This is a genomic window from Bradyrhizobium sp. JYMT SZCCT0428, assembly GCF_018131075.1.
GTDB lineage: Bacteria > Pseudomonadota > Alphaproteobacteria > Rhizobiales > Xanthobacteraceae > Bradyrhizobium.
The window spans coordinates 1-112,750 of the sequence record NZ_JAFCLS010000010.1; the positions used below are offsets into that span (position 1 = coordinate 1).

107 protein-coding genes and 1 pseudogene (1 of these 108 cut by a window edge) are annotated in these 112,750 nt (G+C 63.2%); 47 read left to right on the forward strand and 61 right to left on the reverse strand.

Annotated features, from left to right (window positions below; translation table 11 throughout):
- The 3 genes from JQ575_RS12145 to JQ575_RS12155 form a co-directional block, all read right to left on the reverse strand.
- The coding region (locus JQ575_RS12145; protein ID WP_212033433.1) for a phosphoenolpyruvate carboxykinase (ATP) at positions 1–608 on the reverse strand (608 nt) is incomplete at its 3' end.
- A gap of 284 nt (positions 609–892) precedes the next feature.
- Positions 893–3,511 (reverse strand): CHAT domain-containing tetratricopeptide repeat protein, encoded by a 2,619-nt coding sequence (locus JQ575_RS12150; protein ID WP_212033434.1) that lies wholly within the window; start codon positions 3,509–3,511, stop codon positions 893–895.
- 84 nt (positions 3,512–3,595) lie between these two features.
- Positions 3,596–4,342 (reverse strand): HugZ family protein, encoded by a 747-nt coding sequence (locus JQ575_RS12155; RefSeq protein ID WP_212033435.1) that lies wholly within the window; start codon positions 4,340–4,342, stop codon positions 3,596–3,598.
- 212 nt (positions 4,343–4,554) lie between these two features.
- Between JQ575_RS12155 and JQ575_RS12160 the strand changes: the two genes are divergently transcribed.
- The 5 genes from JQ575_RS12160 (at position 4,555) to JQ575_RS12180 (ending at position 8,617) form a co-directional block, all read left to right on the forward strand.
- Positions 4,555–5,256 (forward strand): response regulator transcription factor, encoded by a 702-nt coding sequence (locus tag JQ575_RS12160; protein ID WP_016843287.1) that lies wholly within the window; start codon positions 4,555–4,557, stop codon positions 5,254–5,256.
- Positions 5,257–5,429: 173 nt separating this feature from the next.
- Positions 5,430–7,241, forward strand: coding sequence for a sensor histidine kinase (locus JQ575_RS12165; RefSeq protein ID WP_212033436.1), 1,812 nt, complete (start codon positions 5,430–5,432; stop codon positions 7,239–7,241).
- Complete coding sequence (locus JQ575_RS12170; protein WP_212033437.1) at positions 7,238–7,759, forward strand: HPr kinase/phosphorylase; 522 nt, start codon at positions 7,238–7,240, stop codon at positions 7,757–7,759. Before JQ575_RS12165 ends, JQ575_RS12170 begins: the two co-directional genes overlap by 4 nt.
- Before the next feature lie 133 nt (positions 7,760–7,892).
- A complete protein-coding gene (locus JQ575_RS12175) occupies positions 7,893–8,294 on the forward strand; it encodes a PTS sugar transporter subunit IIA (RefSeq protein ID WP_021076632.1) in 402 nt (133 codons plus the stop codon).
- Entirely contained in the window at positions 8,291–8,617 is a 327-nt protein-coding gene (locus JQ575_RS12180) for an HPr family phosphocarrier protein (RefSeq protein ID WP_212033438.1), read from the forward strand. The genes JQ575_RS12175 and JQ575_RS12180 overlap by 4 nt, the downstream gene beginning before the upstream one ends.
- Before the next feature lie 166 nt (positions 8,618–8,783).
- Here the strand turns inward: JQ575_RS12180 and JQ575_RS12185 are convergent, their stop codons facing one another.
- Positions 8,784–9,581 carry an SDR family NAD(P)-dependent oxidoreductase gene (locus JQ575_RS12185; RefSeq protein ID WP_212033439.1) on the reverse strand — a complete coding sequence of 266 codons (798 nt, stop codon included), beginning with the start codon at positions 9,579–9,581 and terminating at the stop codon, positions 8,784–8,786.
- Positions 9,582–9,601: 20 nt separating this feature from the next.
- The gene (locus tag JQ575_RS12190) at positions 9,602–11,206 is read right to left on the reverse strand and encodes a glycosyltransferase family 39 protein (RefSeq protein ID WP_212033440.1); all 1,605 of its coding nucleotides are present in this window, start codon (positions 11,204–11,206) and stop codon (positions 9,602–9,604) included.
- Positions 11,207–11,321: 115 nt separating this feature from the next.
- Between JQ575_RS12190 and lepA the strand changes: the two genes are divergently transcribed.
- The 4 genes from lepA to JQ575_RS12210 all read left to right on the forward strand — a co-directional run bounded on the left by lepA (position 11,322) and on the right by JQ575_RS12210 (position 16,279).
- The gene (gene lepA / locus JQ575_RS12195) at positions 11,322–13,133 is read left to right on the forward strand and encodes a translation elongation factor 4 (RefSeq protein ID WP_212033441.1); all 1,812 of its coding nucleotides are present in this window, start codon (positions 11,322–11,324) and stop codon (positions 13,131–13,133) included.
- A 171-nt stretch (positions 13,134–13,304) separates the two neighbouring features.
- A complete protein-coding gene (locus JQ575_RS12200; protein ID WP_212033442.1) occupies positions 13,305–14,537 on the forward strand; it encodes an MFS transporter in 1,233 nt (410 codons plus the stop codon).
- A 102-nt stretch (positions 14,538–14,639) separates the two neighbouring features.
- Entirely contained in the window at positions 14,640–15,812 is a 1,173-nt protein-coding gene (locus tag JQ575_RS12205; protein WP_212033443.1) for an acyl-CoA dehydrogenase family protein, read from the forward strand.
- Positions 15,812–16,279 carry a DUF1801 domain-containing protein gene (locus JQ575_RS12210; protein ID WP_312015930.1) on the forward strand — a complete coding sequence of 156 codons (468 nt, stop codon included), beginning with the start codon at positions 15,812–15,814 and terminating at the stop codon, positions 16,277–16,279. The genes JQ575_RS12205 and JQ575_RS12210 overlap by 1 nt, the downstream gene beginning before the upstream one ends.
- A 770-nt stretch (positions 16,280–17,049) precedes the next feature.
- Here the strand turns inward: JQ575_RS12210 and JQ575_RS12215 are convergent.
- From JQ575_RS12215 to JQ575_RS12225, 3 genes are all read right to left on the reverse strand, one after another.
- The gene (locus JQ575_RS12215) at positions 17,050–18,051 is read right to left on the reverse strand and encodes an Hsp33 family molecular chaperone (RefSeq protein WP_212033444.1); all 1,002 of its coding nucleotides are present in this window, start codon (positions 18,049–18,051) and stop codon (positions 17,050–17,052) included.
- Between the two features lie 203 nt (positions 18,052–18,254).
- Positions 18,255–19,181, reverse strand: a complete 927-nt coding sequence (gene argF, locus JQ575_RS12220) for an ornithine carbamoyltransferase (RefSeq protein WP_212033445.1) — start codon at positions 19,179–19,181, stop codon at positions 18,255–18,257.
- Positions 19,181–20,386: an aspartate aminotransferase family protein gene (locus JQ575_RS12225; RefSeq protein WP_212033446.1), complete on the reverse strand. Its 1,206-nt coding sequence runs from the start codon at positions 20,384–20,386 to the stop codon at positions 19,181–19,183. Before JQ575_RS12225 ends, argF begins: the two co-directional genes overlap by 1 nt.
- 482 nt (positions 20,387–20,868) lie before the next feature.
- On the opposite strand from JQ575_RS12225, the gene JQ575_RS12230 reads away from it, so the two are divergent.
- Complete coding sequence (locus JQ575_RS12230; protein WP_212033447.1) at positions 20,869–21,378, forward strand: GcrA family cell cycle regulator; 510 nt, start codon at positions 20,869–20,871, stop codon at positions 21,376–21,378.
- Between the two features lie 168 nt (positions 21,379–21,546).
- Here JQ575_RS12230 and phoB read toward each other — a convergent pair whose 3' ends face one another.
- The 10 genes from phoB to JQ575_RS12280 all read right to left on the reverse strand — a co-directional run bounded on the left by phoB (position 21,547) and on the right by JQ575_RS12280 (position 31,474).
- On the reverse strand, positions 21,547–22,248 hold the full coding sequence (gene phoB / locus JQ575_RS12235) for a phosphate regulon transcriptional regulator PhoB (RefSeq protein ID WP_192735463.1): 702 nt from the start codon (positions 22,246–22,248) through the stop codon (positions 21,547–21,549).
- Positions 22,249–22,311: 63 nt separating this feature from the next.
- Positions 22,312–23,028 carry a phosphate signaling complex protein PhoU gene (gene phoU, locus JQ575_RS12240; RefSeq protein WP_212033448.1) on the reverse strand — a complete coding sequence of 239 codons (717 nt, stop codon included), beginning with the start codon at positions 23,026–23,028 and terminating at the stop codon, positions 22,312–22,314.
- Between the two features lie 23 nt (positions 23,029–23,051).
- Positions 23,052–23,873, reverse strand: a complete 822-nt coding sequence (gene pstB / locus JQ575_RS12245) for a phosphate ABC transporter ATP-binding protein PstB (protein ID WP_212033449.1) — start codon at positions 23,871–23,873, stop codon at positions 23,052–23,054.
- Positions 23,870–24,715 (reverse strand): phosphate ABC transporter permease PstA, encoded by an 846-nt coding sequence (gene pstA, locus JQ575_RS12250; RefSeq protein WP_212033450.1) that lies wholly within the window; start codon positions 24,713–24,715, stop codon positions 23,870–23,872. Before pstA ends, pstB begins: the two co-directional genes overlap by 4 nt.
- Before the next feature lie 3 nt (positions 24,716–24,718).
- Entirely contained in the window at positions 24,719–25,708 is a 990-nt protein-coding gene (gene pstC / locus JQ575_RS12255) for a phosphate ABC transporter permease subunit PstC (protein WP_212033587.1), read from the reverse strand.
- Positions 25,709–25,963: 255 nt separating this feature from the next.
- On the reverse strand, positions 25,964–26,974 hold the full coding sequence (gene pstS, locus JQ575_RS12260) for a phosphate ABC transporter substrate-binding protein PstS (protein ID WP_212033451.1): 1,011 nt from the start codon (positions 26,972–26,974) through the stop codon (positions 25,964–25,966).
- A 143-nt stretch (positions 26,975–27,117) separates the two neighbouring features.
- On the reverse strand, positions 27,118–28,422 hold the full coding sequence (locus JQ575_RS12265) for an ATP-binding protein (protein ID WP_212033452.1): 1,305 nt from the start codon (positions 28,420–28,422) through the stop codon (positions 27,118–27,120).
- Between the two features lie 43 nt (positions 28,423–28,465).
- Positions 28,466–29,521, reverse strand: coding sequence for a lysylphosphatidylglycerol synthase domain-containing protein (locus JQ575_RS12270; RefSeq protein ID WP_212033453.1), 1,056 nt, complete (start codon positions 29,519–29,521; stop codon positions 28,466–28,468).
- A gap of 259 nt (positions 29,522–29,780) precedes the next feature.
- On the reverse strand, positions 29,781–30,077 hold the full coding sequence (locus JQ575_RS12275) for a hypothetical protein (RefSeq protein ID WP_212033454.1): 297 nt from the start codon (positions 30,075–30,077) through the stop codon (positions 29,781–29,783).
- A 2-nt stretch (positions 30,078–30,079) separates the two neighbouring features.
- Positions 30,080–31,474: an OmpA family protein gene (locus JQ575_RS12280; protein ID WP_212033455.1), complete on the reverse strand. Its 1,395-nt coding sequence runs from the start codon at positions 31,472–31,474 to the stop codon at positions 30,080–30,082.
- Positions 31,475–31,801: 327 nt separating this feature from the next.
- On the opposite strand from JQ575_RS12280, the gene JQ575_RS12285 reads away from it, so the two are divergent.
- Positions 31,802–32,860, forward strand: a complete 1,059-nt coding sequence (locus JQ575_RS12285; RefSeq protein ID WP_212033456.1) for a polysaccharide deacetylase family protein — start codon at positions 31,802–31,804, stop codon at positions 32,858–32,860.
- Between the two features lie 191 nt (positions 32,861–33,051).
- Positions 33,052–33,852, forward strand: coding sequence for an SDR family oxidoreductase (locus JQ575_RS12290; protein WP_212033457.1), 801 nt, complete (start codon positions 33,052–33,054; stop codon positions 33,850–33,852).
- A gap of 170 nt (positions 33,853–34,022) precedes the next feature.
- Here the strand turns inward: JQ575_RS12290 and boxB are convergent, their stop codons facing one another.
- The 5 genes from boxB to JQ575_RS12315 all read right to left on the reverse strand — a co-directional run bounded on the left by boxB (position 34,023) and on the right by JQ575_RS12315 (position 40,453).
- Positions 34,023–35,459 (reverse strand): benzoyl-CoA 2,3-epoxidase subunit BoxB, encoded by a 1,437-nt coding sequence (gene boxB / locus JQ575_RS12295; protein ID WP_192735721.1) that lies wholly within the window; start codon positions 35,457–35,459, stop codon positions 34,023–34,025.
- Positions 35,460–35,623: 164 nt separating this feature from the next.
- On the reverse strand, positions 35,624–37,312 hold the full coding sequence (boxC, locus tag JQ575_RS12300) for a 2,3-epoxybenzoyl-CoA dihydrolase (RefSeq protein ID WP_212033458.1): 1,689 nt from the start codon (positions 37,310–37,312) through the stop codon (positions 35,624–35,626).
- A 98-nt stretch (positions 37,313–37,410) separates the two neighbouring features.
- A complete protein-coding gene (locus JQ575_RS12305; RefSeq protein ID WP_212033459.1) occupies positions 37,411–37,929 on the reverse strand; it encodes a DUF309 domain-containing protein in 519 nt (172 codons plus the stop codon).
- Positions 37,930–37,980: 51 nt separating this feature from the next.
- Entirely contained in the window at positions 37,981–38,793 is an 813-nt protein-coding gene (locus JQ575_RS12310) for an alpha/beta fold hydrolase (protein ID WP_212033460.1), read from the reverse strand.
- Positions 38,794–38,905: 112 nt separating this feature from the next.
- On the reverse strand, positions 38,906–40,453 hold the full coding sequence (locus JQ575_RS12315) for a benzoate-CoA ligase family protein (protein ID WP_249166611.1): 1,548 nt from the start codon (positions 40,451–40,453) through the stop codon (positions 38,906–38,908).
- A gap of 137 nt (positions 40,454–40,590) precedes the next feature.
- Here JQ575_RS12315 and JQ575_RS12320 point away from each other — a divergent pair, with 137 nt between their 5' ends.
- From JQ575_RS12320 to JQ575_RS12330, 3 genes are all read left to right on the forward strand, one after another.
- A complete protein-coding gene (locus JQ575_RS12320) occupies positions 40,591–41,487 on the forward strand; it encodes a helix-turn-helix transcriptional regulator (RefSeq protein WP_212033461.1) in 897 nt (298 codons plus the stop codon).
- 139 nt (positions 41,488–41,626) lie between these two features.
- Positions 41,627–41,986 carry a PilZ domain-containing protein gene (locus tag JQ575_RS12325; protein WP_212033462.1) on the forward strand — a complete coding sequence of 120 codons (360 nt, stop codon included), beginning with the start codon at positions 41,627–41,629 and terminating at the stop codon, positions 41,984–41,986.
- 36 nt (positions 41,987–42,022) lie between these two features.
- Positions 42,023–42,241, forward strand: a complete 219-nt coding sequence (locus JQ575_RS12330) for a hypothetical protein (RefSeq protein WP_212033463.1) — start codon at positions 42,023–42,025, stop codon at positions 42,239–42,241.
- A 7-nt stretch (positions 42,242–42,248) separates the two neighbouring features.
- Here JQ575_RS12330 and JQ575_RS12335 read toward each other — a convergent pair whose 3' ends face one another.
- The gene (locus JQ575_RS12335) at positions 42,249–42,611 is read right to left on the reverse strand and encodes a hypothetical protein (RefSeq protein WP_212033464.1); all 363 of its coding nucleotides are present in this window, start codon (positions 42,609–42,611) and stop codon (positions 42,249–42,251) included.
- A gap of 220 nt (positions 42,612–42,831) precedes the next feature.
- Entirely contained in the window at positions 42,832–43,617 is a 786-nt protein-coding gene (locus JQ575_RS12340) for an IclR family transcriptional regulator C-terminal domain-containing protein (protein WP_212033465.1), read from the reverse strand.
- 117 nt (positions 43,618–43,734) lie between these two features.
- On the opposite strand from JQ575_RS12340, the gene JQ575_RS12345 reads away from it, so the two are divergent.
- Entirely contained in the window at positions 43,735–45,093 is a 1,359-nt protein-coding gene (locus tag JQ575_RS12345; RefSeq protein ID WP_212033466.1) for an aromatic ring-hydroxylating dioxygenase subunit alpha, read from the forward strand.
- A gap of 193 nt (positions 45,094–45,286) precedes the next feature.
- Complete coding sequence (locus JQ575_RS12350; protein ID WP_212033467.1) at positions 45,287–46,723, forward strand: glutamine synthetase family protein; 1,437 nt, start codon at positions 45,287–45,289, stop codon at positions 46,721–46,723.
- 164 nt (positions 46,724–46,887) lie between these two features.
- Here the strand turns inward: JQ575_RS12350 and JQ575_RS12355 are convergent, their stop codons facing one another.
- From JQ575_RS12355 to JQ575_RS12410, 12 genes are all read right to left on the reverse strand, one after another.
- The gene (locus JQ575_RS12355) at positions 46,888–48,351 is read right to left on the reverse strand and encodes a GH1 family beta-glucosidase (protein ID WP_212033468.1); all 1,464 of its coding nucleotides are present in this window, start codon (positions 48,349–48,351) and stop codon (positions 46,888–46,890) included.
- A gap of 38 nt (positions 48,352–48,389) precedes the next feature.
- A complete protein-coding gene (locus JQ575_RS12360) occupies positions 48,390–50,201 on the reverse strand; it encodes a glycosyl hydrolase family 17 protein (RefSeq protein ID WP_212033469.1) in 1,812 nt (603 codons plus the stop codon).
- A gap of 501 nt (positions 50,202–50,702) precedes the next feature.
- Positions 50,703–51,542 (reverse strand): alpha/beta fold hydrolase, encoded by an 840-nt coding sequence (locus tag JQ575_RS12365; RefSeq protein ID WP_249166612.1) that lies wholly within the window; start codon positions 51,540–51,542, stop codon positions 50,703–50,705.
- A gap of 97 nt (positions 51,543–51,639) precedes the next feature.
- A complete protein-coding gene (locus JQ575_RS12370) occupies positions 51,640–52,248 on the reverse strand; it encodes a trans-aconitate 2-methyltransferase (protein ID WP_212033470.1) in 609 nt (202 codons plus the stop codon).
- A gap of 195 nt (positions 52,249–52,443) precedes the next feature.
- Positions 52,444–53,175 (reverse strand): ABC transporter ATP-binding protein, encoded by a 732-nt coding sequence (locus JQ575_RS12375; RefSeq protein WP_212033471.1) that lies wholly within the window; start codon positions 53,173–53,175, stop codon positions 52,444–52,446.
- Complete coding sequence (locus JQ575_RS12380; RefSeq protein ID WP_212033472.1) at positions 53,168–53,935, reverse strand: ABC transporter ATP-binding protein; 768 nt, start codon at positions 53,933–53,935, stop codon at positions 53,168–53,170. Before JQ575_RS12380 ends, JQ575_RS12375 begins: the two co-directional genes overlap by 8 nt.
- Complete coding sequence (locus JQ575_RS12385; protein WP_192735490.1) at positions 53,928–54,875, reverse strand: branched-chain amino acid ABC transporter permease; 948 nt, start codon at positions 54,873–54,875, stop codon at positions 53,928–53,930. The genes JQ575_RS12380 and JQ575_RS12385 overlap by 8 nt, the downstream gene beginning before the upstream one ends.
- Positions 54,872–55,786 (reverse strand): branched-chain amino acid ABC transporter permease, encoded by a 915-nt coding sequence (locus JQ575_RS12390; protein WP_212033473.1) that lies wholly within the window; start codon positions 55,784–55,786, stop codon positions 54,872–54,874. Before JQ575_RS12390 ends, JQ575_RS12385 begins: the two co-directional genes overlap by 4 nt.
- Before the next feature lie 270 nt (positions 55,787–56,056).
- Positions 56,057–57,229 carry an ABC transporter substrate-binding protein gene (locus JQ575_RS12395; protein WP_212033474.1) on the reverse strand — a complete coding sequence of 391 codons (1,173 nt, stop codon included), beginning with the start codon at positions 57,227–57,229 and terminating at the stop codon, positions 56,057–56,059.
- A 294-nt stretch (positions 57,230–57,523) separates the two neighbouring features.
- Entirely contained in the window at positions 57,524–58,177 is a 654-nt protein-coding gene (locus tag JQ575_RS12400; protein WP_212033475.1) for a flavin reductase family protein, read from the reverse strand.
- A gap of 15 nt (positions 58,178–58,192) precedes the next feature.
- Complete coding sequence (locus tag JQ575_RS12405) at positions 58,193–59,104, reverse strand: fumarylacetoacetate hydrolase family protein (protein WP_212033476.1); 912 nt, start codon at positions 59,102–59,104, stop codon at positions 58,193–58,195.
- 12 nt (positions 59,105–59,116) lie between these two features.
- The gene (locus tag JQ575_RS12410; protein ID WP_212033477.1) at positions 59,117–60,244 is read right to left on the reverse strand and encodes a cupin domain-containing protein; all 1,128 of its coding nucleotides are present in this window, start codon (positions 60,242–60,244) and stop codon (positions 59,117–59,119) included.
- A gap of 110 nt (positions 60,245–60,354) precedes the next feature.
- Between JQ575_RS12410 and JQ575_RS12415 the strand changes: the two genes are divergently transcribed.
- The gene (locus JQ575_RS12415) at positions 60,355–61,089 is read left to right on the forward strand and encodes a GntR family transcriptional regulator (protein ID WP_212033478.1); all 735 of its coding nucleotides are present in this window, start codon (positions 60,355–60,357) and stop codon (positions 61,087–61,089) included.
- Between the two features lie 149 nt (positions 61,090–61,238).
- Positions 61,239–62,513, forward strand: a complete 1,275-nt coding sequence (locus tag JQ575_RS12420; protein ID WP_212033479.1) for an NAD(P)/FAD-dependent oxidoreductase — start codon at positions 61,239–61,241, stop codon at positions 62,511–62,513.
- Between the two features lie 160 nt (positions 62,514–62,673).
- Here JQ575_RS12420 and JQ575_RS12425 read toward each other — a convergent pair whose 3' ends face one another.
- The 3 genes from JQ575_RS12425 to JQ575_RS12435 are packed head-to-tail and all read right to left on the reverse strand — an operon-like array spanning position 62,674 to position 65,488.
- Positions 62,674–63,888, reverse strand: coding sequence for an ABC transporter substrate-binding protein (locus JQ575_RS12425; RefSeq protein WP_212033480.1), 1,215 nt, complete (start codon positions 63,886–63,888; stop codon positions 62,674–62,676).
- Positions 63,889–63,944: 56 nt separating this feature from the next.
- The gene (locus tag JQ575_RS12430; RefSeq protein ID WP_212033481.1) at positions 63,945–64,268 is read right to left on the reverse strand and encodes a 2Fe-2S iron-sulfur cluster-binding protein; all 324 of its coding nucleotides are present in this window, start codon (positions 64,266–64,268) and stop codon (positions 63,945–63,947) included.
- 8 nt (positions 64,269–64,276) lie between these two features.
- Positions 64,277–65,488, reverse strand: coding sequence for a cytochrome P450 (locus tag JQ575_RS12435; RefSeq protein ID WP_212033482.1), 1,212 nt, complete (start codon positions 65,486–65,488; stop codon positions 64,277–64,279).
- Between the two features lie 85 nt (positions 65,489–65,573).
- On the opposite strand from JQ575_RS12435, the gene JQ575_RS12440 reads away from it, so the two are divergent.
- Positions 65,574–66,098, forward strand: coding sequence for a MarR family winged helix-turn-helix transcriptional regulator (locus tag JQ575_RS12440; RefSeq protein ID WP_211997991.1), 525 nt, complete (start codon positions 65,574–65,576; stop codon positions 66,096–66,098).
- Positions 66,099–66,475: 377 nt separating this feature from the next.
- Here the strand turns inward: JQ575_RS12440 and JQ575_RS12445 are convergent.
- A pseudogene (locus JQ575_RS12445) lies at positions 66,476–67,667 on the reverse strand (ABC transporter substrate-binding protein).
- Between the two features lie 112 nt (positions 67,668–67,779).
- On the opposite strand from JQ575_RS12445, the gene JQ575_RS12450 reads away from it, so the two are divergent.
- Positions 67,780–68,310, forward strand: coding sequence for a MarR family winged helix-turn-helix transcriptional regulator (locus JQ575_RS12450; RefSeq protein ID WP_212033483.1), 531 nt, complete (start codon positions 67,780–67,782; stop codon positions 68,308–68,310).
- A gap of 3 nt (positions 68,311–68,313) precedes the next feature.
- On the opposite strand, the gene JQ575_RS12455 is transcribed toward JQ575_RS12450, so the two are convergent.
- Positions 68,314–70,179: a feruloyl-CoA synthase gene (locus JQ575_RS12455; protein WP_212033484.1), complete on the reverse strand. Its 1,866-nt coding sequence runs from the start codon at positions 70,177–70,179 to the stop codon at positions 68,314–68,316.
- A gap of 175 nt (positions 70,180–70,354) precedes the next feature.
- On the opposite strand from JQ575_RS12455, the gene JQ575_RS12460 reads away from it, so the two are divergent.
- The gene (locus JQ575_RS12460; RefSeq protein WP_212033590.1) at positions 70,355–70,846 is read left to right on the forward strand and encodes a MarR family winged helix-turn-helix transcriptional regulator; all 492 of its coding nucleotides are present in this window, start codon (positions 70,355–70,357) and stop codon (positions 70,844–70,846) included.
- 32 nt (positions 70,847–70,878) lie between these two features.
- Here the strand turns inward: JQ575_RS12460 and JQ575_RS12465 are convergent, their stop codons facing one another.
- From JQ575_RS12465 to JQ575_RS12475, 3 genes are read right to left on the reverse strand one after another with little or no spacing between them, the layout of a single operon-like run.
- Positions 70,879–71,097 (reverse strand): ferredoxin, encoded by a 219-nt coding sequence (locus JQ575_RS12465; protein ID WP_212033485.1) that lies wholly within the window; start codon positions 71,095–71,097, stop codon positions 70,879–70,881.
- Positions 71,094–71,561 (reverse strand): SRPBCC family protein, encoded by a 468-nt coding sequence (locus tag JQ575_RS12470; RefSeq protein ID WP_212033486.1) that lies wholly within the window; start codon positions 71,559–71,561, stop codon positions 71,094–71,096. The genes JQ575_RS12465 and JQ575_RS12470 overlap by 4 nt, the downstream gene beginning before the upstream one ends.
- Positions 71,562–71,589: 28 nt before the next feature.
- Entirely contained in the window at positions 71,590–72,774 is a 1,185-nt protein-coding gene (locus tag JQ575_RS12475) for a cytochrome P450 (protein WP_212033487.1), read from the reverse strand.
- Between the two features lie 107 nt (positions 72,775–72,881).
- Between JQ575_RS12475 and JQ575_RS12480 the strand changes: the two genes are divergently transcribed.
- Together JQ575_RS12480 and atzF are read left to right on the forward strand one after the other, a co-directional pair.
- Positions 72,882–73,568, forward strand: a complete 687-nt coding sequence (locus JQ575_RS12480; protein WP_212033488.1) for a GntR family transcriptional regulator — start codon at positions 72,882–72,884, stop codon at positions 73,566–73,568.
- 239 nt (positions 73,569–73,807) lie between these two features.
- Positions 73,808–75,598: an allophanate hydrolase gene (atzF, locus tag JQ575_RS12485; protein ID WP_212033489.1), complete on the forward strand. Its 1,791-nt coding sequence runs from the start codon at positions 73,808–73,810 to the stop codon at positions 75,596–75,598.
- Positions 75,599–75,770: 172 nt separating this feature from the next.
- Here the strand turns inward: atzF and JQ575_RS12490 are convergent, their stop codons facing one another.
- The 10 genes from JQ575_RS12490 to ugpB form a co-directional block, all read right to left on the reverse strand.
- Positions 75,771–76,508 (reverse strand): GntR family transcriptional regulator, encoded by a 738-nt coding sequence (locus JQ575_RS12490; protein ID WP_212033490.1) that lies wholly within the window; start codon positions 76,506–76,508, stop codon positions 75,771–75,773.
- Between the two features lie 36 nt (positions 76,509–76,544).
- Positions 76,545–76,937 carry an oxalurate catabolism protein HpxZ gene (gene hpxZ / locus JQ575_RS12495; protein ID WP_212033491.1) on the reverse strand — a complete coding sequence of 131 codons (393 nt, stop codon included), beginning with the start codon at positions 76,935–76,937 and terminating at the stop codon, positions 76,545–76,547.
- A gap of 14 nt (positions 76,938–76,951) precedes the next feature.
- Positions 76,952–78,328, reverse strand: coding sequence for an AtzE family amidohydrolase (locus JQ575_RS12500; protein WP_249166613.1), 1,377 nt, complete (start codon positions 78,326–78,328; stop codon positions 76,952–76,954).
- A 7-nt stretch (positions 78,329–78,335) separates the two neighbouring features.
- Positions 78,336–78,515, reverse strand: a complete 180-nt coding sequence (locus JQ575_RS12505) for a DUF4089 domain-containing protein (protein ID WP_212033493.1) — start codon at positions 78,513–78,515, stop codon at positions 78,336–78,338.
- Between the two features lie 20 nt (positions 78,516–78,535).
- Entirely contained in the window at positions 78,536–80,248 is a 1,713-nt protein-coding gene (locus JQ575_RS12510) for an ABC transporter ATP-binding protein (RefSeq protein ID WP_212033494.1), read from the reverse strand.
- 10 nt (positions 80,249–80,258) lie between these two features.
- Positions 80,259–81,158, reverse strand: a complete 900-nt coding sequence (locus JQ575_RS12515; RefSeq protein ID WP_212033495.1) for an ABC transporter permease — start codon at positions 81,156–81,158, stop codon at positions 80,259–80,261.
- Between the two features lie 5 nt (positions 81,159–81,163).
- The gene (locus tag JQ575_RS12520; RefSeq protein ID WP_212033496.1) at positions 81,164–82,177 is read right to left on the reverse strand and encodes an ABC transporter permease; all 1,014 of its coding nucleotides are present in this window, start codon (positions 82,175–82,177) and stop codon (positions 81,164–81,166) included.
- A 6-nt stretch (positions 82,178–82,183) separates the two neighbouring features.
- A complete protein-coding gene (locus tag JQ575_RS12525; protein WP_212033497.1) occupies positions 82,184–83,803 on the reverse strand; it encodes an ABC transporter substrate-binding protein in 1,620 nt (539 codons plus the stop codon).
- A 237-nt stretch (positions 83,804–84,040) separates the two neighbouring features.
- Complete coding sequence (locus JQ575_RS12530) at positions 84,041–84,994, reverse strand: phosphotransferase (protein ID WP_212033591.1); 954 nt, start codon at positions 84,992–84,994, stop codon at positions 84,041–84,043.
- A 103-nt stretch (positions 84,995–85,097) separates the two neighbouring features.
- The gene (gene ugpB, locus JQ575_RS12535) at positions 85,098–86,336 is read right to left on the reverse strand and encodes a sn-glycerol-3-phosphate ABC transporter substrate-binding protein UgpB (protein ID WP_249166621.1); all 1,239 of its coding nucleotides are present in this window, start codon (positions 86,334–86,336) and stop codon (positions 85,098–85,100) included.
- A 301-nt stretch (positions 86,337–86,637) separates the two neighbouring features.
- Here ugpB and JQ575_RS12540 point away from each other — a divergent pair, with 301 nt between their 5' ends.
- From JQ575_RS12540 to JQ575_RS12600, 13 genes are all read left to right on the forward strand, one after another.
- Positions 86,638–87,633, forward strand: coding sequence for a TRAP transporter substrate-binding protein (locus JQ575_RS12540; protein ID WP_212033499.1), 996 nt, complete (start codon positions 86,638–86,640; stop codon positions 87,631–87,633).
- A gap of 31 nt (positions 87,634–87,664) precedes the next feature.
- Positions 87,665–89,731 (forward strand): ATP-binding protein, encoded by a 2,067-nt coding sequence (locus JQ575_RS12545; protein ID WP_212033500.1) that lies wholly within the window; start codon positions 87,665–87,667, stop codon positions 89,729–89,731.
- Positions 89,701–91,446, forward strand: a complete 1,746-nt coding sequence (locus JQ575_RS12550) for a DUF3369 domain-containing protein (RefSeq protein WP_212033501.1) — start codon at positions 89,701–89,703, stop codon at positions 91,444–91,446. Before JQ575_RS12545 ends, JQ575_RS12550 begins: the two co-directional genes overlap by 31 nt.
- Positions 91,443–92,180, forward strand: a complete 738-nt coding sequence (locus tag JQ575_RS12555) for a response regulator (RefSeq protein ID WP_212033502.1) — start codon at positions 91,443–91,445, stop codon at positions 92,178–92,180. The genes JQ575_RS12550 and JQ575_RS12555 overlap by 4 nt, the downstream gene beginning before the upstream one ends.
- Positions 92,181–92,537: 357 nt before the next feature.
- Complete coding sequence (locus tag JQ575_RS12560) at positions 92,538–93,149, forward strand: sigma-70 family RNA polymerase sigma factor (RefSeq protein ID WP_192735524.1); 612 nt, start codon at positions 92,538–92,540, stop codon at positions 93,147–93,149.
- Positions 93,150–93,322: 173 nt separating this feature from the next.
- Positions 93,323–93,514, forward strand: coding sequence for a hypothetical protein (locus JQ575_RS12565; RefSeq protein ID WP_212033503.1), 192 nt, complete (start codon positions 93,323–93,325; stop codon positions 93,512–93,514).
- A 221-nt stretch (positions 93,515–93,735) separates the two neighbouring features.
- Entirely contained in the window at positions 93,736–94,215 is a 480-nt protein-coding gene (locus JQ575_RS12570; RefSeq protein ID WP_212033504.1) for a hypothetical protein, read from the forward strand.
- 230 nt (positions 94,216–94,445) lie between these two features.
- Positions 94,446–95,252 (forward strand): hypothetical protein, encoded by an 807-nt coding sequence (locus tag JQ575_RS12575; RefSeq protein WP_212033505.1) that lies wholly within the window; start codon positions 94,446–94,448, stop codon positions 95,250–95,252.
- Positions 95,253–95,337: 85 nt separating this feature from the next.
- The gene (locus JQ575_RS12580) at positions 95,338–96,747 is read left to right on the forward strand and encodes a cytochrome ubiquinol oxidase subunit I (protein WP_212033506.1); all 1,410 of its coding nucleotides are present in this window, start codon (positions 95,338–95,340) and stop codon (positions 96,745–96,747) included.
- A complete protein-coding gene (cydB, locus tag JQ575_RS12585; RefSeq protein ID WP_249166614.1) occupies positions 96,744–97,751 on the forward strand; it encodes a cytochrome d ubiquinol oxidase subunit II in 1,008 nt (335 codons plus the stop codon). The genes JQ575_RS12580 and cydB overlap by 4 nt, the downstream gene beginning before the upstream one ends.
- A complete protein-coding gene (locus tag JQ575_RS12590; protein ID WP_212033507.1) occupies positions 97,751–97,906 on the forward strand; it encodes a DUF2474 domain-containing protein in 156 nt (51 codons plus the stop codon). The genes cydB and JQ575_RS12590 overlap by 1 nt, the downstream gene beginning before the upstream one ends.
- A 262-nt stretch (positions 97,907–98,168) precedes the next feature.
- A complete protein-coding gene (locus JQ575_RS12595; protein WP_212001779.1) occupies positions 98,169–98,768 on the forward strand; it encodes a L,D-transpeptidase in 600 nt (199 codons plus the stop codon).
- A 57-nt stretch (positions 98,769–98,825) separates the two neighbouring features.
- Positions 98,826–99,866, forward strand: coding sequence for an amino acid ABC transporter substrate-binding protein (locus JQ575_RS12600; protein ID WP_212033508.1), 1,041 nt, complete (start codon positions 98,826–98,828; stop codon positions 99,864–99,866).
- Between the two features lie 202 nt (positions 99,867–100,068).
- Here the strand turns inward: JQ575_RS12600 and JQ575_RS12605 are convergent, their stop codons facing one another.
- Both JQ575_RS12605 and JQ575_RS12610 read right to left on the reverse strand, forming a co-directional pair.
- Entirely contained in the window at positions 100,069–101,208 is a 1,140-nt protein-coding gene (locus JQ575_RS12605) for an acyl-CoA dehydrogenase family protein (RefSeq protein WP_212033509.1), read from the reverse strand.
- 145 nt (positions 101,209–101,353) lie between these two features.
- Positions 101,354–102,538: an acyl-CoA dehydrogenase family protein gene (locus JQ575_RS12610; protein ID WP_212033510.1), complete on the reverse strand. Its 1,185-nt coding sequence runs from the start codon at positions 102,536–102,538 to the stop codon at positions 101,354–101,356.
- Between the two features lie 159 nt (positions 102,539–102,697).
- Between JQ575_RS12610 and JQ575_RS12615 the strand changes: the two genes are divergently transcribed.
- Together JQ575_RS12615 and JQ575_RS12620 are read left to right on the forward strand one after the other, a co-directional pair.
- Entirely contained in the window at positions 102,698–103,243 is a 546-nt protein-coding gene (locus JQ575_RS12615) for a carboxymuconolactone decarboxylase family protein (RefSeq protein WP_212033511.1), read from the forward strand.
- A gap of 103 nt (positions 103,244–103,346) precedes the next feature.
- On the forward strand, positions 103,347–103,841 hold the full coding sequence (locus JQ575_RS12620; RefSeq protein WP_212033512.1) for a VOC family protein: 495 nt from the start codon (positions 103,347–103,349) through the stop codon (positions 103,839–103,841).
- Here JQ575_RS12620 and JQ575_RS12625 read toward each other — a convergent pair.
- The 4 genes from JQ575_RS12625 to JQ575_RS12640 all read right to left on the reverse strand — a co-directional run bounded on the left by JQ575_RS12625 (position 103,792) and on the right by JQ575_RS12640 (position 106,676).
- On the reverse strand, positions 103,792–105,045 hold the full coding sequence (locus JQ575_RS12625) for an MFS transporter (RefSeq protein ID WP_212033513.1): 1,254 nt from the start codon (positions 105,043–105,045) through the stop codon (positions 103,792–103,794). The genes JQ575_RS12620 and JQ575_RS12625 overlap by 50 nt on opposite strands.
- A 172-nt stretch (positions 105,046–105,217) precedes the next feature.
- On the reverse strand, positions 105,218–105,577 hold the full coding sequence (locus JQ575_RS12630) for a nuclear transport factor 2 family protein (RefSeq protein WP_212033514.1): 360 nt from the start codon (positions 105,575–105,577) through the stop codon (positions 105,218–105,220).
- Positions 105,578–105,653: 76 nt separating this feature from the next.
- Positions 105,654–106,331, reverse strand: coding sequence for a DUF938 domain-containing protein (locus JQ575_RS12635; protein ID WP_212033515.1), 678 nt, complete (start codon positions 106,329–106,331; stop codon positions 105,654–105,656).
- A gap of 9 nt (positions 106,332–106,340) precedes the next feature.
- Entirely contained in the window at positions 106,341–106,676 is a 336-nt protein-coding gene (locus JQ575_RS12640; protein ID WP_212033593.1) for a helix-turn-helix transcriptional regulator, read from the reverse strand.
- A gap of 207 nt (positions 106,677–106,883) precedes the next feature.
- On the opposite strand from JQ575_RS12640, the gene soxC reads away from it, so the two are divergent.
- From soxC to soxB, 8 genes are all read left to right on the forward strand, one after another.
- Entirely contained in the window at positions 106,884–108,164 is a 1,281-nt protein-coding gene (soxC, locus tag JQ575_RS12645) for a sulfite dehydrogenase (protein ID WP_409364782.1), read from the forward strand.
- Complete coding sequence (locus JQ575_RS12650) at positions 108,148–108,831, forward strand: c-type cytochrome (protein WP_212033516.1); 684 nt, start codon at positions 108,148–108,150, stop codon at positions 108,829–108,831. Before soxC ends, JQ575_RS12650 begins: the two co-directional genes overlap by 17 nt.
- Before the next feature lie 102 nt (positions 108,832–108,933).
- Positions 108,934–109,269 carry a sulfur oxidation c-type cytochrome SoxX gene (gene soxX / locus JQ575_RS12655; protein WP_212033595.1) on the forward strand — a complete coding sequence of 112 codons (336 nt, stop codon included), beginning with the start codon at positions 108,934–108,936 and terminating at the stop codon, positions 109,267–109,269.
- Positions 109,270–109,296: 27 nt separating this feature from the next.
- Positions 109,297–109,803 (forward strand): thiosulfate oxidation carrier protein SoxY, encoded by a 507-nt coding sequence (gene soxY, locus JQ575_RS12660; RefSeq protein WP_212033517.1) that lies wholly within the window; start codon positions 109,297–109,299, stop codon positions 109,801–109,803.
- Positions 109,804–109,830: 27 nt separating this feature from the next.
- Positions 109,831–110,142 (forward strand): thiosulfate oxidation carrier complex protein SoxZ, encoded by a 312-nt coding sequence (gene soxZ, locus JQ575_RS12665; RefSeq protein ID WP_192735543.1) that lies wholly within the window; start codon positions 109,831–109,833, stop codon positions 110,140–110,142.
- Positions 110,139–111,002 carry a sulfur oxidation c-type cytochrome SoxA gene (gene soxA, locus JQ575_RS12670; RefSeq protein WP_212033518.1) on the forward strand — a complete coding sequence of 288 codons (864 nt, stop codon included), beginning with the start codon at positions 110,139–110,141 and terminating at the stop codon, positions 111,000–111,002. The genes soxZ and soxA overlap by 4 nt, the downstream gene beginning before the upstream one ends.
- The gene (locus JQ575_RS12675) at positions 110,999–111,307 is read left to right on the forward strand and encodes a hypothetical protein (protein ID WP_212033519.1); all 309 of its coding nucleotides are present in this window, start codon (positions 110,999–111,001) and stop codon (positions 111,305–111,307) included. Before soxA ends, JQ575_RS12675 begins: the two co-directional genes overlap by 4 nt.
- Positions 111,308–111,335: 28 nt before the next feature.
- Positions 111,336–112,750 carry the 5' portion of a thiosulfohydrolase SoxB gene (soxB, locus tag JQ575_RS12680; protein WP_212033520.1) on the forward strand. It continues 328 nt past the right edge of the window, so only the first 1,415 of its 1,743 coding nucleotides appear in the window; its start codon is at positions 111,336–111,338; its stop codon lies off the right edge, out of view.

Consider the following 112,750-nt stretch of genomic DNA (forward strand, 5'->3'; position numbering starts at 1 on the left):
AACACGCTCTTCTTCATCTCGCCGGCATAATAAGACCCGCCGATCAGGACGATCTTGCGGGCGAAATCGATCGCGACCACGTTCTCGGACTTGCAGCCGTGGCGTTTGGGATCGGCGCGGAAGCTCGGCAAATCGATGATGGTCAGCTCCGGCACGAAGCTGGCGAGATCCGACGCCTCGGGGCGGATCAAGAGCGTGCGGATGAACAGCGAATGCCAGGCCAATTCCGTGAAGACGCGGGTCTTGATCTGGAAGGAGGGATCAGCGCCGCCGTAGAGGTCCTGCGCGAACAGCGACATGCCTTCGGCGTGCGTGAGGAAATCGGCATAGAGCGCGTCGAACTGCTCTGACGTGATCGACTGGTTGCCGGCCCACCACATCTTTTCGGTGGAGGCGTCGCGCACCGTGAACTTGTCCTTCGGGCTGCGGCCGGTGAACTCGCCGGTGTCGGCGCAGAGCGCGCCATCGGCGGAGAGCACGGCTTCGCCTGACGACAGCGAATATTGGTAGAGCTGCGGCGCTCCGAGGTTCCAGCGAACCTCTTTGAGTTTCTTTAAGCCAAATTTATCGGCGCCAAAGGCACCGTTACGTAGACCCGTCTCTTGCACGAAGAACCTCCTCGAACCCGCGTATCTCGATCGCGCGAATGCCGCTAAACGCGCTTCGGTCGCGGTGACCACTGAATATAGCCTTCCGGCTCCGGTCCGGCGACCTAATACTTGGCAACGCCGTGCTTGCCAAGCCGATCCAACGCGTTTTGGTTTATTCCAGACAAGGCCTTGATCTAGATCAAACACTTGCTGCGGCGCGGGGACGAATGCACACACTCAACGCGCGACCATCAGCCGCGCGATAGCGCTACCATTCCGTTATTGCGCCGCACAATCTGATTTTAGCGGCTCGCCCCCTCGCCGATCAGCGCAAACGGCGCCCAGAATGCCGGATAGGCATTTCGGGGCGACGAAGCATCGTTGAGATAGGCCAGCATCGACTGGCGCAGCGCCTCGGCGCGGCCGAGCTTCGGGTCAGCCTTGAGCCGATCGAAGGTCGATGTCGTCAGCCGCGTGGCGGCCGCGGAATCCACCGCCCAGTGCGACACCAGCAATGCACGCGCGCCGGCATAGAAGAACGATCGCGCCAATCCCGAAAGCGCTTCGGCGCCGGGCTTGTCGCCGGCGATCGTATTGCAGGCTGACAGCACCACCCAATCGGCGTTGAGTTTCAGCTGCGCCACTTCGCTCGACGTGAGCAGGCCGTCGTCGAGTTCGGACGGCTGCTTCGGAATGCTGAGCACCAGCGAGGGTTCGGCGATCCCCTTTACGTCACCGGCGACGAGACCGTGGGTCGCGAAATAGACGATGCTGTAATTGGCAAGCGGGGCGCGCTTCACATTGGTTTCGCTGGCGTTCTCGCCGAGATGAATATCGCTTTCGGAAACGCCGAGATCCTTTGCGACCGCATTGAGTTCGTCGGCGGTATCAGGCAGTTGCGACAGCACGCGAGAGAGCCGCGCCCGATCGACACCGGCGCCTTGCCAGAAGTCGGTATAGGCGACGTTGGTGACGCCGCGCGCCGCGGACTTGATCGCCGCCGGCTTGGCTGTACCGCGCTTGTCGCCACTGCTATCCTGTAACGGATTGAACAGCGGATCGCCGAAACCGGTCATCGGTTTGGTGGTTTGATCCTTGCGGGCAACCAGCCGCAGCGTCTTCAGGCTCGCGACCGACGGCAACACCGACACCGCGTGACGCTTGAGCAGCCAGGCGGCATCGCGATAACCGTCGAGTTTTTCCGGGATCGCTACCGGCGGCTTCTCCGTCACCAGCAGATGAAACGGCAGCGCCGTCAACGCGCCGGTGGGGACAATCAGAAGGCTGCGCTTGTCCTTTATCCGCGTCTCGACGCGACCCAGCAGGTGGTTGTACAGCCAATGGGCGGATTCGAGATTGAACAGAGCGGATTTGCCGGAAGCATCACTGGCATTGGCTATATCCAGTCCACGGCGGAAGTCTGCGACCAACTCATGCAGCCCTTCCGAGCCACGCCCGATCGGAGACCAGTCAAAGCCCTCGCGCGTGATCGCAATGGCGTAGCTGTCCTTCACCGTGGCCGTGAGCAGCACCATCGCCTCGTCGCCTGACAACAGCGACTGAATCTCCTTCACCGTCATGGGCAGCGGATTTGACAGCGCGGCGTAATCGGGAAATTCCGCAGACAAGGTCTTTTGCAACGACGGGCGTTCGGTCGAAATGGCAGCAAGCCTGGCCTTGGTCCGCTGCTCGGCAGCAAGGTCTCGCTTCGATCGCTCTTTCGAGACCGCCGCCACCAAAGCCCTGTCCAGCGCTTCCGTTTCCGCGGCGAGATCCTGATCCCGGCGGACCAGTTCGGCGAGCCGGTCGTTGCCGGCGGCAAGCCGCACCGCCAGCTTGTTGACGGCTGATGCCGCCGACGACTGGGTGCCGCGCTGGATCGCATTGAGCATCGCATCCAGCGCCTGATCGGTCGGGATCAATTTGTTGCGCTCCGCGTCCGCCAGCACCGGAAGAACAGCGCGAAGCTCCCCGCGCCCGCTCGCGATCAGCCGCTGCGCCAGCGGCAACGCCTTCTCCGGGTAGCCTGTCTGAGCTTGGAAGAGCGCCAGATTGTTCATGGATCTGGCGGTATCGGGATGATCGGGGCCAACCGCGCGTTCACGGATCGCCAACGCCCGCTCGAAAAGCCGCTCGGCATCACGGACGCGATCCGTCGGCCCATCGTAAAGTTCCGCCAGATTGTTCAGCGAACGCGCGACGTCGGGATGATCGGGGCCGAGTACTTTCTCGCGGATCGCCAGCGAGCGCTTGATCAGCGGCTCCGCCTTGGCAAAGTGGCCCTCGACCTTCTCGACCTGACCGAGGTTGTTGAGAAGCGTCGCGACCGCCGGATGCTCCGGACCCGCCGCTTTCTCGTAGATCGCCAGCGCGCGCCTGAACAACGGCTTGGAGTCGTCGTGGCGGCCCTGTTTCTCGTAATGGGTGCCGAGATTGTTCAGGGACTGCGCGACATCGGGATGCCCTGACCCCAGCGTCCGCTCGCGGATCGCCAGAGCCCGCTTGAACAGCGGCTCAGCTTCGGCGTAGCGCTCCTGGCGCTGATAGAGCGCAGCGAGATTGTTTAGCGCCGCAGCGATCTCCGGCGACTCGGCGCCAGCCGTCTTCTCCAGAATCGCAATAGCCCGCCTGGACAGCGGCTCCGCTTCAGCGTCCCTGCCCTGACTGCCATAGAGCTGCGCCAGATTGTTCAGCGCGGCTCCAACGTCGCGATGCGCGGGGCCGTATTTCTTTTCCAGGGATTCGACCTGCCCCTGCGCCAGCGCGACAGCTTCGGCATATTTTCCGGCGCGGCTGAGCTCGTTGATCTTGGCGCTGACCGCTGCGGTCTCGCTTTTCTGCGCCGACGACGGCGCGCTGAGACACGTGCTTGCGAAAAGCGTGAGCCCTGCAAGCAGGACCACTCGAGTGCGGGAATTCATGATGCGGACTTAACCTTTGGCCACTTCGCGCGGGAGTGTGGATTAGGTCGCGCGAACGGCCGCCGCCGTTCAAATTCCGGCTGCTCAAGGACTGGTGGGCTCCTTGGCGCGCGCTTCGCCCGCCAGCCGGACCAGCATTTTTCGTAGGGCGGTCCCGTTGGTGACCCGTTCCGGGAAATCCAGCCGCAGCGTGGCGGAGCCTGCCTGCATGTCCATGCCATCGGGGTCGCAGCCGGTGCAGGCCCATTCGGCGCTGTCGGCCCCCAGCAGCCGCGTGGCGTAGAGGTTCATCGCCTCGCGGTGGTCCTCGTTCATGTGCTCCACGGCGCCCTGCTCGGCCTTCAGCAGTCCTTCGGCATCGCTGACATCGGTCAGGAACTGCGCCGGTGTCAGGTCGATGATCCGGCCAAACCCGGCGACCAGATGGGCGCCCGACGGCACGATCCGGAAAAACGAAAAATCCTTAAATTCTACATAGACTTCCGCGGATGGATGGGCGTTGAGATAGCGCCGGCGCAGGATGCCGGCCTGGTCACCCGCGGCCTCCTCGGCCCGGCCCGCCAGCATGATCCGGGCGCCCTCCAGGGGGTCGCCCGCGGCGCGCTCGTCCAGCATCAGCGAGACCCTGTTATCGGCCAGAATATTCTTCGTATGCAGCGCCAGCCGGGAGATCAGCAGAATCGGCGAGGCATCGGAATCGCTCGCGATATTGACCAGCGAGCAATAGGGATCGCCGCTGCCGGCCATCAGGGTTGCCAGCGCGCCCTGGCGGCTCCGCCTCAGCAGCGAGCGGGCCAGTTTGGAAGGGTTAAAATCAGCGGTTGGTTGCATCGTTTTCCAGCCATCTTATTGCAAAAAGGGCCTTTTCTCAGGCCTTGAGGGTGCTATATGGGTGCTACGCATCGTCCGCGGAACGTTTTCGCGGAACTCGGTCACACTTCAGCCCAGCTTGCATTGCTCGTTGACCGCGTACGAAGCCCATTTATACGGCGCACGGCTGATTTGCCCGCCGTTTAAGCCACTTCTCTTTCGAAAGCAGGCTCATGCCCACAATCGCCTTGGTCGATGACGACCGCAACATTCTCACTTCCGTCTCGATTGCGCTCGAAGCCGAAGGCTATCGCATCATGACCTATACGGATGGTGCGTCGGCGCTCGATGGTTTCCGCACCTCGCCGCCGGACCTTGCGATCCTCGACATCAAGATGCCGCGCATGGACGGCATGGAGACGCTGCGGCGGCTGCGGCAGAAGTCCGATCTGCCGGTCATCTTCCTCACCTCCAAGGATGAAGAGATCGACGAATTGTTCGGCCTCAAGATGGGCGCCGACGATTTCATCCGCAAGCCGTTCTCCCAGCGCCTGCTGGTCGAGCGCGTCAAGGCCGTGCTGCGCCGGGGGCAGCCCAAGGATCCGACCGCCGCTCCGAAGGAGCCGGATGCACGTGCACTCGACCGCGGCCTGCTGCGAATGGATCCGGAGCGTCACACCTGCACCTGGAAGAACGAACCGGTGACGCTGACGGTGACCGAGTTCCTGATCCTGCAGGCATTGGCGACGCGGCCCGGTGTGGTGAAAAGCCGCAACGCGCTGATGGACGCGGCCTATGACGATCAGGTCTATGTTGACGACCGCACCATCGACAGCCACATCAAGCGGCTGCGCAAGAAGTTCAAGGTGGTGGACGACGATTTCGAGATGATCGAGACGCTCTACGGCGTCGGCTATCGCTTCAAGGAAGCCTGATCTGCACTTCTGGTCTTTTTTGTTTGGGCATGATCTTTTCGGAAAACCGGTGTCCACCTTTCCGGATCATGCTCGAGCGGCTCGTTAGCTGACGCCTTGGCGCGTCTGGGGTAGGATTGAGCGCGCAAGCCGCGCTTTGCAGGGACAGTCGAGACAACCGGCAGTTTTAGCCATTGCTAGATCGAACGCAGCCTGATCGAGGCCGGAACAACGAGGATGCATCTGCGTCGCTCGATCGGGATTACGTTGCCGACGACAAGGCGCGGAGCCAGGGCTGGCGGCGGCCGCTGGGCTGGCTCCGTCGCGCCGGACAATTCTTCTTTGCACTCTCTTTCTCGAGTCTGACCCGACGTATCGTCTCACTCAATCTGGCGGGCCTCGTCGCGCTGGTGGCGAGCATCCTCTATCTGTCGCAGTTCCGCGCCGGCCTGATCGAGGCGCGCGCGCAGAGCTTGCTGGTGTATGCCGAGATCATCTCCGAAGCGATCGCGACCTCGGCCACCGTCGAGGGCGGCACCATCACCGTCGATCCCGACCGCCTGCTCGATCTGAAGCCCGGGGAAAGCTATGGCATCCCGGACGAGTATTCCGACTTTCCGATCAACCCGGAGCGCGTCGCGCCGGTACTGCGCCGCCTGATCGCGCCGACCAAGACGCGCGCACGTATTTTCGACCGCGAAGGCGGGCTTATCCTGGACAGCCGCAATCTGTTTGCCCGCGGCGACGTGCTGCGGTTCGAATTGCCGCCACCGTCGGCCGACAAGCCCAATATTGCGGAGCGGACACTGACCGCGATCCGCACCTGGTTCAATCGCGGCGACCTGCCGATCTATCGCGAACTCGGCCCCGAGGGCGGCAAAGGCTATCAGGAAGTCGCGCAATCGCTGGGCGGCCAGAAGAGCAGCATGGTCCGCGTCAATGAGCGCGGCGCGGTCATCGTGTCGGTCGCCGTGCCGGTGCAGCACTTCCGCGCGGTGCGCGGCGCGCTGATGCTCACGACCCAGGGCGACGACATCGACCAGATGGTCGGTGCCGAGCGCTGGGCGATCCTGAAAATCGGCGGCGTCGCCTCCGCCGTCATGATCGTATTGTCGCTGCTGCTGGCGAGCACGATCGCCGGTCCGGTGCGGCGACTGGCCGACGGCGCCGAGCGCGTTCGCCGCCGCATCCAGACCCGCGTCGAAATTCCCGACTTCACCCGCCGCCGCGACGAGATCGGCCATCTTTCCGGCGCGTTGCGCGACATGACCAACGCGCTCTATAGCCGCATCGAGGCAATCGAGATGTTTGCCGCCGACGTCGCCCATGAACTGAAGAACCCGCTGACCTCGCTGCGCTCGGCGGTGGAAACGCTGCCGCTGGCGCGCAATGAAAACAGCCGCGCGCGACTGCTCGCCGTCATCGAACACGACGTCAGGCGGCTCGACCGGCTGATCTCGGACATCTCCGACGCCAGCCGCCTCGATGCCGAACTGCAGCGGCAGGATATGGCGCCGGTCGATTTCAGGCGCTTGCTGACGACGCTGACCTCGGTCGCCAATGAAACCAAGCTCGGCCACGACGTCTCCGTCGAGGCGCGCTTCGAGGGCCGCAGCCCGACCGATACCTTCTCGGTGCCCGGCCATGATTCGCGGCTCGGCCAGGTGATCTCCAACCTGCTGTCGAACGCTCAATCGTTCTCCCACACCGGCGGCAAGGTGCGCATCGTCTGCCGGCGCGTCCGTTCGGAAATCGAAATCGTGGTCGACGACGACGGCCCGGGCATCGGCGAGGATGCGCTCGAGCGCATCTTCGAGCGCTTTTACACCGACCGGCCGCATCAGGGCTTTGGCCAGAATTCCGGCCTCGGGCTGTCGATCTCCAAGCAGATCATCGAGGCCCATGGCGGGCGTATCTGGGCCGAAAACCGCGCCGGTCCGGCCGACGCCGACGGCAACCCGACGGTATCGGGCGCGCGCTTCGTGGTCAGGCTGCCGGCGCCATGACCGATAATGCCAGCGTGCACGCCTCCGCCGTGCTGGTTGGCGACCGCGCCGTCCTGATCCGCGGGCCGTCGGGTTCCGGCAAGTCACGGCTGGCCTTCGACCTGATTCTGGCCGGCCGTACCGGCCAGGTTCCACCGGCCATTTTGGTGGGCGATGACCGTGTCCATCTCGACACACTGGCCGGAGAATTGTGGGTCCGCCCGGCGGCTGAATTGGCCGGTCTGATCGAAATCCGGGGCCTCGGGATTCGCCGCTGTGATTGCGTCAGCGAGGCGGTAGTCGGTATGGTTGTCGATCTCGCGGCGGATGACGCGGAACGGCTGCCGCCGCCGGAAGCTCTCCAAGTCAGCCTTAATGGTGTTTTGATACCAAGAATCCCTGTCGGAACCGGCTTTCAGCCCCTTCCGCTGGTTGTCGCCGCGCTGACGACAACTGAAAGTTCACCTTCCGGTAATAATACGGTCGATTGTGTGAAGGGGTTTGGTAACCATATAAGCCCCACTATCGCGACCGAATAAGACCGGCGCAGGCTCCCCTCTCTTGCCACCGATTTCCGGGAGAATAGCCAAGATGCCCTCTTGCGCGGGGCCTCTGGATGGTCAAAGTGGCGCGTTCGTGCGGTGCACCAAAAGCACCCGCGAGGAGTTTCCGATGATTGGTCTAGTGCTTGTGACCCATGGGCGCCTTGCCGACGAGTTCAGGGCGGCGCTCGAACATGTCATGGGTCCGCAGAAACAAATTGAGGCGATTACGATCGGAGCCGAGGACGACTCCGATTTGTGTCGAAGCGACATTATCGAAGCGGTGAATCGCGTCGACAGTGGCGACGGAGTTGCTATCCTTACCGACATGTTCGGTGGCACCCCCTCCAACCTGGCGATCTCCTGCATGAGCCGCCCCAAGGTGGAAGTACTCGCAGGTATCAACCTTCCCATGCTGGTGAAGCTTGCCAAGGTGCGCGAAGAGCGCTCGCTTCCGGACGCCATCGCGATGGCCCAGGAAGCCGGTCGCAAATACGTCACCATCGCCAGCCGCGTGCTCGCCGGCAAATGAGCGACGACGCCGCGCCCGGAAACGACGTCGGGCCGAGCGTGCCAGCCGGCGCCATTTCCCGCGAGCTCCTCATCATCAACAAGCGCGGACTGCACGCGCGCGCGTCGGCCAAATTCGTCCAGATGGTCGAGCGTTTCAACGCCGAGGTCTGGGTGACGCGCGGCAACGAGACCGTCGGCGGCACCTCGATCATGGGATTGATGATGCTGGCCGCGGGCCCCGGCACCACGGTGACGGTTTCCGCCACCGGCCCCGAAGCGCAGGCCGCGGTCGATGCGATCGCGGGTCTCGTCGCCGACAAGTTCAACGAAGAAGGCGTGTGAGGCGGATTGGCCTCGTGGTTCGAGACACGCAAGAGCGCGCTCCTCACCATGAGGGTCTAAGATCTCACCCTGAGCCGGTAGACCTGATGAGCTAGTAGACCTCATCCTGAGGAGCGCGCTTTTGCGCGCGTCTCGAAGGATGAAGCCACCGAAGCACCGATCAATCTCAAAACGGATTGGTGACGATGCCGCCGTCGGCGCGCAGCGCGGCGCCGTTGGTGGCGCTTGAGGCTTTCGAACAGACGTAGCAGATCAGATTGGCGATCTCCTCGGGCTCGGCATAGCGCTGCAACAGCGAGGCTGGCCGCCGTTCGCTGAAGGTGCGCGCGACGAGCTCGTCGACGGTCGTTCCCATGCCCTTGGCACGCGCGGCCAGCCGCACCGGCGCCATCTCGACCCAGGTCGGCCCCGGCATGACCGAATTCACGGTCACGTTGGTCGCCTTGGTGAGTTCGGCGGCGCCGCGCGCGACCACAAGCTGGGCGGCCTTGGAGAAGCCGTAGTGAACCATCTCCTTGGGAATGAAGACGCCGGATTCGCTGGAGACGAACACGACGCGGCCCCAATCCTTGTTATCAAGCATCCGCTTCAGATAATGCCGGGTCAGACGCACGCCGCTCATCACGTTGACTTCGAACATCCTCGTCCAGTCGGAATCCTCGATATCGAAGAAGCCCTTCGGCTCGTAGATGCCGAGATTGTTGACGAGGATGTCGACTTCAGGGAATTGCGCTGTCAGCGCGGCGCAGCCTTCGGCGCCTCCGAGATCGACCGCCGCCGAGTGCACCTCGACAGCCGGCGCAGCTTGCCGAACTTTTGCCATGGCCTCTGTCACGTCCGCTTGCTCGCGCCCGTTGACGATGACTTCCGCACCCATCCGCGCGAGCCCGATGGCGGTTGCGAGCCCGATGCCGCGCGTCGAGCCGGTGACCAGCGCGGTCTTTCCAGTCAAATCGAGATTCATGCGTTCCCCCAATTCCCTTTTTATTTCTTTTCCGGCGGCACCACTATCACGTTCCAGATCGTGGCGGGGCCCGGCCCCCCTGAGAAAAACCTGCGCGTCGTGATCACCATGCGCTCGCCATTGACGGCGTGGTCCTTCATCCATGCCTCGCATTTTTCGAACTTCCAGTCGCCGGTCTCGCAGATCCCGATAAAGCCGGATCGCTTGGCCTCTTCGAGCGAGGTCAGCCCCGAAGACCACGGCTCGTACGGCGTCAGGACCGCCGGATGATCGACGCTGTAGAATGTAACGGGGTGGCCGATATCGCTGTAGGCCGCGACCACGGGCAAGGCTGAGAAAAACCGCCGGTGCCAGACCTCGGTCAACTCGCGCGCAAGTTCGGAGCGCGCCCGGTAGCTGGCGCCCTCGTTGCGATGCTGGCCGGCATCATAGGCAGCGATCTGCGGCGATGCGATCAACACGGCCAGCGTCAGCACCAGCCAGGTTGCGGTCAGCCGCAGCAACGCGATGCTCCGCACGCGCAGCGCCGGGATCGCGATCAGCGCCAGCGGCACCAGGAAGAACAGCGGGATGCCCCAATCGGTCTTGATGTAGACCTGGAACAGCACCGCACCGAGCGGCGGCCCGATCGCGACCACCGCCTGGATCAGCCAGACATTGAGCGCTTGCCCGGTGTTGACGCTGGCATTCGCACCGCGCGACCAGAACGCAAAAAACGGTTTGCGCCAGCGCGACGGCCACGCCAGCGCTACTCCCGCCAGCACCACCGGCAATGCCAGCAGCGCCAGATTGTGACCGACATAACCGAGCGCGAGGTTGTCGATCATGTGGCGGTCGGTGATCGAATAGATTTCGCCGGCATAGGTGAACGGGACGAAATTCACGTCCCTCAGCCAGATCAAATGCGGGACCATCGCCACCACGAGCACGAAGATGGCCACCCACGGCGCCGGCGAGCGCAGGAATTGCAGGCGCTGCGGATGGATCAGCGCGGCGAGGCCGATGGCGCCGATCATGGTCAGCGCCCAGTATTTGGTCATCAGCGCCAGCGCGCCGGCGATCCCGAGCAACCATCCGGATTTCACGCTGCGCTTCGCGAATGCGTCGAGATAGGCCAGCACCAGAAGCGGCAGCGTCACCAGCTGCAGCAGGTCCGGGTTGTACTTGAAGCCCTTGAAGTTGAAGATCGGATAGAGCGCGAGCATCACCACGACGAGGAAGGCGCGGCGGTGATCGACCACGCGCAGCGCCAGCAGCCAGCAGATCACGAGCCCCAAACCCAGCGTCGCCATCGCCAGCGCATAGGTCGCCCAATCGGTGACCCGGAACAGCCTGAACCAGGCGCCGGCGACCCAACCCGACAGCGGCGGATGCTTGCCATAGCCGAACAGGAACTTCTGGCCCCAGCCGAACGCCTCGGCGACGTCCATATGGATGTCCTGGCCGGTCTTCAGATTGACCAGGATCAGCGTCCAGAGCGCGGCATGGACCACGGCAAAGCCGCTCACCAGCCACAAAGCGCCCTTGGGGTCGCTGGCGCATGAGGCCAGCCATGCCGCCAGCCGCCGGACGGACAATCTGCGCCTGGAACGCGCGGCGGCGGGTAAAATTGATGCAGTCGACATGGAGGAGTGCGTAGCGCGTTTTTGGCGCGCGTGGAATCAGCTTGGCGTGAAGAATGCCCCTTAAAATACAGCAATATGGTTGCCGCACGGGGATGTGAATGCTATCCCGCGCCCCATGACAACTGCCCCGATTTCCAACATCCGCAACTTCTCCATTGTCGCCCATATCGACCATGGCAAATCGACGCTGGCCGACCGCCTGATCCAGACCACCGGCGGGCTGACCGATCGCGAAATGGCGGGCAAGGAGCAGGTGCTCGATTCCATGGATATCGAGCGCGAGCGCGGCATCACCATCAAGGCGCAGACCGTCCGGCTGAAATACCGCGCCAAGGACGGCAAGGACTACATCTTCAACCTGATGGACACGCCGGGCCATGTCGACTTCGCCTACGAAGTCTCGCGCTCGCTGGCTGCCTGTGAAGGATCGCTGCTGGTGGTCGACGCCAGCCAGGGCGTCGAGGCGCAGACGCTCGCCAACGTCTACCACGCGCTCGACGCGGGTCATGAGATCGTGCCGGTGCTCAACAAGGTCGACCTGCCCGCCGCCGAGCCCGAAAAGGTCAGGCAGCAGATCGAGGACGTGATCGGCATCAGCGCCGCTGACGCGGTGATGATCTCGGCCAAGACCGGGCTTGGCATTCCCGACGTGCTGGAAGCCATCGTCACCCGCCTGCCGCCGCCGAAGGGCGACCGCGAGGCGACGCTGAAGGCGCTGCTGGTCGATAGCTGGTACGACGTCTATCTCGGCGTCGTCGTTCTCATTCGCGTCGTCGATGGCGTGATGAAGAAGGGCAGCCGCATCCGCATGATGGGCACCAACGCCGCCTATGACGTCGAGCGCGTCGGCTTCTTCACCCCGAAGATGACGCAGATCGACGAACTCGGCCCCGGCGAGATCGGTTTCATCACCGCCGCGATCAAGGAAGTCGCCGACACGAGAGTGGGCGATACCATCACCGACGACCGCAAGCCGATCACCGACATGCTGCCGGGCTTCAAGCCCGCGATCCCCGTGGTGTTCTGCGGCCTGTTCCCGGTAGATGCCGACGACTTCGAAACGTTGCGCGCGGCGATGGGCAAGCTTCGGCTCAATGATGCGAGCTTCTCGTTCGAGATGGAAACCTCCGCCGCGCTCGGCTTCGGTTTCCGCTGCGGCTTCCTCGGGCTGCTGCATCTGGAGATCATCCAGGAGCGCCTGCAGCGCGAATTCGATCTCAACCTGATCGCAACCGCGCCGAGCGTGATCTACAAGATGCACCTGACTGACGGTCAGGAGATCGAAATCCACAATCCCGTCGACATGCCCGACGTGGTCAAGATCGCCGAGATCCAGGAACCGTGGATCGAAGCCACCATCCTGACGCCGGACGAATATCTCGGCAGCGTGCTGAAGCTGTGCCAGGACCGCCGCGGTTCGCAGAAAGAGCTGACCTATGTCGGCTCGCGCGCGATGGTGAAATATGATCTGCCGCTCAACGAAGTCGTGTTCGATTTCTACGACCGGCTCAAATCGGTTTCGAAGGGCTACGCCTCGTTCGATTATCATCTGACCGACTACAAGCCCGCGGATCTCGTCAAGATGCAGATCCTCGTCAACCTCGAGCCGGTCGACGCGCTGTCGATGCTGGTGCATCGTACCCGCGCCGAAGGCCGCGGCCGCGCCATGGTCGAGCGGATGAAGGAACTGATCCCGCCGCACATGTTCGTGATTCCGATCCAGGCTGCGATCGGCGGCAAGGTGATCGCCCGCGAAACCGTCCGCGCGCTGCGCAAGGACGTCACCGCGAAATGCTACGGCGGCGACATCACGCGCAAGCGCAAGCTTCTGGAGAAGCAGAAGGAAGGCAAGAAGAAGATGCGGCAGTTCGGCAAGGTCGACATCCCGCAGGAAGCCTTCATTGCCGCGCTGAAGGTGGATAGCTGAGGCGCGCTTTGCGCACTTTGCCCGCTGGCTCTACGACCCCGCGCCGCCCAACTCTGGCGGTGAGATGCGAAAACCTGTGACCGGCCATTCGTCCGCCGCCTTGCTCTGCCGCGGCGGATAGGTCACCATCGTCCCGCGCACACAAAAAATATTACAAGCGCGAGGAAACGCATGAGCAAGCCTGCCGGTTTTTCTTATGGCTGGATCGTCGTCGGCGCTGGCGCGCTGATGACCTGTGTCGGCTTCGGCACGATGTTGTCGCTGGCGGTGTTCCTGCAGCCGATTGCGACGGATACGGGCTGGTCGGTCAGCGGCGTCTCGGCGGCGGCGACGATCGATTTCCTCGCCATGGGATTTGCGGCGTTCTTCTGGGGCGCATTGTCCGACCGGTTCGGCACCCGCATCGTGGTTTTGGCCGGCGCGGTGCTGCTGGGCATCGGCCTGGTCGGCGCGAGCCAGGCCACAGGCCTGTGGCAGTTCCAGTTTTTCTTCGGCGTGCTGATCGGGATTGCTGCGGGGAGTTTCTATGCGCCGATGGTCGCGGTCGCGAGCGCCTGGATCGAACATCGCCGCAGCCTTGCGGTGGCGCTGGTGTCGGCCGGCATGGGCGTGTCGCCGCTGACGATCGCACCATTCGCAAGCTATTTGATCACGACCTATGACTGGCGCACGGCGATGCTGGTGATCGGCATCGCATCCTGGGCACTGTTGATCCCGGCATCGTTCCTGGTGCGTCCGGCGCCGCCAGCCGCAGCACCCGTGAGCGGCGGACCTGACGTGCCGGAAGTACAGTGGACGGTCGGACAGGCGTTGCGCACCCCGCAATTCATCACGCTCGCACTGGCGCATTTCGCCTGCTGCGCGGCGCATTCGGGGCCGATCTTCCACATGGTGAGCTACGCGATGATCTGCGGCATCGCGCCGCTGACCGCCGTCACCGTCTACAGCCTTGCCGGATTCTCCGGACTTGGCGGCCGGCTGCTGCTGGGCGTCATGGCCGATCGCCTCGGCGCCAAGCCGGTGCTGGTCGGCGGGCTGTTCGTGCAGGCGATGTCGGTCGCGACCTATCTCGCGGTCGGCCAGCTCGGCGAGTTCTATGCGCTGTCTGTGATCTTCGGGCTCGCCTATGGCGGCGTGATGCCGCTCTATGCGGTGCTGGTCCGCGAATATTTCGGCGCACGCATCATGGGCACGGTGTTCGGCGCGGTCTCCGCTTTTGCCAGCCTCGGCATGGCGCTGGGGCCGTTGGCCGGCGGCTGGGTGTTCGATACTTTCCACGCCTATAACTGGCTCTATGTCGGCTCGTTTGCGATCGGCATTACCGCGGTCGCGGTGGCGCTGAGTTTTCCGTCGGCGAAGCGCCCATCGCAGCCGTCGCTCGATCTCGGACGCGCCGCAGCCTGAGATGCGCCGTGAGAAGCATGCCTTGCGCCGCCTTGATCGGGGGCGGCGGATGGGCCACCATCGCCCCTCGCGCAAACAAAACAAGACAATGCGAGGAAGCGCATGAACAAGCACCCCGGCCTCGACCTCGTCGAGCGCGCGCGCATGCTGCAGCCATTGATCGCGCGCGACGCCGACGAAATCGAGCGGACGCGGCGGCTGACGCCTAATGTGACCACCGCCCTGATCGAGAACGGGCTTTATCGTTCGTTGCTGCCGCAGAGCCTCGGCGGCGCCGAATTGCCGCTCGAGATCTTCATGCAGATGCAGGAGGAAATCGCCAAGGCCGATGCTTCCACCGCCTGGTGCCTCGGCCAGTGCAGCGTCTGCGCCATGACCGCGGCCTATCTCGATGCCGATGCCGCCAGCGAGATTTTCAACGTCGCGCCCGGCATCCTCGCCTGGGGCGCGATCAAGCATGAAGTGCAGGTCGTGCCCGGCGGCTATAGGGCCAGCGCGCGCTGGGATTTTGCCAGCGGCTCCCGGCAGGCGAGCTGGCTCGGCGCCCATGTCCGGGTGGTCGAGGCCGACGGCAGCCCGCGGCGCAAGGCGGACGGTTCGCCTGAGATCCGCACCATCCTGTTTCCGGTGGCTGACGCCACGATGTATGACGTCTGGGACGTCATCGGTTTGCGCGGCACCGGCACCGATTCCTATTCGGTCGATAATCTCTTCATCCCGGACAAATTCGCGGCGCTGCGCGACGAACCTGCGGCGCTCCGAGAACACGGCCCGCTCTACAAGCTCTCCACCAACATGGTGTTCAGCATGGGCTTTGCCGCGACCTCGCTCGGCGTCGCGCGTGCGACGCTGGATGCCGCCACCGACCTGGCGCGCGGCAAGACGCCGCAAGGCCTCAAGGCGATGCGCGACAACAACGCCGTGCAGGGCCTGATCGGGCGCACCGAGGCGACCTTGCGCGCCGCGCGCGCCTATCTCTACACCACCGCGGCCGAGGTCTGGCGCGATCTCGCCCGCGGCGATGCCCTCACCGAACAGCACCGCATCGCGCTGCGGATCGCCGCGACCTGGACCATCCATCAATCGGCCGCCGTGGTCGACACCGCCTATCACATGGCCGGCGCCACCGCCGTCTTCAGCGCCAACAAGTTCGAACGGCGCTTTCGCGACATGCACGCCATCGCGCAGCAGATCCAGGCCCGCGATACCCATTACGAGGATGCCGGCAAGGCGATTCTTTTCGCCAATCTCGATACGCCGCCGACGGCGCGCTGATGGGGCTTGCGAAGAAGATGGCCGGGGCAAAAGCTGCGAAGAAGGTCCCCGCGAAAACTCCGGCTTCCGCCGTCGACGCCGTCTTCGACGCCTACCCCAAGCCGGTGAGGGAAAAATTGCTGGCGCTGCGCCGCCTGATCTTCGACACCGCGAAAACCACCAAGGGCGTCGGCGCGCTGGAAGAGACGTTGAAATGGGGACAGCCGAGCTATCTCACGGCGGAGACCAAGAGCGGCAGCACAATCCGGATCGATCAGGTCAAGCCGGTGCCCGGGCAGTATGCGGTCTACTTCCATTGCCAGACCAACCTGGTCGAGACGTTTCGCGAGCTTTATCCGGAGCTGCGCTACGGCGGCAACCGCAGCATTCTGCTCAGCGCGGAAGATAAGGTGCCCGAGGCAGAGTTGCGCCACTGCGTGGCGCTGGCGCTGACGTATCATTTGGGCAAGCGGACGGGCGCGAAATAGGCCTTCTGAGAGTGCCTGCATTCCTGATTCAATTTTCAAACAGCCAAATCTAAAACCGTCATCCTGAGGTGCGCGCTCTTGCGCGCCTCGAAGGACGACGGCCCGTCTGTGGCCGATTCATCCTTCGAGGCTCGCTACGCTCGCACCTCAGGATGACGGATATAGGTCCACGATCTCGCGGCTTGATAGGCCCGAGCTTTGCCAAAAACTCCGTGCCCCCGAAATAGAGAGGGCGCAGGGAAGACCGGGTGCGCGCTGCACCCGCGGTCCCGTGTGCGATTTGCACTTAGTAGGCTGCACACGAGCATACAGGGCAGCGGAGAACACCCGGCCTTCCCTGCGCAATGGCTTTACGGCTTATGCCGTGATCTCCCCGGAGACGAGTTCTTGGTTGACTCCGTCGCTGCCGTTCAGCTCTCGCCTACCCGACAGCTTGACACCTGCAACGGGTGCCAGGACCACACGGTTTTGCCGTACGCTAATCCGCGCCATCGTCTCAGCGCAAACCAGCGTCCACCGCAAGACGACGGCCGACGCCCTCTGAGTGGGACGGGATGGGCAAACAAATATCCCTGATTCTACTTCTGGTAAACAGAAATATTTTTTACTTTGGGACTTGACACGATTTCCGCAAATCGGAAGTGATTTGCCCGTCGGGTTGTTTTGTCGCACTCAGCCGTCATTGCGAGCGCAGCGAAGCAATCCATGGCACGGCTTGGGGCAATATGGATTGCCTCGCTGCGCTCGCAATGACGCGGAGATATCGCCCCCTACTCCACACCCGCTTCATCCGGCGTGAACTCATAGACCGACGAGCAGAACTCGCAGGTCACCACCACCTTGCCGTCCTTGACCATTTCGGCGCGGTCCTGCGGCTGGAAGCTTTTCAGCATCGTGGACACTGCGTCGCGCGAGCAGGAGCATTGCGCGCGCAGCGGCAGCGGGGTGAACACGCGCACGCCGCGTTCGTGGAACAGGCGATACAACAACCGCTCGCCCGACAAATCCGGATCGAGCAGTTCGACATCCTCGACGGTCGAGATCAGCGACTGGCCTTCGACCCAGGCGTCGTCTTCGGCCACCGCATGTGTCACGGCGCCTTCCGGCGCATCGCCGGGATCGAGGTCGGCCTGCCGCGCCCGCTCCGGCGCCTGCGGCAGGAATTGCAGCAGCATGCCGCCGGCGCGCCAGCGGTGTTTCGGACCGTCGCCGCTGCCGCGCCATTCCTCGCCGACCGCAAGCCGCACGCGGGTCGGGATCTGTTCGGAGCGCAGGAAATATTCATGCGCGGCGTCTTCGAGATTACCGCCTTCCAGCGCCACCAGGCCCTGATAGCGGCCCATGTCCGCGCCCTGGTCGATGGTCATCGCAAGGTGACCGTTGCCGAGCAGCGCGCCGGAATCCTGGCCCTCCTTCAGCCGCGTCGCATCGAACCGCGCATAGGCGCGCAGCCGATCCGGCAGCTGGAAATCGACGATCAGGAACGACACCGGGCCGTCGGTCTGGGTCTGCAGGATGAAGCGGCCGTCGAACTTCAGGGACGAGCCGAGCAACGTCGCCAGCACGATGGCCTCGCCGAGCAGCTTGCAGACCGGGGCCGGGTAATCGTGCTTGGTCAGGATGTCGTCGAGCGCCGGGCCGAGCCGGGTCAGCCGTCCGCGCAGGTCGAGCGCATTGACCTCGAACGGCAGCGCCGCATCGTCGATGGGAACCGCCGATGGCGCGCGGATCGGCGCTGAGGGCGTGATTTTGATGTCGGGGGATTGAGTCATGGCGCTTTATCTGGGGTCGAAGAGAGTGAATCGAAAGGGGTTGCAGTGAACGCGAATGTCACTTCAGACGTCGTCCCGGCGAAGGCCGGGACCCTTAGCCACAGGGCGTTCTGAGTAAGGCAAGGCGTCAACCACTGCCTTCAATCATTAGGGCCGCGGCGTATGGGTCCCGGCCTTCGCCGGGACGACAACCAACTGCAGCGCTACGCCACTTCGTTAAAACACCAGGCCAGAATGCCCTTTTGCGCATGCAGGCGGTTTTCGGCTTCGTCGAACACCACCGATTGCGGGCCGTCGATCACCTCGTCCGTGACCTCCTCACCGCGATGGGCGGGCAGGCAGTGCATGAACAGCGCGTCGGGCTTGGCCAGCGACATCAGCTGGGCATTGACCTGGTAGGGCTTGAGCACGTTGTGGCGATGCTCGCCGTCCTTGTCGCCCATCGACACCCAGGTGTCGGTCACGACGCAGTCGGCACCGGCGACGGCGGCTTCCGGGTCGTTGCCGAGCACGATCGGCGCCTGCGTCGCCTTGATCCAGTCCTTCATCGCCTTGTTCGGCGCGAGCTGCGGCGGGGTCGCCACGTTCAGTTGGAACTTCAAACGCTCCGCCGCGTGCGCCCATGACGCCAAGACGTTGTTGTCATCGCCGGTCCAGGCCACGGTGCGGCCCTCGATCGAGCCGCGATGCTCCTCGAACGTCATCAGGTCAGCCATCACCTGGCAGGGATGCGAGCGCCGGGTGAGCCCGTTGATGACGGGCACGGTGGCGTTGGCGGCGAGCTCCAGCAGCGCATCGTGGTTGAGGATGCGGATCATGATCGCATCGACGTAACGCGACAGCACGCGCGCCGTATCCGCGATGGTCTCGCCGCGGCCGAGCTGCATTTCCGCGCCGGTCAGCATGATGGCCTCGCCGCCGAGCTGGCGCATGCCGACGTCGAACGAGACCCGGGTGCGGGTCGACGGCCGTTCGAAGATCATCGCCAGCGTCTTGCCCTCGAGCGGCTTTCTGGGCGTCTCATGCGCCTTCAGCTTCGCCTTCATGGCGACGCTCAGGTCCAGCATGTTGCGCAGTTCCTTCGGCGGCAGCTCGCTGATATCGAGGAAGTGACGTAGGGACTTGCTCATCACCCCGCCGCCTTCTTCTTGTCGCCTGACAGCGCGATGCAGGCGCGTTCGAGGCTTTGGACGGACTGCTCGACCTCGGATTCGGAAACGATCAGCGGCGCGAGGAAGCGGACGACATTGTCGCCGGCGCCGACCGTCAGCAGCTTCTGGTCGCGCAGCGCGGCGACGAGATCGCCCGAGGGCACCACCGCCTTGACGCCGATCAGCAGCCCTTCGCCGCGCACTTCCGCGAGCACGGCAGGATAGCGATCGACCACGGAAGCGAGCTTCTGTTTCAGCAGCAGCGAGACTTTCTGCACGTGGTCGAAGAAGCCCGGTTTGAGCATCACGTCGAGCACCGCGTTGGCGGAGGCGATCGCCAGCGGGTTGCCGCCGAAGGTCGAGCCGTGCGAGCCCGGCGTCATGCCGGACGCCGCCTCTGCCGTGGCAAGGCAGGCGCCGATCGGAAAGCCGCCGCCGAGCGCTTTTGCCAGCGACATGATGTCGGGGGTGACGCCGAGGCGCTTATAGGCAAACAGATCGCCGGTGCGGCCCATGCCCGTCTGCACCTCGTCGAAAATCAGCAGCAGGCCCTTGTCATCGCACAATTGTCGGAGCGCCTTGTAGAACGCATGCGGCGCGCTGCGGACACCGCCCTCGCCCTGCACCGGCTCGATCAGGATGGCGGCGGTCTGCGGCCCGATCGCCTTCTTGACCGCTTCGAGATCGCCATGCGCGACCTGGTCGAAGCCATCAAGCGGCGGACCGAAACCTTCCAGATATTTGGCCGAGCCGGTCGCCGCCAGCGTGCCCAGCGTGCGGCCGTGGAACGCGCCCTCGAAGGTGACGATGCGATAGCGATCGGGATGGCCCTTGGCGGCGTGATAGCGGCGCGCGACCTTGATCGCGCATTCCATCGCTTCGGCGCCGGAATTACAGAAGAACACCAGATCGGCAAAGCTCTGCTCGCACAGCCTTGCTGCAAGCTTGTCGCCGTCCGGGCTCCTGAACAGGTTCGACATGTGCCAGAGCTTGGTGGCCTGCTCCTGCAAGGCGGCGACCAGATGCGGATGGCAATGGCCGAGCGCATTCACCGCCACGCCCGAGGTGAAGTCGAGATAGCGCTCGCCCGACGTCGAGATCAGCCACGCGCCTTCGCCGCGTTCGAAACCGAGATCGACTCTCGCGAAAACGGGAAGCAGATGCGACGGGGCGCTGTTGGTCATGGCCATCACTGACGGTTAGAGACCGGCCACATAGCGTGCATTGGCGCGAACGCGGCACAGCCGGTCTTGCGAAAACAAAACGTGCCGCCTTTTCGGGGCGGCACGTGACAGGCATTCTATGCTGGCTTTGGACCGTGTCAACACGCCTAAAACCGGCTTCCCTGCAGTGCAGGATAAAGCAATCCGTAGCATTCCGGTGCCGTGGAAAACTCTAATTGCAATGCATAAATACCGGAACATGTGGACGCACGGACGCGGACTCTTGCGCCAGAGTCCCGCCATATTGTAGCGTCTGGGCTGTCGGGTACGACATCTCGTGCGGAAGTACTGACCCCTAGAGTCCATTTTGTAAGGCGTAAACGTTCGGGCGGCTTTTATGCGCCCGGCGAAGGCTAAGGGATTCTGCCCGCTGGGATTTTTGAGAATTGGCATCGCCAGCGCTGCCCCCGGTTTGGCCGGCTCTGTGCGAAGGGAAGAATGCGATGACGGTATTGACCTGGTCCGACGAGCGCGTCGAGCAGCTTAAAAAGCTCTGGGAGGGCGGACTTTCCGCCAGCCAGATCGCCGCGGAACTCGGAAATGTGACGCGAAATGCAGTGATCGGCAAAGTGCACCGGCTGGGTCTTTCCGGCCGTGCCAAGAGCCCCTCCTCGGCCGCGCCGCGTCAGCGCAAGGCGCGCCCCGCCCCGCAGATGATGCGGGTGTCGCGCCCGGTGTCGCGCGGCAACACCGCGCTGGCCCACGCCTTCGAGGTGGAGATGGAGCCGGATCCGGTCGCCTACGACAATGTGGTGCCGATGAGCCAGCGGCTGACGCTGCTCGAATTGAACGAGGCCACCTGCCACTGGCCGATCGGCGATCCCTCGAGCTCGGAGTTCTTTTTCTGCGGCGGCAAGGCGCTCACCAGCCTGCCCTATTGCGCGCATCACTCGCGCATCGCCTATCAGCCGGCCTCCGATCGCCGCCGCCCGGCGCCGAAGCCGACCAGGTAAGGGCTGCGCGGAAGCTACGCGGAAAATATCCGCTGTCGTCCCTGCGAACGCAGGGACCCATAACCACAGGCGTTCGTGGTTATGCTTGGTTGGAGCTCCAGCTCATTTCAAAAAATGAGATCGGTGGTTATGGGTCCGGCCTTCGCCGGGACGACGATGGAGTATTGGCTACTCCACCTTCGCAAACCGATCATCCAGCGCGTAGCCGGCGCCGCGCACGGTGCGGATCGGATCCTGCTCGCGGCCGGGATTGAGCAATTTGCGCAGGCGGCCGATATGGACGTCGACGGTACGCTCGTCGATATAGATGTCGCGGCCCCAGACGCTGTCGAGCAGTTGCTCGCGGCTGAACACGCGGCCGGGATGTTCCAGGAAAAACTCCAGCAGGCGATATTCGGTCGGCCCGAGATCGATCGGACGGCCCGAGCGCGCGACGCGGCGCTTTTCGCGATCGAGTTCGATATCGCCATAGGTCAGCACGGTGGCCAGCCGCTCCGGGCTCGCCCGCCGCAACAGGCCCTTCACCCGCGCCAGCAGCTCCGGCACCGAAAAGGGTTTGACGATGTAGTCGTCGGCGCCGGTCGCCAGCCCCCGCACCCGTTCGCTTTCCTCGCCGCGCGCGGTCAGCATGATGATCGGCAGCGCCTTGGTCTCCGGCCGCGCCCTTAAGCGCCGGCACAGCTCGATGCCGGACAGGCCCGGCAGCATCCAGTCCAGCACGATCAGGTCGGGCACCCGCTCCTTCAGCCTTGTGTCGGCGTCGTCACCGCGGGCGACGGTTTCGACCTCATAGCCTTCGGCATCGAGGTTGTAGCGCAGGAGCGTGGTGAGCGCTTCCTCGTCTTCAACCACCAGAATGCGTGCGTTCATCTATGTCAGCCTCTTGATATCCGATATTTTTGACGCGGTTTGTTACGCGAACGTCTTCCGCTTCTAATTTCCCGGCACCGTGGTGGCGAAATTGGTCATGTCGCCCTTCGGGCGCTTGTCGAGGATCTGCTGGCCTTCGATCATGTAGAACACGGTCTCGGCGATGTTGGTGGCATGGTCGCCGATCCGTTCGATGTTCTTGGCGCAGAACATCAGATGGATACAGAACGAGATGTTGCGCGGATCTTCCATCATGTAGGTCAGGAGTTCGCGGAACAGCGAGGTGCAGATGGCGTCGACTTCCTCGTCGCCCTTCCAGACCGCCATCGCCGCCGGCAGGTCGTGCGACGCGTAGGCGTCGAGCACGGACTTGACCTGCGACTGCACCAGGTCGGTCATGTGTTCGAGACCGCGGATCAGTTTCAGCGGCTGGAAATCGTTCTCCAGCGCCGCGACGCGCTTGCCCATGTTCTTGGCGAGGTCGCCGATCCGTTCCAGATCGGTGGCCACCCGCATGGCGCCGACGATCTCGCGCAGGTCGATGGCCATCGGCTGGCGGCGGGCAATCGTCAGCACCGCGCGTTCCTCGATCAGGTGCTGCAGGCGGTCGATCTCGGCGTCGGAGGCGACGACGCGTTTTCCCAGCGCAACGTCGCGCCGGATCAAGGCATCGACGGATTCGGTGATCATGCGTTCGGCAAGGCCGCCCATTTCGGCGACCAGGCGGGTCAATTCCTGAAGATCGCTGTCGAACGCCTTCGCGGTATGCTCTGAAGCCATTGTCTTCTCCTCGCGATGTGCGCTTAGCCGAACCGGCCGGTAATGTAATCCTGGGTGCGTCGATCGCTCGGCGAGGTGAAAATCTTGTTGGTGTCGTCGAATTCGACCAGTTCACCGAGATACATGAAGGCGGTCTTGTCCGAGACGCGCGCCGCCTGCTGCATGTTATGGGTCACGATGGCGATGGTGTAGTCCTCCGCCAATTCTGTGATCAATTCCTCGACCTTGGCGGTCGAAATCGGGTCCAGCGCCGAGCAGGGCTCGTCGAACAGGATCACTTCAGGGCGCACCGCCACCGTGCGCGCGATGCAGAGCCGCTGCTGCTGGCCGCCGGACAGGCTGAGGCCCGAGGCATTCAGCTTGTCCTTGACCTCGTTCCACAGCGCGCCGCCACGCAACGCCTTTTCGACGCGGCCGTCCATCTCGGATTTCGAGATCTTCTCATAGAGGCGGATGCCGAAGGCGATGTTTTCGTAGATCGTCATCGGAAATGGCGTCGGCTTCTGGAACACCATGCCGACCCGGGCGCGCAGCAGGTTGAGATCGAGCTTGGGGTCGAGGATGTTGGTCTGGTCAAGCATCAATTGCCCGGTCGCCTTCTGGCCCGGATAGAGGTCGTACATCCGGTTGAAGATCCGCAGCAGCGTGGACTTGCCGCAGCCGGACGGTCCGATGAAGGCGGTGACGCGGTGGGTGCCGAGCGTGAGGTTGATATTCTTCAGCGCGTGGTGCTCGCCATAGTAGAAGTTCAGGCCGCGCGCGGTCACTTTCGGCGGCGCGTCGGGCAAGGCGACCTGCGGAACAGGTCCGTTCGCAGCACTCACGGATACGGAGAGATCGTTCATTTTGCTGTCCTCTCGGCGCCGAGGATGCGCGCGCCAATATTCAGGGCGAGTACGGTCAGGGTGATGAGCAGCGCCCCGCTCCAGGCGAGTTGCTTCCAGTATTCGTAGGGGCTCTGCACGAAGTTGTTGATGGTGACCGGCAGGTTCGCCATCGTCTTGGTGAGGTCGAGGCTGAAGAACTGGTTCGACAGCGCGGTGAACAGCAGCGGCGCGGTTTCGCCGGCGACGCGGGCGGTGGCGAGCAGCACGCCGGTGATGAGGCCGCTTCGCGCGGCGCGATAGGCGATGCGCTTGATCACCAGCGAGCGCGGCAGGCCGAGTGCGGACGCCGCTTCGCGCAGCGGATTGGGCACCAGGCCGAGCATATCCTCGGTGGTGCGGACCACCACGGGGATCACGATCACGGCCAGCGCCAGACAGCCGGCAAAGGCCGAGAAGCCGCCCATCGGCACCACGATGGCGCCGTAGACGAACAGGCCGATGATGATCGAGGGCGCGCTGAGCAGGATGTCGTTGATGAAGCGGATCACCGAGGTGAGCCGGTCATGCTTGCCGTATTCGGCCAGATACGTTCCGGCCAGCATGCCGAGCGGCGCGCCGATGCCGACCCCGATCACCGTCATGATGATCGAGCCGATGATGGCGTTGCGCAGGCCGCCATCGGTCGAGCCGGGCGGCGGCGTGTCCTGGGTGAAGACGGCAAGGTTGAGGCCGGCCAGGCCGTTATAGAACAGCGTGAACAGGATCAGCGCGAGCCAGGTGACGCCGAACAAAGCGGCGCCGACGCAGAGGCCGCGGATGATGATGTCGTTGCGGCGGCGGGAGGCGTAAATCGGGTTCATGGCTCAGTTCCCCGCCTTCTTTTCCAGCCGCATCAGCATCAGCCGGGCGGCCGACAGCACGAAGAACGTCAGCACGAACAGGAGCAGGCCGAGCAGGATCAGGCCGGACTGGTGCAGGCCGTCGCTCTCGGCGAATTCGGAGGCGATCGCCGCCGAGATCGTGGTGCCCGGCGCGAAGATCGAGGACGAGATCTTGAACGAATTGCCGATGATGAAGGTGACCGCCATGGTTTCGCCGAGCGCGCGTCCGAGCGCCAGCATCACGCCGCCGATCACGCCGACCCTTGTGTAGGGGATCACGACGTTGCGGACGACTTCCCAGGTGGTGCAGCCGACGCCGTAGGCGGCCTCCTTCAGCACCGGCGGCACCGTCTTGAAGACGTCGACCGAGATCGAGGTGATGAAGGGCAGCACCATGATCGCCAGGATCAACGCGGCGTTGAACAGGCTGAGATAGGACGGGGGACCTGCGAAGATGGTGCCGAGAACCGGCACGCCGTCGAAGATGCTGATCATGAACGGCTGGAACGAGTTGGCCAAGAACGGCCCCAGCACGAAGAAGCCCCACATGCCGTAGATGATCGAGGGAATGCCGGCGAGCAGTTCGACCGCGAGCCCGATCGGACGGCGCAGCCAGATCGGACAAATCTCGGTCAGGAAAATCGCGATGCCGATACCGACCGGAATGGCGATCATCATCGCGATCACGGAGGTGATCAGCGTGCCGTAGATCGGCCCGAGCGCGCCCAGCACCGGAGGATCGGCCGACGGCGCCCAGCGCGAGGTGAACAGGAACGAGAAGCCGTATTCCCTGATCGCAGGCCAGGCGCCGACGATCAGCGACAAGATGATGCCGCCGAGAATGAGCAGCACCGAGATCGCGCAGGCCCGCGTGAGCCAATAGAAGGTAACGTCACCAAGCTTGAAGGCGCTGAGGGCCCTGGCGCGATCGTAAGGTCCTGCAGCTTCCATCACGTCGCTCTGAACGGCCATGTCTGCCACGCCAATCCCCTGTACTGTATAGCCCAACTGCCCCGGACCCGGCGCCGGTTTTGCACCGGACTCTTGAACCAAGACCCCTGTCGACCAAGACCCTGTCGATCAAGTCACTCGGCAAACCAGACCCGCCCGTATTCGCCCTCCTGCCCGGAGGGAAAGACCCAACCCGGAAAGACCCGGGTTGGGCAGAGTGGGAGCACGCTCCCATTGTCGCCGGGCCGGAACGCGGTCCGGCTCTTGTTCTCAAGTTCAGCTCTTGATCTCGGCGGTCCAGGTCTTTTCGATCAGCTTGACCACGGAGTCCGGCATCGGGATGTAGTCGAGGTCTTCAGCCATCTTGCCGCCCTTCTCGAACGACCATTTGAAGAACTTGATGGCTTCCTGGGACGCGGCCTTATCGGTCGCCGACTTGTGCATCAGGATGAAGGTCGCGGCGGTGATCGGCCACGAGGTTTCGCCGGGCTGGTCGGTCAGGATCACGTAGTAGCCGGGCGCCTTCTCCCAGTCGGCGTTGGCCGCGGCAGCCTGGAACGAGGCCACCGTCGGCTGCACGGTCTTGCCTGCCTTGTTGACCATCGCGGCATAGGTCAGCTTGTTCTGCTTGGCGTAGGCGTATTCGACGTAGCCGATCGCGTTCTTGGTCTGGCCGATGTTGCCGGCAACGCCTTCATTGCCCTTGGCGCCAACGCCCGTCGGCCATTCGACCGCGGTGCCGAGACCGACCTTGGCCTTCCACTCGGCGTTCGACTTCGACAGATAGTCGGTGAAGTTGAAGGTGGTGCCCGAACCGTCGGAGCGGCGGACCACGGTGATGGCGTCGGTCGGCAGCTTCAGCTTCGGATTGAGGTTGGCGATCGCAGGATCGTCCCACTTCTTGATCTTGCCGAGATAGATGTCGCCGAGCACTTCGCCCGAGAGCACGAGTTCGCCCGACTTGATGCCTTCGAGGTTCACGACGGGGACGATCGCGCCCATCACCATCGGCCACTGCACGAGGCCATCCTTTTCGAGGGCCTCAGCCTTCAGCGGCGCGTCGGTGGCGCCGAAGGTCACGGTCTTGGCCAGGATCTGCTTGATGCCGGCGCCGGAGCCGATCGACTGGTAGTTCAGACCGTTGCCGGTCTCCTTTTTGTAGGCATCGGCCCACTTGGAATAGACCGGGAACGGGAAGGTGGCGCCCGCGCCAGTGATATCGGCGGCGAATGCCGAGGTCGAGGCGGCGACGAGGCCTGCCGCGACGATTGTCTTGATGAAATTCATGGCTGGTCTCCATCTGGTGAGCGAAGCGCCTGTTAACGCCCGATCGCGCTCACGCCGCATCCGTTTAGGTGCGGTCAATAGAGCTTTTACGAAGGTTCGATGACAGTTGGATGACAGCCTCAAGCGATTGAAATCGCTGGAGTTTAAGCCCCCGCCGGGGGTTTCGCCTGGGGAAAGCAGGCGGTAAAAGTGGCCCCGTTTTTGGGCACGCTTTCGATCAAAAGCCGGCCGCGATGGCGGTTAACAATATGTTTCACCAAGGATAAACCGAGCCCGGTTCCACCCTGCGCCCGGCTGTCGCCGACATCGACCCGGTAGAACCGTTCGGTGAGCCGCGGCAGGTGTTCCGGGGCAATTCCGGGCCCGAAATCGCGCACCAGCACGCGGACTTCAGGCGTGCCGTCGGCGGAAGCCGCCTGCACCAGCGAGACGATGACCTTGCCGCCGGACGCGCCATATTTGAGCGCGTTCTCGATCAGATTTTCGAACAGCCGCAGCAGTTCCTCGCGATCGCCCGCGATCGTCACCGGCAGCTCCGGCAGATCGATATCGATCGCGACCTGACGCTCATGCGCCAGCGGCTCCAGCCCGTCGGCGACCTGGCGGATGATCGGCACGATGTCGACCGAAGTGTCGGGCCGAACATGCGCCGACAATTCGACCCGCGACAGCGACAAGAGATCGTCGATCAGCCGCGCCATGCGCGTCGCCTGCGCGTGCATGATGCCGAGAAAGCGCTCGCGCGCCTTCACGTCATCCTTGGCCGGCCCTTGCAGCGTATCGATGAAGCCGGACAGGGCGGCGAGCGGTGTACGCAGTTCGTGGCTGGCATTGGCGACGAAATCGGCGCGCATCTCCTCGACCCGGCGCAGCGGCGTCTGGTCGTGGAACGTCATCAGCATGCACTTGTCGGTGCCGCCGAACAGCGTCGGCACCGGCACCGGCGTGATGATCAGCTCCATCCAGCGGTCGACCGGCACATGGTCGAGATAGGTCGCGCGGCGCGGTTCGGTGGTCGCGATCGCCTCGCGCAGGGCGGTGATGATTTCGGGCGAGCGAAGCGCGAACTGGGCGAGCTCGTTCTTGCGCAGCGCAGGCGCCAGCTGGGCTGCCGCCGCATTGAGATGGAGGACGCGGCCGGCGCGGTCGAGCAGCACGGCCGGATCCGGCATGCCGGCCACGACGGCGCTGACAGCGGCAGCTTCGACCGGGTTGACGCCGCGAACGTCCTCGCGCGAGGTGGCCGCATCATGCAGCCGCCATGGCACCAGGGCCGCGGCGGCAATGCAGATAAAGGCGGCAATTGCGCGCGCCACCCCGAGTTCGCCGGTGGCGACGAATACCGACAAAGCGAGGCCGGCAACCAGCAGGATAATGGCCGAATGCCGTAACCGGTCGGACCATGGGGCAAGATAGGAGGAGGAAGAGGAGGAATCGTCGATCGCCATTGTTGGCTTTGTTCCCTCTGTCTTTTGCGTCTTTTACGCGCTTTCAGGCGCCGGTGTCTCCACGCTCGCGCACATAGACGGCCTCACGCCTCGGCTCGGCGTCGGGGCCAGGCGTCAATTGGCGCAGGCGCTTCGACCGCGCACCGAGAATAACCTCCCGAAGCGTCAGCAAGATTACAGATATGACAAAAGGCGCAATATAATAGAGGACCCGGAACAGCAGCATCCCGGCCAGCAAATCCTCCCGGTCCATCTGCGAGAGGCCGACCAGCATGGCGGCATCGAAGACGCCGAGCCCGCCAGGGGAATGGCTGGCGAAACCCAGCAGCGTCGCCGAGACGAAGATGACCGCGACGAAGATAAAGTCGACATTGGACCCGTCCGGCACCAGCATATACATCGCCAGCGCGCAGAACCCGAGGTCGACGATGCCGATGCCGATCTGCAGCAGCGTCAGCGGCCCGCCCGGCAGCGTCACGCTCCACGGTCCGCGGCCGACGCCGCGGGGCTGGGTCCAGACCCAGACCACATAGCCGACGAGGCCGGCGATAATCGCAAACGCCAGGGCACGGTTGAGCCAGATCGGCAACTGATCGATCGAAGCCGCGGCTTCCGGATGATAGGCGATGCCCAGCCCGAGCACGGCGGCGTTGCCGAGCCAGAAGGTGAGCCCGGCCAAAAAGCAGATCTTGGCGACGTCGATCGCGTTCAGACCCCAGGCCGAATAAATCCGGTATCGCACCGCGCCGCCGGTGAAGACGCTTGCGCCTACATTGTGGCCGATCGAATAGGAGGTGAAGGCGGCCAGCGCGGTGATGCGGTAGGGGACGTGGGTGTGGCCGATCGCCCGCACCGCAAACAGATCGTAGAAGGTCAGCGTGAAGTAACCCGCCGCCACGAACAGCGCCGCCAGCACGATCTGGCGCGGCTCGGTGCTCTTGATGGCCTCGATCACCTCGTTGGTGTCGATGCCGCGCAGCATGTGATAGAGCACGTAGCACGCGGTTCCGATGACCGCGACACTGATCACAACCCCGAGCTTATGCAGGACCTGCTTCTGGCGCAGAAACGAAATCGCCCTGCGTATTGCTTCCAGCATCTAGACCTCGAATTGCGATCCCGCGACGACGGCAACGGTGCGAATTCCGCCGACGCTCCGCTGCTCCCTGGGGACTCCAGTAGCGCGTTTTGGGCCGGAGTGGAATTCGTCTAACGACAATAAAACGCGGTTCTTCAACCTATTAGGCGGTATTGATGACAATGAATGCACAGTTTTGCTGCATTCTGCGCGTCCGGAGCGGGGTCCGCAACTCGGACCGCCCGGGTCCCTGGGGCCGGAAAGGGTCATATCGAGCGCTTCAGGCCGCGGGCGCGCTGCGCGAGACCACCCAGTCCCGCAGCCACGACCCCACCGCGCAGCCGCAGAGATAGAGCGCGAACAGGATCAGCCCGAGGTCGAGCCAGTAGCCAAACCGGCCAGGAACCAGGCGCGAAACCGCGGCCGCGACCAGGACGACCGCTAGCGCCGCCAGCCACCGCTTCCATTTTTTCGACACGCCCTCGCCGTGCTGGACGATGGAAATCCAGCCCATGGCGAGGCCAAGCAGCAGCGACCCCAACAGCCAGCCCCAGAAGAACGACGCCAGATAGGCCATCCTTACCTCACCACGAAATCGATACGGCGGTTCTGCGCCTTGCCCTGATCGGTGTCATTGCCGGCGATCGGCTGGGTGCTGCCAAGGCCGGTCGATGTGAAACGGTTCGCGGGCAGTCCTGCCTTGACCAGATAATCCGTGACCGCCTGGGCGCGCTTCTCCGAGAGCGCCTGATTGGCAGGCTCCTCGCCGTCGGAATCGGTATGCCCCACGACCTCGATATTGGCGTTCGGACAGCGCAATGCGGTCTCGATCAGCCGATCGAGCAGCCCGGCAGAGTCAGCCACGATGTCGGCCTTGGCAGATTCGAACCGGATCCTGGCCTTGCCGAGCAGGTCGGTAAACAGCTGCTGGCAGACCGTGGGGTCGACCGGCGCCGCGGTCGGTTTGACCGAGATTTCAGGCTTGAATTGCCATCCCTGCGGAAACTCCTTGCCAAGGCCGGCACGGATCTGGGTCGCGGCCGCCTCGTAAAGCGCGTCGCCCGACAGCTTCACCTCGCGGTCGCTGACCACGAGCGTCCCGGTCGACAGCCGCGACAGCGCGCCAAGCGCCGGCAAGACGGCGGCGGCAAATCCCGATGGCGCACCGATACTGGCCTTGAGATTGTCGACGACCTTCTCGCTGAAGAATTTGCGGCCCGCCGCCGCCACCAGCGCCGCATGGGCGTTGTTGTCGGGCACGTAGCCGGTCAGCGTCAGCGTCACCGCAACCGGATCCTTGTAGGCCTGGAAGATGTAGGGCGGCGCCTTGACGTCGTTGGCCGCGACCGAATAACCCTCGGGGAGATTTTTCAGCGCGGCGGCGATGGCTTCCCGGCCGCCAAGTTCACGCGCCATCCCTGACAGCGTGACCTTGTTGTCGGACAGCGTGATCTTTCCATCCTTCAGTTTTGCGATCTGGTCGAGCAACAGCAGCGCGGCAGCGTCGAAACGCTGCGGCGCGCCGCGCGCCAAATTCATCCGGTCGGAGACCTCGACGCCACCGAGCATCGCGCGCGCGGCTTCCATGAGCTTGCTCTTGCTCGAAGGCAGCGGCGAACTGCCGCCCAGCGTGACCCGGACGACGTCGCGTTCAGCCGACCACACAAACGGCTTGGCTTCGGGAACGAGGCGGGTTTCGTCGTTGACCAGCCGCACGCCCGGCACGGCTTCCACCGACGCAACCGCGCTCTGCCGGCCCTCTTCCGAGAATGCTTCGGCTGCAAACGTCACGTCGCGGCCCGCAACCGCTATTCGCCTTTTGTCGAGGACGGTGTCCTTTAGCGCTGTGGTAGAACGCTGCGCCAGGTCGGCTTCCAGCGGTGCTGTGGTTGTCCAGGCGGCGAAAGCCCAAAGGATGACGAGCGGAATCACACCCGGCCACCATTTGCCACTCCACCTATTAAGTACGCGCATTCGAGTTCCCAAGGGGCTAGTGCCCCGTTTCCGAAGTTCGTCCGCTGTCGCGGCACCCTTGATACGAACTTCGGAAACAAGAGGGGCACTAGCTAAATAACAAATTCCGGTGCCGCTTATCGATTTGAAGTCCCTAATCGAATTCGCGGAGCCCGTGTAGGGACTTCAAATCGGCGGCACCGAGAACAGAGAGAAAACAAACCCTTGCGGGGCTGTCAAACCCGAAATGACACAGAAGCGTCGGGGTGCGGATATTTGCCCGGCTAACCGTTTATTCAACGGTCTGCCGCTAAGTTGGAAACATAATGAAACAGGCGGCAAGTCCTGATGAAAATGCTCCGCAACACTGTCATTCGCGCCGGATTGGAAGCGCTGTACTTCTCCGGTGCGCATTATCTGCTGCGACCAATCTTCGCAGGTATCGGCGCTATTTTCATGCTGCACCACGTGCGCCCTCGCCGCGACGTGGAATTCCAGCCCAATTATCATCTCGAGGTCGAACCGGAGTTCCTGCGCGCGGTGCTCGCGCATCTGCGGTCCATCAACGTCGACCTTGTCACCATGGACGAGGCGCATGCGCGGCTCTCCCAGGGCAAGTTCGAGCGGCGCTTCGCCTGCTTCACCTTCGACGACGGCTATCGCGACAATCGCGATTTCGCGTTGCCCGTGATGCGTGAATTCGACGCACCCATGACGGTCTACGTCACCAGCGATTTCGCCGAAGGCACCGGCCGGTTGTGGTGGGTTGCAATGGAGCTGGCGCTCGCCAAGGCTTCCTCGATCGAGGTGCCGATTGGCGGCGTGGTTACCCGTCTCGATGCCTCGACGCCGGCGGCCAAGCAGGTCGCCTTCGATCGGCTGCACGAGTGGCTGCGCAGCCTGCCGGGCGAGCTCGACGTGCAACGCGAAATCTCCGCGCTCTGCACGCGATATGATGTGGATGAGACGAACATCGCCCGCGACCTCTGCATGTCCTGGGACGAGTTGAAGGCGTTTGCCGACGAACCGCTGGTGACCATCGGCGCGCATACAATCACGCATTGCAATCTGGCGAAGCAGACCGAGGCGACCGCGAATTTCGAGATCGCCACCAGCCGGATGCGGATCGAGGCGGCGCTGCAACGCCCGGTGCTGCATCTTGCCTATCCCTATGGCGACAAGATCGCCGCCGGCCAGCGGGAGTTCACACTCGCCAAGGCGGCCGGCTTCAAGACCGCGGTGACGACCCGGCCGGGCATGATCTTCCCGGAAAGCGCCGGTCATTTGACTGCGCTGCAGCGGGTCTCGCTCAACGGCAATTACCAGGACGAGCGCATCATCCCGGTGCTGACCTCCGGCGCCGCCACCGCGATGTGGAACGGTTTTCGGCGCATCGACGCGGCTTGATTGTCGTCGTCCCTGCGAACGCAGGGACCCATACGCCGCGGCCCATCGGCTAAGCGATGGAGCAGTCACCTTCCGCTACAATCGGATCCTGTGGTTATGGGTCCCTGCGTTCGCAGGGACGACAGGAGTGGACTTCCTTGACTCGCCCTCCCCTCGCGCTCAAAACCGCTGGCAAAGCAAAGGAGGAACGCATGTTCAAGGATCTGTTTTCACTGAAAGGCCGCGTCGCGCTGGTGACGGGCGGGTCGCGCGGCATCGGCAAGATGATCGCGGCCGGGTTCCTCGCGCAGGGAGCTGCGAAGGTCTACATCACCGCGCGCAAGGCCGGTCCCTGCGAGGCGACCGCAAAGGAGCTCACCGCGGCCTATGACGGCGAGTGCATCGCGCTGCCGATCGATATTTCGACGGTCGAAGGTTGCGACCGGCTGGCCGCCGAGATGATCAAGCTCGAGCCGAAGCTCGACATCCTCGTCAACAATGCCGGCGCCGCCTGGGGCGCGGAGTTCGACGAGTTTCCGGAGAGCGGCTGGGACAAGGTCATGGACCTCAACGTCAAGTCGCTGTTCTTCCTGACCAAGGCGCTGGCGAAACCGCTGCGCGCGGCGGCCTCGCACGAACGGCCGGCCAAGGTCATCAACATCGCCTCGGTCGACGGCATCTTCGTCAACCCGACGGAGACCTATTCCTACGCCGCGAGCAAGGCCGCGGTGATCCATCTGACGCGGCGCATGGCGACCAAACTGGTCAAGGACAATATCAACGTCACCGCGATCGCGCCGGGCGCCTTCAAGTCGGACATGAACAAGGCCGCGCGCGATCACTCGGATGAAGTCGCAAAACGCATTCCGGCCAAGCGGATCGGCACCGATGAGGATATGGCGGGAATTGCGATCTATCTCGCCTCGCGCGCCGGCGATTATGTCGTCGGCAACACCATCGCGGTCGATGGCGGCGTGGTGTACGCGAATGCGGGACTGGAGATCGCGGGCTAGTGTGTGGCGTCACCGGTGGTCCGCTCCCTCGCCCCGCTCTTGCGGGGAGAGGGTTGGGGTGAGGGGCTCTATCCACGAGTTCAGAGCGGAGTGAGACCTGTACCCCCTCACCCGCCGCACAAGAGCGCGGCGACCTCTCCCCGCAAGCGGGGAGAGGTTAAGCAAGCGCCTCACGTCTCGATTTTCACGTATTCGAAATCGCCGGGCTTGTTGTCGATGCCGACCTTGGGCGGCGAGATCCAGGAGGCGTAGGTGCCGGCTTCGGTGACCGGGGTCATCAGCGAGGCGATGAAGTCGCCATCGTCCGATGACGGCAGCCAATCGTTCTTGCGCGCGTTCCAGGTGGCGGTGTCGATCAACACGCCCTCCGGGGTCGCGTTGATGTCCTTGAACTCGCCGATATGGCGGTGGAAAGCGACGTCGGGCAGCGTCAGCTTGTACTGGTAGCCGGCGAGCGAGATGATCTTGTTCCAGCGCAGCATGCCCTTGGCGCAATCCTGCGTGTAGTCGTCGCGCAGGCGCATGTTGAGCGCGGTCAGCGCAGGCTCGTCGACGCGCTTGATCACGCCGTCGACCAGCTTCAGAACCGGATAGGTCGCGTTCTTCAGCTGATGGTCGTCGTCGATCTGGGTTTCCTTGTAGCGGCCCTTGATGCCGGCGTTGAAGGCATTCGCGGCGTTGGTCGAGACTTCCGAGCCGAACAGATCCAGCGACAGCGAATAATGCAGATGCAGCTTCTTCTGGATGGTCGGCAGATCGATCACGCCGAGCGCGCGGACTTTTGCGATGTCAGTGGGATCGGTGATCCCTGCCGCCTTCATCGCCTCGCAGGTGCGCTGCACGACGCGGCTGATGCCGGTCTCGCCGACGAACATGTGATGCGCCTCTTCGGTCAGCATGAAGCGGCAGGTGCGCGACAAGGGATCGAAGCCGGACTGCGCTAGGCTGTGCAGCTGCATCTTGCCGTCGCGGTCGGTGAAGTAGGTGAACATGAAGAACGACAGCCAGTCGGGCGTCGCCTCGTTGAAGGCGCCGAGCATGCGCGGCGAATCCGCGTCGCCGGAGCGGCGGCGCAACAAATCATCGGCCTCTTCGCGGCCGTCGCGGCCGAAATACTTTTGCAAGAGATAGACCATCGCCCAGAGATGGCGGCCCTCTTCGACATTGACCTGGAACAAATTGCGCAGGTCGTACAGCGAGGGCGCGGTCTTGCCGAGATGGCGCTGCTGTTCGACCGAGGCCGGCTCGGTGTCGCCCTGGATCACGATCAGGCGGCGCAGCGTGGCGCGGTGTTCGCCCGGGACTTCCTGCCAGGCCGGCTTGCCAAAATTCTCGCCGAACGGAATGACGCGATTTTCCTCCTGGGGAGCAAGGAGAATGCCCCAACGATATTCCGGCATCTTGACGTAATCGAACTTGGCCCAGCCGCGCGGATCGACCGAATAGGCGGTGCGCAGGTAGACCAATGATTGCTGGAAGCCTTCCGGCCCCATGTCGCTCCACCAATCCATGTAGCCGGGATGCCAGCCTTCGAGCGCCTTGAGCACCTGGCGATCTTCACTGAGATTCACGTTGTTGGGAATCTTGGTTGAGTAGTCGACGTTCATGAAGTTCATGGCGTGCTCCTTTTCATTGTGGCTCGCATCGCTTCTTGCTCCGCCGTCATCCTGAGGAGCGGCGTCTTCGCCGCGTCTCGAAGGATGCTGGCTTGGTACCAATCATCCTTCGAGGCTCGCTTGCGCTCGCACCTCAGGATGACGGCGGCTTTTCGTTACACCCGCGTCATATCGAATTGCGCCTTCTGGCCGGTGCCGTAGCGGCGCAGGGCGCCGTCCTCGCCGACGGCGTTGGGGCGCTGGAAGATCCAGTTCTGCCACGCGGTGAGGCGCGAGAAGATCTTCGATTCCATGGTCTCGGGCCCGACGAAGCGTAAGTTCGCTTCCATGCCGGTGAGGCCGTCGGGCGAGAAGGAAGTGCGCTCCTCCAGGAACACCCGCACCTCGTCATCCCAGTCGATATCGTCGAGCGCGAAGGTGACGAGGCCGAGCTCTTCGGCCGCCTCGGCGTCGAGCGTGGTGCCGATAGTCGCTTCGGCGCGCTCGAGATCGGACGGATCGGCCTGGAAGCGCGACTGCAGCCGCGTCAGGCCATGGCTCATCGGATACGGCCCGAAATTCATCGCGGTCAGTTCGATGGTCGGCGGGGCGCGGTTGTCGCCCTGCTTCTGGCCGATCAGCATGTAGGAGCGGTCGGCGGCGAACACGAGTTCGGCCAGCGTGCCGACGAAGCAGGAGCCGGGCTCGACCAGCGTCACCAGCGTGCGCGAGGTGACGTCGATGCGCTTGAGCACGCGCTTCCAGTATTGCCTGATCTCGTTGACCAGCCAGTGCGTCTTGTTGGCGTCGAGGAACGCGTCGCAGGCGACGACGCCTGCGCGGTCGCCATGCGACTTGAACAGCAGCATCGCGGTCTCGAGTTCGTTGATGCGCAAATGCAGGATCGCGTCATCGAGTTCGCGCGCGACCTGCAGCGGCCAGAACGCCGCCCCTTGCGCGAGCAGCCCGTCGATGTCGGCGGGCGGGGCTTCTTCCGGCGCCTTGATCGAGATGGTGGCAATGCGCTGCGCGCGGTCGATATCGACGCTGACAAAGCCGTAGCGGATGCCGGCCTCATTGATGGTGCGCTGAAGCGGCGTCAGCGCGAGACCCTTGCCATTGCCGTTGCGCCTGGAGGCGGCGGCGAATTCCCTGGCGCGGTCAGCGACCTTGGCTTCCAGCTTGCTGTTGGGCACGATCTCGTCGACCAGGCGCCATTGCACGGCGCGCTTGCCCTTGATGCCTTCCTCGATGGTGCAGAAATAATCGGCGTGATCGCGGCGCACCTTGCGCTTGTCGACCACGCGGGTCAGGCCGCCGGTGCCCGGCAACACGGCGAGCAGCGGCACTTCCGGCAGCGACACCGCCGCCGAGCCGTCGTCGGCAAGCATGATGTGATCGGTCGCCAGCGCCAGTTCATAGCCGCCGCCGGCCGCGGTGCCGTTGACGACCGTAATGAAACGCTGGCCGGAATTCTCCGAAGAGTCTTCCAGACCGTTGCGGGTTTCGTTGGTGAATTTGCAGAAATTGACTTTGTGGGCGTGGGTGGCGCCCGCCAGCATGCGGATGTTGGCGCCGGCGCAGAACACGCGGTTCTTGCCCGAGCGCATCAGCACGACTTTTACGTCCGGATGCTCGAAGCGCAGCCTTTGCACGGCGTCGGCAAGCTCGATGTCGACGCCGAGGTCGTAGGAATTGAGTTTTAGCTGATAGCCTTCGAACAGGCCGGCATTCTCATCGACATCCATGGTCAGCGTCGCGACGTCACCATCGACATCGAGCTTCCAATGCCGGTAGCGCGACGGATCAGTCTGGAAATCGATGTATTTTGCACCGCCTGCGAGGACGCGATCTTCGCCAGCCATTGGGCCACCCTGACGCTTTTGTTAGCCTTACCTGACATGCACAATAATGCATGTTTTTGCTCAGGTCTAGTCCAAAACGTCGGAACATGCATTTTGTTTCATGTTCGGCTCGCGGAGCCAAACGCCACCCAATCGGCCTTGGCAAGCTGTGGTCGCCCCAGTTTGACCTTGACGAGTTCGGCCAGGGCCAAAACCGGGAAACCGTCGGCGAAGCCGTCGCCACCGGCGTTGCGCAGGCCGAGCGCCTTGAGTTCGGCGAGCGCCTCGCCGAGCAGCCTTGCTGCGGCGTGCGGCTTTTGCATGCGCAGGCGCAAGTTCGCGGTCGCGATCTGGATGCAGGCGCGCAGCAGGATTCGCTCGCGGCCGCCTTGCGGTGCGGCTGCCCACACCGCCTCAAGGATCTCCTGCGACTCCCAGAAATAGCCGTGGTCGTTAAGCCGCAACGCGTAGCGCAGCGCCGGATGCCGCGCCGGCACATGGCCGCCGAACCGCGACGGCACCAGCGCGGTGACCTGCGCCAGCGTTTCGTAGTCGGCGTCGGCCTCAACAGCCTCGCCCGGTACATAGGCCCATCGCGGCAGCGGAAGATTGCCCGTGGCCAGAGGCGGCGTGGTCATCGGGGCATGACCCGACGACCGACAGTCCCAAACAGTGCACGGAAAAATAGCTTACGCGGCCCGTCCCTGCGAGCCGTCAACACGCAACACCGCGTTTGCGAATTCCTGGACCGCATCCAGCGTCGCCCCCGGCGCCTCCCGATGCGGCTGGTGTCCCGCCCCCGGGATCACGGTCACATCGACGGGACAGTAGCACTCTTCCTGGGCGATCTCGATCTGGCGCATTGTCCCATACTCGTCATCCCGCCCCTGCAGGATCGCCACGGGCACGCGGATATAGGCGAGGTATTCGGAAATATCCCAGTTGCGGAAATCTGGATCGAGCCAGGCGCCGTTCCAGCCATGGAAGGCGTTGTCGACATCCTTGTGCCAGCGCGCCAGCTTTGCCTTCAGGTCCGAGGTCTCATAGGTGGTCTTGATCTTGGCAATCGAGCTCACCGAGATGTCCTCGACGATGAAATGCGGCGCGATCATCACGACGCCTTCGACGCGGTGATCCTGATGCGCACCGGTATAGATCGCCGCGATCGAGGCGCCGTCGGAGTGGCCACACAGCAGCCCGCGGCGAAAGCCGATCGCATCGAGCAGTTTCGGCAGCACGTCGAGCGCTTCGCTGTGCATGTAGTCGACGGCGCGCGGCAGTTTCACCGGTGTGGAAGCGCCATAGCCCGCGCGCGAGTAGGCAAAGACACCGGCGCCGGTGGCGGCCTGAAGCTTGTCCGGAAAATCGCCCCACAGGCCGGCCGAGCCGAGGCCTTCATGCAGCATCACGATGGTCGGCGCGTCCTGAGGTGACGGACCGATCATGCGGTATTCGAGATTGGCGGCGCCGATGGTGAGGAAGCCGGTGGGGGAGAGGGTCATGCGAATACTCTTCTTGTCTTCGTCATGCCCGGGCTTGTCCCGGGCATCCACGTCCTTGTTAGCAGCGAAGTAAGACGTGGATGGCCGGGTCAAGCCCGGCCATGACGGCTAGTTAGTTTGCTCCATCCCGCAATTTGAACCGCTGGATTTTTCCCGTCGCCGTCTTCGGCAAACTGTCGACCACATCGATCCAGCGCGGATATTTCCACGGCCCGATCTTCTGCTTGACGTGCTCCTTCAGCGCATCATGCAGGCCGTCGGTTTTGGTTTCGGCGCGCAGCACCACGAAGGCTTTTGGCTTCAGCAGGCCTTCCGGATCGGCCTCGGGCACCACGGCGGCTTCCAGCACCGCGGGATGGGTGATCAGCGCGCTCTCGACTTCGAACGGCGACACCCAGATGCCGGATACCTTGAACATGTCGTCGCTGCGGCCGCAGAACGTGTAGCGGCCGTCGGCGTCGCGGATGTACTTGTCGCCGGTGCGGGTCCAGTGGCCTTCAAAGGTCTGCCGGCTCTTGCTGCGCTGGTTCCAGTAGCCCTCGCCGGCCGACGGCGCATCGACCAGCAATTCGCCGACCTCGCCATCGGGCACGTCGGCGCCTGCTTCATTGACGAGCCGCACCCGGTAGCCCGGCACGGGGCGGCCGGACGAGCCGTATTTGATGTCGCCGGGCGCGTTGGACAGAAAGATGTGCAAGAGCTCGGTGGAGCCGACGCCGTCGAGAATGTCGACGCCGAACCGCGCCTTCCAGGCATTGCCGACCGATTCCGGCAGCGCCTCGCCCGCCGAGGTGCAGACGCGAAGCCGCTGGCCGGCGCCCGTGTCCTTCAGCGTCTCGTCGTTGAGCATCGCCGCGAACAATGTCGGCACGCCGAAGAAGATGCTGGGGTTGTATTTGTTCATCAGCGCGAACATCGCCGCCGGCGTCGGGCGATCGGAATTCAGCACCGTTGACGCGCCTACCGACATCGGAAAGGTCAGCGCGTTGCCGAGGCCGTAGGCAAAAAACAGCTTTGCCGCCGAGAGGCCGACGTCGTCCTCGCGAATGCCGAGCACCTGCCTGGCGTAGGTTTCCGCGGTGGCGGCGAGATTGGAATGCAGGTGGCGCACGCCCTTGGGCATCCCGGTGGAGCCCGACGAATAGAGCCAGAAGGCGGGCTCGTCGGGATGCGTCGCCGCGGTTGCAAAGGTGTCGCTCTCGCGCGCGAGTTCGTCGGCAAGCTTCTTGTGGCCGTGCGCATCCTTGCCGGACACGATCACGTGTTCGAGGTCAGGCATCCGGCCGACGATGTCTTTGACGACGGGATAGAGCGCTTCGGAAACGAACAGCACCCGGGCGCGGCAATCCGCCAGCACATAGGCGTATTGATCCGACGTCAGCAGCGTGTTGAGCGGCACCGGCACGATGCCGGCGCGGATCGCGCCCAGGAAGACGCTGGGAAAATCCACCGTATCGAGCATGATCATCGCGACGCGCTCTTCGCGGCGGACGCCGAGCCGGCGCAGCATGTTGGCGACGCGGCGGCTTTGCCGCTGCAGATCGCCATAAGTCAGTTCGGAGACCGTATCGGTGAAGGCGAGCTTGGCGCCGCGGCCCTCGTCAACATTGCGATCAAGCAGCCAGGTCACCGCATTGTAGGAACCGGACGTGCCGCTCAAGACGCTTCTCCCAGATTTTAAGAATTATAATTCATACAAAGACCACCGGCTGCGCTTGCTGTCAATCCTCATCGGCATTATGTTTCCGAAACGCGCCGATTTGCGGCCGGGGCGAGCTAAGGGGCTACCCAAGGGAAATGTCCGAAACCAGCGATCCCGAAACCGGCTTTCTTGAGCAGCTCGGCCAGCGCGTGCGCACCATGCGGGCGTTGCGCGGCATGTCGCGAAAGGTGCTCGCGAAAGTTTCCGGCATTTCCGAACGCTATATCGCGCAGCTCGAAAGCGGCAAGGGCAACGTCTCGATCGTGCTGCTGCGCCGGGTGTCGAACGCGATGGGCGCGCATCTGGAAGACCTCATTCCCTCCACCGAACCTGTGCCCGACTGGGCTGTCATTCGCGACCTCGTGCGCAAGGCGACATCCGCGCAGATCGCGCAGGCCAAGGATGTGCTCGCGGGCGGAAGTACGGCGGCGCATCGCAAGATGTCGTTCTCGGGCATCGCGCTGATCGGCCTGCGCGGCGCCGGCAAATCAACGCTCGGCAAGATGCTGGCGAAGAAAATCGGCTGGAGCTTCGTCGAGCTCAACAAGGAGATCGAGGCACAGAACGGATTGTCCGTCGCCGAGATCATCGCGCTCTACGGCCAGGAAGGCTTCCGGCGCATGGAGCAGGCAGCCCTCGGGCAATTGCTGGCGCGCAAGGAGCTGATGGTGCTGGCAACCGGCGGCGGCATCGTCTCCGAACCCCTGACGTTCGACCTGATCCTGTCGTCGTTCTACACGATCTGGCTGAAGGCGAAGCCCGAAGAACACATGGCGCGCGTGCGCGGCCAGGGCGACCTGCGCCCGATGGCGGATGATCGCTCCGCGATGGCCGAACTGCGCACCATTCTGGTCAGCCGCGAACCACTCTACGCCCGCGCGTCAGCCGTGGTGGATACCGCGGGGCTCAACGTCAACGACGCCGCGTCGCGGCTGGTCGATGCGGTGGCGCCGGTGCTGCACGATGAAGCGCGGATGTTCGCGCGGGGGTGACAGGCGCGGTGTCTTCGTGCACCGCTCGCGAAAGAACGGCGCCATTAACCAAGGCCGCGGTTAACCACCGCAACGGTTCCTTGCGGAAACACACCCTTTAATAGTGTTACCAAAGCGTTAAACGCAGGGAATACAGATCATGTCCGAGCGCCGCAAACTGCCGAGAACCCGCGTCTATTACGGCGGAAGGGTCGCGTTCAACGCCCGCTTGTCGACGCTCGCCTGCGTCGTGCGCAACTTCAGCCAGTTCGGGGCCCGGATCGAGTTTGAAAATTCCGCCCTCGTGCCCGACGAGGTGGATTTCGAAATCGAACGCAAGGGAATTTCCTGCCTGGCGCGGCTGGTCTGGCGCGATCGGTTCGCGGCAGGCCTGGTGTTTTCAGGCGCAAGCGAGACGGGAGGCGTCGTTGAGTTGAACTGGGCGCGCAAGCTGCGCGCCAGCGAACGGGCGAACCGGCAACTGCGGTCGCGCCTCGATCAACTGCGATCCGAACAGTGATGCGATCCGCCGAGCCGCCATGCAGGATGAAATCGCATGAGTACCCTTGAAGACGACGCTCCCATCCGCATCGCCGCGAAGATGCCGAGGAGCCGGCCACGCCCGCTTCGCGCGATACTGGCGGTGTTGACGGCGCAGTACACCATCGTCACGATCGTCGTCAGCCTGTCGGTTGCGGGCACGCTTCGCTATCTGGTGACACCGCAGATCGTCGCCAAGTTCGAACTGATCGCCGCCGCGCTCAGGCGGATTTAGCATCCCGTCAGATGTCGGCAATCCGGCAGACTTCCTCGTGAAACACGAGATAGCGCTTCGGCGCGATCAGGTGCGGCGTGTTCTCGCGCCACCATGCGGCGGCCTCCGGACTCGCTTTGGCGAGAATACCGATAGCGGGTGCTGCCGCCACCGCATAGCCGGCGACTCGCTCTGCGCGTCCACGGAGAATGGCTGCCCATTGCGCCGGCCATGAATGCGGTATGGAGAGGACTCCGAAGGCGAGAAGTTTTCGATGCGCCGAATAGCGCACGACCGGCAAATCGAGGCCGACCCATTTCTGGCGTACCCATAGCGGCGCCTCGCCGGGAGGGACGGCAACAATACGGACAGCCCAATTGGGATTGTTCATTCGATCTCTCGCGGCATCTGCATCAGCTTCGTGCAGGCCGGAGGGGATCGCGTTCATGGCAAGAGGCAGAAAAATTCAGCCATGCGGCTGTAGGATGGGTAGAGCCACCGGGTCGCGCGAATGCGCGCCCGATGATAAACTCCGCGAAACCCATCACCTTTGTTGATGTGCGGCCTCAATAGAGGGTGGGTATCGCTTCGCTCCACCCACCCTACGGAAATCACAGCAACATCGATCTGACCGACTCCGCGCCCTCTTTCAGCAGCGGCAGAAACCGATCGATCATTTCAGCGGTCGAGACGCGGTCGACATGTGCGCCCATGTTGATGGCGCCGACGATCACGCCGTCGTAACGGCGCACCGGGACCGAAATCGAACGGAAATGCGGCTCGGCCTCGCGATCGACCAGCGAATAGCCCCGTTCGCGATCGCCGCGCACGCAAGCGAGCAATCGTTTTGAATCGGTCACCGTGTGCGGCGTCATCGGCTCGCGCTGCATAGCGGCGAGCCGTGCCGTGAGGTCGCCATCGTCGAACTGGCCGAGCATGACGCGGCCGACCGAGGTGCAGAACGCTGGCAGGCGGTAGCCGATGTCGAGGCCGGCGGAGAACACCCGCGTCGGACTGCCGCGCGCGATGAAAACGACCTCGTCGCCATCGAGCACCGCGAGCGAGCTTATTTCCTGCGCCGCCAGCGCGATCCGATCGAGCACCGGTTGCAGCACCGTCACCACCTGACTCGATTGCAGATAGGAGGCGGCGAGCGTCAGCACGCGCGGCGTCAGCGTGAAGAGCTTGCCGTCCGAAGTGACGAAGCCGCCATGCTCGAGCGTGAACAGGATGCGGCGGGCGGTGGCGCGCGGCAGATCGGCGGCGCGCGCCAGATCGCTCAACGTCGCCGGACCCCCGATCGTGCCGAACACCTGGAGCAGGCGGATGCCGCGGTCGAGACTCTCGACAAAATCAGTGGCGCGCTCTTCGCCTTCGGCGCGTTTCAGCTTTGGCATTGGCCGTTCCGATTGGAAGCGTTCAAAATTGTGCTTGCCGTCCTCTCCAGTCATGGCATAATTCGCCCATTCGTTCAATAGGCGAACAAACTGCCTCCGACGAAAGGGCTGAACGCCATGATGAGCCAGGATGCGAACGACCTGATCACCCGCACCGGGCCAAAAGACCCCTGCGGGAAATTGATGCGGATGTACTGGCAGCCGGCCGCACTGGTCGACGAACTGCAGGGCCCGCGGCCGGTCAAAGCCGTCAAGCTGCTCGGCGAGAACCTCGTGCTGTTTCGCGACGAGAACGGCAGCTTTGGCCTGATCGACCGCCATTGCGCGCATCGCGGCGCCGATCTGGCCTTCGGCCGGCTCGAACACGGCGGCCTTCGCTGCGCGTTCCATGGCTGGCTGTTCGACACATCGGGCCAGTGCATCGAGACACCGGCGGAGCCGAAGGGCTCGAACCTGTGCAAGGGCATCAAACAGCGCTCCTATCCCGTGGTCGAGAAGAGCGGCATGCTCTGGGCTTACCTCGGCGAAGGCGAGCCGCCGGCATTTCCGGAGATCGACTGCTTCATCGCGCCCGACAGCCATACGTTTGCGTTCAAGGGCCACATCAATTGCAACTGGCTGCAGGCGCTCGAAGTCGGCATCGATCCGGCGCACGCCTCCTTCCTGCATCGCTTCTTCGAGGACGAGGATACGTCCGCCAGCTACGGAAAGCAGTTCCGCGGCGCGTCCGCCGGCTCAGACATGCCGATGACGAAAATCCTGCGCGAATACGACAACCCGATCATCAATGTCGAGCACACCGAATATGGGCTGCGGCTGATCGCGCTGCGCGAGATCGACGAGGAGCGCACCCATGTGCGCGTCACCAATCAATTATTTCCGCACGGTTTCGTGATTCCGATGAGCACGGAGATGACGATCACGCAGTGGCACGTACCGGTCGATGACGAGAATTGCTACTGGTACGCGATCTTCACCTCCTACACGGCGCCGGTCGACAAGAAGAAGATGCGTGACCAGCGCCTCGAACTCTATGAGCTGCCCGACTACAAATCGCGCAAGAACAAGTCGAACGATTACGGGTTCGATCCGCACGAACAGGCGACCGAGACCTATACCGGCATGGGCGCCGACATCAACGTGCACGACCAGTGGGCAGTGGAATCGATGGGTGCGATCCAGGACCGCACCAACGAACATCTCGGCACCTCAGACAAGGCGATCGTGCAGTATCGCCGCCTGCTGCGGCAGGAGATCGAAAAAGTTTCCGGCGGCGAAAAGCCGTTCATGTTCCTCGACTCTTCCCGCGCGCGCAGCATCCAGGGTCCCGCCACCATGGACGGCATCGGGCCGACGAGAGGCTGGGAAATCTACTGGATGGAAGTCGACGTCAAACGCCGCCGCGGCGCGCCATGGGCCGCGCCGGTGCCGGGCGAGATATCCGACAAGATCCGGCATCTGACGGCGGCTGAGTGATGGATTTGCCGGAATTGAGCAGACGCCGAGGTTTCGGTTCACCTCTCCCCGCTTGCGGGGAGAGGTCGGATCGCCCTTGCGATCCGGGTGAGGGGGTAAAGGTCTCACCATTACCGCTCGTGAGGATAGAGGCCCCTCACCCCAACCCTCTCCCCGCAAGTGCGGGGCGAGGGAGAAGAAAGGGAGTGACGCGTTGAGCTTCGTGGAGCGTCACGGCCTGTGGTCGGCGGAGCAGAAGGAGGCGGCTAGCCGCCTGCGCCGTATCGTCGAAGAGCAAAAACTCGAAGTGATCCGGCTGTCATTCCCGGACCAGCACGGCATCCTGCGCGGCAAGACGCTGGTCGCGAGCGAGGCGCTGGCCTCGCTGGAGAGCGGCTGCTCCATCACCACCACGATGCTCGCCAAGGACACCTCGCACCGCACGGTATTTCCGGTGTTCACATCCGGGGGCGGTTTTGGCATGCGCGAGATGGAAGGCGCCGCCGACGTCTTGATGGTCGCGGATCCCACCACGTTCCGCGTGCTGCCATGGGCGCCGACGACCGGCTGGCTGCTGTGCGACCTCCATTTCAGCGATGGCCGCCCGGTGCCGTTCGCCACAAGGCATCTCTATCGCGGCGTGCTCGATCAACTCGGCCAGCGCGGCTACGATTTTGTCGCAGGCCTCGAAGTCGAGTTTCACATCTTCAAGCTCGAAGACGCAAAGATGGCCCCGGAGGATGCCGGGCAACCCGGTCAGCCGCCGTCGGTGAGCCTGCTGTCGCACGGCTATCAATACCTGACCGAGCAGCGCTACGACCAGATGGAGCCGGTGCTGGAAATCATCCGGCGCGACGTGCTGGCGCTCGGCCTGCCGCTGCGGTCGGTCGAGGTCGAGTTCGGCCCGAGCCAATGCGAGTTTACGTTCGCGCCGACCAGGGGGCTGACGCCCGCCGACAACATGGTGCTGTTCCGCAGCGCCGTGAAGCAGGTCGCCCGGCGCCACGGCTACCACGCCACCTTCATGTGCCGGCCCAAACTGCCGAACGTATTCGCGTCCGGCTGGCACCTGCACCAATCCATCGTGTCGCGCACCAGCGGCGCGAACGCCTTCATGACCACCGAAGGCGACGAGGTGCTGAGCCCGTTTGCGCGCAACTATCTCGCCGGATTGCTGGTCCACGCCCGCGCCTCCGCCGTGTTCACAACGCCGACCATCAACGGCTACAAGCGCTATCGCACCTATTCGCTGGCGCCGGACCGCGCGATCTGGGGCCGCGATAACAGAGGCGTCATGATCCGTGTGCTCGGCGGCCCCAATGATGCCGCAACGCGCCTCGAAAACCGCATCGGCGAGCCCGCCGCCAATCCCTATCTCTACATGGCCTCGCAGATTCTCTCGGGCCTCGACGGCGTCGACCGCAAGCTCGACCCCGGACCCTCCGCCGACACGCCATATGAGACCAAGGCGGCGCTGTTGCCGAAAACGCTGCGTGAAGCTGTGACCGCACTCGACGACGATCCGTTTTTTCGCGGGGCGTTCGGAAAAGAGTTCGTCGACTATTACGTCCACATCAAGAACGCCGAGATCGAGCGATTTCAGGCGGAGGTCTCGGAGTGGGAGCATCGCGAATATTTCGAGATGTTTTGAGCGGCGCGTACTCGCCTCTCACGTCGTCCCGGCGAACGCCGGGACCCATACTCCGCGGCGGTCATTGTTGTAGACGCTAACTGACGACGTCGCTTCACGGATGGGCCGCGGCGTATGGGCCCCGGCTCAAGGCCGGGGCGACGGAGAGAGGGCCATCAGCCACCTCACACCACCGCGTTCTGCTTGATAACTTCCCGATAGAATGACGCGCTCAATTTCGGCGTGCGGCGCTGGGTGTTGAAGTCGACATGGTAGATGCCGAAGCGTTTCTGGTAGCCGTCCATCCATTCGAAATTGTCGATCAGGCTCCACAGGAAATACCCGGCCACCGGGATACCCTCCGACGTCGCGCGCTGCAGATGGAACAGATAGTTGCGCAGATACATGACGCGGTCGACGTCATAGATGTTGCCGTCCGCGGCCGGCTGATCGGTCGACGACGTCCCGTTCTCGGTGATGTAGATCGACTTCACGCCCCAAATCTTCGCCGCGTGACGCGGCGCCCAATACAGCGCCTCCGGCCCGATCCTCAGCCAGGACGCATCCATATGCGGGAACGATGCCGGAAACGGCGCCAGCGTGTAGCCGCGCGAATTGTCCGCGGCCAGCACGTAATGGTCTGGCGTGTAGACATTCAACCCGACGAAATCGATCGGCGATGAAATGATGCTGAGATCGTCGGCGGTATGTTTCGGGGCGTCGGCCTGCGCCAGATAGGCGTCGGTGAATTTTCCCTCGAGGATTGCGGTCAGATAGCCGGCATTGAGCTCGCGCACCGCGATCTCGGCGGCGCGGATATTCGCCGGCGTCTCGATCGCGGGGATGCAGTTGACCATGTTCTCGGCGAGGCCGATTTTGGTTCCGGCGCTGGCGTGTGCCCGGATCGCCTGCACGGCAAGGCCGTGCCCAAGGGCAACGTGGTGACGAACCTGGTTCTGTTCGCCTTGCGACAGTGTCAGGCCCGGCGCGTCGAGGCCAAGGCCATGGCCGAGTTGAACCAGCCTCGAACATTCGTTGATCGTGAAGATATGCTTGACGCGGTCGCTCAGGCGCTCGGCGACATAGCCCGAGTAATCTGCAAAGGCTTTCGAAGTGTCGCGCGACATCCAGCCGCCGAAGCGGTCCTGCAGCGCCTGCGGCAAGTCCCAATGATACAGCGTGGCAAACGGTTCGATGCCGTTGGCCAGCAGCTCGTCGAGCAACCGGTTGTAGAAGTCGAGGCCCTTCGGATTGGGCGCGCCCGTTCCTTCCGGGAAAACACGTGGCCATGCGATCGAGAAGCGATAGGTCTTCGTCCCCAGCGCCTTCATCAATTGGACGTCGTCCTTGTAGCGATGAAAGTGGTCGTCGGCGACGTCGCCGGTGCTGTGATCGGCAATTTTTCCGGGCGTGTGCGCGAAACGATCCCAGATCGACGGCCCTCGACCGTCCTCGTTGACGGCGCCTTCGATCTGATAGGACGAGGTCGCGGTGCCCCATCTAAAATCAACCGGAAAGGCCGCGATGGATTTCTGGCCGCTGGAACTGCTTTGTGCATCGGCTGACTTGACCGATCCCGTCGACAGGTCGAGCGCCGCCCATCCTGCAAGCTTGCCCAAACGGCGCCGGGAAAATTGGTTCGACCACATGCGTTCGTTCCCGGACCAGAGCCCACTTCAGCAGACAGCTATTTGTCGCATTCGACCTTTGACGTCGCCGCAACGAAGCCGCCGGCGGTAGCCGCCGGCGGTTTTGGCGGCGGCAGGGAAGCGACGGCGATCGGTTGTACGGCGAGTTGTTGCTTGCGGAGCGTCTTCCGGAAGACGAACGGCATGTTCGGGAGCACGCTCCAAACGGCAACGAAACGCGGCGGCCACAGCGCGGCGCCAAACAGGAGAAATGCCGCCGCGGTCCACAGCGATTGCCAGTTGTGAACACCCTCATTGAGAAAGAGGAAAAGCGCAGCCGCCACGAGCAGGCCGGCGAACACAGCCTCGGCGGTGACGCCGTCGTCCGACTTTCGACAGCAGAGCAGCGCCACCGTCCAGACCGGCACAGCCGCCATGGTCACGCTGGCAAACGGGAAATCCCGCGAACGCGGATCGAACACCAGGCCGAGCGCGACCTCTACGGTGATCAGCGTGGTGACCATCAGCACAACGCCCAGGACCAGCGCAGGCCATGATGAGGGCCAGCCCTCGCGCGGGCCGAGTAATTCCCGGAACGACGGCAACGCCCGCCCGGCCATCAACGCGTTGGCGCACAGCAGCGGCAGCGCGACGGCCGCGGTCAGAAGCCATCCCTGGTTCAGCAGACCGGCGACGCCATAGTTTTCATAAAAGGCCTTTTCGGCGCCGAGCCCCAGCAGGATTCCGCCCGTCGTCGCGCATGTCGACACGGCCAGCCACGGCGCCGATCCTGTCGCCACCTGCCGACGCCAAAGCGTCAACAATGCAACGGCAAAAACACAAATGCCGAAAGCAAGGCCGGCTCCCAGTTGCAGCTTCCAGAACGGATAATTACTGACGGCCGCTCCGTGCGCATGCTTGATCTGACGGCTATCGCCGTCGAGAAGGCCCCAATGGGCGCCGACCGTGCCTTCCCACTGGCGCTTCCATGATTCGTCGTAGGCCTCAAACACATTGACGCGGATTTTTTCCCGCTCCGCCCGGTCGAGCAGTTCGGAAACGAAGCGGGCCTGATTGATGCGTGACGGCAGCGAGACCTCCCGCATGCGTCCCTTGCTCGGCCAGCCCGCCTCCCCGATCAGGATTTCCTTGCCGGGAAACGCCTGCGCGACCTTGTGGTAGATATCGATAACATGTGCCGCCGCGTTTTCGGCTCGGATCGGCTCATCTTCCCAGAACGGCAACATGTGGACAGTGACGAAATCGACGTCGGCGGCCATCTCGCGGTAGCGCAGCCAGTAATCCCAGGAATCGGCGTAGGTTATCGGCGTCGTGATACGCGACCTGACCGAGCGGATTATCTCGCGCAAATCGTTCACCGTCATTTCGCCGCGCAGCAGCACTTCGCTGCCGACGATGACGGAGGTCACGGTCCCCTGATAATCCTTGGCCAGCGATACCGCGGTGTCGATCAAGGCTGCGTTCTTCACGCGGTCGCGTCCGAGCCAGATGCCGAGAATGACTTTGATCCCGACCTTCGCCGCCAGCTGAGGCACCTTGTCGAGCCCGTTCTCGACCGAGTAGGTGCGGATGCAGTTCGATATCCCGGCCAACTGGCCGAGATCTTCCGCAATCTGCTCCGGGCTGATGATGATGTCGGAATTCCACGGCGTCTGCCCGTTCCGGAACGGCGCGTAAGACACGCAGTCGAGCTTCTTGGCGGGATCAATCAGCGCATGATCCAGCAGCACCGGGCTCGCCAGCCAGTACCAGACCGCAACAATGATGCTCATCGAAACAAGGAAAAGCGCCAGCGGCACGCTCTTGCGGGAAGCGCCGGATCGGAACTCGACTGACGGATCGGTTGGCATCAAGCAATGCCTCGCGCGTCCCCTTGAACGTCGACCGCGGCGTCAATGATTGCGAAATGCCGCTCCGGTCGCTGCGGGAAGGAATTGAACACACTGTTCGACATACTTTAGCCTGATGGCGGCCCGCCGGGGCTCGTTTTATGGTTCAGCGCACAAGGCCTGAACAGTTCGGGTTGGAGGGATGAGTATACCAGCGTTCTTCATCTTCCAACAATCCCGCCAGGCGATGGCTGGACTGCGTGCCGTCGTGATCGCCGCGGCTTTTGCCCTCGGCGGCTGACCGCACGAATCCCCGGCGTCGTCGGCAGCGTCAACGTTCTCACGTGCGGCCTCTGATCGTATTGGCGATTACATTCGCAACGAAATCGCGACAAACAAGATTCCCAGCTCGATCTTGCTGATCCCGCAGGACGGCAAGCCGGTCTATCTCGAGTCGTTCAGCGTGCGGGATCCCGAGACCGGGCAGCCGATGACGGCATATCTATTCGATGTTGATCGGACTCACGCCGTCGCCGCAAGATCCTTGCCCGCGACCGCCAATACCTCGGCGGCGTGAGAAATCGCGATGAAATGCCCGCCATCGGCGACTTCGTGCCACATCGCCCCAGGCATGCGCTCACCCAACGGCTTGTTCACTGCGTAGGGCACAAACGTATCCGCGGTGCCCTGCCACAGATGGACCGGCCGATGGATGGCCGCTACGTCGAACGGCCATTGCTGGTAGAGCATCCGCGCGTCGGCCACGAGGCCTTCAGCGCCCTGCCGGAAGCACTCGCGTCCGGACTCCGCCATGATGTTCAACACACGCGCATCGGCAAGTACGTCGAGATCGGCGGGACAGCTCGCCTTCAGTAACCCTTTCTTGTACTGCTCCGGAAACCGGGTCGCGGCGATATCGATCAACTCGTACATGAGCTGGAAGCCGGGCCGAAAATGCAATGCAAGGAAACCGCCCATCGCGTCGGCCTGGGACAGATACTTGGCCGCCCAATTGGTCCCGAACGCGCCATAGGATCCGGGTGCGATGCTGCTGACATGAACCAGCCTTGCGGGATCGATATACGCTGCCGCCGCGAGCGCCCACGGGCCGCCTTCGGACCAACCGGTGACCGCGAAGCGATCAGCCTCAAGCGCGCTGGCAATTGCTTCCAGGTCGGCTGCCCAACCGGCAAAGGTGCGGTTTTGTTGAGGATCCGATTTGCCCTGGCCTGGACGGTCCACGCATACGAATCTCAAACCAAGATTGAGCGCATGAGTGGCGAAGACCTGTGCTTCGAGCCGACTGGAAGGCCCGCCATGATTGTGAATGACGAGCGGACCGTTGGGATCGCCGACCTGCAAGTAACAAAGTGACCGACCGCCGATCTGCACCGTGCCTTCGACAGCGCTCGTGGTCTCATTTGAATTTGCCATGCGCCCTCCGCAAACAAGTCCAACCCTAGCCGGTTTCGAACTGCGCCAGCCAGACCGTATGATTGCCGCAGTCCGGATCCTCGATCACATGTGCGACCACCTCGAAGCCGTTGGCGTTCAATAGCGCGCGATATTCGGCAGCATCGAGGCTTGCATGATAGAGCGGCTCGCCTTGATAGCTCCCGATCGCTTCGCCATGCGCCGGACCGCTCGTGAACATCAATGCCGCGCGCGGCGCAGCATGCTGCCGGAAGATGGCAAACATCCGGCGCTGGTCATCGGGACAGAGGTGGAAGAAACTATCCCACGCCAGCAGACCATCAAAACGCCGCGCGAGCGCGAGCATGCGCATATCGGCTATGTGCCACGCAAGATCCGGAAAAGACGCCGAGCACAACGCAATCAGTTCCGGCGACGAATCCACACCGGTGACATGACATCCCTGCCGGGTGAGGTAACGGGCGATCGGCTCGCCTGAGCCGCAGCCGATGTCGAGCACGGAAGCGCCGCCCGGCAGCAGCGCACAAAACCGGTCGAGCCACGCGCGCTCCATCAGCCGGTTGCCGCGGTCCTGCGCCCAGGCGCGGGCGTGGCGCTGATAGAGTTCGATGATCCGGTCGGCGTCGGGGTTCATGGTGGCATTTTTGGCGTGGGCGTTGTGAACGCGTCAGTCTATCAACTCGTCATGCCCGGGCTTGTCCCGGGCATCCACGTCTTATCTCCGCGAAACAAGAAAGACGTGGATGGCCGGGCATAGGCGAGCGGAAGCGACGCCGTCCTTCAGACGGCTATGCCCGGCCATGACGAAAGAGACATTCGCGTCGTCCCCTCAAATCCCCAGATACCGGTGCTGCAGATCCGGCTCGGCGATCAACTGTTCGGACGTGCCGCTCCACACCGTGCGTCCCCGCTCGATGATGTAATGCCGGTCGGCGATGCGGGAGAGGTTGGCGACGTTCTTGTCGATCACCAGCACCGATTGCCCACGTCCCTTGAGCATCGACAGGCAGCTCCAGATTTCCTCGCGGATCAGGGGCGCGAGGCCTTCGGTGGCTTCGTCGAGTATCAGGAGCTTCGGATTGGTCATCAGCGCGCGGCCGATCGCCAGCATCTGCTGCTCGCCGCCCGACAGCGTCACGCCCATGTTGCCGCCGCGCTCGGCGAGGCGGGGAAACAACACGTGGATTTTTTCGATGGTCCAGGGATCGGAGTTACCGGCCCGATTGCCGGCGGCCGCGACCAGGTTTTCGTACACGGTGAGATTCGGAAAGATCTGGCGGCCTTCCGGCACCAGGCCGATGCCGAGTTTTGCAATCTTGTACGACGGCAGGCTGCGCACCTGCTCCCCGGCGAAACGGATGGTGCCGGCACGCGCGCCCGTCATGCCCATGATCGAGCGGATGGTCGTGGTCTTGCCCATGCCGTTGCGGCCCATCAGCGCGACCATTTCGCCTGACCGGACCGACAGCGACAGGCCGAACAGCACCTGGCTGAGGCCATAGCAGGTTTCGATGCCGTCAATTTCGAGCAGTGTTTCAGCTGTTTTTGTTGTTTCAGCCATGAGCGACCACCACGTGCTGATCGCCGAGATAGGCGCGCTTGACTTCGTCGTTGTGGCGGATCGCGTCGGGATCGCCGGACGCGATGACGCGGCCGTAGACGAGCACGGTGATGCGGTCAGCCAGCGCGAACACCGCCTCCATGTCATGCTCGACCAGCACGATGGTGACTTCCTTGCGCAATTCCTTCAGCAGCGCCACCATGCGCGCCGACTCGGTGACGCCGAGCCCCGCCATCGGCTCATCGAGCAGCAGCAATTGCGGCTTTGTGGCGAGCGCGACCGCAAGCTCGAGTTCGCGTTGTTCGCCATGGCTGAGTTCGGACACCGGCACGTCGGCGCGTGCCCCGAGCCCGACCCGCGTCAGCGCGGCCTGCGCGGCGTCGCGCAGCGGTTTTTCCTTGCGCGCATTGCCCCAGAACCGGAACGAGTGCCCGTCATGGGCTTGCGCTGCGAGCGCGACATTGTCGGCCGCGGTAAAATCCGGCAGCAGCGACGTGATCTGGAACGAGCGCGCCAGCCCGAGCCGGCTGCGCCGGTAGGATGGCAGGGCGGTGACGTCGCGGCCGCCGAAAACAATGGTGCCCGAATTCGGCATCAATTGCCCGGTCAGCTGGCTGATCAGCGTGGTCTTGCCGGCGCCGTTGGGGCCGATGATGGCGTGCAACTCGCCAGGCATGACGTCGAGCGACAGATTGTCGGTGGCGAGAATGCCGCCAAACCGCCGCACCAGGTTTTCAACGCGGAGCAAGGGATCAGCCACGGTTAAACCTCCCGAGCAGGCCCATGATGCCGCCGCGCGCGAACAGCACGATCAGCAGCAGCAGCGGCCCCATGATCAGCGCCCAGTATTCGGTGAATTGCGACAGCAGTTCTTCCAGCAGCAGAAAGAAAATTGTGCCGATCACCGGACCGAACAGCGAGCCCATGCCGCCGAACACCACCATCACCATGAGCTCGCCGGAGCGGGTCCAGTACATTCCGGCCGGGCTGATGAAGTCGGTATTGTTCGCCAGCAGCGCGCCGGCCAGGCCGCAGATGGTGCCGGAGATGACGAAACAGACCAGCCGGTAGCGGTTGGCATGATAGCCGATCGCCTGCATGCGCTGCTCATTGGAACGAATGCCCTGCACTACCAGGCCGAAGCGCGAATTGATGATCCGCCAGATCAGATAGATGCCGCCGAACAGGCAGCCGAGGCAGAGGTAATAGAACTGCACGCGGTTCGACAGGTCGATCAGGCCGCCGAAATTGCTGCGCTTGTAGATGGTCAGACCATCGTCGCCGCCGTAGCGCGACATGCCCGAGGCGATGTAATAGGCCATCTGCGCAAAGGCGAGCGTGATCATGATGAAGTAGACGCCGCGGGTGCGCAGACTGAGCGCGCCGATCACGAGCGCATAGAGCGCCGACGCCACCAGGGCCACCGGCCACTGGATGAAGCCGGAGCCGATGCCTTCAAAGGCGAGGATGCCGACCGCATAGCCGCCGATGCCGAGATAGGCCGCGTGGCCGAAGCTCATCATGCCGCCATAGCCCATGATGAGATTGAGGCTGGCCGCGGCCAGCGCGAAGATGATGATGCGGGTGAACAGCGTCAGGATGAAGATGTTGCCGGTGAGCTGCGAATAGAGCGGCAGCACGACCAGCCCGGCGGCGACCAGCGCCACGACGACGTTGCTTGTATTGATTTGTAATTTCATCGTTTGGCGGCCGGAAACAGCCCCTCCGGCCGCACCACCAGCACGATCGCCATCAAGAGATAGATCAGCATCGACGACAGCGCGGGTGCGGCGGTGGAGGCGGCGGCTGAACTCAACACCGTGCGCAGCAGATCAGGCAGGAAGGCACGGCCGAGCGTATCGATCATGCCGACAAAGATCGCGGCGAGGAATGCGCCGCGGATCGAGCCGATGCCGCCGATCACGATGATGACGAAGGCGAGGATGAGGATGTTCTCGCCCATCCCGATCTGCACGGTGAGGATCGGCGCCTGCATCAGTCCGGCAAGACCGGCGAGCGCCGCACCAAGCCCGAACACCAGCGTGAACAGCAGTTTGATGTTGATGCCGAGCGCACCGATCATTTCGCGGTTGGAGGCGCCGGCGCGGATCAGCATGCCGATCCGGGTCCGCATCACAACGACGTAAAGCAGCGCGGCGACCGCGAGCGCGACGATGATGATCGACAGCCGGTAGGCCGGATAGTACACGCCGGGGATGATCTGGACCGGCACAGTCAGCCAGGCCGGCAGCGGCAGCGCAAGGCCGGCCGGGCCCCAGATCAGCCGCACCGCGTCATTGAAAAACAGGATCAGTCCGAACGTCGCCAGCACCTGGTCGAGATGGTCGCGGCCGTAAAGATGCCGGAGCGCGACGAATTCCAGCACGATGCCCAATAGCAGCGTGGCGCCGAGCGCCAGCAGCACGCCGAGGATGAAGCTTCCGGTCCAGGCGGTGAACGTCGCGGCGAAATAGGCGCCCATCATGTAGAGCGAGCCGTGCGCCAGATTGACGAAATCCATGATGCCGAACACCAGCGTCAGCCCGGCCGCCAGCAGGAACAGCAGCAGGCCGAACTGCAATCCGTTCAGCGATTGTTCGACAAGAACCAACCCAGACCCCTCTCCGATCGTGATCTCACGCCGACGCCACGCGTTCGTCGCGAGGACCGGCTTCCCTTTCAGATCGCGCCCCTCAACCCGAAACAAAACAGCGGCAGCGCGTCGGCGCCGCCGCCTATTTTTGTTGGCGCATGATCATTTGCCAAACCGCTTACACATCCACGCCTCCGAAGCAGGCCATCGGGTTTCTGAAATTACTTTAAACATAAAGTAATTTTTCGACAAGCCCCTTGGCCGATCATGCACCGGTCACGCCAACAATCACTTCATCGGGCATTTATCGTGGAAGCCATCCTGACTGTCCTTGACGATGGTGGCCACCGTCTTCAGCGCCAGCTGGCCGTCGGCATCCTTGACCACGTCCTGCAGATAGAAGTTCTGGATCGGAATGTGGTTCTTGCCGTATTTGAACGGGCCGCGCACCGACTTGAAGTTGGCTTTCTCCATCTCGGCCTTCATCGCGTCCTTCTTGGTCACGTCGCCCTTGACCGCAACCACCGCGCTGTTGATCAGCTGCGCGGCATCATAGGATTGCGCGCCATAAAAGGTCGGGCGCAGGTTCGGATATTTCTTGCGGTAGTCCTCGACGAACTTCTTGTTCTCGGGGTTCGGCAGGTCGTTGACCCATTGCTGCGCGCCGGGAACGCCGAGCGCATTCTCCTTCTGCAGCGGCAGCGACAATTCGTCGATCGTGAACGCCGTATAGAGCGGGATCTGCGCCTTGATGCCGGCCTGCGCATACTGGTTGAGGAACTGCACGCCGGCAGCGCCCGGATAGAACACAAAGATCGACTCGGCCTTGGAGTTCTTGGCCTTGGTGAGTTCGGCGGAGAAGTCGAGCTGGCTCGGCCACACCGTGTATTCCTCACCGACCACCTGGCCCTTGAACGTGCTCTTGACGCCGGCCAGCATGTCCTTGCCGGCGGCATAGTTCGGGCCGATCAGGAACACCGACTTGACGCCCTTCTGGTTCATGTAGGTGCCCATCGCCTGCGGCGTCTGGTCGTTCTGCCAGGAGGTCGAGAACACGTAAGGCGAGCACAATTCGCCGGCGAGCTGCGAGGGACCGGCATTGGCCGAGATCAGGAAGGTTTTGGAATCGACCGCGGTCTTCAGCGAGGCCAGCAGCACGTTCGACCAGATGTAGCCGACGATGAAATCGACCTTGTCGGACTGGATCAGCTTTTCGGTCTTCTGCTTGCCGACATCCGGCTTCTGGCCGTCGTCCTCATAGATCACCTCGACCGGTTTGCCGTCCATCTTGCGGCCCATATGATCGAGCGCCAGTTCGAACGAGTTGCGCATGTCGTTGCCGATCGCGGCCGTGGGGCCGCTGAAGGTCGAGACGAAACCGATCTTGATACTGTCGGCGCCAAGCGCAGGCTGCGCCAGCGCCAGAGCCATTGCGCCCGCCAGCCAGAATGTCTTTTTCATATTCACTCCCCTCCTCATTATCTATTTTGTTACGCCAGCCAGTGCGGCTGCCGTCTCGAGGCCTGCGCCTTCGTCAATCCCGGTAAGCCCGGATATTTTGTGCGCGAAATCTGCGGCCCGCAGCAAGCACGAACCGAAAGCTCCGATTAGAACCTTCGGCCCATACCCCAGCGGGCTGCACCATAATTCGCAGACAGCGCCGAAGGCAAGAACTATAGTTCCGGTTGCCAGGGCAACAAATGTCGCAGGGCGCGACCGCGACACAATCGGAAGGGACAGCGCGGGCCATCATGTTCATGGTGCCTGATCCGGTTGGGGCGCGGCGTTTCGCCGCCACCCCGCCCAGTTCGGCCGGTCGAGCTGGAACAGATCGGTGCAGCGGGCATACCAGCCGCTGCCATGCATGCGGCCGATCAACTGCAGCGCGGGCGTGTCGATATAGCAGCGCTCCTTGTCCTGAACCGCGGAATCTTCGACGTGGGCGCACAGGATCCGGCCGATCACCGCGGTCTGGCGCGGTCCGGTCACCATCGAACTCAGCACGCGGCATTCGAAGGAAACCGGGGACTCCGCGATGCGCGGCGGCCGTATCGCATGTGACGGGGCCGCGGTGAGGCCCGCCAATGCGAGTTCGTCGATATCGGGGGGCGCATCGATGCAGGTAACATTCATCGCCGCGGCGTTCCGTTCGGAAACCAGGTTCACCACGAACTCTCCGGTCGCGAGAATATTCGTCGCGGTATCCTTGAAGCGCCCCGGCCCGGCGAGCATCCCGATCGCAAGCGTCGGCGGCTCATGCCCCAACACGTTGAAGAAGCTGTAGGGAGCCGCGTTGATGACGCCGTCTTCGGACAGTGTCGTCACCCAGGCGATCGGCCGCGGCGTCACCGTCGCTGTCAATATCTTGTAGCGTTGTTGAGCCTCCAGCGCCTCCATGTCGAACAGCATCGCCGGCTCCCGCGCTCAGACCGCCACGACCGGATGGCGCAGCCGGCCGATGCCGGCCACTTCCGCCTCCACGACATCGCCAGGCCACAGCCATTCCTGCGGCGTCCGCCCCGCGCCCACGCCATCGGGCGTGCCGGTCGCGATGATGTCACCCGGCTCGAGCGTGATCGCGGCCGAAATATCCGAGATCAAAAGCGGCACCTTGAACAGCATGTGGCGGGTGTTGGAGCGCTGCTTTTCAACGCCGTTTACGGTGAGCCAGAGATCGAGCGCGTGCGGATCGCCGATCTCATCTGATGTCACGATGCACGGACCGAAAGGCGCATAGGTGTCCTGGCCCTTGGAATAGATCCACTGCCCGGCGCGGCGATTGTCGCGCGCGCTGACGTCGATCATCACGCTGTAGCCGAACACGAAATCGAGCGCCTGCGCTTCCGGGATCCGGCGCGCCGTTCGCCCCATCACGACCGCGAGTTCGACTTCCCAGTCGAGCTGCTGCGTGATGGTCCGGTTGTGTTCGATGGCCTCATCCGGCCCGATCACGCTGGTCGGAGGCTTTGAAAAGATGATCGGCTGCTTCGGCAATTCCTTCGCCGTGTCCAGCGCGCGCGACGATTCCGCGACGTGCTCGACATAGTTCAGGCCGATCCCGAAAATGTTCTTGCGCGGCCGCGGGATCGGCGCCAGCAGCCTGACATTGGCAAGCGGCAGCGCCGTGCCTACCGGCCAATGGCTTGCGTGCTCGCTCAACATCTTCTTCAGCGCCATCGTCGCCGGCGGCCCGAGATCGATCAGATCGAGCATCGAGGACGGCAATGCTGTGCCGGCATGCGCGCCGATCCGCTCGACGTCCACGACCAGGTCATCGACGATGGCACCGAGCCGGGCCGCCGCCTCGATGTTGGCGCGGTAGGTAACAAGACGCATCGTTGGTTTTCCCTAGGATGTCAGCGGCTGCCGGCCTTGATTGTCGCCATAGGCTTCCTCGCGATACAGGCCGAGGGCATGCATCACAGGCAGATCGTTGAAGGTGAACAGGCAGGCGTCGTCGCTGTCTGATCCGTTGACATGCTCATGCCAGGACCAGGACGGCACACAGAAGATGTCGCGCTCTTTCCAGTCGAAGCGCTTGCCGTCGATGATCGAGTGACCGCTGCCCTTCGCCACCTGGTAGATAAAACTGCCGGTGTGACGATGAGCCTTGGTGGCCTCGCCGGGCCGGAGCATCTGCATCGACGCGCCGATCGTCTGCATCACGGGACCGCCGGTGACGGGATTGACGTAGTTCATCAGGACGCCGTCATAAAGTGAGCCGTCGGAGGCCTTGCCGTAGCGCTGCAGCGCCTCGTAGGTCGGCCCCCACTCGTATTTCAGCAGCGGTGAATATCCGCGCGTCCATTCGGCGCCCGCGGGTCGCAAGCCCGGATTGCCCCAGGCGTGGGTCATGTCGTCGACGGGATAGCCGACCTCCTGCTGCATCTTCGGATGCACCGCGTAGAAATTGGCCTCCAGCGTGTTGACCAGCGGGATGTCGAGACCGTCCTGCCAGATGCACGGCGTGCCATCGCTGGAAACACCGTGCTCGTGCCACGTGCCGTTCGGGGTCAGGACGAAATCATTGGCGCCGAGTGTGAGCTTGTGGCCGTCGACGATGGTGTAGGCGCCCTCGCCTTCCATGATGAAGCGCAGCGCCGAGGCCGAATGGGCGTGGGCGGAGGCGACCTCGCCGGGATGCATCACCTGCAGACCGGAATACAGCCAGCCGACGGCGGCGGCGTGATCGCGACGGCCGGGATTGTTCAGATAGATGACGCGACGGCCGGCCTTTTCGGGAGACACCAGTTCGACGGACCGCAGCACATGCTTGCGCAGGTCCTCATAACGCCAGAGCACGGGGACGGATGACGATTTGGGCTGCCAGGGCTCGATCTTGTTGGCGACCGTCCACAGCGCACCCGCGTCCAGATTTTCCAGCTCGTCGTAATAGGCGAGCAATTCCGGGGTGTCCTCGACATTGGCGCGCCCGGCGACGTCTTCCCGGTGGTTTTCGTGGCGTCCTGTTGCCATTTCGCTCTCCCTGGATTGCCAATCATATAAAATAGGATATATGTTCGAAGCAATAGGAAATTTTCGAAAGAAATCGAAACGGGTAAATGGCGACCGCAAGAGCAGGAAACATGGCAGGCGTGGCAGGCGACCGCCGGATCGTCAGCGAGGGAGCCGGCGAGCCCGCAACGTTGAGCGAAGTCGCCTATCAGCGCCTGCGTGCCGATATCGTCTCCGGCGCGCTCGACGCGGGCAAGCCGCTGCGGCTCGAAGCGCTGAAGCAGCGCTACGGCCTGAGCTTTTCGCCGTTGCGCGAGGCGTTGATGCGGCTGCAGTCCGAGCGCCTCGTGCTGTCGACTGCGCTGCGTGGCTTTTCCGTCGCGCCGCTGTCGCGCGCGGAAATGAAGGACGCGACGGAAACCCGCATCCTGATCGAATCCGACGCGCTGCGCCGATCGATGCAGGGCGGCGACGATGATTGGGAAGCCGCCATCGTGGCCGCCTTCCATGCGCTCAGCCTACAGGCCGAACGGCAATCGCGCCTCTCCGGCGAAGTAGGCGCCGTCGACATGCACGCGATGGACGAGCGGCACTATCAATTCCATCGGGCGCTGATCGCGCATTGCGGGTCGCCGCGGCTGCTCGACCTAGCCGACCAGCTCTATGTCGAAACCCAGCGCTACCGGCGGCCGTGCCTTGTCGGCCGGGTGGCGGGAACGCCGGCGCGCGACGTTGCCGCCGAGCATCAGCAGATCATGGACGCCACGCTACGCCGCAGCGAAGACGCAGTGCGTTATTTGGCCGAGCATTACCGGCGAACCGCAGAGATCATCGAGGCGTCGACCGTGTGGCCGTCGTCTGCGTAAGCAAAATTTTCCGGCGCGCTGTTCAGTGCTCGGCGATACGCTTTCGCTATCGCTCGATTGGCAAACACGCCTTGAAGCTTCTCTTGGAAGCAGTGCACAAATAACTACATAATGAGGCACGGAGACATCTCGAACCGAGGCTGCATTCCATGACATCAGCGCCGAAACGTCAGCACCACGTGGTGATCGTCGGCGCCGGTTTCGGCGGGCTGGAAGCCGCCTTCGGGCTGGCCGGCGCAGCGGTGAAAATCACGCTGATCGACCGGCGCAACCACCATTTGTTCCAGCCGCTGCTCTATCAGGTTGCCACCGCATCGCTGGCGACCTCCGAGATCGCCTGGCCGATCCGTTATCTCTTGCGCGACCGGCCCGACGTCACGACGCTGTTCGCCAACGTCAATGGCGTCGACGCCGCGGGCAAGCGTGTGCTGCTCGATGACGGCGAAGCGCTGCCCTATGACACGCTGATCCTCGCCACCGGTGCGCGTCACGCCTATTTCGGCCATGACGAATGGGAACCGTTCGCACCCGGGCTGAAAACGCTGGAGGACGCCACCACGCTGCGGCGGCGCATCCTGGTCGCTTTCGAGCGCGCCGAGCGCGAAACCGATCCGGTGCGGCGCGCCGCGCTGCTGACTTTCGTCATCATCGGCGCGGGCCCCACCGGCGTCGAGCTCGCCGGCACCATTGCCGACCTCGCCAAGGACACGCTGCCGCAGGATTTCCGCAACATCGACACCAGCAAGGCGCGCGTGGTGCTGATCGAGGCAGGTCCTCGCGTGCTCGCGGGCTTTCCCGACGATCTCTCGGCCTACGCGCAAACCTCGCTTGAGCGCCTCGGCGTCGAAGTGATGCTGGGAAAGCCGGTGACGGAATGCAGCATCGATGGCGTGGTCTATGGCGACACCAAGCTCGACGCGAAAACCATCATCTGGGCCGCGGGCGTGCGTGCCTCGCGCGCGGCCGAATGGCTGGGCGCGCCCGCCGATCGCGCCTACCGCGTGCAGGTGAAGCCGGACCTGACAGTGCCCGGCCATCCCGATATTTTCGCTGTGGGTGACACCGCAACGATTGCCGATGCGAGCGGAAATCCGGTGCCCGGCATTGCGCCGGCGGCCAAGCAACAGGGACGCTACGTCGCGGCCCTCATCAAGGCGCGGCTCGGCGGCGGCACGCTGCCGCCGTTCCGCTACAAGCATGCCGGCAGCCTGGCGCAGATCGGCAAGCGCAAGGCGGTGATCGATTTCGGCTGGATGAAGCTGCGCGGCAATCTCGCCTGGTGGATCTGGGGCATCGCCCACATCTATTTCCTGATCGGCCTGCGCCACCGGCTCAGCGTCGCCATGAGCTGGCTCTGGATCCACGCCAGGAATCAGCGCGCGGCGCGGCTGATCACGCAAGGGAGCAGCAAGGTGACCGGGTGACGTTTCTCCCTCGCCCCGCTCTTGCGGGGAGAGGGTCGGGGTGAGGGGCTCTATCCACGAGTGACGTCAGTAGTGGGTCCTGTACCCCCTCACCCGGATCGCAAGGGCGATCCGACCTCTCCCCGCAAGCGGGGCGAGGTAAGAAAGCGCCATCACCGACTTACTTCACCAGCGAGCATCCGCCATCTGCCATCGGCCGGAACGCCTGATCGGCGGGAATCGTCGAAACCAGCTTGTAATAGTCATACGGATATTTCGACTCCGCCGGCTTCTTCACCTCGAACAGGTACATCGGGTGGATGACGCGGCCGTCCTGGCGGATGGTGACGTCGCCGAACAGCTTGTCCTTGCCCTTGAACTTCTTCATCTGCGGCACGGCGTCCCTGGCATGGTCGCTGCCGGTCGCCGCCACCGCGTTGAGATAAGCGAGCGTGGAGGCATAAACGCCGGCCTGGTTGCCGCTCGGCATCTTGCCGTTCATGCCGGGCCGCGCCGCAAAGCGTTTTGCGAACGCACGGGTGTCGTCATCCATATCCCAGTAAAACGCCTCCAGCAGTTGCAGGCCCTGCGCGATCTTCAATCCCATGCCGTGGACGTCGTTGACGAACAACAGGAACGCCACCATGGTCTGGCCGCTCTGCTGGATACCGAACTCATTGGCCTGCTTGACCGCATTGATGGTGTCGCCTCCGGCATTGGCGAGGCCGATCACCTTGGCCTTGGAGCTCTGCGCCTGCAGCAGGAACGACGCGAAGTCCGACGTACCGAGTGGATGCTTGCTCGAGCCCAGCACCTTGCCGCCATTCTTTTCGATGTAGTTGGTGGCTTCGGCCTCGATGCCCTTGCCGAGCGCATAGTCGACCGTGACGAAGTACCAGTCCTTGCCGCCGCGCCCCATCATCGCCGCCGCCGTGGTGTTGCCGGTGGCCCACGCGTCGTTGACCCATTGAATGGTGTTGGGCGAACAGGCCTTGCCGGTGAGGTCGGAGCTCGCTGTCGATGACGCCAGGAACGTCATGCGGGAGTCCCGCACCAGCGCATTGATGGCGAGCCCGACCGCCGAGTTCGGCACGTCGACAATGGCATCGACACCCTCGACATCGAGCCATTTGCGCGCGATCCCCTGACCGACGTCGGCCTTGTTCTGGTGATCGGCATAGACGATCTCGACCTTGATGTTCTTGCCGCCGCCGCCAAAGTCCTCCGCCGCCATCCGTGCAGCTTCCACCGAGCCCATGCCGTTGGTGTCCTGGAAGATGCCGGAAATGTCGTTGAGCACGCCGATCCGGACGACATTATCGGAAATCTCCGCCCGCGCCGGTCCGAACGCGGCGCAGGACAGCGCGATCGCCAGATAGACCCTGATATTCTTCATCATTCTCTCCCTATCGATGTGATCGTTGGTGTTCCCGGACTGCGCCGGGTTTGAATTCAGATCTGCCGGTCCGGCAGCCGCACGACGAGGCCATCGAGCTCCGGCGTGATCTTGATCTGGCAGGACAGCCGGCTGTTTGGCAGCCGCTCGGCGGCGACGCCGTGGAGCAGCTCGTCCTCCTCCTCGCTCATGGGCGCGAGCCGCGCGATCCAGCGCTCGTCGACATAGACATGGCAGGTCGCGCACATGGCGTTGCCGCCGCACTCGGCCACGATCTCGTCGACGCCGTGCGTGGTTGCGACCTGCATGACGCTGTCGCCGGCGCTCGCGTCGACGCGTTCGGAACGGTTATCCGGACGGTTGAAAATGATGGTCGGCATGATCTGGCTCACGCTGCTTTGATCGACACGGGCAGGCTTTCGAGGCCCCGGAGCGTGTTGTTGAAACGCCGCGTCGCGGGCCCCGTGATCTCGATCGTACTGACCCGTTTGGCCAGTGCCGAAAGCACCGCCTCGCCTTCCAGCCGCGCGACGAGCTGGCCGACGCACATGTGGATGCCGGAGCCATAGCCGACGTGGCCGCTGGTCTTGCGCGTCACGTCATATTCGTCCGGCCGGTCCCATCGCCGCGGATCGCGGTTGGCAGCGGCGAGGAACATCAGGATTTTCTCGCCCTCACCGATCCGCGACCCGCTGATCTCGACGTCCCGTGTCGTGGTCCGGAAGAACGTCTGCACCGGGCTTTCGAACCGCACCGCCTCCTCAAAGGCGTTGCGCGCCAGCGTCGGGTCGCTGCGCAGCCGCGCCCATTGATCGGGAAAACGCGCCAGGCAGTAGACCGCAGCGCCGATGCCGTTGACCGTGGTATCGAGACCAGCGCTGAGCAGCGAGCGCACCAGCAATGGCGCTTCCGCGGCTGTGATATCGCCGGCATCGGCGCGGGCATGGATGCAGGCGCCGAAACCGCCGGGCGCGAGATTTTCACGCTGGCATTGTTCGGCGACATAGGCCTGATGCGGCGCCGAGCGTTCGATCGCGTCCTGGCGCAGCCTGTTCGGCGGCCCGAACGAATTGAAGACGAGGCTCGCATAGGGCAGCAGGTTTTCGCGCCCCTCCGGCTTGAGCCCAAGCGCATCGGGAAACACGGACAACGGATACGCCTCGGCGAGGTCGGCGATGGCGTCGAAGCTGCCTTTGGCGAGCAGCGCTTCCACCCGGGATTCGGCGGCGGCGACAAAGCTGCCGCGCAATTGCTTCATCACCGTCGGCGAGAGCACCCGGCTCAGCACCGCCCGTGTGCGCGCATGTTCCGGCGGATCGGCCTCCAGAATGATGCTCTGCGGCCGCCAGGCCTTTTCCTTCGCAAAGTCGCTGAGGCCGACGCCGCGGCTGGAACAGAAAGTCAGGGGATCGTTGAGGACGGCGTGGACCTCGGCATGGCGGGCGACGCCGTAGACCTTCCACTTGTCGAACCAAACCACCGGCCCGGCTTCCCGGAGCACCTCGTGGGCGGGATGCGGGTCTTCGAAGAACTCGATCGAGAACGGATCGATGTCCATATGCGGCACGCCTGCCGATGGCGTGAAGCCTGATGCACTCATTCCGACCTCCCAAAGTTTGTTCTTGTAAAGCGCTGGCGCATGTCTCTATCTCTCAAGCCCAGCGTTTGCAGCGATGATCAGGGACATGAGCAGTCAACCACCCGCCAGAAATGCGCGCCGGCCGAGACCGGCGGAAATCGCCAGCGCCGATGACGGCCCAACCCTCGATCTCGAGCGCTACGTTCCGGCGTTCATCACCTTCATTGCCAACAAGCTCTCGAACAGCGCCACCGCGTTCTATCAGCGCAATTTCGGCGTCAACGTCACGGAATGGCGGATCATGTCGCTGCTGGCGATCGAGCCCGGCATCCCGGCCTCGCGGATCTGCCAGGTGATCGGCTTCGACAAGGGGCCGGTCAGCCGCACCTTGTCGATGCTGCAAAAACGGGGGCTGGTCGCGATCCGGACCGCCCCGGACGACGGACGCACCCATTCGATATCGTTGACCGCGAAGGGACGCGCGACCCACGACAAAGTCATCGTCGCCGCGCTCGAACGCGAACGACGGCTGCTGTCCGTGCTGCGCAAGGACGAGCGGGAGGTGCTGATCGACCTGCTGCGCCGCGTCCACGGCAATCTCGATGCCGTCAAGGGCGTCGGCGGCCCGTAGGCGGCCCAGCAACGACCATTTCATGTGAAGCACGCCGGTCCGCGCCGCGCGCGACGCGGCGGCGTTACGTGACCCGCTTTGGCTTTCGCCCATCCATACCTCCCTGCGAGACCCGGCAGTTGGACTGCTTTTGTGGCCATCATTGATCGCGAGACTGTCACGAATTAGTTGCCATGGCAACAATAGAGTCTTGCTAAGGCAACGAAATGCTCGGTCGGGAACTTTGGCCACCGGCTTTCTGGCGAAGATCGATAATGGGTTAAAAGCTCGTCATGCCCGGCCTTGTGCCGGGCATCCACGTCTTTGCATCCATTAGGCAAGAAAGACGTGGATGGCCGGGACAAGCCCGGCCATGACGAGAAAGCGCCGCGGGTCTTCTATTTCGACAGCGGACAGCCGCCGTCCTTCTCGGGCCGGAACGCGTCCTCGCCCTTGATCGTGCCGACCACTTTCAAAAGGTCCCATTTCGACTGCGACTCATCCGGCTTCTTGACCTCGAGCAGATAGAGCGGATGGATCTTTCGTCCATCGGCGCGAATGAAGCCCTTGCCGAATAAGGGATCGTCGGTCGGCATCGCCTTCATCGCTTCGACAACCGCCTTGCCGTCGGTGGCGCCGCCGGCCTTGTCGACGGCCTTGAGGTAGTGAATCACAGAGGCGTAGACGCCGGCCTGCATGTCGTTGGGATAGTTCTTCTGCGGGTGGCGCTCGGCAAACTTTGCGGCGAAGCGGCGGGTGCCGTCGTTCAGATCCCAGTAGAACGGATTCATGATCTGCGCGCCCTGCGCCGCCTTCAGCGTCAGCGCCGGCAATCCGTTCATGCCGAGGATCAGGCCGACCAGCTTCTGCTTCTGCGTGAGGCCGAATTCGGCCGCTTGCTTCATCGACGTAATGGTGTCGTCGCCGGCATTGGCGATGCCGACGATATCAGCACCCGAGCCTTGCGCCTGCAGCAGGAAGGAGGCGTAATCCGCCGTCCCCAGCGGATGGCGGACGGCGCCGACCACCTCGCCACCGGCGGCCTTGACCGCTTCCATTGCCTGCTTTTCCAGGTCGTGACCGAACGCATAGTCGGCGGTCAGGAAGAACCATTTCTTGCCGCCCTTCGCCACCACCGCCTTGCCAAGACCGTGGCCATAGGCGTAGGTGTCGTAGGTCCAGTGCACGGTGTTGGGGGTGCATTTCGCCCCGGTCAGCAGCACGGTTCCGGCGCCGGAGCCGATGAACACCTTGTTTCTCTGTTCGCTGATGCCTGCGACCGCGAGCGCGATCGCCGAGTTCGGCAGATCAAAGATCGCATCGACGCTTTCGTTTTCATACCAGCGCCGCGCGATGCCGACGCTCGGCCGCGACCACCTCCACGACCTTGCCGGCGGCCTTGCCGCCGTAATCCTCGACCGCCATCTGGGCCGCGACCACCGAACCGATGCCCTGGTAGGTCGCGAACACGCCGGACTGATCGTTCAGGATACCGATGCGGACTTTCTCCTGCGCCTGCGCGCCCGAGACCAGCAGGACCGCGGCCGCAGCAACCAGCGGCGTCTTCAGCCGCGAAAAAACATGACCCATCCGGACCTCCCTGTGTTTACAACTCCAAAAGGCAATCTTCACGCTGCCGAAATTACTTATATAATATAAGTATTTTTCGGAGAGTCAATCTCGACCGGGAATCACCGAACCAATGCAAAAGCCCCGCAGCCGCGCCGCGGCGAAAAAATACCCGCTGGTTGAAACCGTCGATGACAGGAAAAAGTCGCTCGATCTGAGCGCGTTACAGCAGACACCCGGGTTCATGATCCGGATCCTGCAGCTCTTGAATTTCGAAGCTTTTTTTCGGCACTTCCAGGCGCTGGAAGTGTCGCCGGTCGAATATTCCATCCTCATGACGGTGCGCGACAACGAGGCCGTGACGCAGAGCGAACTCGCCGCCGTGCTCAAGATGCAACTGCCCAACCTCGTGAAGATCCTGTCTGCCATGGAAGAGGCCGGTATCGTGAGGCGCAAGCGATCGTCCCGCGACAAGCGCGCGGTCGAGCTTTCGCTCAGCGCGGCCGGGCAAAGGCGGGCCGATGAAGCAAGCCGGGCTGGCGAGATCTTCAATGAACACACGCTCGCCCCGCTCAGCAAGCCAGAGCGGGCGGCATTTCTTCACATGCTGACGCGGCTGGTCGAGGCCTACCGGCGCGAGCTTTCGCGAAGCGAAACCGCTTGACGCTTAGCCGGCGCAGCCGATCCACTCGATCGACGCGCCGTCGTCCAGCGTCGCCGCCGCGCCTGCCCGGCGGGTCAGCACCGCGCGCTGGTTGATGTAGCCCTTGTCGGTGATCTCGCCGCCATCGACGGAAGCAGGTTCAGCCAGCAGCAGCGCGCGCGTGGCGTGGCCGGACGAATGGCCGCCTTGCGCTTTCAGTTTGGCGAGACCCTGCCCGATCGCGGCGCGAACTTTTTCGTGGCCGATGACCTCATCGGCGGCGGCGTTGTCGGGCAGACCGGCTTGGGCCCGGCAGGCGGCGATGTTGGGGAACACCAGAAAACGCACTTCATCGCCGCCATGACCGGTGACGACAATGTCCTGCGCCAGCGGCGCGAGTGCCGCGATGCCGGCGACGCGCAACGTGCCGACATTGACCCAGGTGCCGGAATTGAGTTTGAAATCCTCGGCGACGCGGCCGTCGAAAAACAATCCGAGTTCTGGCCGCTCGGGATCGGCAAAGGTCACGGCGTCGCCGATCAAATAAAAGCCTTGCGCATCGAACGCCTGCGCGGTGAGTTCCGGCGCCTTCCAATAGCCGGGCGTGACATTCGGTCCGCGCACCCGCACCTCGAGCTTGTCGCCGGACGGCACCAACTTCAGTTCGGTGCCTGATATCGGCACGCCGATATTGCCGGAGCGCCTGGCCTGGAAATGGCAGTCGGTGGCGAGCGGCGAGGTTTCGGTCGAGCCCCACGCCGACACCATCGGCAGCGCCCGGCCGACCGTATTGATCGAAAGCTCTTCCAGTGCGTCCCAGAGATTCTGCGGCAGCGCGGCGCCGGCATAGAACGCGAACTTCACCTCGCTGAAAAACTTGCCGCACAGTTCGTCGTCACCGCGGAGCGCCGCGATCAGCATGTCGAAACCGCGCGGCACGTTGAAATAGACCGTCGGCATCACGCTGCGCAAATTAGCCAGCGAAGTCGCGAACAGCCCCGGCGCCGGCTTGCCGCCATCGACATAGAGCGTGCCGCCGTTGCGCAGAACCAGATTGAAATTGTGGTTGGCGCCGAACGTGTGGCTCCACGGCAGCCAGTCGAGGATCACGAGATCGTCACGCGCCGCCTCGAGGAACGTCCAGGTCTGCGCCTTGGCCTGCTGGCTCGAAGTCAGCATGCGCTGGGTGTTGATCACAGCCTTCGGCGTGCCGGTCGAACCCGAAGTGAACAGGAACTTTGCAATTGTGTCCGGCGTCACGGCCTTGAAGGCTTGTTCGACGGCCGGCGTTTCCGGTGTCGCCGCGACCTTTGGGAATGGGATCACATCGCTATCGCTGGAATCACTGCTGACGATCGCAGCCGAGTGCAGCGGTGCGATGGCCGCGAGCGCCGCCGCGAATGGTTTGGTGCTGGAGACATAGATCGCGCCGGGCCCGAGCAGACTGATCATGCCCTTGAGCTTATCGAAATCCCTGGACATCAGCGAGTAGGCCGGCGAGATCGCCGCCGAGGGCACGCCGACATGCTGAGCAGCCAGCGCGAACAATGCATGGTCGACGCTGTTGTCGGACAGGATCACCAATGGCCGTTCGGCGCTCAGCTCCTGCGCCAAGATCCACGCCGCGGCCGAGCGGACCTGCCGCAATGCATCGGCATAAGTGACCGTGTTCCACGGCGCATCTGGCGTCTTGCGGTCGGCAAGGAAAATCCGCTGCGGCGTCTGCCGGGCCCAGTGTTCCAGCCAGTCGCCGACGCAGCGCGCACTTTTCTTCAACGGCGCCGTCGATTTCAGGATGATGCTGCCGTCCGTGCGGCGTTCGGCAGAGATCGCGGGCTTCGCAAACAGCGCATCGGATGGGTCGGGGCCTGTGGCGGCGGCGGTCGTCATCGGTTTCCTCCTCGCGCGGCCCGTCGGCCGCCGGCCTCTGTGGGCCGCTCTTGCGCATATTGTTGGTCGCAACAATTGTTGTCGTCAACAACAATATTTCCTTCCCGGCCGCAAAGCGCTAGAAGGAGAGCGACGCGGGGAGAAACATGTGTCGAGCAGAGCGGCCCAACCAGCCTTGAAAACCCCAGTTTCCGCGAACGGCAAGCGCGGCGGAAATGGCCAGGCACGCCACCAGGAGCAGGATATCGAGGTCGGCCTCGACGGGCTGATCGGCCATGCCGGCTACGCGGTGCGGCGCTTCCAGATCTGGATCTTTCAGGATTTCATCCGGACGCTGGCGGCGGTCGATATCAAGCCGACGCAATATTCGGTGCTGACGGTGATCGGCGCCAATCCGGGCCTGAGCCAGATGGCGGTCGCCAAACGGCTCGGCATCGAGCGCGCCCGGCTGGTGCACCTCCTGGACAGTCTCGAAGACCGCAAGCTGGTGCGGCGCGTCCAATCCAGGACCGACCGCCGCTCCCACGCGCTGCACCTGACCGCGCGCGGCCAGGCCTCGCTGCGGCAGTTCAAGCTGCTCGCGGCCGAACATGAACGTCACGTGGCCGAGAAGATCGGGGCCGAGAACCGGGAGCAGTTGCTCCGGATTCTGTCAGCGTTCACCTGAGCGCACCGTCCATGGCTTTGCGCCCTTTGGCCTCAGCTCTCGGCACTGTCCTCGATGACGATCGCGCCCTCCGGACAGTTGGACTGCGCGGTAAACGCCTTGTCCTCGAATTCGCGCGGGACAAGCACACGGCTCGTCGCTCGCGCATTGCCGAGTTCGTCGAGTTCGAACAGTTCCGGCGCAAGCGCGTGGCAGCGGGCATGCCCTTGGCATTTGTCCGGAACGACCCGCACCGTGATGCGCCCGTTCATGCGCGCTGGCTCGCCGATTGCGCCGCCCAACGCTGCTCGACCAGCCGTTTGATGTTAGCCAGCCCAATGATGGCTTCTTCATCCATACGCTGGAGTTGCGCGTCGCTCGGTGCGGAGGGCCGGGCGGGGTTTCGCAGATGCCTCGTGTATTTGGTGACATCGCCGGCACGTTCGAAGGTGTAGCGAATCACGATTGGCCCGATGAAGTCGGTTGCGGCCTGCACGGTCCAGGCATTCGGGCGATCGCTCTCGGTGACGCTCCAGTCCAGCACCACCTCGCCGCGCCTGATGTGCCATTGCTCGCGAAAGGTTTCACCAGTTGCGAGCGCCCGATCGGCGCCATCGATACGATGTGAGGCAGCCAGCCATTCCGGCCAGGAATTCGGATTGCAGACGTAGTCGTAAATCGCCTCCGGCGGCGCCTCGATCAGAATATCGTGGCGGCGGTCGAATGAGTATGACATCGCTAGCTCCAGTTCCTTGGCGGATGATTTAGCCAAACACGATCGGCAGCAGGCGCGGCCCGCGCACGGTACCCTGCGACCAGGTCATCGGCCGGGATGGGTCGAGCCGAAACTCCGGAATCCGCCGCAACCACTCTTCCACCGCCACCCGCATCTCCATGCGCGCGAGGTTGGAGCCGATGCAGCGGTGGATGCCGAGTCCGAACGCGACGTGCGGATTTTCCTTGCGATCGATCACGACCTTGTCTGCGTCGGGAAACTTGCGGGGATCGCGATTGGCCGCCGGGAAAGAGACCAGCACCATCTCGCCCCGCTTCATCGGACAGCCGCCGACCGCGACGTCATCAACAATCTCGCGCGCCATGGTGACGGGTGCATACGCCCGCAGCAATTCTTCTATCGCCGTGGGGATCAGTTCCGGCTCCCTGACCAGCCGCTCGCGATCAGCCGGCACGGTCGCCAAATGCCAGATTGCCGAGCCGATCGCGCTCCATGTGGTATCGGTTCCGGCGACCAGAAGCAGGCGCAGCGCGCCGAGCACTTGATGGTCGGAGAAGGCTTCGCCGTTCGGCTGCCGCGCCTGGATCAGGAAGCTGACGAGGTCTTCGCCCAATTGCCCGCGGCGTTGCTTGATCTGTTCGGCGAAATAGGCCGACATCTCCTCCTCCGCCTGCTTCAACACCGCCTGATTGGTGATGCCGTCCTGCAGCGCCATGGTGATCCAGCCGCGAAAGCGATCGCCGTCGGACGCGGGGATTCCGAGCATGTGGGCGATGATCCGCACCGGAATATGCTGCGCATAATCGACCGCGCCGTCGCCGATACCGTTTTCAATGAATGCATCGATCAATTCGTTGCAGACAGCTCTGGTCCGGCCTTCGAGCGCGGCGACGGCCTGCGGCGTGAACGGTGGAATCAGCACCATCCGGAGCGGCCGGTGATCCGGCGGATCGGATGTGATCGGTGGCGAGTTGACGCGGTAATCGCCTTCGCGGACGACGACCCGGCGTGAGGAGAAATTTGCAGGATCGTAGGCGATCTCGCGGATATCGCTGTAGCGGGTCGGGAAATACACGCCGCGATAACGGCCGGTGTGAGCCACCGGGCAGGCTTCGCGCAATTCGCGCCAGATCGAATAGGGATCGGACAGCCACGACGGATCGAGATGATCCCAATCGCTGGTCCAATCGGTGACCGGAGGCCGAAGCGTCATGTTTCTTCTCCCCTACCTGCGTTGCACCGTCGCGATAGGCTGTCGATATCTGATATATCAGTAGTATATCAATCGACGACAGTCAACCGCCGTGCTAGGGAGGCAGCATGCGTCGCCCCAGGAAGCCCTCGCCCAAGCGAAACGACCTCGCGAACCTGACGGAGCACGCCTATCGCGAGCTTGAGGAAATGATCGCGACGCTGGCGCTTGCGCCGGGGACGGTGGTCTCGGAAGCGGCACTGTCAAAGCAACTCGGCATCGGCCGCACGCCGGTTCGCGAAGCCATGCAGCGGCTCGCCCGCGAACGGCTGCTGCAGATCCTGCCGCGGCGTGGCTGCATCGTCGCCGACAGCCGGCCCGACGAGGAACTGAACGTGATCGAGGCGCGCCGGCCGATCGAAATCCTGGTGGTCCGCACCGCTGCCATCCGCGCCAATACCGAAGAACGGCAGGCGTTCGAGCGGATCGCGAACGCAATGGCATCTTCACTCGCGATCGAGGACTTCAACGGCTTTGCCCGCCTGGACGCGGAGTTCAACGATCTCTGTCTCGCGGCGTGCCGCAATCCGATCGCGGCATCCATGATGCAGCTGATCACGACGCTGAATCGCCGCTACTGGTTCATGCATCACGGGCGGACCTTGCCGGGCGAAGGCGTCGAGCATCACGTCGAGATTGCTCGCGCCATCGCCCGCGGTGATGCCGAGGCCGCCGCCGGCGCCGCCGGGCGTCTGCTGGACTACATTGAAAGCTGGCCGCGGAAGATGCTCGCCCCGGTTCGCTTCAGCCAGTGATTTCGAGATTAACGGCATCGCCTATAAATTAGGCAATTGTAAAGCTTCGTGCCGCGAGAGCGAGTCCGCACCGACTCCCGACGATCAGATTAAGGTACCGGTATTGCACACCTATTTTCATTTCTCCGATTGCATCCCCAATTGTACACAATGGCACATCGCTTGCTTCAATCCGGATAGAACTCCTCGCTTTGGTCAGTCGATGGTGACTGATCTCAGCCAACCAGGACGGGCATCACGTGATTGAAACCGTTGCTGCGATCGTCGCCGCGCACCGCGCCGGCACCATGACGCCGGCGCAAACCGTCGCGCGCAGCTATCAGCGCATACGCGACCACAACGATCCCGCGATTTTCATCGCCCTGCGCGACGAAAAGGACGCGATGGCGGAAGCCGAAGCGCTGAGTGCAAAGGATGCAGCGACGCTTCCGCTGCTGGGCGTGCCGGTCGCGGTGAAGGACAATATCGACGCGCTGGGCCTGCCGACCACGGCCGCCTGTCCGGCGTTTTCCTATCTGCCGACGCGGGACTCGACCGCGGTCGCAAAACTGCGCGCGGCCGGCGCCATCATCATCGGCAAGACCAATCTCGATCAGTTTGCGACCGGCCTGGTCGGCGTGCGCTCGCCCTATGGCATCCCGGTCAATCCGGTCCGCAACGATCTCATTCCAGGCGGATCGAGTTCGGGATCGGCAGTCGCGGTGTCAGCCGGGTTGGTGCCGCTGGCGCTCGGCACCGACACGGCAGGAAGCGGCCGTGTGCCGGCGATGCTCAACAACATCGTCGGTCTCAAGCCGAGCCTCGGGCTGATCTCCAATGCCGGGCTGGTGCCGGCCTGCCGGACGCTGGATTGCATTTCGGTGTTCGCGCTCACAGTGGATGACGCCGTGGTGGCACTATCAGCGATGGCCGGGCCTGATGACGCCGACCCGTTTTCGCGCGACCGGCCGATCGGCGCGGTCACGGCTTTCCCCGGGCAGCTCCGGCTCGGTGTCCCCCGCAGCGGTCAATTGGTCTTCTTCGGTGATCGCGAGTCGGAGCAGGCCTATGGCGAAGCGCTGAAGCGCTTGATATCGCTTGGCGCAACCCTGGTCGAATTTGATCTCGAACCGTTTTATGAAACCGCACGGCTGCTCTATGAGGGACCATGGGTCGCCGAGCGTTATCTGGTGATCCGCGATCTCCTGGCGTCGTCGCCGGATTCGATTCATCCCGTCACGCGCGAGATTACCATAGCCGGCGCGCGGCCGACCGCGGCCGATACGTTCGCCGCGCTCTATCGTTTGCAGGCGCTGCGGCGCGTCGCCGAGCGCACTTTTGGCAATATCGATGCGCTTGTGCTGCCGACCGCGCCGACCGCCTATACGACCGCGCAAGTGCTCGCCAATCCGATCGAACTCAATAGCCGGCTCGGCACCTACACCAACTTCGTCAATTTGCTCGATCTCTGCGGGCTGGCGCTGCCGGCGGCGATGCGGCCCGATGGCGTTCCGTTCGGCATCACGCTGCTGGCGCCCGCCGGACATGACGCGCAACTCGCCAGTATCGGCCGCGCCTTCCATGCCGATACGGGACTGAAGATGGGTGCCAAGGGCCTGGCCCAGCCGCCGCTAGCAGCGCCGTCATCGCAACTGAGCGGCGACGAAATCGCGATCGCGGCGGTCGGCGCGCATCTCTCCGGCATGGCGCTGAACGGCGAACTGACTGATCTCGGCGGACGCCTGCTGGAAGAAGCCTCGACCGCGCCGGACTACAAGCTCTATGCGCTCGACACCACGCCGCCCAAACCCGGCATGCTGCGCGTCGAGGCTGGCGCGGGGTCGTCGATCAAGCTGGAGCTGTGGGCGCTATCGGCGGCCGCATTTGGAAAATTCGTCGCCGCGATTCCGCCACCGCTGTCGATCGGCACCATTCGTCTCGCGGACGGCCGCGGCGTGAAGGGGTTTTTGGTCGAACCCGCCGCGGTGAGCGGCGCCCGTGATATTTCCGCATTCGGCGGCTGGCGCGCGTTCATGGCGCAGAAGGTGTAAGCCGTCATTCCGGGCGCGCGAAGCGCGAACCCGGAACCATGCCTCCAACAAGTTGGTCCTTCTTTCAAGCGCCGCACCGTCCCTGCGGAGAAATGGATTCCATGTTCGCCGCGTTGCGGCGCCCTCAGATGCGCAATTGCGCATCGGGGAATGACGGACAGAGATCGCGCCTCTACGGGTGCGACACCGCGTAAAGCTCGTACTCCCCGCGCACCAGCTCGATATGCGCGCGCATCGCGGCCGCGGCGCCGGCCTTGTCGCCGCGCATGATCGCGACCACGACGCGGTCGTGCTCGGCGTGCGATTTGGCGAGCCGCCCGAGATTGCGGAACTGGGCGCGCCGGAACGGCTGCACCCGCACCCGGGTCGCCAGGGTCATCTCGGCGATATAGCCGTTTTGCGAGCCGGCATAGATCGCGTTGTGAAAACGCTCGTTGACTTCGTGGAACCGCTCCGGATTGCCGGCATAGCTCAAGACTCGCAGCTCCTCGTGGATCGCCTCCAGCTTCTGGCGGTCCGCCGCCGGCATCCGCTCCGCAGCAAGTCCCGCGCACAGCGCTTCCAGCTCCGCCATCGCCTCGAACATTTCGGTTAGCCGCTCGATCGAGGGCTGCGCCACCACGGCGCCGCGATGGGCGCGGGATTCGACCAGGCCGCTCGCTACCAGCTGCCGCAGCGCCTCGCGCACCGGGGTCCGCGACACGCTGAAGCGCCGCGCAATATCGGTCTCGTCCAGCCCCGATCCCGGCGCCAGCACGCCGCGCACGATCTCGTCGGCAAGCTGCAGCCGCAATTCCTCCGCGCGCGTGACCTTGTCCGCCTGCGGCGAGGCGCGGTCGACGCGCCGCACCACCGGCTCGGACTCCAGGCCGGCTTGCGGGATGCGCGTTGGAAGATCGTCAAGGCTCATGTCGTTTGTCCCAAAGTCCTTTCGACTCAGATCCCCTTACGATGCCGGCTCGTCGATGATGCTGACATGGGCGGCGACGATTCTCCACCCCTCCGGAAACCGTATCCAGGTCTGCATCTGCCGCCCCACCTTCTTGCCGCCCCACGCGTCGCGATAAAACAACGTCGAGGCGACAGCGGTATCGCGGCCATAGGTGGTGATCACGGTCTTGTCGGTCGTGCGCATCAGCCCCACTGGCGAGCGGCCGGCTCTGAACGCCATGATCGCCTCATAGCCGTAGAGATTTTCGTTGATGCCGTAGCGCAATGTGAGGGGATCGTTGCGGAACAATTCATCCAGCACCGCGACGTCGTTCGACACCAGCGCCGCTTCATAGCGCGCGAACTGCGCTGACACCTCGGCGAGCACGTCGGGAAGATCGATATCCATGGTCAAATTCCTCGCTAAATTCCTATTGGCGCAGGCGCCGCAGCAACGCCGGATTGCTCCAGCGCATGGGCGATGCGAAGCGCGATATCCTCGCGCCACGGTGCGGCGATGATCTGGACTCCGATCGGCATCGGCTCCAGCGGCACCGGCACCGCGACCACGGGCAGTCCGATGAACGAAATCGGCTGGGTATGGATGCCGATATTGGCGCGCACCGGCAGTTCGACGCCGTCGAGCTTGAAGGTCACCTGCCCGAGTTTTGGCGCGGTGCAGGGCGTCGCCGGCGCGATGATTACGTCCACCGATTTGAACAGTTCCAGCACCTGCGTGCGATACCAGCGGCGGAATTTCTGCGCTCGATCGACCAGCGGCGCGGGCACCATCGCACCCGCGATCAGGCGATCGCGCACCGCGGGATCGAAATCGTTCGGCCGCTTGCGCAGGCGATCAAGATGCAGCGACGCGCCCTCGGTAGTGGAGATGACATAAGCTGCGGCCCGGGCGCGCGCAGCTTCGGGAATTTCAATCGTCTGGGTCGCATCGAGAGCCTTGGCAACGCGCGCCACGGCCTCGACTGCCTCCGGAAACACATTCTTCTGGAAATAGCCGCCGGCAATCGCGACCCGCAGGCCGCCGATGCCTTGCGTGAGCTGCGACATCACCGGCTCAACCGGCCGCGTCGAGCACGCGGCATCATCGGCATCAGGCCCCTGCATCGCATCATAGGTCAGCGCGAGATCGCCGACGCTCCGCGCAAAAGGTCCGAGATGATCGAAGCTCGCCACGAACGGAAACGAGCGCGCCCGCGACAGCCGGCCGTAGGTCGGCTTCAGGCCAAAGATCCCGCAGAACGACGACGGCACCCGGATCGAACCGTTGGTATCCGATCCCAGCGCGATCGGCACCAGGCCACCGCCGACCGAACTGCCGGAGCCGCCGGAAGAACCGCCCGTCATGCGCGTCGGATCGTGCGGATTGCGCGACGGGCCGTCATGGACGTTCTCGCCGGTGAAATCGTAGGCGTATTCGCCCATGTTGAGCGCGCCGACCAGCACCGCGCCCGCCGCCTCCATGCGCTCGACCAGCGTGGCATCGCGCGAGGACGGCGCGAGGTCGCGGTTGATCTTCGAGCCCGCGCGCGTCGGCAGGCCCTCGACGTCGAACAGGTTCTTCACCGCGAACGGCACGCCCGCGAGCGGGCCCACCTTCTGTCCCGCCGCAACCGCCGCATCGACGGCGCGGGCTTTCGCACGTGCGCGATCCGCGGTGACGTCAGTGAAGGAATTCAGAACGGAATCATGCTTTGCGATCCGCGCCAGCGCAGCTTCGGTCGCGGCGAGTGCGGTCATCCTGCCGCCAGCCACGGCCTGCGCGATTTCTCGAGCAGTCATGGCGCGATCAGGCTGCGTAGACACTGGCGGGCTCGGTTTCGTCGGGCAATGCGAATTCATCGACCAGCCGCGCCAGTCTCAGCGATACGTCGAGGTTCGCGCGCACCGCCGGCCGCCAGGAATCTTCCACCGGCAACGCCAGCGCTTTCGCGACGGCGTCGATATAGTCGTCCAGGGGTTCGGCCATTTCGCTCCCATTCAGGTTTATCAGTGAACCGGCAACGGCGGATGCGGGATCGCCGTCAGCAGCTCCTTTGTATAGGCGTCCTGCGGATTGCCCAGGACCTGTTCGGACGAGCCCTGTTCCACGATTCGTCCCGCGCGCATCACGATGACACGATCGCACAACAGGCGCACCACATTCAAATCATGGGAGACAAACAGATAGCTCATGCCCAAGGACGACTTGAGGTCCTGCAGCAGATTGAGCACCACCGCCTGCACGGAGACGTCGAGCGCTGCGGTCGGCTCGTCGAGGATCACGAGTTTTGGGTGCAGCGCAATCGCGCGGGCGATGCCGACACGGGCCTTCTGGCCGCCGGATAATTGGTGCGGAAAGCGATCGAGCAGATTAATGGGGAGACCGACCAGCCCGGCGAGTTCCTCGCAACGGGCGCGCAGCGCATCGCGTCCACTGATGTCGCCGAGCTGCATGATCGGATCGACAATGGCGCGCGCCGCCGTGAAGCGCGGGTTGAGGCTGTCGGTCGGATCCTGGAACACCATCTGGATGCTCTTGCGCAGCGGCAGCCGCGCGAAGGCGTTGGGCAGCATGGCGCCGATCTCGTCGCCGTCGAACACGATGCGACCGGAGGTCTGGTCGAGAAGCCGCATCACCATCATCGACGTCGTGGATTTGCCGCAGCCGGATTCGCCGACCAGGCCGACGCTCTCGCCGTGACCGACCGTAAAGCTGATACCGTCGACCGCACGGAACAGTTCGGCCTCGACCGGCGGCTTGCGCGAGAACAATTTGCCGAGAACAGCCGTGGCGCCCTGGCGCGGATATTCCTTCACCAGTTTCTCGACCAACAGCAGCGGCTTGGTTTCGCTGCCGACCGGAGCCGCTGGCGTCAGCGCCGGCAACACCGCCGCGTCTTCTTCCGGCAACAGATCGCGCAAGGAGACGCCGATCCGCGGCGTCGCGCGCATCAACTTCTTGGTGTAGGCATGTTCGGGGTTGGCGAAGATGTCGGCGGATTTCGCGGTCTCGACCACGCGGCCCTTTTCCATCACCACCACGCGGTCGCAATAGGCGGCGGCGAGGCCGAGGTCATGCGTGATCAGGATGGTCGACATGCCGCGCCGTTTCGTGAGCTCGACGATCAAATCCATCACGGCCTTTTGCGTCGTGACGTCGAGGCCGGTGGTCGGCTCGTCCGCGATCAGAAGCTGCGGGTTGCAGGCCAGCGCCAGCGCGATCACGACGCGCTGGCACATGCCGCCGGAGAGCTCGAAAGGATAGGCATGGTAGCGCTCGCGTGGCCGCGCGATCTTGACCTGCTCCAGCGCTTCGATCGCCTTCTCGCCGCGATAACTGGCCGCCGACTGCACATGCTGGCGCAGCACGTCCTCAATCTGGTCGCCGACCTTGCGGATCGGATTGAGCGCCGCCCGCGGGTTCTGGAAGATCATCGAGATTTCGCGGCCGCGCAAATCCCGCATCTGGTTCTCGGTCGCGGCCTTGACGTCGATGCCGGAAAACATCACCGAGCCCTCGGCGATCTTGCCGGCGCGGTCGAGGATCCGCATCACGGCGTAAGATGTCACGGACTTGCCGGAGCCGGACTCGCCGACGATGCCGAGCGTCTCACCCTTGGCGACGGAGATGTTGACGTGCTGCACCGCTTTGACGATGCCGCGCCGCGTGGCGAATTCCACCGTGAGGTCGTTGACGTCGAGCAATGGCTGCGCGGTCATTGGCTCGCCCTCAAGTTCTGCGCTGCGGATCGACGATATCGCGCAGACCGTCACCGAGCAGGTTGAAGCAGAACACCGCGATCATGAGTGCGAGGCCCGGGAACAACGCGATCCACCATTCGCCCGACACCATGAAGCCGGCGCCTTCCGCGACCATGATGCCCCATTCCGCCGTCGGCGGCCGCACGCCGAGGCCGATGAACGACAGGCCGGCGGCATTGAGGATCGCGTAACCCATGGTCAGCGACATCTGCACGATCATGATCGGCATGATGTTGGGCAGGATGTGCACCAGCAGAATCCGGAACTCGCCATTGCCCGACAGCCGCGCCGCCTGCACGAAGCCGGCGTTGCGCCGGACATTGGCCTCGGCGCGGGCGACGCGGGCATAGAGCGGGAAATTCACGATCGCGGTCGCGATGATGATGTTCTGCACGGTATTGCCGAGCGCGGCGACGATGCCCATCGCCAGCACGAACAGCGGAAACGCCATGATGGTGTCGGCGATGCGGCCGACGATGCGGTCGGTCCAGCCACCGAAATAGCCGCCGGCGATACCGGCAAGGCCGCCCATCAGGAACACCAGCGCCACGGAAGCCACCGCGATGAACACATCCAGCCGTGTGGCCACGATGACGCGGCTGAAAATATCGCGGCCCAATTGATCGGTGCCGAACCAGTGCGCCGCCGACGGCGCCTTCAATGCCGCTGACGTGTCGCTGGCGAGCGGATCGTAGGGCACGATATAGGGCCCGAACACGGCGGCGAACAGGATCACGATCAACAGGGCGAAGGCGAAGGCGGTGACGCGGTTCTCGCCGAGCACATAGCGGGTGTGTTCGAAGATCGCTGTTAGTCCCGAGGTTCGCGCGGGACCGGCGGGTTCAACGGCAGGCGCAACGGTGCTCATGCTTATTACCCCTCCAACCTCACGCGCGGATCAATCACGCCGTACAGAATGTCGATGATCAGATTGAGCAGCACGTACATGACCGCCATGGTCAGCACGAAACCCTGCACCGGCGCGAAGTCCGACGAGATCAGGGCTTCGACCGCATAGGAGCCGATGCCGGGCCAGGCGAAGACTTTCTCCACCAGCACGTTGGCCCCGAGCAGGAACGAGAACACCATGCTGAGCGTGGTGATCACGGGCAGCATCGCATTGCGGAAAGCATAGGTAACGATCACGGTGCCCGGCGACAGGCCGCTGGCGCGCGCCGTGCGGACGAAATCCGAGGCCAGCACCGCCAGCATCGAGGCCCGCGTCATGCGTGCGATCGGGGCCAGCGAAAAGATCGCCAGCGTCGTTGCGGGGAGGATCAGCTGGCTCAGCGCGGAACGAAACGCCTCGAAATCGCGCGCGATCAACGTGTCGATCAGATAAAACCCGGTCACTGTCGGCGGCGCGCTGTAGAACACATCGAGCCGGCCGAGCGGCGCCGGCGACCAGCCGAGCCGGAAATAGAAGATGTAGACCAGCACCAGGCCGGTAAAGAACACCGGCAGTGATACTCCGGCCGTCGTCGTTATCCGGCAGAGGTGGTCGATCCACGAGCCGGGCCGGGTGGCGGCCAGCACGCCGAGCGGGATCGCGATCACGATGGAAACGAACAGGCCGAGCAGCGTCAGCTCGGCGGAAGCCGGCAGGCGATTGCGGATTTCGGCGGCGACGGGCTGGCCGGTGGTCAGCGAATTGCCGAAATCGCCATGGGCGAGATCGTTGGTGTAACGGAAGAACTGTTCGATCAGCGGCTTGTCGAGGCCGAGTTTTTTCCGGATCTGCTCGACCGCCTCCTTGGTCGCGGCGGGCCCGGCAAAATACGCGGCGGGGTCGCCGGGCAGCGCCCGCGTCAGCAGGAACGTCACGATCACGACCCCGATCAGCGACGGGATCGCAAACATCAGCCGCTTGCCGATCATGGTCAGCATGGCGGATTACGCCTTCACCAGCGCACGATAATCGAGACGGCGGTGGAACCAGTATTGATAGCCCGAGATGTTCTTCTGCATCGCGACGTTGACGAAGGGCTGATACAGCGGAATCCGCGGGATGTCCTTGTAGGCGAGATCGACGAAGCCCTTCACGTCGCTGTCGTAGGCCGCCTTGTCGCCGGTCGAGGCCGCGTTGCGCGCGCCGTCGATCAGCTTGTCCATCTCCGGCGACTTGTAGCTCATGGTGTTGAAGACGGAATTGTTGCCGTGATAGCACCAGTAGAAGAAGTATTCGGGGTAATCGAGCCAGCCCGAGAACACGTTGGTGTAGAGCGGCATTTCCTTCTTGTTCAACTCGGTGCGCCAGTTGGCGCCAGGGATCTTGTTGATCGTGGCCTTGATGCCGATCTGGGCGAGACTCTCCTGCACCAGCACGCAGAGCGGCTCGTTGACCCCGGCGAAGTTGAGGTCGAACGAGATGGTGGTATCGAAACCGCTGGCATAGCCGGCTTCCGCGAGCAGCGCTTTCGCCTTGGCCATATCGGTGGAATATTTGGTCGGCTGCGGCCACGCCACTTCGATGACCTTGTCGGCGGGCGCGCCGAACATCGGATTGGCGAGGCCGAACAGCACGACATCCATGATTTTCTGATAAGGCAGCGCGTAGGCGATCGCCTGGCGCACCTTGGGATTGTCGAACGGCGGCTTGGTGACGTTCATGCCGATATACTGGATGCCGTTGGAGAACGGCAACGACACCACGTTGAGCTTGCCGTTGGCCTTCATCTCCTGGAAATCCTTGAACGGCAGTTCATAGGAGATGTCGGCGTCGCCGCGCTCCAGCAGCGCGCGACGGTTGCCGGCCTGCGGCACCATGCGCCAGATCACGCGCTTGATCTTCGGCAGGGGGCCACCGACCCAGGCGTCGTTGCGCTCCATGATGACTTCGGTGCCGGCGGTCCACTTCGACAGCTTGTAGGCGCCCGAGCCCGCGGTCTGCTGTTTTGTATACTCGAGGCCCCAGGGGTCCTTCTCGGAGGCGTTCTTCTTAACGAGCTCCGAATTGACGATGCAGGGCACGATGACTGCGAGATCGGGGATCGTCAGGCGGTCCTTCTTGACGAAGTCCACCCGCAGCGTGTTGTCATCGACGACAACGAACTGCTCGGGCTTGGTCAGCGAGCCTGCGCTCATCTGGAAGGTCGGGAAGCCGCCGACCGAGACCGCGCGATCGAGCGACCATTTGACGTCCTTGGCCGCGACCGGCGTGCCGTCATGAAATTTCGCGTTCTTCTTCAGCTTGAAGGTCACCGACATGTCGTCGATCTTCATGTCGTCGGCGAGTTCGCCCCTGAACTTGTCGCGGTCGTAATACGGCACGCCGCCGGGACCGCTCTTCATCTCGTGGGTGATCAGGCGGTCGTAGCAATTCCACGACACTTCGTAGCCGGGCACGTTGGTGCCGACGCCATGGATGTCGAGGTTGTTGGGACCGCCTTCCGAGACGATCAGAAGCGTCTCCGACCGCGCGTCAGCCCTGGCGGGAGAGAAAATGGCTGGCGCCGGCACCAGCGCGCCCGCGGCAACCCCGGTGACGGATTTGAGGAAATCGCGACGCTTCATGTGATGCTCCAACGCCTGAGGGAACGGCTTTGGAACTGGGAATCGCAAGGTTCGTGCCAAACCTTAATGAAGAGCTAATCTTCCTCTATGTGATTGATATTACATAGAAATATTGAATATCTGGTGGAATCGGCTTTACGGAAACGCCGCCTCAAATTGCATACAAAGAGGCAGATTTGCTCACCTATTATGCAAATATTTTGCGCGCCTCTTTGATGTGCGATTTGGTCGCACCCGTCAGACCGGCCAAACCAGGTCCTGCAATTCGGAGAGGTTGCCGACCTTGTCTTGCCAGTCTTCGATGCAGATATGCCGGACCGGATCGCTGGCCCGATGCAACAGCATCAGCGCCATCAGCCGCCGTTTCATGGCCGGATTGATGTCGGCGGGTACGTATCCGAACCCTTCGAACAGGCTGCACATCCGCCGCGGGTTTCCCGCGGCCATGAACGCGCTCGGACCGAGCAGGTCATATTCGCCCCAGCCGGTCATCACGTCGCCGAAATCAAACAGCCCCGACAGGCGCCATCCGGTCCTCTCCCGGCGCAACAGGAAGTTCTCCGGAATGTATTCGCCGGTCAGGATGACCGGCGGCTTGTCCAGCGGAATAAGCGTCGCGGCATCGCGCAGGATGTCGTCGAAACCATCGAGAAACTTCTCCGACATTCCGAGGCGCTCGTGCCGGGCGCGGCAGCCCTCGATTTGCCTGGATATGAACCGGTCCCATTGCGGCTCGATGTTTGCGAGTTCACCGAGCGGGGCGCGCTGCACTTCGGCGATAACAGCGCCGATCTGCCCAAGCACGCGTTGCTTCTGGTCTTCAGGCAGCATCGGCCAGACCTCGGAGCCGACGACACCATGCAGCCGCGTGATGATGAGATAGGGCCAGCCGTCGCGCTCGCCCTCGAACAGGATTTCCGGAATCGGGATGCTCAATTGTCCGCGTAACTGCCTCAGCGAAGCGCGCTCGGAGACAAACTGGCCGCGAAGCATCGGCGGAAAGAGCTTCAGGATCAGTTCATCGCCGAGGCCGACGACAAGGTTGGTACCAGTCGCGAAAACATGCGGCGCCGCCGGCTTCAAGCCATGGCCATGCGCAATGTCTGCTACCACCGGGAGCCATCGGGACTGGTCGATACGCCAGGCGTGGAAAGCTTGAAAATCGGAAAGAACTGGCAGAGCTGACATCATGATGCGCGAAACTTTGTCCCCCGTCATTCCGGGATGGTCCGAAGGACCAGACCTGGAATCTCGAGATTCCGGGTTCACGCTTCGCGTGCCCCGGAATGACGAACTACCTGTCCGGATTCGCCCGCTCGAACTGGCGCAGCAGACGGTTGCCGCGCTCGGCGGCGAGGTCGAGGGCGGCTTGCGCGGTTCGCTTGCCGCTGAAGACCTGCTCCAGTTCCTCGTCGATCGCGTCGCGGATCAGCACGAACGAGCCAAGCCGGATTCCCTTGGAGTGCTCGGTCGGCGGCTTCAAGGTCATCTGCTCGATCGAGATCGCCGCTCCCGGATTGCGATCATAGAACCCCTGCGCACGTGAGAGATCGAAGGCGGCGCGGGTGATCGGCAGATAGCCGGTGTTCTGGTGCCAGGCCGCCTGCACTTCCGGCTTCGACAGAAACGCGAAAAACTTCGCGACCCCGGTATATTCAGCACTTGGCCGGGCCCGCAGCACCCATAAGGTCGCGCCGCCGATGATGGTGTTCTGCGGCGCGCCGTTGACGTCGGGGTAATACGGCATCAGTCCGTAGCCGACCTCGAATTTCGAATTGGCCTTGATGTCGGCGCGGGTCGCCGACGAGCCGATGAAGATTCCGCACTCGCCCTTCTGGAAGCGCGGTTCGGCCGACTGGCCGCGGCCGCTATAGTCGTACACTTTCGTAGCCTGCCATTCCGCCAGCTGCGTGACGTGGCGCACCACGGTCGGGTTGTTGAAGGTCAGCTCGGCGTCGAGACCGCCAAACCCGTTGCCCTTGGTCGCCAGCGGCAGGTTATGGAATGCCGAAAAATTCTCGACATTGATCCAGGAAGGCCAGGAGGTGGTCAGGCCGCAGACCGCGCCCGCCGCGCGCAGTTTCTTCGCCGCGGCCCCAACCTCGGGCCAGGTCTTCGGTGCCACTTCGGGATCGAGACCGGCGGCACGGAAGAGGTCCTTGTTGTAGTAGAGGATCGGTGTCGAGGCGTTGAACGGGAAAGACAGCATGTTGCCGGCGACGTCGGAATAATAGCCGGCGACAGCTGGCAGATAGGCCGCCGGCGAGAACGGCTCCGACTGGTCGCGCATCAACTCGAACACCGGATAGATCGCGCCCTTTGCCGCCATCATAGTCGCGGTCGCGATCTCGTTGACCTGAACGATGGCGGGCTGGCTGCGCGAACGGAAGGCGAAAATCGCCGCCGTCACCGTTTCGGTGTAATTGCCCTTGTAGGTCGGAACGATCCGGTAGTCCGATTGCGAGGCGTTGAAATCGGTCGCGAGCTTCTCCAGCTGCTTGCCGAGTTCACCCGACATCGCGTGCCACCACATGATCTCGGTGGTCGCCTGCGCCGGAGATACCAGCACGGTGAGTGCGAGCGCGACGAACTGAAACAACCTCAAGACCGATTTCACCGATGAATCACTTTGCCAAAACCGCTTGTCAGGACCGCAATCAAATCTGCGCGCTGCGCCCTCATAGATGCCCGCGCCCGCCGATTCAATCCACTACCGCCGTCGCACCGCACAATTAACGATTGAAGCGGCTCCGGATAGCCAAGTGTGGGTGCTTTCTGCTAAAAAAATATTGAACCTTTTCTTCCCGCCGCAGACTTCTTCACAAGGGGATTTGTTGCCTGTGTATCGCCGCGCCGACCTTTCGCGGATCATAATGCTTGTTCTGGCGTTGTTCCTGACAGCGGCCGCAACGAGCGTTTTTGCGCGCGAATTTCGCGCCGCCGATACCCAGAACGAGAGTTATCCGACCGTGCAGGCGCTGCACTACATGGGCAGCCTGGTTGCGGAACGCACCGGCGGCCGCCACGCGATCAAGGTGTTCCATTCGCGCCAGCTCGGCGAGGAAAAGGAAACCCTAGAGCAGACCCGCGCAGGCGCCATCGATATCAATCGTACCAACGTCGCATTGATCGGGACCATGGTGCCGGCGATGAATGTGCTGGCGATGCCGTTTCTGTTCCGCTCCATCGAGCATTTGCAGAAGGTGCTGGATGGTCCGATCGGCAGCGAGATCCTGGACAGCTTCGAACCTTACGGCTTCGTCGGCCTCGCGTTCTACGATTCCGGCGCCCGTTCGATCTACAACCACGTCCGCCCGGTCACCTCGATGGCCGACCTCAAGGGCTTGCGGATTCGGGTACAGCAATCCGAGCAGATGGTCGAGATGATCCGCTCGCTCGGCGCCGATCCGGTCGCACTGCCCTACGGTCAGGTGCTGACCGGACTCTCGACCAAATTGATCGACGGCGCGGAGAATAACTGGCCGTCCTTTGTCACCACCGATCACTACAAATTCGCCGGCTTCTACACCCTCACGGAACATACGATGAGCCCGGAAGTGCTTGTCATGTCGAAAAAGGCGTGGTCTGGCCTGTCGCCCGAGGACCAGAAGGTCTTCCGCGAAGCCGCCATGCGTTCGAGCCGATTCATGCGCGAGAAATGGCGCGATCTCGAAGAGCGCTCGCGCAAGCAGGCGGAAGACGCCGGCGTCAAGATCGTCAGCGATTTCGACCGCAAGCCGCTCGAGGCGGCGATGGCGGGGATTTACACCAAGGCGCAGCAAGACCCCGCGATGGCGCAGCTCATCGAACGAATTCGTGGGGTGCAGTGAGTTGGCCGCAACTTCGCAACAGGACGGATCAGTGGAACGGCCGGCGAGCCTCGCCGCACGCGGCCGTATTCGCATCGTCCAGGTGCTGCGCGCGGTCCCGATCCGCTGGCGCATCCTGTCGATCGCGGCCTTGAACTCCGCCGTGGTCGTGGTGCTCGCCGCGCTGATATGGAACGGCGCCAAGGTGCTCGGTTCGGCCTGGGAAGATGTCCGCCACGTCAGGGAATCCGACAAGATCCTGGCGCTGCTCGAAAGCGAAACCAGCCGGCTGCAGAACCTGATCCATCGCTACATCAACCAGCCGAGCCCGGAACTGTTCGCGGAAATCCTGCTGCTGCGCGAAGCCGTGCTCGGCACGCTGACCAACCGCGCCTCAAACGACCCGATGCTTTCGGGCTCGGTGGAGCAGCTCGAGCAGGTCACCGACCGTTTCCTCAACGGTTTCGGCGAACTGCGTGCGGTGCAGGCGACGATCTCTAAAACCTACGAGCAACAGGTGCTGGGCCCGGCCAGGGACATGGCCGGGCTCTATTCAATCATCGAGGGCGCCACCGGGCACCGCGATGCGCTGATCTGGCCGTCGCTCGGAAAATCCCGCGAGGCGTTTACCGGGATGCTGGTCGCCGCCAACGCCTATTACCTTTCGCTGGCGTCGGCGTCGGCCGAGGACGCCCGCCGCAATACCGAGACGATCGAAAAGACCATCCCTGTCATGTCCGACCTCGCCGACAATGATTTGCAGCGCATGGCGCTGACGCGGCTGCATGCGAAGACCCTGGCGTTGCGCGAGGGACTGGCGAAGCTGACCGAGCAGCTTGCGATCCGGACCGAATTGTTGCGCAACACCATCGACGCCAGCCAGGCCGATGCGATCGGCGTGATCGACGGCCTGTCCGTAAAGATGCGCCAGCGCGAGCAAAAGGCGCAGGAAACCTTCGACCGCACGCTGGCGGGCATTTCACGCCGGGTGCTGTCGATCGCCGTGATCTTCCTCGGCATCATCCTGTCCGCGGGTGTCCTGATCGCGCTCTCGATCCGGCTGCCGCTGCAGCAGATCATGGCGTCGATGCACGCGATCACCTCGGGCAATTACGATCGCGCCGTGCAGGGCACGTCAGCCAAGGACGAGGTCGGCGCGATGGCGCGCGCAGTGGAGGTGTTCCGCGAAAACGCCATCGCCAAACGCAAGACCGAGGACGAGCTGCGCGCGTCGAAGGAAAAGGCCGAGGGCGCGCTGCTCGAGCTCAATGCCGCCCAGCAGAACCTGATCGACGCCGAACGGCTGGCGGCGCTGGGCGGCCTGGTCGCCGGCGTCGCCCACGAGGTCAACAACCCGATCGGCATCAGCCTGACGGTGGCATCGAGCTTCGCGCGCCGCGCTGATATCTTCGAGACCGAGCTGCGCACCGAGCCGCTGCGCCGCTCCAAGCTCGACGAGTTCGTCAAGAGCTCGCGCGACGCCGCCGGGCAATTGGTGGCCAATCTGCACCGTGCCGGCGAACTGATCCAGTCGTTCAAGCAGGTGGCAGTGGATCGCTCCCATGCCGAGCGCCGGCAATTCAGCCTCAGCGAGGCCACCGACCAGATCGTCGCAAGCCTGCGCCCGGTGTTGAAGAAGGCGACAATTACGCTGTCCGTCGACGTGCCGGAGGGTCTGTTGATCGACGGCTATCCCGGCTCCTATGGCCAGATCTTAACCAATCTTTTCCTCAACGCAGCCAATCATGCCTTCGCCGACGGCCGTTCCGGGGCCATCTCGCTTTCGGCACGGCCCCGCGGCAGTGACGATGTCGAAATCATTTTTGCCGATAATGGGGCCGGAATGACGCCGGACGTCCAGCGGCAGGCGTTCGATCCGTTCTTTACCACGCGCCGCAACGAGGGCGGTACCGGACTGGGCTTGCATATCGTCTATAATCTTGTCACTCAACAGCTCGGCGGCCGGATGATGCTGGAGTCAAGGCTAGGACAAGGCACCACTTTCCGCATTATCATGCCCAGGGTCGCCAAGGGAATCGTAACCAGCGGACCCACGATCACAGACGCAGCAGCCGACGGAACCCCTCAATGGCCGAACAGGACGATGTCCTCCACCTGATCGACGATTCCGAAACCGCCCCGGATGATTCGTCTGTACGCAAATGGAAGATCGCCGTCATCGACGACGATCAGGCGGTGCATGAAGGCACCCGGTTTGCCCTGAGCGACTACAACCTCCACGGCGCCACGCTGGAAATCCTCTCCGCCTATTCCGCGGCTGAAGGCCGCGTCCTGATGCGCGACAATCCCGATATCGCCGCCGTGCTGCTCGACGTCATCATGGAAACCGACGTCGCCGGCCTCGACCTCGTCGAGTACATCCGCAACGACATCAAGAACGAGACCGTCCGCATCATCCTGCGCACCGGCCAGCCCGGCCAGGCGCCGGAGCGCCGCGTCATCGTCCAGTACGACATCAACGACTACAAGGCCAAGACCGAGCTGACCGCCGACAAGCTGTTCACCTCGCTGACCGCCGCCTTGCGCAGCTATCAGCAGCTCGAGCGCATGGTGCAGACAAGGCGCGGGCTCGAAATCATCATCGACGCCGCCTCGACCCTGTACGACTTCAAATCGATGCAGCGCCTTGCCGAAGGGGTGCTGACGCAACTGGCCTCGCTGCTCAATGTCGATTGCGCCGGTATACTGGTGCTGCGCGACGACGGCGCCCCCGGCAGCGAATTCTCCGTGCTGGCGGGCTCGGGTTGCTACAGCCGCTTCATCGGCTCGACCAGTTCCAAATCGCTCGATCCGGATTTGCGGCAGATGGTGGAAGACGCCTTCACGCGCCGCAAGAACGAGTTCGCCGACCACCGCAGCGTGCTTTACCTGCGCACCGGCTCCGGCCGTGAAGTCGTGGTGCTGCTGCAGGCCGAGCGCCAGCTTTCCGACACCGACCGCGCGCTGGTCGAGATTTTCTCCAGCCGGCTGTCGATCGCGTTCGACAATGTGATCCTCTACCAGCAGTTGCATGCGGCCAATACCCAGCTCGAAGACCGCGTCGCCCAGCGCACCCGCGCGCTGATGCAGGCCAACCGCCGGCTTTCGGCGCAGTGGCTGCGGCTGCAGCGCGCCAACGGCTTCAAGAACGAAATCCTCGGCACCGTCGCCCACGACCTGAAAAACCCGCTCGGCGTGATTCTCGGCCGCACCGAAATGCTGAACGAGCTGATCAGCGCCGGCTCGCCGAAGGAAAACGTCACTGCGCAGGTCGATCACATCCGCGACGCCACCAAGCGCCTGACCTCGATGGTCGATCATCTGATTTCGGACGCAATGGCTGATGCCTTCGACATTACCATCCGCCGCGAGCCGGTCGACGTCGGCGCCCTGGTGGCCGAAGTCACCGACGCCAATCTGCCCTCGGCCGTGAACAAGCAGCAGACCATCAGCGTCTCCGCGCCGCCGAATTTCGTCACCATGTGTGACGTCGACCGGATCCGCGAGGCGATCGACAATCTGGTCAGCAATGCCATCAAATATTCACCGATCGGCGGCAAGATCACCGTGGGCGTTACCCATGAGGGTGACAACACCGTGGTGCGGATCACGGATGAGGGCGCGGGCCTGTCGCCCGAGGATCTCGGCCGGCTGTTCGGCCGCTTCCAGCGGCTGTCGGCCAAACCGACCGCGGGCGAAAGCTCGACCGGCCTCGGTCTATCGATCGTCAAACGCATTATAGACATGCATGGCGGCCATGTGACCGCGGATAGCCCCGGCCCCGGACAGGGGTCAACGTTTACGGTTACACTGCCTGCAGCAGAGACATCATGAGCCAGAGCCAGCACATCATCATCGTCGACGACGAGGCGCCGGCCCGCGAAATGGTCGGCGATTACCTCAAGATGCACGGTTTCGCCGTGACGCTATGCGACGGCGGCAAGAGCCTGCGCGGCGTGATCGAAACCAATGTGCCCGACCTCGTCGTGCTCGACCTCAACATGCCAGAGGAAGACGGGCTCTCGATCATCCGTGACCTGAAGAGCCGCATCAATGTCCCCGTCATCATGCTGACGGCGACCGCCAGCCCGATCGACCGCGTCGTCGGCCTCGAGCTTGGCGCCGACGATTACATCGCAAAGCCCTGCGAGCTGCGCGAATTGATGGCGCGCATCCGCTCGGTGCTGCGCCGCAGTGCGCCGGTCAAGGCTGCTGCGCCCGAGGCCGCCGGCGCCAAGGTGGAAAAGGAACAACTGGTGCGTTTCGGCACCAAATGGCTCGATCTCGAAGCCCAGGCGCTGCGCGACGACGAAGGTAACGAGCATCCGCTGACCGCGTCCGAATTCGGCCTGTTGAAAGTGTTCGCGGCCAATCCAAAGCGGGTGCTGTCGCGCGAGCGGCTGCTGGAGCTGGCGAATGCGCGCGACGCCGAAGCCTTCGACCGTGCGGTCGACCTCCGCATCATGCGGATCCGGCGCAAGATCGAGATCGACCCGACCAAGCCGGCCGTCATTCGCACCATCCGCGGCGGCGGCTATCTGTTCTCGCCGACCGGCGAGAAGGGTTAGCTGCTAGGGCCGATGTCGTCCCTGCGAACGCAGGGACCCATACGCCGCGGCGGTCATTTTACGCGCAATAGTAACTACCTCGTCAAACAACAACCCCCTGTGGCTATGGGTCCCTGCTTTCGCAGGGACGACGAAGATTTGTGGCACGCGGAACGATTTTCGATCTGAAATCCTCCTATTTTCCGCACATTGAAATTATTACCGTTTTCGTCCCGAATGTTTCGTCGCGGCGGCTGCGACGAAACAATTCTCCCCGGCACGAAACCATTTTCCCCCTTCGGTGCAGACATCCCGAAACGTTGATTAATTAGAAATCTCCCAACGACACGCCGCCAAGCGGCGAACTGGGAGTTTGTCATGCCGAACGTGATTGCCATCAACGCTGCAGCCCGCAAGCACATTGCCGATGCCCGCGCGACATCGGACGAATCGCTGCTGGAGAGCATTGCCAAAGGCGACCGCACGGCGATGCACGTGCTTTATTCCCGGCATCACGTACGGGTTTACCGCTTCATCCTGCGCATGGTGCGCGATACCACGATGGCGGAAGACCTCGTCAGCCAGGTGTTTCTGGACGTGTGGCGCACCGCCAGCCAGTTCGAGGGCCGCTCCCAGGTTTCGACCTGGTTGCTGTCAATCGCCCGCTTCAAGGCGCTGACCGCGCTGCGCCAGCGCAAGCATGAGGACATCGATCAGGACGACGTGCTCGAGATCGCCGACGAGGCCGACACCCCGGAAGCGTCGCTCGACCGCAGCAACACCAGCGCCATCCTGCGCGCCTGTGTCGCCAAGCTGTCGCCGGCGCACCGCGAGATCATCAATCTGGTCTACTACCACGAGAAGTCGGTGGAAGAGGCCGGCGCGATCATCGGTATTCCCCAGAGCACGGTGAAGACCCGGATGTTCTATGCCCGCAAACAATTGGCCGACTTGCTTAAGGTCGCTGGCGTGGACAGCATCGCTGCATAAATAACAGCGAATTCTTAGTTAGAACGGTATTGGGAGCAGAAACCGGGTCGATTTCGAAGCCAAAGATTAAAGGCGAAGAAACAAATGAAACAATTGGCGACATCACCCGGAAAAACTCTGCCCCTATATCCATCATCAGCAACGTAACACCAACGCCGAACAGGAGAGCGAACATGCTGAAGCCGTCCTTCCGCTTTTTCATTATCCCGCTCGGCGCGGTCTGCACCCTGGCCTCGCTGTCCGCCCAGAACGTCTCGCCCCGCGCCCAGCGCGATGCCGGCTCGATGGTCGTGCGCGAACAAGTGGTCGATTGCAGCACCAAGAGCGCCGCTGAGGTCTGTGTGATCCCGGACGTCGTTCGCTAAACAAGTTTCTGACCAGCCGACCCGTTTCGACCGACCAAGCTTAACCTCCCAAGAACCTCCAACGACCCGGCCGGGATGCCCCCCGCCCGGGTCGCTCTGTATTTGGGGGTGCGATCGGCACCGCCCAGCCATCATCCAGGACTAGTTTGCAACTAATTCGCATTTGCATTATCGTCATGGCCTGACTTTATAGATTTCAAGGATCACAGGGGGAGGCCACCATGTTCATCTCGTATCGCGCAGCCATTGGCGCGTCTGTCTTGCTCGGCCTCGTCTCGGGCGCAGCGATCGCGGCCGGCGATTTGTCGCGGCAGACGCCGATCGAGGTCACCGTCGCATTGGGCTCGCCCGGCAAGCATGAATTCGTGCCCAAGCAACTGAAGTTCGAGACCGGCAAGCTCTACAAACTGGTCCTGCGCAACGACAGCAACGATCCGCATTACTTCACCTCGCACGCCTTCTCGCAGATGGTGTGGACACGCAAGGCGCAGGTTACGCAGCAGCGCGACGGCAAGACCGTGACGCTCGCCGAGTTCAAGGGCGCGATGCGCGAGATCGAAGTCTATCCGGGACAATCCGCCGAATGGTGGCTGGTGCCGGTCGCCGCCGGCCGCGCCACCGACCTGCGCTGCGACATCAAGGGCGCCGACGGCAAGACCCACGCCGATCTCGGCATGACCGGCGAGATCGTGATCGAGTAATGTTGCACTTTTGCTTGACGCGATCGAGCCGCTCATGATGCTTGCCGCTGACAATGGATGCTGCGGCAAACCCGGATGAAGTTCGGCTGCGCAAGGGATCCTCGCTCAGGGAACGGTTTGTCCAGGCGGGCTCCGGCGCTGCAATTCTTCTGATTATTGTCCCGGGCCTGCTTACCTGGGCCTCGGGCGGCCGACCATTCATTCCTGCACTCTGGGTCGTGCCGCTCGGATTGTTCCTGATCGGCGTTGCCGCACTTGAATGCAATGTGGCCTGGATCATCACGCAAGACGGCATCCTGATCGGCGAGCAGCGTCCGCTTGGCCGGGTGCACAAGCGAATGATAAGCAATCACGACATCGCAGAGGTTCGCGTCCGCAAGAACAGGTTCAGCTATCCCGCGAGTTTCAGCCTGGTGTGCAGGCTGGCCTCAGGGGGTGTCTTAATCTCGCCACCGCTGCCGGACATCACGCGCGTCAACGAAACCGCCGCAATTGTTACGGGATTGCTCGGTTGTCCCGATGCCGCGCCCATCGACAACCCGCTCGAGGCCGGCAACGCCGAGATCACCCTTGGCTCGCCGGTCAACCCCGATCTGGGCCGCGTGATTCGAATAGCCGTGCCGGTTGTGGCCGGCCTGTGCGCTCTGCCATTCCTCATCGCATTCTGGATCGGTGAGTGGGAGATGGCGCTCGGACTGCTCTTGCCGCTCGGCTTTCTCGCTGCCTTTGCACTCTACCGCTACGCGCACCGATTCGCCGGCGCGTGCTGGATCATTCGGCAGGGCGAGATCCGTGTCGAGCGGATTGCGTTAAGCGGCAAACCATCCGCCGAGACGATCCAAGCAGGTGACGTCGCAGCAATCGAGGTCGACGAGCCCGATTCCAAGGACCGGACCTGCACCATCAGCGTTCGGCTGCACACAGGCCAGACCTTCTGCAGCCCGACAAAGCACGACCAAAATGCGGCACGCGCCGTGCGCGCAGAAATCATTCGGCGACTCAATGCTCCTCCGGATGCCGGAACACCGACTAGATAGCGGGCCTCTGCTGCAAAAGGCGCGGTACTGTTATCGCATCCGGCATGATAGGATTGACGCAGGTTAGCTGCGACAGGTGGTGCCGATGTTCGAAGGCTGGGATGCCGTTGTATTGGCCCGGGCGCAGTTTGCCTTCACGATGTCGTTCCACATCGTATTTCCCGCCTTTTCGATCGGGCTCGCCAGTTATCTCGCGGTGCTTGAAGCGCTGTGGCTGTGGACCGGGCGCGAAGTTTTCATTAATCTGTTCAATTACTGGCTGAAAATTTTCGCCGTCGCTTTCGGCATGGGCGTGGTGTCGGGCATCGTGATGTCCTACCAGTTCGGCACCAACTGGTCGGCCTTTTCGGACAAGACTGGTCCCGTGATCGGCCCGCTGATGGCCTATGAGGTGCTGACCGCGTTCTTCCTCGAGGCGGGCTTCCTCGGCGTGATGTTGTTCGGTCTCGATCGCGTCGGCCCAAAACTGCATTTTTTCGCAACCTTGATGGTTGCGGTCGGCACGCTGATTTCGGCGTTCTGGATTCTGTCCGCCAATTCCTGGATGCAGACGCCCACAGGTCACGCCCTCAATGCCGAAGGCCAGTTCATCGCCGTCGACTGGTTCAAGGTGATCTTCAATCCGTCGTTCCCTTACCGGCTCGTGCATATGGTGCTGGCGGCGTACCTGACCACCGCGTTGGTGGTCGGCGCGGTCGGCGCCTGGCATCTACTGCGCGACCCGCATCTGGCCGGCCCGCGCGTGATGTTCTCGATGGCAATGTGGATGGCGACGATCGTCGCCCCGCTCCAGATCCTCGCCGGCGACCAGCACGGGCTCAACACGCTGGAGCATCAGCCGGTGAAGATCATGGCGATGGAAGGCCATTTCCAGAGCCACCAACACGGCGCGCCGCTGATTCTGTTCGGCTGGCCCAATCAGGCCGCCGGCAAGATGGATTACGCGATCGAAGTCCCCAAACTGGGCTCGCTGATCCTCAAACATTCCCTCGACGCGCCGATGGCCGGCCTCGACACCGTGCCGCGTGAAAACTGGCCGCCGGTGCCGATCACCTTCTGGTCGTTCAGAATCATGGTCGGCATGGGATTGCTGATGGTGGGGCTCGGCCTGCTCAGCCTGCTGATGCGCTTCCGCGGCACGCTGTACAACTCACGCCTGCTGCACATGTTTGCGGTCGCGATGGCCCCGTCGGGCTTCATCGCCGTGCTGGCGGGCTGGATCACCACCGAGACCGGGCGTCAGCCATACACGGTGTATGGTTTGCTGCGAACCGTGGATTCGGCGTCGCCGCTGGCGGCGCCCGCGGTCGCCTCGTCGTTGATCGCCTTCATCATCGTCTATTTCGTGGTGTTCACCGCCGGCGTGATCTACCTCCTGCGCCTCATGGCGCAGCCGCCGCATCACGGCGAGGAAGGTCCGCGCAGCGACGTCCCGGCGCGTGCCGCCGGCATCACGCCGGCCGCCGGTGCTGTCGCCGAGGGAGCCGCGCGATGATCCCCATTGACCTCCCGACCATCTGGGCCTTCATCATCGCCTTTGCGGTGTTCGTCTATGTCGTGATGGACGGCTTCGATCTCGGCCTCGGCATCCTGTTTCCGCTGTTCCCGAAGAAGGAAGACCGCGACGTCATCATGAACAGTGTCGCCCCGGTCTGGGACGGCAACGAGACCTGGCTGGTGCTTGGCGGCGGCGGCCTGATGGCGGCGTTCCCGCTGGCCTATGCCGTGCTGATGCCGGCGCTCTACACGCCGATGATCGTGATGCTGCTCGGACTGGTATTCCGCGGCGTCGCCTTTGAGTTCCGCTGGCGCACCACGCGCGAACGCAACCGCTGGGACATTGCGTTTGCCGGCGGATCGCTGCTGGCGACGCTGGCGCAGGGCATTGCGCTCGGCGCCATCCTGCAGGGCATTCATGTCTCGGGGCGACAATATGCCGGCGGCTGGTGGGATTGGCTGACGCCGTTCAGCATCCTCACCGGCGTCGCGCTCGTGATCGGCTATGCGCTGCTCGGCTCGACCTGGCTGGTCATGAAGACCGAAGGCGAATTGCGCGACCGCGCCTATCATCTGAGCTGGCTGCTGCTGGTCGCGATGCTGTGCGCCATCGGCATCGTCAGCATTGCAACGCCGTTCCTGCATGTGCAGTACACCCATCGCTGGTTCGCCTGGCCCAACATCATCCTCACCGCGCCGGTGCCGGTAGCGGTGGCCGCCGTCACCGTGATGTTGCTGCGCAGCCTCGCCAACAAGTATGACTACCAGCCGTTCTTCCTGACGCTGGCGCTGTTCGCGCTTTCCTATGCCGGGCTCGGCATCAGCATGTATCCCTATATCGTGCCACAGAGCATCACGATCTGGCAGGCGGCCTCGCCCGCAAACAGCCAGCTCTTCATGCTGGTCGGCGTCGCGATTCTCATACCGCTGATCCTCGGCTATACCGCATGGGCCTATTGGGTGTTCCGCGGCAAGGTCAAAGCCGGAAGCGGCTATCACTGATGACCAAGGGGTTTTCCAGCGAGAAAAGCTCGAGCGAGCCGACACTGCGGCCGCTGACGCAGCGCCTGCTTTGGTTTGCCGCGCTGTGGCTGGGAGGCGTCGGCACGGTGACGCTGATCTCCTACGGCCTGCGGCTCTGGATCGCGCCGAAATGAGGCCTTTGTCACAATCACCGGCGATTGTGATGTCAGAAAATAGAAGCCATTCCAGCAAGATACCGGCCCTGCCGCCCTAAACTTGCCATCAAGCTGGCCCTGAGATTTGATAGTTCCGCTGATTTGGCCAAAGCGCGCTAGTCATCGCGCTTTGGTATCTTTATTTGCGCATGATCTTTTCGGAAAACCGCTTCACACTTTTCCGGATCATGCTTTAGAACGCCAACCAATTGGCCAACGCGCCAACAAGGAGAGCTCCGCAATGACGAAGTTTCGGCACCTGATCTGGATGATGATCGCAACGAGCGGTCTGATCCTTTCAGCCTCGCAGAGCAATGCGCAGCTGCGCCAGCCCGATGTGGGTGACCAGCCGGGGCTGGTCGCCGACGAATCCGTCCAGCTCGATCCGCAGTTCAGGAAGACGGCGGTGCTCTACCGCACCAACGAAGCGCCGGGCACCATCATCGTGGTCACGGCCGAACGTCATCTCTATTTGATCCAGGGCGGCGGCCGCGCGCTGCGCTACGGCATCGGCGTCGGCCGCGAAGGTTTCACGTGGCAGGGACTGGTCAACATCACGCAAAAGAAGGAATGGCCGGATTGGACGCCACCGCCGGAAATGATTCAACGCCAGCCCTATCTGCCGCGCTTCATGGCCGGCGGCCCGGGTAACCCGCTCGGTGCGCGGGCGATGTATCTCGGCACCACCGTCTACCGCATTCACGGCACCAACCGCCCCGACACCATCGGCACCGCCGTCTCCTCCGGCTGCTTCCGGCTCGTCAACGCCGACGTCGCCGATCTCTATGAGCGCGTCCCTGTTGGCACCAAGGTGATCATCCGGCAAAAGCCCGAACTGTAATTGCGACGGCACCGTCTCTTCCGCAGATCCATTTCCCTGAAATTGGTGAGTTAAAAAATGCTACGTACATTTCGAGGCGGCCTCCTCATTGGGCTGGCGGTCGCAATCGCGGTCGCGGCTGGCGCAATCACATACGAACGCTATGACACCAAGACTCTGAAGCGGACGCTCAAGCGCGGCGAACTGCTGTGCGGGGTCAACAAGGGCCTGCCCGGCTTCTCGATCCCCGACGATAAGGGAGACTGGACCGGCTTCGACGTCGATTTCTGCCGCGCGGTGGCGGCGGCGATCTTCGACGATCCCAAGAAGGCGAAGTTCATTCCCCTCGACGCCAGCGAGCGGTTCAAGGAGCTGTCGAGCCGCAAGGTCGACATTCTCTCGCGCAACTCCACCTGGAGCATGTCGCGCGAGGTCAACAACGCGCTCTATTTCCCGGCCGTCGCCTATTATGACGGTGAAGGCTTCATGCTGCCGGCCTCGCGCAAGATCGATTCCGGGCTGGACCTGAACAACAGCAAGATCTGCGTGCAGGACGGCACCACCACGGTGCTCAACGTCGCGGATTATTTCCGTGCCAACAACATGAAATACACGGAGATGAAATTCGCCAAGCTGGAGGATGTCGTCAAAGCCTATAACGAGGGCAAGTGCGACACCCTGACCGCCGACGTCTCCCAGCTCTACGCGCTGCGCCTCAACCTCAGCAAGCCGGACGATCACACCATTCTGCCCGACGTCATCTCGAAGGAGCCGCTGGCGCCCGTGGTGCGGCAGCGCGACGACGATTGGATGATGATCGTGAAGTGGACGCTGTACGCGATGATCAACGCCGAGGAGCTCGGCATCACCTCCAAGAACATCGACGACGCGCTGAAGTCGAAAAAGCCCGATGTGATGCGGCTGGTCGGCACCGAAGGCGCCTATGGCGAAGACCTCGGCCTTTCCAAGGACTGGGCCGCCCGCATCATCCGCCATGTCGGCAATTACGGCGAGATCTATGACCGCAATGTCGGCGCCGAATCCAAGCTGAAGATCCCGCGCGGCCTGAACTCGCTCTGGAGCAACGGCGGCATCCAGTACGCCCCGCCAATCAGGTGACGGCCGATAAGGCCGTCATCCCGGGGCGCGCTTAGCGCGAACCCGGGATCTCGAGATTCCGGGTCTGGTGCTAACGCACCATCCCGGAATGACAGTCTCCGTAAGGATTCGTCATTGCGAGGAGCAAAGCGACGAAGCAATCCATTCTTGTTTCGTCGCGATATGGATTGCTTCGCTTCGCTCGCAATGACGGGGATAGAGCTCAATAACTCTTCATCCGCGCCAATTGATCGGCGTGGTAGTTGCTGTCGCCGAACAATTCCTGACAGACCCGCGCGCGCTTCATGAAGAAGCCGATGTCGAACTGGTCGGTCATGCCCATGCCGCCATGCATCTGCACGCCTTCCTGCACCGCCCGCGTCGCGGTGGTCCCGGCGCGTGCCTTTGCAACCGCAACCGCGGCACTGGCGTTGGCGAAATCGCCATCCAGCGTCTGCAGCGCCTTCAGCACGGCGGCGCGCGTGATCTCGATATCGATATAGAGCTCGGCGGCACGATGCTGCAGCGCCTGGAATTCGCCGATCAGCTTGCCGAACTGTTTGCGTTCTTTCAGATACGTCACGGTGCGGCCGAACACTTCCTCGCTGAGACCGACCATCTCGGAAGCCACCGCGCCGCGGCCGATATTGAGCACGCCTTCGAGCAATGCTCCGCCCTGATCGACCTCGCCGAGCACGCCGTCGGCGTTGACCTCGACATTGTCGAACTCGATGCGCGCCGCATTGTGTGAATCGACCATCGCGGTGCGTTCCACGGCAAGGCCCTTGGCCTTGGGATCGACCAGGAACAGCGTCAGCCCGTTGCGTTCGCCGGCGGAGCCAGCGGTGCGCGCCGCGACGATCAGGAGATCGGCGGTGTGGCCGTCGACCACAAAGGCTTTTGCGCCGTTCAGCTTGAAGCCGTTGCCGGAACGCACGGCCTTCAGCTTGGTCTGCAGCGGGCGATGCTTGGCGCCCTCGTCGATCGCGAGCGCCGCGAGCAGCGAGCCGTCTGAAATTTTGGGCAGATGCGCGGCCTTTTGCGCGTCACTGCCGCCACGCGTCAGTGCGGAAGCCGCCAGCACCGCGGTCGACAGGAACGGCGATGGCATCAAGGTGCGGCCGATTTCCTCCATCACCACGCCGGCCTCGACGGCGCCTAACCCGCTGCCGCCGAAATTCTCCGGCACCAGCAGGCCGGAAAAGCCCATCTCGGCAAACGCCTTCCAGAGTTCGCGGGAAAATCCCGTGGCGTCTTTGCTGTCGCGCAAACTTCGCAGATGCGACACCGGCGCCTTGTCGCTGATAAGGCCCCGCGCGCTGTCGCGCAGCATGGATTGTTCTTCGGTGAGGACGAGTGCCATGGAGAGGATTCCGAAACGCTTGTGTTGATGAACTGACTTAGGTGTTCGTCATGCCCGGGCTTGTCCCGGGCATCCACGTCTTTGGCTCGCGCAGCAAGAAAGACGTGGATGGCCGGGTCAAGCCCGGCCATGACGGTGTGGAAGGCTACGCCCCCGGCAGATCGAGGATCCGCTTGGCGACGATGCCGAGCATCACCTCTGACGTACCGCCTTCGATCGAATTGGCCTTGGTGCGCAGCCAGGCGCGCGGGCGGGCGCCGCCTTTGGAGCGTTCGCTTTCCCATTCCAGCGCGTCGACGCCGCCAGCCGACATCAGGATTTCATGGCGGCGCTTGTTGAGCTCGGTGCCGTAATATTTCATCGCCGAGGAAAACGCCGGATGCGACTGGCCGGCTTTGGCGAGATCGACCGCGCGTTCCGCTGCCGCCGACAGCGCCGCCTCGTCGATCTCGAAGGTCGAGATCTGGCCGCGCAGCATCGGATCCTCCAGCCGGCCTTGCTCGTCGCTGCCGACCGAGTCAGCGGCCACCTGGCCGAGCGGCCGGCCGACGCCGCGCTCACCCATGCCCGAGATCATCGCGCGCTCGTGCTGCAGCAGGTATTTCGCCACATCCCAGCCGCGGTTGACGGTGCCGACCACATGCGATTTCGGCACCCGCACACCATCGAAGAAGGTTTCGCAGAACGGTGAATAGCCCGAGATCAAGAGGATCGGTTTTGTCGTGACGCCCTTCGACGTCATGTCGAACAGAATGAAACTGATGCCGTCATGTTTCTTGGCGGCGCCATCGGTGCGCACCAGGCAGAAGATCCAGTCGGCGTAGTTCGCATACGACGTCCAGATCTTCTGGCCGGTGATGACGAAATCATCGCCGTCGCTCTCGGCGCGGGTCTGCAGCGAGGCGAGATCCGATCCGGCGTTCGGTTCGGAGTAACCCTGGCACCAGCGGATCAGGCCCGCGGCGATGTCAGGCAGGTGCTCCTTCTTCTGCGCCTCGTTGCCGTATTTCAACAGCGCCGGCCCGAGCATCCAGATACCAAAACTCGACAGCGGCGAACGCGCGCCCATCGCCGCCATTTCCTCGCGCAGCACCTTGTGCTCGGCGCGGTCGAGCCCTCCGCCGCCATATTCCTTTGGCCAGTCGGGCACGGTCCAGCCCTTGTCGCGCATCCGTTCGAACCAGACGCGCTGCGGTTCGGAAGAGAATTTGGCGTTGCGGCCGCCCCAGTACGTGTCGCCCTCCGAGGTCATGGGCTTGCGCATTCCCGGCGGGCAATTGGCCTCGAGCCAGGCGCGGGTTTCACGGCGGAATTGATCGGGATCGGACATGGTGCGTTTCCATATGGGGCGAGTTGAAAAGACCTTAGTCGCCGCATCGCGGAATTCAACATCTCTCTGCGCCGCGCCATGCTCGTATCGCCATAGTCACGCGCCGGGATCGGGTGTATCGCAGAGGCCGCAACGATTGAAAAACAAGAGGAAACCGACATGCGGCTGAAGTTGCTTTCGCCTGGCGAAATGAGCCCCGACCAAAAAGAAACCTACGACGAGTCGATTGCCGGCAAGCGCGGCGCGCCGCCGGCGCCGATGATGGCCTGGCTCAACAGCCCGCAGATGGCCAAGCATGCCACGCGGCTCGGCGAGCAGCTTCGTTTCAACACGATCTTTCCCGCAAAACTTTCCGAGATCGCGATCCTCGTCACCGCGCGGCACTGGACCTCGCATTACGAATGGTACGCGCATAAGCGCCTGGCGCTGAAAGGCGGCATGGACCCGAAAATCATCGACGACATCCGCGACCGCCGCACGCCCACTTTCGACGATCCGAAGGGCCAGATGATCTACGACGTCGCGAAATCGCTGCACGAGGGCCACGGCGTCTCCAAGCCGCTCTATGACGCGGCGGTGGAATTGCTCAGCGTGCGCGGCGTGACAGAGGTCATCGGCCTGTGCGGCTATTACACGATGGTTTCGATGACGCTGAACACGTTCGAGTTCGGGTTGCCGGATGGGGAAGTGTCGGACTTAGCATAAGGCTTGGCCTAGGATTGGAAACGCATGGTTTCCGAATTGCCGGTACCCCTCTGTCGGATTCTCCCTACTTTGAAATCTCAGCAAGGCAAATGGAGACATCGACATGCCCGACAACCCGCCCATTATATCAGGCACACGGATCGGGCATGTTCACCTGAAGGTCGCCGACCTCGAACGCGCGCTCGGGTTCTACTGCGGCGTGCTCGGCTTTGAGATCATGCAGCGGATGGGTTCGGCCGCGGCGTTCGTTTCGGCCGGCGGCTATCACCATCACATCGGCCTCAACACCTGGGAAAGCAAAGGCGGCCATCCGCCGCCGCCGGGTACCACCGGGCTGTTCCACACCGCGATCCTCTACCCCACCCGCCCGGCGCTGGCCGACGCGCTGCATCGCGTGATGCAGGCCGGCATTGCGCTCGACGGCGCCAGCGATCATGGCGTCAGCGAGGCGCTGTATTTGCGCGACCCTGATGAGAACGGCGTCGAACTTTACCGCGACCGGCCCGAGGAAGAATGGCCGCGCGCGACTGATGGTTCGCTGTCGATGTTCACGAAGCGGCTGGACCTCGAGGATCTGCTGCGCGCCCGCGAATCATGATCAGCACCGCCGCAATCAATTCGAGGCCAATACAGCCGTAAAACGGCAGCGAATAGCTTCCCGACATGTCGCGCAGCAGGCCGACCACGCCCGGGCCAAATGCATAGGTGATCTGGTTGATCGCGGTGATCAGGCTGACCAGCACGCCGAACGAGCGGGGATCGAATTCGCGCTGCACGATCAGCGCCGGCAGCGTGATGAGGTTGCCGACCGAAAATCCGAACAGCGCGCAGGCCGCCATCAGCGCGTAGTCATTGTGCACGTTGATGACGATCACCAGCGCCACCGCCTGGCTGACGAACGAAAGCGCGGACGCCAGCCGCTGGTTCATCTGGTCGATCACGAACGAGAACAGCACGCGGCCGACCACCGCCATGGCGGTCAATAGCGCGACCGCGATGGCCGCGCGCTCACGCCCGATCACCGAATCCAGGAACGAGATCAAATGCACGATGAAGCCGACCTGCGCGAACAGCACCAGCGCGAAGGCCGACGATACCGTCAGAAATCCGATATCGCGAAATGCCCGCGCGCGAATCTGGATCGGCGATGGCGCATCCGCGGCGCTCACCGCGCCCCCGTTTGCGCTCGCATGGCCCGGCGGCCGCCCGACGTAAATCAGGATGACCGGCACCATCAGCGCGACCATCACCACCGCCGCGGCAATCATCGCGCCCGGGAAACCGAAATAGCCGATCGCCAGTACCAGCAGCGGCACGCCGGCGATACCGCCAAAGCTGGCGCCGTTCAGCGCCAGGCTGATCGCCATTCCCCGTTTTTTATCGAACCAGAGGCCCAGCGTGTTGGTGATCATGCCGAGGCTGGTGCCGGCCCAACCGAAGGCGAGAAACGCGTTGGCGAGATAGAGCTGCCAAGGTTCGCGCACCTGGCCAATCGCAACAGCGGCAATCGCCATCGTGCCGATGCCGGCGATCATGCAGTTCCGGGGACCGAACGCCCTGATCGCCTCGCTGACGAAGGCAACCAGTGCCGCGCCGGACAGATAGAAGAACGTCGTGCCCAGCGAAATCAGCGACGCCGGCCAGCCGTGCAGCCGCTGCAGCTCGGCGACATAGACGCTCTGGCCGTAGAAGCCGAGCCCCCAGCCGAAGGTCGCGAGCAGGAAGCACACGAGCACTATGCGCCACCCGTCGTAGCGGAGCGAGGTTTCGTCGGGTGTGGTGTGAATGGGGCCTTTTAACATTCTTGTTCTTTGTTCTTGCACCGTCATGCCCGGGCTTGTCCCGGCCATCCACGTCTTTTGCCTCTGCGGCGATAGCAAGACGTGGATGCCCGGCACGAGGCCGGGCATGACGACGGTTAGCAGATAGCAAAGCAAAAAGCTTCGACCGCCGCCGAAATGTCAGCAGCTGTCATCAGGCCTTCTTCGGCGGCTCATAGAAGAACCGCTCGCGAAAGATCCGGTCGCCGCGCCATTCCTGCATCGCAACTTCATCGATCCGCATCGTCTTGCCGGATGGATAGGTGAAATCGAAGATCCAGTGGATCGCGACACGATCGCCTTCGAGGACCGAGGACACGCAAGTGGTGACGACATCAGACACCCGATCCAGCGTCGCGCGCTCCTGCCCCACCAGCACGTCGCGGCCGACGCGCGGCGGGGCGCTGTTCTCCTGCATGGTGGCGTCTTCGGTGTAATAGCGCTCGATGGCGCCGGCATGGTCGCCGGAAACGACGACGGCGATGAATTCATCAAGACGCGCGCGCGAGGGCATGAAGATCTCCGGCTGAATGCTGCGATAGAGCATCAGATGGTGGGTCCGGAAATTTCGTCAACCTGATGCACGCGCGTTACGCGCGGCGTTCGAACACCAGGATCATGTTGTTGGCGGGCATAGGCACCGCCTCGATCAAGGCGAGGCCAACGCCTGTTGCCAGGCTGCTGACATCTTCGATATCGCGCACACCCCATTCGGGGTCGCGATCGCGAAGGCTGGTGTCGAAGACGGCATTGCTGAGCGCGGTGTGCTTGCCGTCGCGCTTGAACGGGCCATAGAGAAACAGCCGCCCGTCGCTGCGCAGGTAACGCGCCGCGCCGGCGAACAAGCCTTCTGCGACGCGCCAGGGCGCGATGTGAATCACATTGGCGCAGAACACCGCCAGCAAGTCGGAAGGCCCGCTGCCGTCCCGCATCTGGGGGCACCATGTGGGATCGCTGAGGTCGATCCGCATTTCGGGACGGATGTTCGGCAAACCCGCATGCGCGCGCCACGCCGCAATGCTGTTCAGATGCGCTTCGTTGAAATCGCTCGGCCACCAAATGATGTCGGGTGCATGGCTGGCGAAATGCACCACATGCTGGCCGGTGCCGCTGCCGGCCTCCAGCACGTCGCCGGATTTGCCGGCAAGAAATTTCTGCAGCACCTCCCAGATCGGCGCATGGTTGCGATGGAATGCGGCCGCGTCCAGCCGGCCGTCGGCCTCGATCGGCCGGCCATCCTTGCCAAACTCCACCACAAACTCAGCCACCGCAAAATCTCACTTCAAGTCTCCGCAATAGATTTCCTTCAAGAGCTGCAAGACGCGCAGGGCGCGCTGGTCGACGACGCGGTAATGCAGCGTCTGCGAGGCGCGCCGGAATTCGACCAGGCCGTCGGCACGCAATTTTGCCAGATGCTGCGACAGCGCCGACTGGCTGAGCTTGGCGACGCCGACGAGTTCACCGACGGTCATCTCGCCGCGCACCGCGAGAAAGCAGAGAACCAGCAGCCGCTTCTCGTGACCGAGCAGTTTGAGCAGTTGCGCGGCCTCGCCGGCCTGTTTCGCCAGCTTCTTCAGGGACGCCTCGTCCTCGGCGCCGTTGCCGATGGGCATCTTGTTGGTTGTTGCCGCTTCTGCTCTCATCGCCTGCATCCGGATCGGAATCAGCGCCGACTGGCGCGGTGTACCAGTTTATCGCGTCCATGGTTATTTAGCATTGACTAAATTAGCGAATGCCGATAAACCCGCGAAAAAGCAACAAATGATGCGGCCATGCGGCGGCAAGGGGAATGAAACGTGCGGCCTGATCTCTGGCGCAGCATATCTCTACTGTCGAGCACGGGCGCCCACACGCGGCTCGGCCGGCGTTCCCTGCTCGGCCTTGGCGCGGCGCTGACTGGCAGCCTGGCGCTCGGTCCAAAACAGGGAAATGCAGAGCCCTCGCCGGCTTCCCCGCCCGCAGACGCGCCATGGTCGCAATCGATCGGACCCGGCGTGGTCGACCGGCCCTATGGCCGGCCCGCCGATACCGAGGCCGGCGTCATCAGGCGCAACGTGCCGTGGCTCACCGCCGGCACCGAATCCTCGATCAGCTTTTCGCCGCTGCAGGACCTGCACGGCATCATCACGCCGAACGGCCTGTTTTTCGAGCGCTATCACGCCGGCCGGCCGGACGTCGATCCGGAGCAGCACAGGCTCATGATTCATGGCCTGGTCGAGCGCCCGCTGTTGCTGTCGATGAAGGACATCGTCCGTTTTCCGTCCGTGACGCGCATCCATTTCATCGAATGCCCGGCCAACGGCGGCATGGAGTGGCGCGCCGCGCAGTTGAACTCGCTGCAGTTCAATCACGGCATGATCTCTTGCGCGGAATGGACCGGGGTGCGGCTGTCGACCCTGCTGGAAGAGGTCGGCATCAAGAAGGAAGCCAAGTGGGTCATGGTCGAGGGCGCCGACGGCGCGCACATGAACCGCAGCCTGCCGCTCGACAAATGCCTCGACGATTGCCTCGTGGTCTACGCGCAGAACGGCGAGGCGCTGCGGCCCGAACAGGGTTATCCGCTGCGGCTGGTGGTGCCGGGCTGGGAAGGCAATGTCAGCATCAAATGGCTGCGCCGGATCAAGCTCGGCGACAAACCCTGGCATTCGCGCGAAGAGACCTCGAAATATACCGACCTGATGCCGGACGGCACCTCGCGCGGCTTCACCTGGCTGATCGACGCCAAATCCGTCATCACCTTTCCCTGCCCGGAGAAGCCGCTGGATCGCCCGGGCCTCTATGAAATCAGGGGATTGGCATGGACCGGCAACGGCAAGGTCAAGCGCGTCGACGTCTCGACCGACGGCGGCGTCAATTGGCAGAGCGCGCGGCTGCATGAGCCGGTGCTGTCGAAGGCGCTGACGAAATTCACGATACCATGGCGCTGGGACGGCGCGCCGGCGCTGCTGGAATCCCGCGTGATCGACGAGACCGGCTATGTGCAGCCGACCATCGCGCAGCTGCGCAAGCAGCGCGGCACCAATTCGGTCTACCACAACAATTCGATCCAGACCTGGCAGGTGAAGGGCGACGGGAGCGTGTTCGATGTCCAGCTCGGTTAAGCACCTGGCGCTGCTTTGCGCCGGCATCGTCGCTGCCGCCGGCACCTTCGCTTACGCCGCCGAGCCCGGACATCCCGGATATTACGGCTATGGCGAGCGGGCGACGCCAGAGCAGATTGCCGGCTGGGATATCGACGCACGCGGCGAGGATGGTGTGGGCCTGCCCGCGGGCCGCGGCGGTGTGATCAGGGGTTCGGAGGTCTATGCCGAGCAATGCGCGGCCTGCCATGGAACTTTCGGCGAAGGCGAGGGCCGGTTTCCCAAGCTCGTTGGCGGCGCCGGGACGCTCAGGCACGACCGGCCGGAGCTGACGGTCGGCAGCTACTGGCCGTTTGCGCCGACCCTGTGGGACTACATTAACCGCGCCATGCCGATGGCCGCACCGCACACATTGTCAGCCGATGACGTTTATGCTTTGACCGCCTATATTCTGAACCTGAACGACATCGTTTCCAGTGAATTTGTCGCCGACCGGGAAAGCTTGCCGAAAGTCAAAATGCCCAATCGTGACAATTTCCTCTGGACCGATCCGAGGCCCGATACAGCAGCGAAACCGTGCATGAGCGCATGCGTTGACCCCGCCGGCGTCAAAATCGTGTCCACGGCGGAAGGCAAGAACCTGACGCCACGCACGACGGGCCCACTCGACACCATGCTGGCAAAGTAGAATTGGCAAGCAAAGTAGCGTTGATACGTAAAGCAGAATTGGCAAGCTGAACAGGAATTACGGGAAACGTCCTTGAGCAACACACGTCTAAACAAGCTTGGCCTGATCGCGGGGTTGGTGCTGGCGCTATCGATCGGCGCCGCCGCGAGTCCCGCTGCTGCCCAGTCCGCGGCGGCGGAAGGCCAGAAACTGGCGTTCGACCGCAGCAAGGGCAATTGCCTGACCTGCCACGCCATCAAGGGCGGCCAGTATCCCGGCACGCTCGGGCCGGAACTGGTCGACATCAAGAGCAAATACCCCAACCGCGACGAACTCGTCGCCATTATCTACGACGAAACCAAGCGCAATCCATTGACGGTGATGCCTCCGTTCGGACGAAACCGGATTTTGACCGACAAGGAAATCAGCGAGGTCGTGGATTTCCTGCAGACATTGTGACGCCGCGCCTTTCAGGAGAACTTTCGGATGACAAATACTGACAATGGATTTTCCGCCACGCGGCGCCTGATCCTGCAAGGCGCGGGCGCGGTAGCGCTGGTCGGCCTTGGCAGTTCTTTTGGCAATCTTCCCTTTGGCCTCACGCGGGCATTCGCGGCCGCCAACGACAAATATCCGGAAGAGGCCTTCAAGCAGAAGAGCGAAGCCGACGCGATCAAGTCGCTCTACGGCAAGACCGCAGAGGCTTCCGACAAGGTGAAGATGGACGCGCCCGAGATCGCCGAGAACGGCGCCGTGGTGCCGGTATCGGTCACGACGACGCTGGCCGACGTGACCTCGATCTCGTTCCTGGTGGCTGAAAACCCGGTCGCCCTGGTGGCCTCCTACAAGATTCCGGCCGGCACGATGCCGAACGTTGCCAACCGCATCAAGATGGCGAAGACCAGCAACGTGATCGTCGTCGTCGAAGCCGGCGGCAAGCTCTACAGCGCCACCAAGGAAGTCAAAGTCACCGTCGGCGGCTGCGGCGGTTAAGACACAGATAATCGAAGGATCGAAAAAATGGCATCGACCATTCGCGTGCGCGCCACCTCGTCCGGCGAAACCACCGAAGTACAGGCGCTGATCCAGCATCCAATGGATTCCGGCTTCATCAAGGATTCCAAGGGCGAGCTCATTCCGCCGCATTTCATCCAGCAATTGACCTTCGAATATAACGGCAAGCCGGTATTCACAGCCGATTGGGGCGGCGGCGTCTCCAAGGACCCCTACGTCAAGTTCGCCTTCAAGGGCGGCAAGAAGGGCGATGAGCTGAAAGTGAGCTGGGTCGACAACAAAGGCGCCACCGACACGACAACGGCGAAGATTCAATGAAGCTGCGAAACGCGATACAGTTCACCGCGGCGGCCTTTACGCTGACGCTGCTGGCGTTAGCCGCGCCGCCTGCGATCTCCGCCGACAAGGTCGACCCGGTCGCCGACGAGAAAGCGTTCAAGAAATTCTTCTACGACAAATTCCCCAAATTGAAGCCGGAGGATTTCGTCAACGGACCCTATTCGATGGACGCGGACCTCTACAAGCAATGGCAGGACAAGGAACAGTTCCCGCCCTACGAGTTCTCGCTCGAACTGGGCAAGGAGATGTTCTCCAAACCGTTCAAGAACGGCAAGACCTATGGCGACTGCTTCCCGAATCAGGGCATCGGCATCCGTCAGGACTATCCCTACTTCGACGAGAAGGAAGGCAAGGTCATCACGCTGGAGCTGGCGCTGAACCGCTGCCGCGAAGCCAATGGCGAGCCGGCGTTCTCCTATGTGCGCGACGAGATGGCGGCGCTGACCGCCTACATGGCCTTCACTTCGCGCGGCAAGCCGTTCAACATCAAGGTTCCGAACGACCCACGCGCGCTGGCTGCTTATGAGAACGGCAAGGAATATTTCTACACAAGGCGCGGCCAGCTCAATTTTTCCTGCGCCACCTGCCATGTGCAGAGCCCTGGCGAGAGGGTCCGCACCGAAGTGCTGGCGCCGGCGCTCGGCATTGTCAACGCGATGCCGATCTATCGTTCCGAATGGAACGGCATGGGCACCACGAGCCGGCGCTTCACCACCTGCAACAGCCAGATCCGTGGCGTGCCGCTGACGCCGCAGGACGATGAATACCGCAACGTTGAATACTACCTGTCCTATGTCAGCAACGGATTGCCGATATCAGGCCCGGGAGCGCGGCCATGAGGATCTTCACAATCACATCGATTGCAGCGCTGTTGCTCGCAGGCGCGACATCGGCATTGGCCGCCGGCGAGGACGACTACAAGGCCGCCTACGCCGCGGCGGAAGCTGCCAACAAGCAGGCGGCTTCCTTGCGCAATCAATGGACCACGACGGCCTCGACGCTGGCGGCCGCCAAGAAGTTCGCCGATGGCGGCGATTTCGACAAGGCCACCGCATCCGCAAAAGAAGCGGAAGCGCTGGCCAAAGCTTCGATCTTCCAGGCCACCAGCGAAAAGGAACGCTGGAGAGATTTGGAAATTCGTTGAGAGCGTTTTGCGACGCGCGGAGATTAGTATGCCGATCCGCCGCCGAGAATTTCTGACGCTAGCAGGCGCGGCTACCCTCGCAGGCGGCCTGCCGCGCCTCGCGCGCAGCGCCGACAGCGTCTACGACCTCGAACGCTTCGGCAATGCGCGCATCCTGCACATCACGGACACCCATGCGCAGCTCAAGCCGGTGTTCTTTCGCGAGCCCAGTGTCAATCTCGGCGTCGGCTCGATGCAAGGCAATCCGCCGCATCTGGTCGGCAAGGCCTTTCTCGACCGCTTCGGCATCCGTCCCGACAGCGCCGACGCCTATGCCTTCACCTGCATCGAGTTCGAAAAAGCCGCGCAGCGATTCGGCAAGCTCGGCGGGTTCGCGCATCTGAAGACGCTGGTCGACCGCCTGCGCAGCGATGTCGGCGCCGGCCGCTCGCTGCTGCTCGACGGCGGCGATCTCTGGCAGGGCACGGGGCTTGCCAATGTCATGAAGGGCGCCGACATGGTCGACGCCTCGAACCTGCTCGGCATCGACGCGATGACCGGCCACTGGGAATTCACCTATGGCGAGAAGGCGCTGCGCAGCAATCTCGAGCGCTTCAAGGGCGAGTTCCTGGCGCAGAACGTCTTCCTGACCGAGGAAGCCGCTTTCAACGACGCCAAGGCGTTCGATCCGGCATCGGGCCGCGTGTTCAAGCCAAGCACGATCAAGGAGATCGGCGGCCGTCGGGTCGCCGTGATCGGACAGGCTTTTCCTTACGTGCCGATCGCGCACCCCAAGCGCTTCACGCCGGACTGGAAATTCGGCATCCGCGACGAAGAGCTGCAGAAACTCGTCGATGGCTTGCGCAACACCGACAAGGTCGATGCGGTCATTTTGTTGTCGCATAACGGCATGGATGTTGATCTCAAGCTCGCCAGCCGCGTCACCGGCATCGACGTCATTCTGGGTGGCCACACCCACGACGCGGTGCCGCAGCCGATTGCGGTGACCAATCCGGGCGGCGTCACGCTGGTGACCAATGCCGGCTCGAACGGCAAGTTCCTGGCCGTGCTCGATCTCGACATCGGCAAGGGCAAGGTCGCAAACGTGCGCTACCGGTTGCTGCCGGTGTTCTCCGAACTGCTGAAGCCGGATCCGGCGATGCAGGGGCTGATCGACAAGACCCGCGCGCCGCATGCAGGCGACTGGGTCGACAAGATCGCTTCCGCCGATCGCCTGCTCTACCGCCGAGGCAATTTCAGCGGCAGCATGGATCAACTGATCTGCGACGCGCTGCGCAGCGAACTCGACACCGAAATCGCGCTGTCGCCGGGTTTCCGCTGGGGCACCACGGCGCTGGCAGGCCAGCCGTTGACGATGGAAGACGTGCTGGCGCAGACCGCGGTCACCTATCCCGAGACCTACGTTGCCACCATGACCGGCAGCCAGATCAAGGACGTGCTCGA

What these genes read in the sequence shown, in the direction of transcription:
- JQ575_RS12330 (WP_212033463.1), top strand. Translation starts at nt 42,023, where the DNA reads ATGAGTACCCTTGAAGACGACGCTCCCATCCGCATCGCCGCGAAGATG.
- JQ575_RS12435 (WP_212033482.1), bottom strand. Translation starts at nt 65,488, where the DNA reads ATGAGTGCATCAGGCTTCACGCCATCGGCAGGCGTGCCGCATATGGAC.
- JQ575_RS12610 (WP_212033510.1), bottom strand. Translation starts at nt 102,538, where the DNA reads ATGTCCGATCCCGATCAATTCCGCCGTGAAACCCGCGCCTGGCTCGAG.
- JQ575_RS12320 (WP_212033461.1), top strand. Translation starts at nt 40,591, where the DNA reads ATGTCCGAAACCAGCGATCCCGAAACCGGCTTTCTTGAGCAGCTCGGC.
- JQ575_RS12590 (WP_212033507.1), top strand. Translation starts at nt 97,751, where the DNA reads ATGACCAAGGGGTTTTCCAGCGAGAAAAGCTCGAGCGAGCCGACACTG.
- pstS (WP_212033451.1), bottom strand. Translation starts at nt 26,974, where the DNA reads ATGAATTTCATCAAGACAATCGTCGCGGCAGGCCTCGTCGCCGCCTCG.
- JQ575_RS12450 (WP_212033483.1), top strand. Translation starts at nt 67,780, where the DNA reads ATGCAAAAGCCCCGCAGCCGCGCCGCGGCGAAAAAATACCCGCTGGTT.
- JQ575_RS12615 (WP_212033511.1), top strand. Translation starts at nt 102,698, where the DNA reads ATGCGGCTGAAGTTGCTTTCGCCTGGCGAAATGAGCCCCGACCAAAAA.
- JQ575_RS12265 (WP_212033452.1), bottom strand. Translation starts at nt 28,422, where the DNA reads ATGGCGATCGACGATTCCTCCTCTTCCTCCTCCTATCTTGCCCCATGG.
- JQ575_RS12270 (WP_212033453.1), bottom strand. Translation starts at nt 29,521, where the DNA reads ATGCTGGAAGCAATACGCAGGGCGATTTCGTTTCTGCGCCAGAAGCAG.
- JQ575_RS12385 (WP_192735490.1), bottom strand. Translation starts at nt 54,875, where the DNA reads ATGAAATTACAAATCAATACAAGCAACGTCGTCGTGGCGCTGGTCGCC.
- JQ575_RS12150 (WP_212033434.1), bottom strand. Translation starts at nt 3,511, where the DNA reads ATGAATTCCCGCACTCGAGTGGTCCTGCTTGCAGGGCTCACGCTTTTC.
- JQ575_RS12530 (WP_212033591.1), bottom strand. Translation starts at nt 84,994, where the DNA reads ATGATGTCAGCTCTGCCAGTTCTTTCCGATTTTCAAGCTTTCCACGCC.
- JQ575_RS12515 (WP_212033495.1), bottom strand. Translation starts at nt 81,158, where the DNA reads ATGAGCACCGTTGCGCCTGCCGTTGAACCCGCCGGTCCCGCGCGAACC.
- pstB (WP_212033449.1), bottom strand. Translation starts at nt 23,873, where the DNA reads ATGAACGATCTCTCCGTATCCGTGAGTGCTGCGAACGGACCTGTTCCG.
- boxC (WP_212033458.1), bottom strand. Translation starts at nt 37,312, where the DNA reads ATGGCTGGCGAAGATCGCGTCCTCGCAGGCGGTGCAAAATACATCGAT.
- JQ575_RS12345 (WP_212033466.1), top strand. Translation starts at nt 43,735, where the DNA reads ATGATGAGCCAGGATGCGAACGACCTGATCACCCGCACCGGGCCAAAA.
- JQ575_RS12180 (WP_212033438.1), top strand. Translation starts at nt 8,291, where the DNA reads ATGAGCGACGACGCCGCGCCCGGAAACGACGTCGGGCCGAGCGTGCCA.
- JQ575_RS12325 (WP_212033462.1), top strand. Translation starts at nt 41,627, where the DNA reads ATGTCCGAGCGCCGCAAACTGCCGAGAACCCGCGTCTATTACGGCGGA.
- JQ575_RS12160 (WP_016843287.1), top strand. Translation starts at nt 4,555, where the DNA reads ATGCCCACAATCGCCTTGGTCGATGACGACCGCAACATTCTCACTTCC.
- JQ575_RS12425 (WP_212033480.1), bottom strand. Translation starts at nt 63,888, where the DNA reads ATGAAGAATATCAGGGTCTATCTGGCGATCGCGCTGTCCTGCGCCGCG.
- JQ575_RS12650 (WP_212033516.1), top strand. Translation starts at nt 108,148, where the DNA reads ATGTCCAGCTCGGTTAAGCACCTGGCGCTGCTTTGCGCCGGCATCGTC.
- JQ575_RS12630 (WP_212033514.1), bottom strand. Translation starts at nt 105,577, where the DNA reads ATGCCCTCGCGCGCGCGTCTTGATGAATTCATCGCCGTCGTCGTTTCC.
- JQ575_RS12175 (WP_021076632.1), top strand. Translation starts at nt 7,893, where the DNA reads ATGATTGGTCTAGTGCTTGTGACCCATGGGCGCCTTGCCGACGAGTTC.
- boxB (WP_192735721.1), bottom strand. Translation starts at nt 35,459, where the DNA reads ATGAACGTCGACTACTCAACCAAGATTCCCAACAACGTGAATCTCAGT.
- JQ575_RS12580 (WP_212033506.1), top strand. Translation starts at nt 95,338, where the DNA reads ATGTTCGAAGGCTGGGATGCCGTTGTATTGGCCCGGGCGCAGTTTGCC.
- JQ575_RS12275 (WP_212033454.1), bottom strand. Translation starts at nt 30,077, where the DNA reads ATGGCCTATCTGGCGTCGTTCTTCTGGGGCTGGCTGTTGGGGTCGCTG.
- lepA (WP_212033441.1), top strand. Translation starts at nt 11,322, where the DNA reads ATGACAACTGCCCCGATTTCCAACATCCGCAACTTCTCCATTGTCGCC.
- JQ575_RS12290 (WP_212033457.1), top strand. Translation starts at nt 33,052, where the DNA reads ATGTTCAAGGATCTGTTTTCACTGAAAGGCCGCGTCGCGCTGGTGACG.
- phoU (WP_212033448.1), bottom strand. Translation starts at nt 23,028, where the DNA reads ATGGCTTCAGAGCATACCGCGAAGGCGTTCGACAGCGATCTTCAGGAA.
- JQ575_RS12525 (WP_212033497.1), bottom strand. Translation starts at nt 83,803, where the DNA reads ATGAAGCGTCGCGATTTCCTCAAATCCGTCACCGGGGTTGCCGCGGGC.
- JQ575_RS12170 (WP_212033437.1), top strand. Translation starts at nt 7,238, where the DNA reads ATGACCGATAATGCCAGCGTGCACGCCTCCGCCGTGCTGGTTGGCGAC.
- JQ575_RS12405 (WP_212033476.1), bottom strand. Translation starts at nt 59,104, where the DNA reads ATGCGTCTTGTTACCTACCGCGCCAACATCGAGGCGGCGGCCCGGCTC.
- JQ575_RS12415 (WP_212033478.1), top strand. Translation starts at nt 60,355, where the DNA reads ATGGCAGGCGTGGCAGGCGACCGCCGGATCGTCAGCGAGGGAGCCGGC.
- JQ575_RS12500 (WP_249166613.1), bottom strand. Translation starts at nt 78,328, where the DNA reads ATGACTGCTCGAGAAATCGCGCAGGCCGTGGCTGGCGGCAGGATGACC.
- JQ575_RS12375 (WP_212033471.1), bottom strand. Translation starts at nt 53,175, where the DNA reads ATGGCTGAAACAACAAAAACAGCTGAAACACTGCTCGAAATTGACGGC.
- JQ575_RS12570 (WP_212033504.1), top strand. Translation starts at nt 93,736, where the DNA reads ATGTTCATCTCGTATCGCGCAGCCATTGGCGCGTCTGTCTTGCTCGGC.
- JQ575_RS12340 (WP_212033465.1), bottom strand. Translation starts at nt 43,617, where the DNA reads ATGCCAAAGCTGAAACGCGCCGAAGGCGAAGAGCGCGCCACTGATTTT.
- JQ575_RS12225 (WP_212033446.1), bottom strand. Translation starts at nt 20,386, where the DNA reads ATGACCAACAGCGCCCCGTCGCATCTGCTTCCCGTTTTCGCGAGAGTC.
- JQ575_RS12620 (WP_212033512.1), top strand. Translation starts at nt 103,347, where the DNA reads ATGCCCGACAACCCGCCCATTATATCAGGCACACGGATCGGGCATGTT.
- JQ575_RS12510 (WP_212033494.1), bottom strand. Translation starts at nt 80,248, where the DNA reads ATGACCGCGCAGCCATTGCTCGACGTCAACGACCTCACGGTGGAATTC.
- JQ575_RS12335 (WP_212033464.1), bottom strand. Translation starts at nt 42,611, where the DNA reads ATGAACAATCCCAATTGGGCTGTCCGTATTGTTGCCGTCCCTCCCGGC.
- JQ575_RS12600 (WP_212033508.1), top strand. Translation starts at nt 98,826, where the DNA reads ATGCTACGTACATTTCGAGGCGGCCTCCTCATTGGGCTGGCGGTCGCA.
- JQ575_RS12465 (WP_212033485.1), bottom strand. Translation starts at nt 71,097, where the DNA reads ATGAACGGGCGCATCACGGTGCGGGTCGTTCCGGACAAATGCCAAGGG.
- JQ575_RS12360 (WP_212033469.1), bottom strand. Translation starts at nt 50,201, where the DNA reads ATGCCAACCGATCCGTCAGTCGAGTTCCGATCCGGCGCTTCCCGCAAG.
- pstA (WP_212033450.1), bottom strand. Translation starts at nt 24,715, where the DNA reads ATGAACCCGATTTACGCCTCCCGCCGCCGCAACGACATCATCATCCGC.
- hpxZ (WP_212033491.1), bottom strand. Translation starts at nt 76,937, where the DNA reads ATGGATATCGATCTTCCCGACGTGCTCGCCGAGGTGTCAGCGCAGTTC.
- JQ575_RS12505 (WP_212033493.1), bottom strand. Translation starts at nt 78,515, where the DNA reads ATGGCCGAACCCCTGGACGACTATATCGACGCCGTCGCGAAAGCGCTG.
- JQ575_RS12400 (WP_212033475.1), bottom strand. Translation starts at nt 58,177, where the DNA reads ATGCTGTTCGACATGGAGGCGCTGGAGGCTCAACAACGCTACAAGATA.
- JQ575_RS12210 (WP_312015930.1), top strand. Translation starts at nt 15,812, where the DNA reads ATGGGGCTTGCGAAGAAGATGGCCGGGGCAAAAGCTGCGAAGAAGGTC.
- soxA (WP_212033518.1), top strand. Translation starts at nt 110,139, where the DNA reads ATGAAGCTGCGAAACGCGATACAGTTCACCGCGGCGGCCTTTACGCTG.
- JQ575_RS12410 (WP_212033477.1), bottom strand. Translation starts at nt 60,244, where the DNA reads ATGGCAACAGGACGCCACGAAAACCACCGGGAAGACGTCGCCGGGCGC.
- JQ575_RS12430 (WP_212033481.1), bottom strand. Translation starts at nt 64,268, where the DNA reads ATGCCGACCATCATTTTCAACCGTCCGGATAACCGTTCCGAACGCGTC.
- JQ575_RS12190 (WP_212033440.1), bottom strand. Translation starts at nt 11,206, where the DNA reads ATGTCGACTGCATCAATTTTACCCGCCGCCGCGCGTTCCAGGCGCAGA.
- JQ575_RS12470 (WP_212033486.1), bottom strand. Translation starts at nt 71,561, where the DNA reads ATGTCATACTCATTCGACCGCCGCCACGATATTCTGATCGAGGCGCCG.
- JQ575_RS12605 (WP_212033509.1), bottom strand. Translation starts at nt 101,208, where the DNA reads ATGGCACTCGTCCTCACCGAAGAACAATCCATGCTGCGCGACAGCGCG.
- JQ575_RS12200 (WP_212033442.1), top strand. Translation starts at nt 13,305, where the DNA reads ATGAGCAAGCCTGCCGGTTTTTCTTATGGCTGGATCGTCGTCGGCGCT.
- soxZ (WP_192735543.1), top strand. Translation starts at nt 109,831, where the DNA reads ATGGCATCGACCATTCGCGTGCGCGCCACCTCGTCCGGCGAAACCACC.
- JQ575_RS12215 (WP_212033444.1), bottom strand. Translation starts at nt 18,051, where the DNA reads ATGACTCAATCCCCCGACATCAAAATCACGCCCTCAGCGCCGATCCGC.
- JQ575_RS12475 (WP_212033487.1), bottom strand. Translation starts at nt 72,774, where the DNA reads ATGACGCTTCGGCCTCCGGTCACCGATTGGACCAGCGATTGGGATCAT.
- JQ575_RS12520 (WP_212033496.1), bottom strand. Translation starts at nt 82,177, where the DNA reads ATGCTGACCATGATCGGCAAGCGGCTGATGTTTGCGATCCCGTCGCTG.
- JQ575_RS12280 (WP_212033455.1), bottom strand. Translation starts at nt 31,474, where the DNA reads ATGCGCGTACTTAATAGGTGGAGTGGCAAATGGTGGCCGGGTGTGATT.
- JQ575_RS12565 (WP_212033503.1), top strand. Translation starts at nt 93,323, where the DNA reads ATGCTGAAGCCGTCCTTCCGCTTTTTCATTATCCCGCTCGGCGCGGTC.
- ugpB (WP_249166621.1), bottom strand. Translation starts at nt 86,336, where the DNA reads ATGTGGTGGCACGCGATGTCGGGTGAACTCGGCAAGCAGCTGGAGAAG.
- JQ575_RS12625 (WP_212033513.1), bottom strand. Translation starts at nt 105,045, where the DNA reads ATGTTAAAAGGCCCCATTCACACCACACCCGACGAAACCTCGCTCCGC.
- argF (WP_212033445.1), bottom strand. Translation starts at nt 19,181, where the DNA reads ATGAGCAAGTCCCTACGTCACTTCCTCGATATCAGCGAGCTGCCGCCG.
- JQ575_RS12370 (WP_212033470.1), bottom strand. Translation starts at nt 52,248, where the DNA reads ATGAACCCCGACGCCGACCGGATCATCGAACTCTATCAGCGCCACGCC.
- JQ575_RS12490 (WP_212033490.1), bottom strand. Translation starts at nt 76,508, where the DNA reads ATGAGCCTTGACGATCTTCCAACGCGCATCCCGCAAGCCGGCCTGGAG.
- JQ575_RS12440 (WP_211997991.1), top strand. Translation starts at nt 65,574, where the DNA reads ATGAGCAGTCAACCACCCGCCAGAAATGCGCGCCGGCCGAGACCGGCG.
- phoB (WP_192735463.1), bottom strand. Translation starts at nt 22,248, where the DNA reads ATGAACGCACGCATTCTGGTGGTTGAAGACGAGGAAGCGCTCACCACG.
- soxY (WP_212033517.1), top strand. Translation starts at nt 109,297, where the DNA reads ATGACAAATACTGACAATGGATTTTCCGCCACGCGGCGCCTGATCCTG.
- JQ575_RS12595 (WP_212001779.1), top strand. Translation starts at nt 98,169, where the DNA reads ATGACGAAGTTTCGGCACCTGATCTGGATGATGATCGCAACGAGCGGT.
- JQ575_RS12560 (WP_192735524.1), top strand. Translation starts at nt 92,538, where the DNA reads ATGCCGAACGTGATTGCCATCAACGCTGCAGCCCGCAAGCACATTGCC.
- JQ575_RS12310 (WP_212033460.1), bottom strand. Translation starts at nt 38,793, where the DNA reads ATGACCCTCTCCCCCACCGGCTTCCTCACCATCGGCGCCGCCAATCTC.
- JQ575_RS12640 (WP_212033593.1), bottom strand. Translation starts at nt 106,676, where the DNA reads ATGCCCATCGGCAACGGCGCCGAGGACGAGGCGTCCCTGAAGAAGCTG.
- JQ575_RS12285 (WP_212033456.1), top strand. Translation starts at nt 31,802, where the DNA reads ATGAAAATGCTCCGCAACACTGTCATTCGCGCCGGATTGGAAGCGCTG.
- JQ575_RS12355 (WP_212033468.1), bottom strand. Translation starts at nt 48,351, where the DNA reads ATGTGGTCGAACCAATTTTCCCGGCGCCGTTTGGGCAAGCTTGCAGGA.
- JQ575_RS12420 (WP_212033479.1), top strand. Translation starts at nt 61,239, where the DNA reads ATGACATCAGCGCCGAAACGTCAGCACCACGTGGTGATCGTCGGCGCC.
- JQ575_RS12205 (WP_212033443.1), top strand. Translation starts at nt 14,640, where the DNA reads ATGAACAAGCACCCCGGCCTCGACCTCGTCGAGCGCGCGCGCATGCTG.
- cydB (WP_249166614.1), top strand. Translation starts at nt 96,744, where the DNA reads ATGATCCCCATTGACCTCCCGACCATCTGGGCCTTCATCATCGCCTTT.
- JQ575_RS12230 (WP_212033447.1), top strand. Translation starts at nt 20,869, where the DNA reads ATGACGGTATTGACCTGGTCCGACGAGCGCGTCGAGCAGCTTAAAAAG.
- JQ575_RS12480 (WP_212033488.1), top strand. Translation starts at nt 72,882, where the DNA reads ATGCGTCGCCCCAGGAAGCCCTCGCCCAAGCGAAACGACCTCGCGAAC.
- JQ575_RS12185 (WP_212033439.1), bottom strand. Translation starts at nt 9,581, where the DNA reads ATGAATCTCGATTTGACTGGAAAGACCGCGCTGGTCACCGGCTCGACG.
- JQ575_RS12550 (WP_212033501.1), top strand. Translation starts at nt 89,701, where the DNA reads ATGGCCGAACAGGACGATGTCCTCCACCTGATCGACGATTCCGAAACC.
- JQ575_RS12155 (WP_212033435.1), bottom strand. Translation starts at nt 4,342, where the DNA reads ATGCAACCAACCGCTGATTTTAACCCTTCCAAACTGGCCCGCTCGCTG.
- JQ575_RS12555 (WP_212033502.1), top strand. Translation starts at nt 91,443, where the DNA reads ATGAGCCAGAGCCAGCACATCATCATCGTCGACGACGAGGCGCCGGCC.
- JQ575_RS12455 (WP_212033484.1), bottom strand. Translation starts at nt 70,179, where the DNA reads ATGACGACCGCCGCCGCCACAGGCCCCGACCCATCCGATGCGCTGTTT.
- JQ575_RS12395 (WP_212033474.1), bottom strand. Translation starts at nt 57,229, where the DNA reads ATGAAAAAGACATTCTGGCTGGCGGGCGCAATGGCTCTGGCGCTGGCG.
- pstC (WP_212033587.1), bottom strand. Translation starts at nt 25,708, where the DNA reads ATGGCCGTTCAGAGCGACGTGATGGAAGCTGCAGGACCTTACGATCGC.
- JQ575_RS12305 (WP_212033459.1), bottom strand. Translation starts at nt 37,929, where the DNA reads ATGACCACGCCGCCTCTGGCCACGGGCAATCTTCCGCTGCCGCGATGG.
- JQ575_RS12675 (WP_212033519.1), top strand. Translation starts at nt 110,999, where the DNA reads ATGAGGATCTTCACAATCACATCGATTGCAGCGCTGTTGCTCGCAGGC.